This is a genomic window from Lutimaribacter marinistellae, assembly GCF_042648365.1.
Lineage (GTDB): Bacteria > Pseudomonadota > Alphaproteobacteria > Rhodobacterales > Rhodobacteraceae > Lutimaribacter_A > Lutimaribacter_A marinistellae.
On the sequence record NZ_JBHRXI010000004.1, the window covers coordinates 200014 to 314421 of the forward strand.

General features: G+C 59.7%; 107 protein-coding genes and 2 tRNA genes (1 of these 109 only partly in view). 63 read left to right on the forward strand and 46 right to left on the reverse strand.

Annotated features, from left to right (window positions below; translation table 11 throughout):
- The first annotated feature begins 263 nt into the window (after positions 1-263).
- Positions 264-1037, forward strand: coding sequence for a DeoR/GlpR family DNA-binding transcription regulator (locus ACFORG_RS05520; RefSeq protein ID WP_386734727.1), 774 nt, complete (start codon positions 264-266; stop codon positions 1035-1037).
- A gap of 70 nt (positions 1038-1107) precedes the next feature.
- On the opposite strand, the gene ACFORG_RS05525 is transcribed toward ACFORG_RS05520, so the two are convergent.
- On the reverse strand, positions 1108-1488 hold the full coding sequence (locus ACFORG_RS05525) for a nuclear transport factor 2 family protein (RefSeq protein ID WP_386734386.1): 381 nt from the start codon (positions 1486-1488) through the stop codon (positions 1108-1110).
- Between the two features lie 108 nt (positions 1489-1596).
- Entirely contained in the window at positions 1597-2637 is a 1041-nt protein-coding gene (locus ACFORG_RS05530; RefSeq protein WP_386734387.1) for a GlxA family transcriptional regulator, read from the reverse strand.
- A 118-nt stretch (positions 2638-2755) separates the two neighbouring features.
- Here ACFORG_RS05530 and ACFORG_RS05535 point away from each other — a divergent pair, with 118 nt between their 5' ends.
- The 4 genes from ACFORG_RS05535 to ACFORG_RS05550 all read left to right on the forward strand — a co-directional run bounded on the left by ACFORG_RS05535 (position 2756) and on the right by ACFORG_RS05550 (position 6712).
- Positions 2756-3565 (forward strand): isocitrate lyase/PEP mutase family protein, encoded by an 810-nt coding sequence (locus ACFORG_RS05535; protein WP_386734388.1) that lies wholly within the window; start codon positions 2756-2758, stop codon positions 3563-3565.
- Positions 3566-3593: 28 nt separating this feature from the next.
- Positions 3594-3827, forward strand: a complete 234-nt coding sequence (locus tag ACFORG_RS05540; protein WP_386734389.1) for a hypothetical protein — start codon at positions 3594-3596, stop codon at positions 3825-3827.
- A 51-nt stretch (positions 3828-3878) separates the two neighbouring features.
- Positions 3879-4238, forward strand: a complete 360-nt coding sequence (locus tag ACFORG_RS05545; RefSeq protein WP_386734390.1) for an MmcQ/YjbR family DNA-binding protein — start codon at positions 3879-3881, stop codon at positions 4236-4238.
- Positions 4239-4465: 227 nt separating this feature from the next.
- Positions 4466-6712: a calcium-binding protein gene (locus ACFORG_RS05550; protein ID WP_386734391.1), complete on the forward strand. Its 2247-nt coding sequence runs from the start codon at positions 4466-4468 to the stop codon at positions 6710-6712.
- Between the two features lie 208 nt (positions 6713-6920).
- Here the strand turns inward: ACFORG_RS05550 and ACFORG_RS05555 are convergent, their stop codons facing one another.
- Positions 6921-8015, reverse strand: coding sequence for a tyrosine-type recombinase/integrase (locus ACFORG_RS05555; RefSeq protein ID WP_386734392.1), 1095 nt, complete (start codon positions 8013-8015; stop codon positions 6921-6923).
- 215 nt (positions 8016-8230) lie between these two features.
- Complete coding sequence (locus tag ACFORG_RS05560; protein WP_386734393.1) at positions 8231-8449, reverse strand: hypothetical protein; 219 nt, start codon at positions 8447-8449, stop codon at positions 8231-8233.
- 174 nt (positions 8450-8623) lie between these two features.
- Between ACFORG_RS05560 and ACFORG_RS05565 the strand changes: the two genes are divergently transcribed.
- From ACFORG_RS05565 to ACFORG_RS05590, 6 genes are all read left to right on the forward strand, one after another.
- Positions 8624-9058, forward strand: coding sequence for a helix-turn-helix domain-containing protein (locus tag ACFORG_RS05565; RefSeq protein WP_386734394.1), 435 nt, complete (start codon positions 8624-8626; stop codon positions 9056-9058).
- A 239-nt stretch (positions 9059-9297) separates the two neighbouring features.
- A complete protein-coding gene (locus ACFORG_RS05570; protein WP_386734395.1) occupies positions 9298-9630 on the forward strand; it encodes a hypothetical protein in 333 nt (110 codons plus the stop codon).
- 40 nt (positions 9631-9670) lie between these two features.
- Positions 9671-14275: a hypothetical protein gene (locus tag ACFORG_RS05575; RefSeq protein ID WP_386734396.1), complete on the forward strand. Its 4605-nt coding sequence runs from the start codon at positions 9671-9673 to the stop codon at positions 14273-14275.
- An 81-nt stretch (positions 14276-14356) separates the two neighbouring features.
- Positions 14357-14638 (forward strand): type II toxin-antitoxin system RelE/ParE family toxin, encoded by a 282-nt coding sequence (locus ACFORG_RS05580; protein ID WP_386734397.1) that lies wholly within the window; start codon positions 14357-14359, stop codon positions 14636-14638.
- A gap of 12 nt (positions 14639-14650) precedes the next feature.
- Positions 14651-14944, forward strand: coding sequence for a HigA family addiction module antitoxin (locus tag ACFORG_RS05585; protein WP_386734398.1), 294 nt, complete (start codon positions 14651-14653; stop codon positions 14942-14944).
- Positions 14945-15188: 244 nt separating this feature from the next.
- A complete protein-coding gene (locus tag ACFORG_RS05590; RefSeq protein WP_386734399.1) occupies positions 15189-16193 on the forward strand; it encodes a hypothetical protein in 1005 nt (334 codons plus the stop codon).
- A 181-nt stretch (positions 16194-16374) separates the two neighbouring features.
- Here the strand turns inward: ACFORG_RS05590 and ACFORG_RS05595 are convergent, their stop codons facing one another.
- The 4 genes from ACFORG_RS05595 to ACFORG_RS05610 all read right to left on the reverse strand — a co-directional run bounded on the left by ACFORG_RS05595 (position 16375) and on the right by ACFORG_RS05610 (position 19478).
- Positions 16375-17928, reverse strand: a complete 1554-nt coding sequence (locus ACFORG_RS05595) for a mobilization relaxase (RefSeq protein ID WP_386734400.1) — start codon at positions 17926-17928, stop codon at positions 16375-16377.
- Entirely contained in the window at positions 17922-18395 is a 474-nt protein-coding gene (locus ACFORG_RS05600; protein ID WP_386734401.1) for a plasmid mobilization protein, read from the reverse strand. Before ACFORG_RS05600 ends, ACFORG_RS05595 begins: the two co-directional genes overlap by 7 nt.
- Positions 18392-19177 (reverse strand): hypothetical protein, encoded by a 786-nt coding sequence (locus tag ACFORG_RS05605; RefSeq protein ID WP_386734402.1) that lies wholly within the window; start codon positions 19175-19177, stop codon positions 18392-18394. The genes ACFORG_RS05600 and ACFORG_RS05605 overlap by 4 nt, the downstream gene beginning before the upstream one ends.
- A gap of 224 nt (positions 19178-19401) precedes the next feature.
- Positions 19402-19478: transfer RNA gene (locus ACFORG_RS05610), tRNA-Arg, on the reverse strand.
- A gap of 115 nt (positions 19479-19593) precedes the next feature.
- Between ACFORG_RS05610 and ACFORG_RS05615 the strand changes: the two genes are divergently transcribed.
- Together ACFORG_RS05615 and ACFORG_RS05620 are read left to right on the forward strand one after the other, a co-directional pair.
- Complete coding sequence (locus tag ACFORG_RS05615) at positions 19594-20619, forward strand: LacI family DNA-binding transcriptional regulator (RefSeq protein WP_386734403.1); 1026 nt, start codon at positions 19594-19596, stop codon at positions 20617-20619.
- Between the two features lie 2 nt (positions 20620-20621).
- Positions 20622-21827: a winged helix-turn-helix domain-containing protein gene (locus tag ACFORG_RS05620; protein ID WP_386734404.1), complete on the forward strand. Its 1206-nt coding sequence runs from the start codon at positions 20622-20624 to the stop codon at positions 21825-21827.
- On the opposite strand, the gene ACFORG_RS05625 is transcribed toward ACFORG_RS05620, so the two are convergent.
- The 15 genes from ACFORG_RS05625 to hpaR all read right to left on the reverse strand — a co-directional run bounded on the left by ACFORG_RS05625 (position 21824) and on the right by hpaR (position 38753).
- Complete coding sequence (locus ACFORG_RS05625) at positions 21824-22741, reverse strand: helix-turn-helix transcriptional regulator (RefSeq protein ID WP_386734405.1); 918 nt, start codon at positions 22739-22741, stop codon at positions 21824-21826. The two genes, ACFORG_RS05620 and ACFORG_RS05625, sit on opposite strands and share 4 nt — an antisense overlap.
- A 109-nt stretch (positions 22742-22850) precedes the next feature.
- The gene (boxA, locus tag ACFORG_RS05630; RefSeq protein ID WP_386734406.1) at positions 22851-24035 is read right to left on the reverse strand and encodes a benzoyl-CoA 2,3-epoxidase subunit BoxA; all 1185 of its coding nucleotides are present in this window, start codon (positions 24033-24035) and stop codon (positions 22851-22853) included.
- A 5-nt stretch (positions 24036-24040) separates the two neighbouring features.
- Positions 24041-24208 carry a hypothetical protein gene (locus ACFORG_RS05635; RefSeq protein WP_386734407.1) on the reverse strand — a complete coding sequence of 56 codons (168 nt, stop codon included), beginning with the start codon at positions 24206-24208 and terminating at the stop codon, positions 24041-24043.
- Positions 24209-24328: 120 nt separating this feature from the next.
- Complete coding sequence (gene boxB, locus ACFORG_RS05640; RefSeq protein WP_386734408.1) at positions 24329-25780, reverse strand: benzoyl-CoA 2,3-epoxidase subunit BoxB; 1452 nt, start codon at positions 25778-25780, stop codon at positions 24329-24331.
- Between the two features lie 45 nt (positions 25781-25825).
- Positions 25826-27487, reverse strand: a complete 1662-nt coding sequence (gene boxC, locus ACFORG_RS05645; RefSeq protein ID WP_386734409.1) for a 2,3-epoxybenzoyl-CoA dihydrolase — start codon at positions 27485-27487, stop codon at positions 25826-25828.
- 153 nt (positions 27488-27640) lie between these two features.
- Positions 27641-28027: a DUF309 domain-containing protein gene (locus ACFORG_RS05650; RefSeq protein WP_386734410.1), complete on the reverse strand. Its 387-nt coding sequence runs from the start codon at positions 28025-28027 to the stop codon at positions 27641-27643.
- 65 nt (positions 28028-28092) lie between these two features.
- Positions 28093-28914: an alpha/beta fold hydrolase gene (locus tag ACFORG_RS05655; RefSeq protein ID WP_386734411.1), complete on the reverse strand. Its 822-nt coding sequence runs from the start codon at positions 28912-28914 to the stop codon at positions 28093-28095.
- A complete protein-coding gene (locus ACFORG_RS05660; protein WP_386734412.1) occupies positions 28908-30446 on the reverse strand; it encodes a benzoate-CoA ligase family protein in 1539 nt (512 codons plus the stop codon). Before ACFORG_RS05660 ends, ACFORG_RS05655 begins: the two co-directional genes overlap by 7 nt.
- 115 nt (positions 30447-30561) lie before the next feature.
- Positions 30562-32373, reverse strand: coding sequence for a feruloyl-CoA synthase (locus ACFORG_RS05665; protein ID WP_386734413.1), 1812 nt, complete (start codon positions 32371-32373; stop codon positions 30562-30564).
- 41 nt (positions 32374-32414) lie between these two features.
- Positions 32415-33914: a TRAP transporter large permease gene (locus ACFORG_RS05670; protein WP_386734414.1), complete on the reverse strand. Its 1500-nt coding sequence runs from the start codon at positions 33912-33914 to the stop codon at positions 32415-32417.
- Positions 33911-34495, reverse strand: coding sequence for a TRAP transporter small permease (locus tag ACFORG_RS05675; RefSeq protein ID WP_386734415.1), 585 nt, complete (start codon positions 34493-34495; stop codon positions 33911-33913). Before ACFORG_RS05675 ends, ACFORG_RS05670 begins: the two co-directional genes overlap by 4 nt.
- Before the next feature lie 64 nt (positions 34496-34559).
- Positions 34560-35618 (reverse strand): TRAP transporter substrate-binding protein, encoded by a 1059-nt coding sequence (locus tag ACFORG_RS05680; RefSeq protein ID WP_386734416.1) that lies wholly within the window; start codon positions 35616-35618, stop codon positions 34560-34562.
- A 66-nt stretch (positions 35619-35684) separates the two neighbouring features.
- On the reverse strand, positions 35685-36887 hold the full coding sequence (locus tag ACFORG_RS05685; RefSeq protein ID WP_386734417.1) for a 3-hydroxybenzoate 6-monooxygenase: 1203 nt from the start codon (positions 36885-36887) through the stop codon (positions 35685-35687).
- A gap of 4 nt (positions 36888-36891) precedes the next feature.
- On the reverse strand, positions 36892-37590 hold the full coding sequence (locus ACFORG_RS05690; RefSeq protein WP_386734418.1) for a fumarylacetoacetate hydrolase family protein: 699 nt from the start codon (positions 37588-37590) through the stop codon (positions 36892-36894).
- A gap of 725 nt (positions 37591-38315) precedes the next feature.
- Positions 38316-38753: a homoprotocatechuate degradation operon regulator HpaR gene (hpaR, locus tag ACFORG_RS05695; RefSeq protein WP_386734419.1), complete on the reverse strand. Its 438-nt coding sequence runs from the start codon at positions 38751-38753 to the stop codon at positions 38316-38318.
- Between the two features lie 108 nt (positions 38754-38861).
- On the opposite strand from hpaR, the gene ACFORG_RS05700 reads away from it, so the two are divergent.
- The 13 genes from ACFORG_RS05700 (at position 38862) to ACFORG_RS05760 (ending at position 51101) form a co-directional block, all read left to right on the forward strand.
- Entirely contained in the window at positions 38862-39260 is a 399-nt protein-coding gene (locus ACFORG_RS05700) for a 5-carboxymethyl-2-hydroxymuconate isomerase (RefSeq protein ID WP_386734420.1), read from the forward strand.
- Positions 39253-40767, forward strand: coding sequence for a 5-carboxymethyl-2-hydroxymuconate semialdehyde dehydrogenase (hpaE, locus tag ACFORG_RS05705; RefSeq protein WP_386734421.1), 1515 nt, complete (start codon positions 39253-39255; stop codon positions 40765-40767). Before ACFORG_RS05700 ends, hpaE begins: the two co-directional genes overlap by 8 nt.
- Entirely contained in the window at positions 40767-41204 is a 438-nt protein-coding gene (locus ACFORG_RS05710) for an HD domain-containing protein (RefSeq protein WP_386734422.1), read from the forward strand. Before hpaE ends, ACFORG_RS05710 begins: the two co-directional genes overlap by 1 nt.
- A gap of 61 nt (positions 41205-41265) precedes the next feature.
- Positions 41266-42246, forward strand: a complete 981-nt coding sequence (gene hpaD / locus ACFORG_RS05715) for a 3,4-dihydroxyphenylacetate 2,3-dioxygenase (RefSeq protein WP_386734423.1) — start codon at positions 41266-41268, stop codon at positions 42244-42246.
- A gap of 9 nt (positions 42247-42255) precedes the next feature.
- Entirely contained in the window at positions 42256-43689 is a 1434-nt protein-coding gene (locus tag ACFORG_RS05720) for a pyridoxal phosphate-dependent decarboxylase family protein (protein ID WP_386734424.1), read from the forward strand.
- Positions 43686-44540, forward strand: coding sequence for a fumarylacetoacetate hydrolase family protein (locus ACFORG_RS05725; protein ID WP_386734425.1), 855 nt, complete (start codon positions 43686-43688; stop codon positions 44538-44540). Before ACFORG_RS05720 ends, ACFORG_RS05725 begins: the two co-directional genes overlap by 4 nt.
- Positions 44537-45337, forward strand: coding sequence for a 2-oxo-hept-4-ene-1,7-dioate hydratase (gene hpaH, locus ACFORG_RS05730; protein ID WP_386734426.1), 801 nt, complete (start codon positions 44537-44539; stop codon positions 45335-45337). The genes ACFORG_RS05725 and hpaH overlap by 4 nt, the downstream gene beginning before the upstream one ends.
- A gap of 10 nt (positions 45338-45347) precedes the next feature.
- On the forward strand, positions 45348-46118 hold the full coding sequence (locus ACFORG_RS05735; protein ID WP_386734427.1) for an HpcH/HpaI aldolase family protein: 771 nt from the start codon (positions 45348-45350) through the stop codon (positions 46116-46118).
- A 117-nt stretch (positions 46119-46235) separates the two neighbouring features.
- Positions 46236-47411, forward strand: a complete 1176-nt coding sequence (locus ACFORG_RS05740; protein WP_386734428.1) for a substrate-binding domain-containing protein — start codon at positions 46236-46238, stop codon at positions 47409-47411.
- Between the two features lie 71 nt (positions 47412-47482).
- Entirely contained in the window at positions 47483-48259 is a 777-nt protein-coding gene (locus tag ACFORG_RS05745) for an ABC transporter ATP-binding protein (protein WP_386734429.1), read from the forward strand.
- Complete coding sequence (locus tag ACFORG_RS05750; RefSeq protein WP_386734430.1) at positions 48252-48974, forward strand: ABC transporter ATP-binding protein; 723 nt, start codon at positions 48252-48254, stop codon at positions 48972-48974. Before ACFORG_RS05745 ends, ACFORG_RS05750 begins: the two co-directional genes overlap by 8 nt.
- Before the next feature lie 37 nt (positions 48975-49011).
- The gene (locus ACFORG_RS05755; protein WP_386734431.1) at positions 49012-50043 is read left to right on the forward strand and encodes a branched-chain amino acid ABC transporter permease; all 1032 of its coding nucleotides are present in this window, start codon (positions 49012-49014) and stop codon (positions 50041-50043) included.
- The gene (locus ACFORG_RS05760) at positions 50040-51101 is read left to right on the forward strand and encodes a branched-chain amino acid ABC transporter permease (RefSeq protein ID WP_386734432.1); all 1062 of its coding nucleotides are present in this window, start codon (positions 50040-50042) and stop codon (positions 51099-51101) included. Before ACFORG_RS05755 ends, ACFORG_RS05760 begins: the two co-directional genes overlap by 4 nt.
- On the opposite strand, the gene ACFORG_RS05765 is transcribed toward ACFORG_RS05760, so the two are convergent.
- A complete protein-coding gene (locus ACFORG_RS05765) occupies positions 51092-52234 on the reverse strand; it encodes a DUF3095 domain-containing protein (RefSeq protein WP_386734433.1) in 1143 nt (380 codons plus the stop codon). The genes ACFORG_RS05760 and ACFORG_RS05765 overlap by 10 nt on opposite strands.
- 120 nt (positions 52235-52354) lie before the next feature.
- Here ACFORG_RS05765 and ACFORG_RS05770 point away from each other — a divergent pair, with 120 nt between their 5' ends.
- The 3 genes from ACFORG_RS05770 (at position 52355) to ACFORG_RS05780 (ending at position 55096) form a co-directional block, all read left to right on the forward strand.
- Positions 52355-53527: an MFS transporter gene (locus tag ACFORG_RS05770; RefSeq protein ID WP_386734434.1), complete on the forward strand. Its 1173-nt coding sequence runs from the start codon at positions 52355-52357 to the stop codon at positions 53525-53527.
- Positions 53528-53612: 85 nt separating this feature from the next.
- Positions 53613-54635 carry an aspartate-semialdehyde dehydrogenase gene (locus tag ACFORG_RS05775; protein WP_386734435.1) on the forward strand — a complete coding sequence of 341 codons (1023 nt, stop codon included), beginning with the start codon at positions 53613-53615 and terminating at the stop codon, positions 54633-54635.
- A gap of 140 nt (positions 54636-54775) precedes the next feature.
- Positions 54776-55096, forward strand: coding sequence for a hypothetical protein (locus ACFORG_RS05780; RefSeq protein WP_386734436.1), 321 nt, complete (start codon positions 54776-54778; stop codon positions 55094-55096).
- Positions 55097-55098: 2 nt separating this feature from the next.
- On the opposite strand, the gene ACFORG_RS05785 is transcribed toward ACFORG_RS05780, so the two are convergent.
- The gene (locus ACFORG_RS05785; RefSeq protein WP_386734437.1) at positions 55099-55749 is read right to left on the reverse strand and encodes a carbonic anhydrase; all 651 of its coding nucleotides are present in this window, start codon (positions 55747-55749) and stop codon (positions 55099-55101) included.
- A gap of 154 nt (positions 55750-55903) precedes the next feature.
- On the opposite strand from ACFORG_RS05785, the gene ACFORG_RS05790 reads away from it, so the two are divergent.
- The 3 genes from ACFORG_RS05790 to ACFORG_RS05800 all read left to right on the forward strand — a co-directional run bounded on the left by ACFORG_RS05790 (position 55904) and on the right by ACFORG_RS05800 (position 58466).
- Complete coding sequence (locus ACFORG_RS05790; protein WP_386734728.1) at positions 55904-56287, forward strand: hypothetical protein; 384 nt, start codon at positions 55904-55906, stop codon at positions 56285-56287.
- Between the two features lie 65 nt (positions 56288-56352).
- Positions 56353-57738 carry a leucyl aminopeptidase family protein gene (locus ACFORG_RS05795; RefSeq protein ID WP_386734438.1) on the forward strand — a complete coding sequence of 462 codons (1386 nt, stop codon included), beginning with the start codon at positions 56353-56355 and terminating at the stop codon, positions 57736-57738.
- On the forward strand, positions 57738-58466 hold the full coding sequence (locus ACFORG_RS05800) for a C40 family peptidase (RefSeq protein WP_386734439.1): 729 nt from the start codon (positions 57738-57740) through the stop codon (positions 58464-58466). Before ACFORG_RS05795 ends, ACFORG_RS05800 begins: the two co-directional genes overlap by 1 nt.
- Here the strand turns inward: ACFORG_RS05800 and ACFORG_RS05805 are convergent.
- A complete protein-coding gene (locus tag ACFORG_RS05805) occupies positions 58463-58810 on the reverse strand; it encodes a DUF2794 domain-containing protein (protein ID WP_386734440.1) in 348 nt (115 codons plus the stop codon). The genes ACFORG_RS05800 and ACFORG_RS05805 overlap by 4 nt on opposite strands.
- Before the next feature lie 58 nt (positions 58811-58868).
- On the reverse strand, positions 58869-60518 hold the full coding sequence (locus ACFORG_RS05810; protein ID WP_386734441.1) for a Y-family DNA polymerase: 1650 nt from the start codon (positions 60516-60518) through the stop codon (positions 58869-58871).
- Positions 60519-60578: 60 nt separating this feature from the next.
- Here ACFORG_RS05810 and ACFORG_RS05815 point away from each other — a divergent pair, with 60 nt between their 5' ends.
- Complete coding sequence (locus ACFORG_RS05815) at positions 60579-61025, forward strand: c-type cytochrome (protein ID WP_386734442.1); 447 nt, start codon at positions 60579-60581, stop codon at positions 61023-61025.
- On the opposite strand, the gene ACFORG_RS05820 is transcribed toward ACFORG_RS05815, so the two are convergent.
- Entirely contained in the window at positions 61022-61309 is a 288-nt protein-coding gene (locus ACFORG_RS05820; RefSeq protein ID WP_386734443.1) for an I78 family peptidase inhibitor, read from the reverse strand. The genes ACFORG_RS05815 and ACFORG_RS05820 overlap by 4 nt on opposite strands.
- Before the next feature lie 137 nt (positions 61310-61446).
- Between ACFORG_RS05820 and ACFORG_RS05825 the strand changes: the two genes are divergently transcribed.
- Entirely contained in the window at positions 61447-62559 is a 1113-nt protein-coding gene (locus ACFORG_RS05825) for an S-(hydroxymethyl)glutathione dehydrogenase/class III alcohol dehydrogenase (RefSeq protein WP_386734444.1), read from the forward strand.
- Positions 62560-63291, forward strand: coding sequence for an NYN domain-containing protein (locus ACFORG_RS05830; RefSeq protein WP_386734445.1), 732 nt, complete (start codon positions 62560-62562; stop codon positions 63289-63291).
- Between the two features lie 6 nt (positions 63292-63297).
- Here the strand turns inward: ACFORG_RS05830 and ACFORG_RS05835 are convergent, their stop codons facing one another.
- The gene (locus tag ACFORG_RS05835) at positions 63298-63921 is read right to left on the reverse strand and encodes a TetR/AcrR family transcriptional regulator (RefSeq protein ID WP_386734446.1); all 624 of its coding nucleotides are present in this window, start codon (positions 63919-63921) and stop codon (positions 63298-63300) included.
- Positions 63922-64048: 127 nt separating this feature from the next.
- Between ACFORG_RS05835 and mbfA the strand changes: the two genes are divergently transcribed.
- The 6 genes from mbfA to ACFORG_RS05865 all read left to right on the forward strand — a co-directional run bounded on the left by mbfA (position 64049) and on the right by ACFORG_RS05865 (position 69027).
- A complete protein-coding gene (gene mbfA, locus ACFORG_RS05840; RefSeq protein ID WP_386734447.1) occupies positions 64049-65023 on the forward strand; it encodes an iron exporter MbfA in 975 nt (324 codons plus the stop codon).
- 43 nt (positions 65024-65066) lie between these two features.
- Positions 65067-65996, forward strand: coding sequence for an AEC family transporter (locus tag ACFORG_RS05845; protein WP_386734448.1), 930 nt, complete (start codon positions 65067-65069; stop codon positions 65994-65996).
- A 65-nt stretch (positions 65997-66061) separates the two neighbouring features.
- Positions 66062-66892 (forward strand): S-formylglutathione hydrolase, encoded by an 831-nt coding sequence (fghA, locus tag ACFORG_RS05850; protein ID WP_386734449.1) that lies wholly within the window; start codon positions 66062-66064, stop codon positions 66890-66892.
- Positions 66889-67338, forward strand: coding sequence for a YaiI/YqxD family protein (locus ACFORG_RS05855; protein WP_386734451.1), 450 nt, complete (start codon positions 66889-66891; stop codon positions 67336-67338). The genes fghA and ACFORG_RS05855 overlap by 4 nt, the downstream gene beginning before the upstream one ends.
- Before the next feature lie 151 nt (positions 67339-67489).
- Positions 67490-68110 (forward strand): HAD family hydrolase, encoded by a 621-nt coding sequence (locus ACFORG_RS05860; RefSeq protein WP_386734452.1) that lies wholly within the window; start codon positions 67490-67492, stop codon positions 68108-68110.
- Positions 68107-69027, forward strand: coding sequence for an ornithine cyclodeaminase family protein (locus ACFORG_RS05865; RefSeq protein ID WP_386734453.1), 921 nt, complete (start codon positions 68107-68109; stop codon positions 69025-69027). Before ACFORG_RS05860 ends, ACFORG_RS05865 begins: the two co-directional genes overlap by 4 nt.
- On the opposite strand, the gene ACFORG_RS05870 is transcribed toward ACFORG_RS05865, so the two are convergent.
- Positions 69015-70262 (reverse strand): MFS transporter, encoded by a 1248-nt coding sequence (locus ACFORG_RS05870; RefSeq protein WP_386734454.1) that lies wholly within the window; start codon positions 70260-70262, stop codon positions 69015-69017. The genes ACFORG_RS05865 and ACFORG_RS05870 overlap by 13 nt on opposite strands.
- A 147-nt stretch (positions 70263-70409) precedes the next feature.
- On the opposite strand from ACFORG_RS05870, the gene zapE reads away from it, so the two are divergent.
- Complete coding sequence (gene zapE, locus ACFORG_RS05875; RefSeq protein ID WP_386734455.1) at positions 70410-71468, forward strand: cell division protein ZapE; 1059 nt, start codon at positions 70410-70412, stop codon at positions 71466-71468.
- Between the two features lie 15 nt (positions 71469-71483).
- Here the strand turns inward: zapE and ACFORG_RS05880 are convergent, their stop codons facing one another.
- The 5 genes from ACFORG_RS05880 to ACFORG_RS05900 are packed head-to-tail and all read right to left on the reverse strand — an operon-like array spanning position 71484 to position 78154.
- Positions 71484-72767, reverse strand: coding sequence for a bifunctional folylpolyglutamate synthase/dihydrofolate synthase (locus ACFORG_RS05880; protein WP_386734456.1), 1284 nt, complete (start codon positions 72765-72767; stop codon positions 71484-71486).
- 21 nt (positions 72768-72788) lie between these two features.
- Positions 72789-73094, reverse strand: a complete 306-nt coding sequence (locus ACFORG_RS05885; protein WP_386734457.1) for a monooxygenase — start codon at positions 73092-73094, stop codon at positions 72789-72791.
- Positions 73095-73131: 37 nt separating this feature from the next.
- Entirely contained in the window at positions 73132-74082 is a 951-nt protein-coding gene (accD, locus tag ACFORG_RS05890; RefSeq protein WP_386734458.1) for an acetyl-CoA carboxylase, carboxyltransferase subunit beta, read from the reverse strand.
- Positions 74083-74142: 60 nt separating this feature from the next.
- Entirely contained in the window at positions 74143-75030 is an 888-nt protein-coding gene (locus ACFORG_RS05895) for a CPBP family intramembrane glutamic endopeptidase (RefSeq protein ID WP_386734459.1), read from the reverse strand.
- A complete protein-coding gene (locus ACFORG_RS05900) occupies positions 75023-78154 on the reverse strand; it encodes an ABC transporter transmembrane domain-containing protein (protein ID WP_386734460.1) in 3132 nt (1043 codons plus the stop codon). Before ACFORG_RS05900 ends, ACFORG_RS05895 begins: the two co-directional genes overlap by 8 nt.
- A gap of 215 nt (positions 78155-78369) precedes the next feature.
- On the opposite strand from ACFORG_RS05900, the gene ilvD reads away from it, so the two are divergent.
- The 3 genes from ilvD (at position 78370) to ACFORG_RS05915 (ending at position 81436) form a co-directional block, all read left to right on the forward strand.
- Positions 78370-80133 (forward strand): dihydroxy-acid dehydratase, encoded by a 1764-nt coding sequence (ilvD, locus tag ACFORG_RS05905; protein WP_386734461.1) that lies wholly within the window; start codon positions 78370-78372, stop codon positions 80131-80133.
- Between the two features lie 153 nt (positions 80134-80286).
- Positions 80287-81048: a DUF6478 family protein gene (locus ACFORG_RS05910; RefSeq protein ID WP_386734462.1), complete on the forward strand. Its 762-nt coding sequence runs from the start codon at positions 80287-80289 to the stop codon at positions 81046-81048.
- 13 nt (positions 81049-81061) lie between these two features.
- Positions 81062-81436: a hypothetical protein gene (locus tag ACFORG_RS05915; protein WP_386734463.1), complete on the forward strand. Its 375-nt coding sequence runs from the start codon at positions 81062-81064 to the stop codon at positions 81434-81436.
- Between the two features lie 35 nt (positions 81437-81471).
- On the opposite strand, the gene ACFORG_RS05920 is transcribed toward ACFORG_RS05915, so the two are convergent.
- Genes ACFORG_RS05920 through gpmI form a run of 3 tightly spaced genes read right to left on the reverse strand, consistent with a single transcriptional unit; the run spans position 81472 to position 85473 of the window.
- Positions 81472-82809, reverse strand: coding sequence for a S41 family peptidase (locus ACFORG_RS05920; protein WP_386734464.1), 1338 nt, complete (start codon positions 82807-82809; stop codon positions 81472-81474).
- 7 nt (positions 82810-82816) lie between these two features.
- Positions 82817-83959, reverse strand: coding sequence for a murein hydrolase activator EnvC family protein (locus ACFORG_RS05925; protein WP_386734465.1), 1143 nt, complete (start codon positions 83957-83959; stop codon positions 82817-82819).
- The gene (gene gpmI / locus ACFORG_RS05930) at positions 83956-85473 is read right to left on the reverse strand and encodes a 2,3-bisphosphoglycerate-independent phosphoglycerate mutase (RefSeq protein ID WP_386734466.1); all 1518 of its coding nucleotides are present in this window, start codon (positions 85471-85473) and stop codon (positions 83956-83958) included. The genes ACFORG_RS05925 and gpmI overlap by 4 nt, the downstream gene beginning before the upstream one ends.
- A 174-nt stretch (positions 85474-85647) precedes the next feature.
- On the opposite strand from gpmI, the gene ACFORG_RS05935 reads away from it, so the two are divergent.
- Entirely contained in the window at positions 85648-86754 is a 1107-nt protein-coding gene (locus ACFORG_RS05935; protein ID WP_386734467.1) for an endonuclease/exonuclease/phosphatase family protein, read from the forward strand.
- A 39-nt stretch (positions 86755-86793) separates the two neighbouring features.
- On the opposite strand, the gene ACFORG_RS05940 is transcribed toward ACFORG_RS05935, so the two are convergent.
- A complete protein-coding gene (locus tag ACFORG_RS05940; protein ID WP_386734468.1) occupies positions 86794-89688 on the reverse strand; it encodes an error-prone DNA polymerase in 2895 nt (964 codons plus the stop codon).
- Positions 89689-89903: 215 nt separating this feature from the next.
- On the reverse strand, positions 89904-90854 hold the full coding sequence (locus ACFORG_RS05945; RefSeq protein ID WP_386734469.1) for an ABC transporter ATP-binding protein: 951 nt from the start codon (positions 90852-90854) through the stop codon (positions 89904-89906).
- An 86-nt stretch (positions 90855-90940) separates the two neighbouring features.
- On the opposite strand from ACFORG_RS05945, the gene ACFORG_RS05950 reads away from it, so the two are divergent.
- The gene (locus ACFORG_RS05950; protein WP_386734470.1) at positions 90941-91117 is read left to right on the forward strand and encodes a zinc-finger domain-containing protein; all 177 of its coding nucleotides are present in this window, start codon (positions 90941-90943) and stop codon (positions 91115-91117) included.
- Between the two features lie 148 nt (positions 91118-91265).
- Positions 91266-94064, forward strand: a complete 2799-nt coding sequence (gene polA, locus ACFORG_RS05955; protein WP_386734471.1) for a DNA polymerase I — start codon at positions 91266-91268, stop codon at positions 94062-94064.
- A gap of 68 nt (positions 94065-94132) precedes the next feature.
- Here polA and ACFORG_RS05960 read toward each other — a convergent pair whose 3' ends face one another.
- From ACFORG_RS05960 to ACFORG_RS05975, 4 genes are all read right to left on the reverse strand, one after another.
- Positions 94133-94888 carry a hydroxypyruvate isomerase family protein gene (locus ACFORG_RS05960; protein ID WP_386734729.1) on the reverse strand — a complete coding sequence of 252 codons (756 nt, stop codon included), beginning with the start codon at positions 94886-94888 and terminating at the stop codon, positions 94133-94135.
- 45 nt (positions 94889-94933) lie between these two features.
- Entirely contained in the window at positions 94934-95950 is a 1017-nt protein-coding gene (gene arsB, locus ACFORG_RS05965; protein WP_386734730.1) for an ACR3 family arsenite efflux transporter, read from the reverse strand.
- A 64-nt stretch (positions 95951-96014) separates the two neighbouring features.
- The gene (locus ACFORG_RS05970) at positions 96015-96356 is read right to left on the reverse strand and encodes an ArsR/SmtB family transcription factor (protein ID WP_386734472.1); all 342 of its coding nucleotides are present in this window, start codon (positions 96354-96356) and stop codon (positions 96015-96017) included.
- Positions 96357-96396: 40 nt separating this feature from the next.
- Positions 96397-96978, reverse strand: a complete 582-nt coding sequence (locus ACFORG_RS05975; protein ID WP_449284304.1) for a DUF1285 domain-containing protein — start codon at positions 96976-96978, stop codon at positions 96397-96399.
- Between the two features lie 64 nt (positions 96979-97042).
- Between ACFORG_RS05975 and ACFORG_RS05980 the strand changes: the two genes are divergently transcribed.
- Genes ACFORG_RS05980 through ACFORG_RS05995 form a run of 4 tightly spaced genes read left to right on the forward strand, consistent with a single transcriptional unit; the run spans position 97043 to position 103723 of the window.
- The gene (locus ACFORG_RS05980) at positions 97043-98050 is read left to right on the forward strand and encodes an AAA family ATPase (protein WP_386734473.1); all 1008 of its coding nucleotides are present in this window, start codon (positions 97043-97045) and stop codon (positions 98048-98050) included.
- Positions 98047-98922 (forward strand): DUF58 domain-containing protein, encoded by an 876-nt coding sequence (locus ACFORG_RS05985; RefSeq protein ID WP_386734474.1) that lies wholly within the window; start codon positions 98047-98049, stop codon positions 98920-98922. Before ACFORG_RS05980 ends, ACFORG_RS05985 begins: the two co-directional genes overlap by 4 nt.
- Positions 98919-101687, forward strand: a complete 2769-nt coding sequence (locus ACFORG_RS05990; RefSeq protein WP_386734475.1) for a DUF4159 domain-containing protein — start codon at positions 98919-98921, stop codon at positions 101685-101687. Before ACFORG_RS05985 ends, ACFORG_RS05990 begins: the two co-directional genes overlap by 4 nt.
- The gene (locus ACFORG_RS05995; RefSeq protein WP_386734476.1) at positions 101684-103723 is read left to right on the forward strand and encodes a hypothetical protein; all 2040 of its coding nucleotides are present in this window, start codon (positions 101684-101686) and stop codon (positions 103721-103723) included. Before ACFORG_RS05990 ends, ACFORG_RS05995 begins: the two co-directional genes overlap by 4 nt.
- 9 nt (positions 103724-103732) lie before the next feature.
- Here the strand turns inward: ACFORG_RS05995 and ACFORG_RS06000 are convergent, their stop codons facing one another.
- Positions 103733-104476: a porin family protein gene (locus ACFORG_RS06000; protein WP_386734477.1), complete on the reverse strand. Its 744-nt coding sequence runs from the start codon at positions 104474-104476 to the stop codon at positions 103733-103735.
- Positions 104477-104693: 217 nt separating this feature from the next.
- On the opposite strand from ACFORG_RS06000, the gene ACFORG_RS06005 reads away from it, so the two are divergent.
- Entirely contained in the window at positions 104694-105911 is a 1218-nt protein-coding gene (locus ACFORG_RS06005) for an FAD-binding domain-containing protein (RefSeq protein ID WP_386734478.1), read from the forward strand.
- Between the two features lie 239 nt (positions 105912-106150).
- A tRNA-Thr gene (locus ACFORG_RS06010) sits at positions 106151-106226 on the forward strand.
- Positions 106227-106807: 581 nt separating this feature from the next.
- On the opposite strand, the gene ACFORG_RS06015 is transcribed toward ACFORG_RS06010, so the two are convergent.
- The gene (locus ACFORG_RS06015; RefSeq protein WP_386734479.1) at positions 106808-108454 is read right to left on the reverse strand and encodes a hypothetical protein; all 1647 of its coding nucleotides are present in this window, start codon (positions 108452-108454) and stop codon (positions 106808-106810) included.
- Positions 108455-109515: 1061 nt separating this feature from the next.
- On the opposite strand from ACFORG_RS06015, the gene ACFORG_RS06020 reads away from it, so the two are divergent.
- The 9 genes from ACFORG_RS06020 to ACFORG_RS06060 all read left to right on the forward strand — a co-directional run.
- Positions 109516-110541, forward strand: a complete 1026-nt coding sequence (locus ACFORG_RS06020; protein ID WP_386734480.1) for a helix-turn-helix domain-containing protein — start codon at positions 109516-109518, stop codon at positions 110539-110541.
- A gap of 153 nt (positions 110542-110694) precedes the next feature.
- Positions 110695-111192, forward strand: a complete 498-nt coding sequence (locus ACFORG_RS06025; protein WP_386734481.1) for a hypothetical protein — start codon at positions 110695-110697, stop codon at positions 111190-111192.
- 39 nt (positions 111193-111231) lie between these two features.
- Entirely contained in the window at positions 111232-112146 is a 915-nt protein-coding gene (locus ACFORG_RS06030) for an SH3 domain-containing protein (RefSeq protein ID WP_386734482.1), read from the forward strand.
- A 45-nt stretch (positions 112147-112191) separates the two neighbouring features.
- Positions 112192-112536, forward strand: coding sequence for a hypothetical protein (locus tag ACFORG_RS06035; RefSeq protein WP_386734483.1), 345 nt, complete (start codon positions 112192-112194; stop codon positions 112534-112536).
- Between the two features lie 378 nt (positions 112537-112914).
- A complete protein-coding gene (locus tag ACFORG_RS06040) occupies positions 112915-113214 on the forward strand; it encodes a hypothetical protein (RefSeq protein WP_386734484.1) in 300 nt (99 codons plus the stop codon).
- Between the two features lie 308 nt (positions 113215-113522).
- The gene (locus tag ACFORG_RS06045; protein WP_386734485.1) at positions 113523-113738 is read left to right on the forward strand and encodes a hypothetical protein; all 216 of its coding nucleotides are present in this window, start codon (positions 113523-113525) and stop codon (positions 113736-113738) included.
- Entirely contained in the window at positions 113728-113913 is a 186-nt protein-coding gene (locus tag ACFORG_RS06050; RefSeq protein ID WP_386734486.1) for a hypothetical protein, read from the forward strand. Before ACFORG_RS06045 ends, ACFORG_RS06050 begins: the two co-directional genes overlap by 11 nt.
- Positions 113914-113928: 15 nt before the next feature.
- Positions 113929-114240, forward strand: a complete 312-nt coding sequence (locus ACFORG_RS06055; protein ID WP_386734487.1) for a hypothetical protein — start codon at positions 113929-113931, stop codon at positions 114238-114240.
- A protein-coding gene (locus ACFORG_RS06060; protein WP_386734488.1) for a hypothetical protein crosses the window boundary here: on the forward strand, positions 114237-114408 show its 5' portion. The gene runs 329 nt beyond the window's last position; the window shows 172 of its 501 coding nt (coding positions 1-172); it begins with the start codon at positions 114237-114239; its stop codon lies beyond the right edge, outside the window. The genes ACFORG_RS06055 and ACFORG_RS06060 overlap by 4 nt, the downstream gene beginning before the upstream one ends.

Below are 114408 nucleotides of genomic sequence, written 5' to 3' on the forward strand. Positions count from 1 at the left end.
GCCGCATCGCGGGCGATGCCGCATCCGTTGATGCCGCCCCCGATGATGAAAAGGTCAAAAGGCTCTGCCGCGCCGCGGGTCGTCATGCGAGCTCTCCCTGTGCCGTCGAAGCGGATATGGAGTGAATTCGCGCATTTCGCAAGAAACGATTTTCGCTTTGTTTCGCTTTCAGCTCTGATTCTAGAATGAATGCGCGTTTATGTTCTTTTCCTGCACCTAAACGCGCGGTATTGTCGTGGCCGCAGTCCCGAACCCAAATGGCCATGTCGAACAGCTTCCGTCACCCCGAGATCCTTGAAATCGCCCGGCGAGAGGGCAAGGTAACCGTCGATGACCTCGCCGAACGCTTTGGCGTGACGCTTCAGACCATACGGCGCGACCTGACCGATCTGGCCGAAAACGGGCGGTTGCAGCGTGTCCACGGCGGGGCGGTTCTGCCATCGGGCACCACCAATATCGGCTACGAAGATCGCCGCGCGCTCAACACCGACGCAAAGGGGCGCATCGCCCGAACCTGTGCCGCGCGCATTCCGGGCAACGCATCGGTGTTTCTGAACATCGGAACCAGCACCGAGGCCGTCGCAAGGGAGTTGCTGCACCACCAAGACCTTATGGTGGTGACCAACAACATGAATGTCGCCAACATACTTGTGGCAAATCGCGATTGCGAAATCGTCGTCACCGGTGGCCATCTCCGACGTTCTGATGGCGGGCTTGTCGGCAACCTCGCGGCTGAGACGATCAGGCAGTTCAAGTTCGATTTCGCCGTGATCGGCTGCTCTGCCCTTGATGAAGACGGCGACTTGCTGGACTTCGACATTCAGGAAGTGGGCGTCAGCCAGACCATTCTGCGCCAGTCCCGCACAACCTTTCTTGTCGCCGATCACTCGAAATTCGGCCGCAAGGCACCGGCCCGCATTGCGTCGCTTGCCAGTCTGGACGTGTTCTTTACCGATGCGCCTTTGTCCAACGATCTGACCGATGCCTGTGCCGAATGGGGTACCGAGATCGTCGTGGCGGACACCCAAGATTCGTGACGGCATGACGCGGATCCCGGCGACAAGGCTCATTGCCCTGTCGACGGCGCTTGGCGGGATGCGCCGCTTGTCAGCTCGCCCGGCTGATATGCGTGGCGGTCTTGTTGGTGATGCGCCAGCGTTTATCCACCCGAAGCAGGGTGTGAATATCCATGTAGGATGCGTCGGGCCGTGTCTTGTTGTCGAACCGCAAAAGGACGGTGGCAATGTCACCGGATCGCTGCAACGAGATGATCTCCCCCTCGATCTGCCAGCCCGTGGCTGCCCATTTGTCGAATTGCTCGGTCAGTTGGCTCTTGTGCTCCTGACCTTCGGCGTCCGTGAAAAAGATCCAGGCGTCGGGATCGAACGCCTCGTGAAACTTGTCCGGCGCGCCCCGCCATCCTTCGATGTAGAGCTGGATCACGTTGCGGATGGCGATTTCATCCGGCGCGTTGTTCGAAGCGGTCATGTCGTGGCCCTTGCTTGATTCACAGGTTCGAACTTAGTGCCTGGCGGAGGGGTGTTAACCCCGCAGACGCCGTGGGTGCCTGCCAAATCGGGCAGGCATGGCCCTGCGTCATCCCAGGACAGTCGACTGCACGCTCGAGGAAAACCGGTTCCTATAGTCTCGGGGACCAATTCCTAGTCGTCGGTCGAACACCTGATACAGCCCCTCGGACGAAGCATAGCCGCATTCTGCCGCGATGCATGAGACGGGTTTGTCTGTCTCCTCGAGGAGTCGGCGCGCGTGGTCCAGCCGGCATTGTTCGATGAATTGCCCCGGGGGAAGGCCAAACTGCTTGGGAAACATCCTGTTGAAGCTGCGCAAACTGTAACCGAAGCGTCGTGCAAGGGATTCGAGCCGAAGATCGCCGTCGAGGTTTTCGCGGATATGCACTTCGATGGGGTGGAGGTGCGCAGTCTCCGGCCCGGGGTTGCCGAGTGCGTTGAATTGGGATTGATCGCCGGGACGCTTGAAAAAAACGACCATCGCCTGTGCAACCCTGCGGGCCAGTTCCGGGCCAAGATCCTCTTCCACCAGCGCCAGGGCGAGGTCCATGCCCGCCGTCACGCCAGCAGAGGTGTAAACGTGACCGTCCTTTGTGAAGATCTCGTTGTCTGTCAGGCGCACGTTCGGATAGCGACTGCGGAAATCCTCGGAGGCGGCCCAATGCGTTGTGGCCTGACGACCATCCAGCACACCCGCCTCTGCCAGGATGAAAGCACCGGTGCAAATGCTGACGATACGGCGCACGCGGGTCGACATCTGCGCGATCCACGAGATGAAGTCCGTGTCATTGAGGCATTCGTCGCGATCATCCGCGGCCTGGAGGATCAGCGTGTCGACGGTATCGCCGAGTTCCGCGTAGCTGGTTGTCGTGGAAATCGACAAACCCTCGCATGCATATATCTGCCCGGTTCCACGAGATACGATTTCGACGCTGTAAGCTTGGGCATAGCCGGATTCCCTCAAGAAGAACCGAACCTCTGCGAACACCTGAAGCAGACCGATGTATTCCAACGAGTCCGAAGCGGCATTCGTCACGATGACAATGCGCTTGGGCGATCTGACCCTTTGAGACAGATGTCGCAGCTTGGGAACTGAGTAGGTTGGCATCCCTTGTGTCGCCTCGTCCGGATTGCAAACTATCTGGCATGATCCTTAATTTATTTGTCATTGCGCCACAATCGGGGATCCCCAGATTCAAACCAAGCTTGAACAAAGGAGATACCCGATGCCAACCCAGGCGCAGAAGGCAGAAACCATGAAGGCCCTCCATGAGGGAGGTGAGACGTTCCTGATCCCCGGTCCTTGGGACATCGCTTCGGCGCGTGTGTTCGAAGCGCTTGGCTTCAAGGCATTGGCCACCACGAGCGGTGGTCTGGCCTATGCGCTCGGCAAGCTGGATGGGCAAGTGACGCTTGAGGAAAAGGCTGCCCATTGCCGCGCCCTGAGCGAGGCCACCAGCATCCCGATCACCGCAGACCTTGAGAACGGCTATGCGCATGACGCCGATGGTGTCGCCGAAACCATCCGCCACATCGCGGGTACGGGCGTGGTCGGCGGATCGATCGAGGATTGGAACGGCGAAGACATCTATGATTTCAACCACGCGGTCGAACGGATCGAGGCGGCGGTCGAGGCCGCAAGGTCGCTCGACTTTCCCTTCGCCGTGATCGGCCGCTGCGAGAACCTGCTGCGCAAGAAAAACGACATGGACGACACCATTCGGCGGTTGAAAGCCTACGAAGCGGCCGGTGTGGACGTACTGTTCGCGCCAGGCCTGCGAACGGCCGAGGAAGTCAGAACAGTGGTCGACGAAATCAGCAAACCGCTGAGCGTTGTTGCGATGAACCCCGACCTGACCTTGGCGGCACTGGCCGAAGCAGGGGCCCGTAGGGTCAGCGTCGGTGGCGGGATGGCTGTCGCCGCTTATGGCACGCTGGTCGATGGCGCGCGCGAGATGAAGGAAGACGGCACCTTCACCTGGATGAAGGGGATTACCGCCGAGAATGCGATTGAACCTCTGCTGAAGAAAGGCTGAACCAACCGGGGCCGGGACACACTGGGTCATGACGACAATTGGCGGCGGGCAGACCGCCTATGGACAGGAGAAGAAGATCGACGCCCAGACCTCGGCCCCATTTTCCGGCAGCAACAAGATCGCGCGGTACCGTAAGCCTTGCTATGTCGAGGCGGTGGCTCCGAGAAATGAACGCAACACCCACGATACGGGTCTTTTGCGCCTGCGCGCCTTATCGCAATCGAGTTATCGATATCAGCAGTTTTGCATGATGTTCGCGTGACCCTCGCGACATTGGAAACGGACACGACATTACACGAAAGAGGAACTCGGAATGAAACGCATTCGGGATGCCATTATCGACTACGGCAAAGAGGAATACGGCATCGAGCCCGACCATCCGTTCGAGAAATACCCCAGCTATTTCGTTCTCCGGCACAAGGACAACGACAAATGGTTCGCGCTGGTCATGGACGTGCCTGCGGACAGGATAGGTCTGGAAGGGGATGAGAGAGTCGATATCCTCGACATCAAATGCGATCCTGACGCGATAGGAGCACTGCGAAAAAAGGCGGGGTTCTTTCCTGCATATCACATGAACAAGGAACACTGGCTGACCGTGATTCTTGACGGAACGGTACCGATGGATCGGATCAAACCGCTGATTGACCAGAGCTTCAACCTATCCGGGTGATTGCGGGTCAATAACAAATCAGGCGCTTTACAGGGTCGAACAAATTTCGGAAATCAATGTCTTGATCGGCAATGACTTCTGGGCAAGTTTCGTCGGGCAGACAATTCTATCCAATGATCCGGTACGAACCGGAAAACCCATTTTCCCAGTTTCGCAAGTGCGGACGGATCGCCGGTCTGCCGCGCTTGTACCACGAGTTTTCCGGCGATCTGAAAGTATAGAAAAAGATGACTATCTCCTTCGGCGCGCTTATCGAGCGCGATCTTCACCCGACCGCACAGTCCTACCAGGTCGGCAATCGCCTCTTTCTCGTCAATGACGGCCCTGCAGTCATCCACGAAGCACCAAGTTTCACCGTCTGGGACGACCGGGGCAACCGCATCCTCGTCGAGCGGCCCGTGACCGACGCCACCGAGGAAGATCTTGCCGGGTACGAATTCATGGGCGTGACCCTTCGCTACTCGGCGACGGTCAGGCATATCGAGGCACGCGACGATGGCGGGTTCGTGATCCATTACGCCGAGCACAATCCCCGGCTCCAGTTCGGTTCGCCGTCGCAGCCACCCAGTTCGACCAAGATGCGCGCCTTTGCGGCCGATGGAACGCCGGAACCGTCGCAGCCCGGAATCGTCAAGGTCGACGTCGATGGCGCGTATGAAACGCTCAATCTCGAAGGCGGCGGCTTTGCCGAGGTCTGGGCCGCCGATGGCACGCGCCCGGACGAGTTGACCATTCATGGCGGCGCAGGCGGCAGTGTCCGGGCGACGTTCGAGGCGACCGGTGAGCCCGTAAACACCTTTCTCCCTGCTGCCCCGGCCTCCTTCTCGCTGGCTCAGTCCGGCAACACGATTTTCGTGGTCCACCAGGACGCGCAAACCGGCAATGTCTATCTCAACCGATACGGCCTCGACGCCGTCAAGATCGGCTCCGAGATCGCGCTGGACGTGACCGACAATGCTGCGATTGCCGGGCGCCCCGCTGCGGACCTTACCCATGCCGCCACGCTGGAGGATGGCCGCGTCGTCGTGACGTGGAGCAATCCCGGGCCGGCCGAGGCCGATGGCATCGACCTCTTTCAAATGATCCTGAACGCCGACGGCTCTGTCGCCCGCCCGGCCGAACGGATCAACACCGATCTGACCGTGGGCACCCAGTACGACGCACAGGTTCACCCGCTGGCTGACGGCAGCTATGTGATCGTCTATCACACGATCAGCACCGTCATCGACGCGAACTATCGGCAGGAGGCTGTCGCGCGGCTCTACAATGCCGACGGCACGCCCGCGACGGACACCATTGCCTTTCCCGAAGCGGATGTGAACCTTGACGCTCTCAATGCCCATATGGCTGCGGTGTTCCCCAGCGGGTTCGGCTACATGCTGGACGGGTTCGGCAACGAATACACGATCCAGGTCGGCGAAGGCTCGGGCGAGACCGACCCGTCCGATCTTTTCGGCACCGAAGGAGATGACGTGCTGCCCGGTTCCGAGGCATCGGAGCGCATCTTCGCCCTCGCAGGCGACGACATCATCCTGCCCAGCGGCGACGATCCTTTTACCCCCGCAGGCGGGCCGGACACGATCGACGGCGGCGCGGGGTCCGATACGGTCAGTTTCGTGACCCAGCCCAATGTCGAAGGACAACCCGATGGTGAAACCCTCGTTCGGCTCGATCTTGCCGCCGGAACGGCCGAGATCGTCGGGGCTACGACGCACACCTTGCGGGACATCGAGAATGCCAACGGCTCACATAGCAACGACGTGCTGTCGGGCGACGCGCAGGCGAACCGGCTGATCGGCCTTGGCGGTGCCGACCGGCTGATCGGGCTCGACGGCGATGACACGCTCGAAGGCGGAACCGGGCCAGACACGCTCAACGGCGGCAACGGGAATGACATCATCATCGGTGGACTCGACGGTCACGAGCAGGACCAGCGCAACGTGATCTACGCAGGCGCGGGCGACGACCGGGCCGAGGGTGGCGGCGGCAATGATCAGATCTTTGGTCAGGAGGGTAACGACACGCTTTCCGGCGGGTTCGGTGCCGACGAGTTGCAAGGTCAGGAGGGAAACGACGTTGTCACCGGCGGCGCCCTATCGGATCTGGTCTATGGCGGCGCGGGCGACGACTTCGTCAATGGCGGCTTCGGACATGACCGGATCAACGGCGGCGCAGGGGCGGACAGGTTTTTCCATCTCGGCGTGGCCGATCACGGCTCTGACTGGGTTCAGGACTTCGTCGCCGCCGAAGGCGATCTGCTGGTTTTCGGCGGCACCGCCCGACGTGACCAGTTTCAGGTGAACTTCGACCACACCGCAACATCCGACGGCGACCGCTCTGGCGACGACAGCGTACAGGAAGCGTTCGTGATCTATCGGCCAACGGGCCAGATCCTGTGGGCTCTCGTGGATGGTGAGGGGCAGGACGCGATCAACATGCAGATCGGCAGCGAGATCTTCGATCTGATGGCGTGAGGGCATTTGTCTGTGATCCGGCCCGTTTCCTGGCCGGTATCGTATTTTCTCCTGTCTGAGTTAACGTGCGTCGCTTCGACGCTAAGCCCGCATCACAATGGGGTCGTCTCGCCGCTCCGGCACTACCCTGTGAAATACTCGGCGAATTGGTGACCCCGGCAGGATTCGAACCTGCAACCTGCCCCTTAGGAGGGAACCGTTCATAGCGCTATTCCTTCTTTGATTTCTTGCTCTTGGGTGTTTGTACAGTGTCCGCCTGTACATGGTTTGTACGAAAACGGGCCCTGACATCGGCCTCATCTGTCTCCGCATGGGCATAAATGCGCATGGGCAAATTGGGGTCTGACCAACGGCCAGCCTTGGCCGCTGTGACCGGATCGACGCCCTGGCGCACGACCAGTTCTGTAAAGAATCCGTGCCGCCCTGCCGGGTGGGCGGAAAGGTACGGGATGTCCGCGCTCTTACAGATCGTCTTCCAGCGCGTGTTGTAGCCCGTTGAGCTGCCATAACCAAAGACGCGCGCCTTCATGAGCTTCCCAGTCTTCCGGTTCTTGGGCCGTTTCGGCGGGAGTGCCAGCAGCTCGTCCATCATCTGTGGCGACACTGTAATCCAGCTTTCCGGGTGGCCCTTCTGCGCCTTCACCCTGACCTTGTTCTCGGAAGGCCGCAGATCGTCAGGCTCAATCGAAACAGCCTGGTCAATACGCGCCGCCGTCTCGAACATGAACCGGACGAGGGCCGCGTTGTACGGATCAGCGGCCCGGCAAAACGCCTCGATCCAAGCCTTGTCAGCGGGCTTGCGTTCGACCCGGCTGTGCTTGCCACGCCGTTTGTCCTGGGCGATCCGCTCGAACTTGTCGTAAGGCTTCACTCGAATGAGCGGTGTCCCCTCCAGCTCATGCGCGTTGTTGATCACGGCACTCGCGGGGGTCACGATCTCACGCCACCAAGTATCCGTCGATGCCTTCGGCTTCAGTTTCGGTCCCAGCCCTTTCAAGAGCGCCCCAGAGATCGCGCCCAACGGCATGTCGCCGATCTCCTGCACAATGGGGATGAGCTGCTTCGCCGTCTTCGGAGATGCGTTGTAGATCACGATCGCATCTGAGAACGTTTTGCTCGGCTCGTCGCCAACGACATGGCGACGTATCTGCATCTCGGTTTCGCGGTTTATCCAGTCCCGTGCGCCCGCTTCTGTAGATGCCTTAGTGCTTCGCCGGTATGGGCCTGCGATTGGCCTGCCGTTGTACTCGACCCAGCCCTTAGCCCAGTAGACGCGGCCCCTCTTGTAGATTTGGAGCGGCATGCCTGGCCTCCTTCAAATATCTTGTCAATCTGCGCGGGTGTGATCAGCATGGTCCGCCCAAGGCGGTAGAATGCCCCTGTGTCGTTTGCTCGTTCGCGCAACGTTCGCTCCGAGATGTCGATCCCCATGCCGGACATAACCTCGACCCACTGGGCAGGCGTCTTGCCAAGCCCCAGGATTTGAGAACCATCAGTGACATTTTCGTTAGACATGGTTCAGCCCTGCCTACGGGATGTTGCCGTTCTAGGCTCGGCTTTGATCGTGAACTGCGCCACATACTTCTCCCAAGCCCCGTTCGGGATTTTCGGGTTCCGTTTCCCAGGCGCTGTGAAGATATGATCCAGCATGTCCTCACGGATCAGGTAGCGAACGTTGGTCACGGGGATACCGACGCGCTCGGCAAGTTCTTTCGGTGTTTCAAGAAGTTTGGTCATGCATCACCTCTAGCTATGTCGACCACGAAGCGAAGCAGATGATTCTCTTTTGCCTTCAGAATGAAACAAAAGTACGCTCAGGTTGAGAGAAGTGAGCGCATAGCCACGATTCATGGTTACATTTTAAATATGTGACCATATTTGTGGTCAATGCAACTAATTTTAAGGTTGCGCATGACTGTTGAAGGCCTGGGACACCGATTGTCGGCGATAAGACGCCAGGAAAAACTGTCTCAAGAAGAGATGGCTGAGCGTCTTCATGTCAGCCGAAGCGCCTATCAGTACTATGAAAGGGGAGAACGCGATCTGCCCGGATCGCTCTTGTTGAAGGTGTTCCAAGAGTTCGAGGCCGATCCGCTATGGGTGCTGGAAGGCGACGTTGAACCAGGACTTACCCGGCGCGAACGCGAAATGGCGCGAGCCTATCGCAAGGTTGGGATGGCTGTAGAGCACCGGATCAAAGAACGCGGCCTGTCAGTGCCGGATGAAAAGAAGTGGGACGCTATTGATTTCCTCTTTGCTGAGTTCCTCATTCAGGACCCACTGAATACGATCAAGAATGCGCCCGACACACAACGAGTAGACCGCATCCTGGGGCTAGTCGCGTGATGTCGGAGGGTCAGTTGTCATCAAACGTCCACGTGCTGAAGCCGCGAACTATGTCACTCTCAGATCGGCTTGATCGATTTCTTGCAGAACACGCTCTCGCTCCGAGCGAAACACCTATCCGGTGCGATCCAACACGACCCAGAGCGCCTGGGATCAACGCACTCACATGCGCTTTGTGTGGGCAGGCAGAGTACCTCACGAGGGACTATTGCCGCTGCGGTCACTACCTTCGAGGACAGTTGGAAGACGAGTTTCTGGTTTGGAAAAGTGAGATTGAGAAAGAACACCAACGCCTGGCAAACACAGTTGAACTGAAGTTGAGAAAACTCCGATACCTGATGCTGCTCGGTTTGCCGTTCGTTGTCCTTCCATTGCTATTCGTGGCTTTCTTTTCAGAGGGGTTTTCCCTCACGCCTTTGGTTTGGATGGCAATTGGCATCGCAATCATGGGCGTTTGCGCAGAGTTGGAGCAAAGGTTTCTCAGACCGGTCGGACTGAGCCAACATTTCCTTGCCACTTGCACTATGGAGACATTCCTCGAGCAAAGGTCTTTTCGGATGCTGGAAGAGTGATTTTTGGGATTTTTGTTAAGTATTTTCGGCGGCATGAGCGATGATTGATCTTCAAAAAATTCATGGATTTGAAACGGGCAAACGCGACTCTTTTGAGGCACTGATAAAGATTCTGGCGCGAAGAGAACCGCCTGAAAACGCGTACGAATTTCAGCCAAACGATGGCAGAGGCGGTGATGGTGGCGTTGAAGCCATCTGGAAACTGAATAGCGGTGACAAGATTGGCTACCAATCCAAGTTCTTTGAAGTACTTGGGGATACCCAGTGGAAGCAAATGGATAAGTCTGTCCAGCAAGCGCTGAAGACCCATCCAGAGTTAAAAAGGTATGTTTTTGCACTGCCGCTCGACTTCACTCCTAAGCGAGGGTCAAAGGCGAAGGGTAAATCACAACAAGAAAAATGGGATGATCGCGTTGCGGCCTGGAAAGCTCTGGCTGCCAAAAGTTCAATTTCGATTGAGTTCGAATTTTGGGGGGCGACGGTCATCAATGACAAGCTTCTGGTCAACGATAATCTCGCATTGCAGCGTTTTTGGTTCGGCGGCGACGTCCTCGACGACGCGTGGTTCAGCAGCCAAGTCAAGGCGGCAACACTAAAATTAGACGATCGATTCAACCCTGAAGACCATGTCGAAGTATCAATCGAAGCAATGTTCGACGCTATCGTCAGAGGGCCAAAATCGCGTGCTCGTCTTCATGATGCCTTTGCGGCTTTGGCAAGCAACAGAGTGCCCTCAATCGAGTTTACCACAACTTTGCTGAAACCAGATCCCAAGGTTTTGGCAGAAGCGAGTTCACTCTGGACTGAACTTGTTGAGATGCAGGCGCTCATCGATCAGGAGCCAACGATAAAGTGGAATTTGGCAAAGGCCAAAGGAAAGCTGGATGAGCTACACAGACTTGCATGGAACCTGGAACGGCCATTCTCAACTATTGATAGCAAGAAACTAGAGGAACCCGAAAAACAGAAGTTCACGGTTGTTAAAGATAGCCTGAGAGACCTTCAGGCGGCTCTTGCCACGCTTGACGACGCGCTCAGACAACATGACTGGTCGGCAGAAGCCGCAAAGGCTGCGATTGTCCTTGGGGAAGCAGGCTCAGGCAAATCGCATTCGCTTGGAGAAGCCGCAACACAACGTGTTCAAGACGGTTTGCCGACCATCGTTATTCTGGGTCAAGACTTGTCTGACGCTCCATTTTGGCCGCAACTCGGCGGCCTCTTGGGACTTGAAGCAAAAACCCCAGATGAAATTCTAGGTGTCTTGGATGCAGCAGGTTCCAAAAAAGGAAAAAGGACTCTCCTTTTCTTTGACGCCATCAACGAAGGCGCGGGCGCGACCTATTGGATGCACTGGATACCTCAAGTAATCGACGCGCTACGACCATATCCTTACATCGCTGCCGTCTTTTCTTGCCGAGATGTCTACTCAAGGTATGCAATTCCTGAAAACCTACTTCAAACCGTTCCAGTCTTCAGCATGCAAGGTTTCTTCAGCATTGAAGAACGAGAACGTGCCGCAATCCAATACCTAGATAACAAAGGCATATCTCGCCCCAACACGCCCTGGCTCTCCCCCGAGTTCACCAACCCGCTCTTCCTGAAGAGCACAAGCGAAGCACTGCTCGAAAAAGGTGAGGCAGAGTTTCCAAGAGGTTTGCAAGGCGTTTCGGAGTTGATGGCATTCTATCTCGACGGGATCGCTTCCAGAACTGGCGTGCGTTCTGTTCGACCCGAAGATTTATCATCATCCCTAAAGAAATTCGTGCAACGCCTCGCAACCACAATGGCAGCCGATGGGCGAGATTTCGTTGAAATTGAAGTTGCCAGCGACCTTGCCCACGAGCAGTTCGGAAGCCGCCAAGCGCCTGAAGGTAAATCATGGCTGGATGTTTTCGTCCAATCGAGCCTGCTCCGACGAGATCCGCCCCCTTACTCGAAGAACATCGACCCGCTGAACCCCCCTTCCGAGTTGATCAGGTTCTCCTTTCAACGTTTCCAGGACTACCTTATGGCCGACGCGTTAGTCGAAAAGGTAGTGGCAGCTAGGGATTCCGCGAGCGCCAATTCGTGGTCGATCATTAAACTGGGGCGGAAGTTCCTAGAACAGATTGGCATCCAGAAGGCTCGCACTCAATCGCGGGCGGAATTTGAGGCTGGAGGACCGCTGAACTTCCTTTTTTATGACAACGAAATTTCGAGCCAGATTCGCCACGAATACGTTGGACTTGTGGGCGCATTGTCGACGATCTACCCAGAAAAACTTGGCACCGAGTTCGCCGTCGAGGTGCCAGATTGGCAAAGTCACTGGGAAGATGGAACGCTTCAACAGGGCTTTGCCGAAAGCTTCAAATGGAGAAAGTTGGAGGCATTCACAAATGGCGCTAGAGACCTCCTCAACGCTCTGGACGGTTACTCTGTCGACCCTCAAGCCTTGCTGCTGGAAGTGTCCATCACAATCGATCACCCGTACAATGCGAAGTTTCTGAACACGCACCTAAAAAGCTTTGGGATGGCAGAGCGAGACAGTCACTGGACCCGCTGGATCAACTGGGCGTCCAGAGAAGAGTTCGGCCAGATCGATCGCATCATCTCTTGGGCAATGTCGACAAAAGACCGGAAAACCGACGCTAGGCACATGGAGTTGGCTTCTTTGATCCTGTCATGGTCCTTGTCGTCATCCCACATAACTTTGCGGGATCGTTCGACTAAGGCGCTGACCTCACTGTTCTTAAGCAGGTCAGAAGTATTCGACTTTGTTTTTGGGGAAATGCACTCCTGCAATGATCCCTACGTGGTTGAGAGACTTTATGCTGCAGCTTTTGGAGCCTGCTGCATCGATCCCAGTGTGGAGCGAATCAGGACGTACTCGCGCCTGGTCTTCGCAAAGGCTTTTGCTGAAGGTGTGCCGCCGGTCTCGTTAATGACTAGGGATTACGCTCTGGGGATCGTTGAACTCGCATCACACATCAACGCCCTGGAAGCGGATGTAAAACTCGAAAATTGTTATCACCCCTTCGGCTCAGAAGAGCCGACATTCGGTCTGACAGAAGAGCAGGTCGAGAAAATCGCCGATAGTCGTGGCGGCAAGTCAATCTTCAGGTCCGCGTCGAGTGAGTGGGGTGACTACGGCAAGTATAGCATCCCTGGGCGAGTGCGTGGCTTCCTAACCACACGACTTACGGAACCCAAACCCGTCGCGGCTTCAGAAGTGAAAGACCGCTTCAAAGCTGAAGTCATTGATCCCTATGCAGAAAGAGTGGCGGCGCTTGAGGTATACGAACAGGCATCAATCGTTCCAATCGAAATCATTCTGCGGACGATTATCGATGTGGATGGCAATGAGGCGGAAGAGGAAGCCATCGAATTGGAGGTGGAGGGAAAAGACATTGAAATCAGCAAGGAAGATGCCCTGGCTGAGCTGAATGAACTGCTAGATACGGAAGAACAGAAGCGATTAGTTGATGAATATTTCAACGATGCTGCGGGCCATGGTGACTACGAGACAATCAGCGTTCAACAGTGCCGTCTCTGGATTACTAAGCGAGCCTACGAACTGGGGTGGACGGAAGAATTGTTCCCAAGGGATGGGCAAGGTGGAAGCTACTCACGCCACGAAAACGACCTTGAGCGCATAGGAAAAAAGTACCAACGCATTGCTCTTGATGAATTGCAAGCCAGGCTAGCAGATAACTTCTGGGTCCTCGAAGGCTGGCCGGAGCGACCTCACCGGTATCGGTATAGCCATCATGAATTCCGCCGAAACATCGAGCCCACCATCCTGCCCACTGCAACCCGTTACCCTTCCGCACCGGACGCTAACATTGACTGGATGTCCGAACCTCAGATCGTGCTACCGGAAGTAGCCGAAGAAAAGTTGAAAGAGTGGCCGTTCACAGAAGACCCCACTCAAGCAATCTCGGACAAACTGGTTCGAGTGGATGAGAACAAAAGACGATGGTTGGTACTTTACGAATTTAATCTGGCGGAAGCGTACTACGCAAAACCGAGGCCTGGAGACCACGGCAAACGATATGAAGAGTTCAGGTTCTTCTACTGTGTATTTGTAAGGAAAGGGAAAGCCACTGATTTCACAGAATATCTTGCTACCGAAGCGAGCCTGAGTGTTAACGACTTTCAACCCCGAGAATTCACTGATGGCCCATTCTTACGCGAAGCATTCTGGCGCGACACCTGGAAATCAACGAAATTTGACCAGCACATTTGGAGGGCACCACCCGACTGTGATTTTGCTATCCCGGTGGCTCACTACCATTGGGAAAGCCACCTCGACAAAACTCTGCCTGAAGGTTTTACAAACTACATGCCGCAAAAATGGTTCGCTGAAGAACTAGGCCTGTCTATGTCTTCGGAGGGACCTCAGTACTGGATCGACAATGCTGGAAACACGGTTGTGCAATCGCAACGGCCAGTGGGTCATCAGACAGCCGTGGTCATAGATGAGGCTGCGCTTCGTCGGTATGCAGATGAGAGCCAAATTGAACCAGTTTGGATAATGATCGCAGAGCGCAACACATGGCCTAGTGGTGCAAACGATGAGTCCTGCTGGAGAAGGTCTGAAGGCGCAGTCTGGTTCGATGGCACTGAATGGCAACAGGTTGGCTGGAACAATGATACCAAACGGTAATCGACCCGAGAAAATCAGCCGCAACTCCAGCAATGTGTATCACACATTGACACATGTATCTTCTTGTGATACACATTCGACATGATCCAAAACACCAAGGGCAAACTCGCTGCCAATGCCGTTAAGGGCAAGTACGGCAAAGGCTTCCCGGGTGACTTGGTGAAGCGCACGCGGGCGATGCTTTCGGCGCTGGATGCTGCGGTGGTTGTGGAGGATTTGCGGTTCCCGCCCGGCAACCACCTGGAAGAACTGAAAGGGGATCGGGCCGGGCAACACTCCGTGCGGATCAACGGGCAATGGCGTATCTGCTTTGTCTGGACGCCGAACGGCCCCGCCGATGTCGAGATTGTGGACTACCATTGAGAGGATACGCTGATGAGCTTGCTTGAAGACCCGATGCACCCCGGTGAAGTCCTGAAAGAGCTTTACCTTGATCCCCTGGAGATGGGGGCCATCGCGTTTGCGCGGCGTCTGGGCGTGCCTCGGACGCGGATCGAGCGGCTGATTAAAGGCACGACTGGGATCACGCCTGACACAGCGCTGCGCCTCGCCCGTGTGTTCAATACGACCCCGGCCTACTGGGTGAACTTGCAGACAAACTACGACATGGCGCTTGCTACGAAGGAGATTGACGTGTCTGATATCGAACCGGTTGTTGATGCAGAGTAGGCGTCAATGAAGCAAAGAAGGAGATTTGCCAATTGCTTACCTCTGAGTTCATCGCAGCTTGTATGTCTTTTGCGCGTTTGCGCGATTGACAAAAAGCCGAGACAACCGAAACGTCCAGATGTATTGCCGTGGGCACGAGTGTTCTTCGCATTCGGTTCCATAACATATAACTATGTAGGTCGGGGTCCCGAACGCTTTCAGTGTTCAGGCGATCTGGCGAGGAATACTATCATTTGAGATACTTATGGATATGATGCATTCAGCAAAGCGCGTCGCTGTCGAGTTCTTACAGAAGTTCGGAACAGTCTTAGGCTTCTTTGCTCTGATTTTTCTCGGGATATTGTTCTACCTGTTTGGATACTTTCATTCCCCAGTTCCAGAAGACGCCAAAGATGAATTGGTTTGGTATGCTCAGATCGCGCTTGATCTTGGAAGGCTCATTCTCATCAGCGCCATTCTTGGTGCTTTTGTTAGGTTCTTACACACATTTAAAGCTATCAGAGAAGTGGTTACAGACGTTTTCTATGGTGACGACATACTTAGAAGACGGAAAGATATCGATCAAATTTGGGCAAAACTGAGCAAGCATATTTTCATCCCCGATTTCTCCAACGAAAACGGCTTGAGCGATGATTTGCAGGATAGAATTGTTGAGCAACTGAAGGAGGGGATGAAGCACAACAAAACATTCTATGTCAGGTCGAGCGACCGCACAATCACAGTCAAATGGGCCGATGCTGACAACAACATTATCGACATCGTTGATTCATCTGTTGAGGAGTATGTCCCTTTCGAGAAGGGCGGCAAGATTACCTGGGAGCATGTTTTTTCGGCAGGAGATGGAGCGAAGAACGACGACTATTCTCCAGACTTCAGCGTGATAATCGACGGAAACACTGTTGTTCCCGAAAAGAAACAAGACGAGGCAGGAACCACGCTCACGTATGCTTGTGCGATGGAGGGAAGAGATCTATACAAAGTGACAAAGCGGTCCACACGAAAATGGGACATACAAGCTGACCCGTTGATCGTGTTTATTTCAAAACACATCGTTGAGTCTTTACGCTTAGAGATCAACTGCTTAGATGACGACATCCGACCATTTTTTGAAGAACATCACTTGACGGACAAATTTTTTGTGCAGCCTAACGAAGCAGGTGAGCAAAGACCGTCTGACTATGTTACACGCTGTACAGCACCGATTCTTCCAGGCGATGGATTTACCATAGGGTTAATCAAAGTTGCTTGAACCTTACAAAATAGTTTGCATGGGTAAGCTGTTGTTATTACATATGGTCTAGGCAGAGATGCAGAAACCTAACCTTCGAAAGGTAAGTGCGATGATGAAGTCCAAAGAGACTCTCGTATAAGCTATTGAATACACATGAAAAGGCCCGCTACGGCGGGCCTTTTCATGTGGAGTGATCTCATCAATGCCTCAACCCCCGCTCGGCATGCGCTTCCTGGCTGTCTAGCCGTCCCTCAATCTCTCCGCGGCGGCTTTCGCTAAGGTCAAGCTCTGCTGCAAGCTCTCGTTCAGCGTCTTGTAGCTCGCCTCGTCGTTCAGCAATCCTTTCAAGGCCTTCATGGATGCGGCTTGTGAACGAATGAGCAAGGTCACGCAGTCTTTCAAGCCAGCCAGCTCCCTCTCGATCCTGCCGGTCGAGCGTGTTTCCAAGGCGGTCAAATCCCTCGCGGAGGCCTCTGAGGCCGTTACCAACCGCTCGACGCAGGCGAGCAAGTCGCGTTCCAAGGCTGTCAGTTGGGTCATCTAATCCTCCTCGATCCGAATGCAGGTGACGTGTTGGCCGCCCATCGTGCAGCTCCTGAGCCGCGTCTTCGATGGGTCCAGGATCAGCCAGGTCCCCTCGGGCCGCTCGATCCGTGTCAGGCCCAGTTCCGTCAGCTCCGAGCGCGTCAGATGCACCGTCCAGAAGAAGCTCGCGGCCATCATCGAGGCGATCCCCGTCAACACCATCGCCACGATCAGCCAGGGTGAGATCGTCAGCCAAAGGCGGATCGACCTCAGTCGCGTCTCGAACAGGATCGCGGTCTCGTTCTGAAAGCGGCGCGTATCGCTCGCGATGGTATGCTGCGCGGCGCCCACAATGTTCTTCAAATCGATCCTGAAGTTCTTGAGCTGGGACGAGATCGAGGCGACGTGCTCGGCCCGGATCGTGTCGAGTTCCGCGTTCAGCTTCTCGCTCAGCCGGGTCGGCTTGCCAGTCTTCATGGAAAATCTCTCCTTTCAGCCGCCAGCGCTCGCCGGTGTCGGGGTCGCGGGCGGTGATGTAGGCCTTGCCGGTGCGTGGCAGGTCAAAGCCAGCGTCGGTGAGCGCGTCGATCATCGTCGCGCGGTCGGTGATCAGCCCGAGGTCAATCTGGTCCTGTATCCAGGCATGCAGCTCGTCCCGACCTTGGGCGCGGGTTGGGGCCTCGATGGTGTCGCGGACGTCCTGTGCCCGGTCTACGTCCATCGGATCGGCCCAGCCGTACCGCTGGTTCATCACGTCCCGCAGGCTGTCATAGGCGTCCTGGTAACCCGGCGGCGCGATATTGAGGCTCTTTCCCGTCGTCAGCTCCAGGCGCGGCGTGCAGAAATGAAGCTCGACCCGGCCTTCGTGGCGATGGCGGACCCAGAGCACCTCATATTGCTCAGGGTCCAGCCCCGCGAAGGCCAGATGCTCGAACCCGTCCATGACCTCGGTCTGCTGGTCCTCGGTCGGGTCGTCGCTGTCGGCAAAGCTGATCACGCCCGCCCGGTAGGTCCATTGGTGACGGCTGGCGTCTATTAGCGCCTCAGTGCGTTCGGGGTTGCCGCGCAGGACCTCGGGCAACGGGTCGCGCTTGACGGTGACCGGCTGGCCGTCTGCATCGCGGATCAGATCGCGGTTGCCGTCATAGGCCAGCACACGCTCGGCTACGAGATACCCGACCGGCCCCGCGCCTGCGCCTTTGCCGTTGGGGAAGAACTTGATCAGCACCGTCGCGCCTCATCGAGGAGCGCGGCGAGCTGGCGTTCGATCACCACCAGGCGGCGCGCGACGGTCAACGTGTCGAGGTCAGTGCGTCCGACCTTCATGGCGTGGTTCAGCCAGCGGGCAATCTGGTTGAGGTTGCCGCCGATGCGTCCAACGGCCAGCACCAGCGCAGGGTCAACGCGGGGGATGGGCTTGCGGCGGCGGGCCTCGGTGAGGCCAAGCGCTTCGCGCAGAAGCGTCGAAGCAGGCAAACCAGCAGCCTCGGCCTTGGCGCGCAGCTGGGCCTTCTCGGACGCGGTACAGCGGAAGACGAAGGTTTCTGTTAGCGGCTCTTTAGTGCGGGCTTTGTCCGCGCCGGTGGGGTTCGAAGGGGAGGCGTGCCGCCCCTCGCAAGGTCCCGTGTCAGCAGCGCCAGCGTATGACATGGGTCGCCTTGCTGTTTGCGCTTCGGTGGGATCGGTGATGCTCATGATCTGAGGCCCGCCGCTTGGATTTGCGCGTGTGTCACCAACTCTGCGGCCAATAGCGCATCGATCTGGCTGGGTGTAATGTGGCGGCAAAGCGGATGGCGATCCGTCACCCAATTCGCCAAGTCTGCCAGCATCTCAGCTTCCTTCGCCTTCGTCTCTTCTCGGCCCTTGGCAATGTCCTCGACATAGCCGCGCCAGCGTCCCGACTTGAACCAGTTGTCCGAGAAACAGACCTTCGAGCGGGTAAAGCCCGCGCTCTCCGTCGCGTAGGCCTTCACGGCCTGCGACAGGTCCTCGACCTCAGTCCCAGCGTCCAAAGCTTCCCTGATCCGACTAAGACACTCTGCCTCCCCACGCAAACGGTCGGGCGGATAGCAAGCCAGTATCTTCTCAGCCTCTTCATCCTCCGCCACCTCGCGCTCGCGCGTAGGAGGTTTATGGATGGTTTTAGGATGGTTTGGGGGCCGTGGTGGCCCCGGTACCCCGGCCACTGTGGCCCCCGTTCCGGGTCCAGTCTGGACGGGGTCCACTGTGGCCCCCGTCTCGATCTCGGGTTCGGCGGTGAGTTCCAGCGCCTCGACCCGGAAAAGATCGATCCGGTAAACGACAGTGAATCCGTTCTTGCATCCACGCGCCCCGGTCTCGACCAGGATGCCTTCCTTCAGGAAGTCCCGGATCGTCCGCTTGACGGTCGTCCCACCAAGCTCCGTATGCCGCTGGATCGTCCTCTTCGAACACCAGATGCCCGAACCATCGTCAGACGCCTTATCCGCCAAAAACATGATGATCTGCTTGCGCGTCGCACTCCCGAACTTTCGTTCCGCACACGCGTTCGCCACACGCCAGCTCATGAGAAAGCCCCAAAAGCCGCACGGACGTGCGAATTTTGTACAGGATTTGTACGAGATTTCGGTCGTTTTCGGGGAATTCGGCGGAAAACGAAACGGGCGTTTCTGCACGCTTCTGCAGAACCCTTTGCAAATAAGTCATATTTTTCAGGTGTTTTTGGCGACCCCGGCAGGATTCGAACCTGCAACCTGCCCCTTAGGAGGGGGCTGCTCTATCCAATTGAGCCACGGGGCCACTCGTGGGACTCTCTAACCGGGAAAGAGACCGTTGTCACCGCCTTTGCGGGTAGTTGAACATCTCGGTCTGTTCGCGCTACCATCGGGCAACGCAAAACAGGACGGATCCAGCCTTGCCCGCCGACACAAAACGCCCGCTTACCCTTCGAGATGTATCCGAGGCGTCCGGCGTCTCGGAGATGACCGTCAGCCGCGTGCTGCGCAATCGCGGTGACGTCTCGGACGCCACGCGGACCCGCGTTCTGGCGGCGGCGAAAGAATTGGGTTACGTGCCAAACAAGATCGCCGGTGCACTGGCATCGAACCGCGTGAACCTTGTTGCAGTGATCATCCCGTCATTGTCGAACATGGTGTTTCCCGAGGTTCTGACAGGCATCAACAAGGTGCTCGAGCATACCGACTTGCAACCGGTCGTAGGGGTTACCGACTACCTGCCTGAGAAGGAGGAGAAGGTTCTTTACGAAATGCTCTCCTGGCGGCCGTCGGGTGTGATCATCGCAGGGCTCGAACATACCGACGCGGCGCGTGCGATGCTGAATGCGGCCGACATCCCGGTAGTCGAGATCATGGACACCGATGGCAAACCGGTCGATGCGATGGTCGGCATTTCGCACCGCCGGGCCGGACGTGAGATGGCGCAGGCGATCCTTAAGGCCGGATACAGGCATATAGGGTTCATGGGGACCAAGATGCCGCTGGATCTGCGGGCACGTAAACGCTTTGAAGGGTTTACCGAAGTTCTGGGAAAAAACGGTGTCGAGATCGAGGACCGGGCTTTTTATTCCGGTGGCTCAGCCCTTGCAAAGGGGCGAGAAATGACCGCGACAATGCTGGAACGTTCGCCCGAGCTCGATTTTCTGTATTATTCGAATGACCTGATAGGCGCAGGCGGCCTTCTGTACCTTTTGGAGCAGGGCATCGATGTGCCGGGACAGATCGGGCTGGCTGGGTTCAACGGGGTGGAGCTGTTGCAGGGCCTTCCACGCAAACTGGCCACGATGGATGCCTGCCGGTCCGAGATTGGGCGCAAGGCGGCTGAAATCGTTGCACAACGGCTGGAAGATCCCGATGCCGAGATCGAAACGCGCATTACCCTGACCCCGACAATCAGCTATGGCGATACGCTGAAGCGGCGCTGATCGTGGCGCTTGCGAGGCTTGAGAACCGTGCCGCGCGCGCGCATTTTCTAGGGCGTCATGCTCTTGCCCAACTGCCAACCGATTCCGGCGACGGTGGCTCTCTGCTTGAACTGATTGAGCGGTTGGGTTTCGTTCAACTGGACAGCATCAACACGGTCGCGCGGGCCCACGACATGATTTTGCACGCGCGTAGAACGACCTATCGCCCGCCGCAACTCAAACGCCTTTACGAGACGGATCGTGTCCTGTTCGAGCACTGGACACATGACGCGGCAATGATCCCGATGGCCTTCTATCCGCACTGGCACCTGCGGTTTCAACGTGATGCGGACCTGCTCAGGTCGCGATGGGCATCATGGCGGCGCGACGGGTTCGAAGAGAAATTCGATACCGTTCTGCAACATGTCAGGGATCACGGGCCTGTTACGTCCTCGGACCTTGGGCAGGACGAGAAGAAATCGTCAGGCGGATGGTGGGATTGGCACCCGTCGAAAACGGCGCTGGAATATCTCTGGCGATCCGGCGCGTTGACGGTGGTTGGACGTGACGGATTCCGAAAACGCTATGACTTGACCGAAAGGGTGATCGAGGAGCATTTGTACCCGACCATGAACCCGAACGCGGCCGCGACGATAGACTGGTTGTGCAACGCGGCGCTTGACCGACTTGCCTTTGCCTCATCTGGCGAAATCGCCGCTTTCTGGGATACAGTCACCGCGGCCGAGGCAAAGGACTGGGTGGCACGGGAATTGGCCGGGGGCAGGCTTGAGAGGATCGTGGTACTGGGTGCGGATGGCCGACCGAAGGAAGCCGTGGCCCGTCCCGGCCTTGTCGACAGCGAGTGTCCCGTCGCGCCCGGAAAGATGCGGGTTCTCAGCCCGTTCGACCCGGCCTTTCGTGACCGGAAACGCACCGAGCGGTTGTTCGGTTTTCACTACCGGATCGAGGTCTTCGTGCCCGAGGCCAAACGGCGATACGGCTATTACGTTTTTCCTTTGCTGGAAGGGGACCGTCTCGTCGGTCGTGTGGACATGAAGGCGTTTCGCGAATGCAGAGAGTTGCGCGTGCGTGCCCTGTGGCCCGAGAGGGGCATCAAATGGGGCCAAGGCCGCCTATCCCGTTTCGAAGCAGCTCTGGACCGGGTCCGGCGCTTTGCTGGAATGGATCGAACGGTATTTCTGAATGAATGGCTACGGGAACCGATCTAGCCCGTAAAGCCGCGCTCCTGAACCAACTCGGCAAGCTGTTGCAAAGAGGTTTCCAGCGGTTGGCCGGACGTATCCAACTGGGCCTGCGCCTTGGCATAAAGCGCTTCGCGGCTCGTCAGGATCGATTTCAGCTGTTCCATCGCTTCGGGATTGCCTGCCATGGGACGTTCATCCCCCTGCGCGCGAACCCGGTCCATATGTTCGACTGGCGTGGCACGCAGCCAGATCGTGTGAAACCGGCTAAGCAACGTATTGTAGGTGTCGGGTTCAGCGACAATTCCTCCTGCGACGGCAAGGATCATGGATTCATGCGTGGCGATCACCCTGCTGACGGCCTGCGCTTCGAGCTTGCGATATCCCTCTTGCCCGTAAAGCGCCATCACCTCGCCCACAGGCATACCAGCCTGTTCCTCGATCTCGTCATTGAGCTCGACAAAGGGAAAACCCAATTCCTCGCCCAGCATCGCACCAAGCGTGGACTTGCCCGCCCCACGCAAACCGACAAGGCAGATGCGTTGCGCGCGCATGACCTCGGCCGGTTCCGGTTTGAGCAAGCGCATCACGTTCGCCTGGACGTCGCTGCTGGCCTCGCGGAACAGGTCAGTCACACGCAGCGCGTCCGATGTCCAAGGATCCTCTTCGCCGACTAGCCATTCGATCCGGTGATCTAGCGCGATGGCCACCCGCTGCAACAGGCCGATGGAAATATTTCCCTCGCCCGCTTCGAGTTGAGCGAGATAGCGCGGCGATACCCCGGAAATCTCGGAAAGAACCCGCCGCGGAATACCGCGATGTTCCCGTGCCCTGCGCACCCGCTCACCCACGCGCGTAATCAATGCCGAAACGGATGCATCCGCGATGTCCCGCCCGCTATGTGAGGTACTCTCGCCCCTGAAATTGGTGATTTCGCTCATGCACCCCTGCAAGTCTTTTGTGTGAAATATTGCACAAATTTAGGCCGACAGGAAAACCGGGGCAATGAAAAATGCCCCGGTGCATGAGATGACGACCTATGACGCTGGGTCAGTAAGTTTCGACGTGATACCGCCCGTCTTCGCGCATCCGGTCGCGGATCTGGGGCCAATCCATACCTTTGGAGCGCGCGATATCCTTGAACGCCTCCTCGACGCCCTGCTCCATCGCCTTTAGCCCGCAAATGTATATGTGGCCGTTGGGATCGGACAGAATGTCGGAGACCTTGTCGGCTTGTTCGCGCAGTTGATCCTGTACGTAGTGCTTCGGACCGCTCTCTTGCCGGGAAAACGCGAAATGCTTGGCCATGAAGGTTTCGGGCACTTTCTTGAGCGGCCCGAAATACGGCAGCTCTTCTGCCCGGCGTGCGCCAAACACCAGCGTAAGGGAGTCACGGACTGACGGCGCCTCGCGCTGGCGACGCATTGTGAAAGCTCGGAAAGGGGCCGAGCCGGTACCGGTGCAGATCATCAGCAGATGCGCATTGGGATCGGACGGCAGAAGGAAAGTCGCGCCGAAAGGACCGGTCACACGAACGGTATCGCCTGGCTTGAGATCACAAACAAAGTTGGAGCAGATGCCATGCTCTTCGCGCTTCACCGTCAGCGAGAGGTTGTTGAAATTCGGCCGCTCGCCGTCACGCGGGCTGGATACCGAATAAAGCCGGGGCAGATGAGGGTTCCCGTCGGCATCTTCGCCCGGCGGGATGATTCCGATGCTCTGACCTTCGAGAACGGGGAAAGGCAGCGCACCGAAATCGAGGATGATATGGCGCACATCGCTGTCGCTCTTGTCAGATGTCAGCCGGAAATTTCCGGTCACTTTCGCCTCGGCCGGCTTGGCGAGGTTGTACATGTTGATGGTCGGCTTGGATGCGGTGGCCGGTGCCTTGGATTTGCCCCCGGCACCTTTGTGCGCCTCGGCAAGCAGTGCAGCCATCGCGTCGTCCAGCGCCTCGACACCGCCGGATTCGGGGCCGATATCCTCTTGCGGTGGCAGCTCCATCCACTCGTACTGGTCTTCGAGAGAATAAGGTTCGTTCACCACGCGCCATTCGTCGATCGAACCGGTGGGGCAGACGGGAATGCAATCCATGCAGAAATTGCACTTGGATGCATCCACGACCACGTTGTTCTCGTCATGCTCAATCGCCTCGAGCGGGCATGTCATCTCGCAGGTATAGCAGCGGATACAGATTTCAGGATCGATGAGATGTTGCTTGATCGGCTGGTTCATGTCGATCAGCGCCGCTTGGTAAGGATCACGTCAGGCAAGGTCAGTGCTTCGATCAACTGCTTGCACAAACCGACACAATCGGAACATCCCACACAGGGTCCCTGAAGGGTCGACAACTGGTCGGCAACAATCTCGACATTGCGGTTGGGTGTTTGGGAGCGGTCGATCTGCATCTGTTTGGTCCCTGTTTCGAATGGGTTCCAGTATAGCGATACGAGCTGGCGAAATCCGGTCAAGCCTGCAATTCGGCAAACCTTGTGTGTCGGGCCGACCCTGGCCGGCCCGATCTGGTATTACGCCATGTGAAGTTTGACATATTCAAAGTCGCCCGGCTTGTTGTCGATGCCGACCTTGGGCGGGGCGATCCAGCTGGCATACTGGCCTGCTTCGTAGCAGGGGTTCATCAGCGAAGCGATGAAGTCTCCATCCGCGTTGGTTGGCAACCACTCGGGCAGGCCTTTGTCGTACTCCGCGCCGCTGACCATCTGGCCCTCAGGGTTAAAATGCTTGTCGGCGAAGACGCCGATCTTGCGGTTGAAGGACTCGTGCGGCAGCGACATTTCGAAATCGATGCCGTACTTCTCGATGATCTTGTTCCAGCGCTTCACGCCGCCCGCCGCGTCACGGGTGTAATCGTCACGCAGCCGCATGTTGATTGCGGTCAGGGCCGGGACCTCTCGCTGAACGGCCTTGCCATCCTCGAAATCCCAGACGGTATATGTGTCGCCCTTGAGTTGGTGGTCGTCCTTGAGGCGGCTTTCCATGTAGCGCCCCTTGATGCCCGCGTTGAAGGCATTCGCCGCATTGGTCGACACCTCTTGCCCGAACAGGTCGAGCGACAGCGTGTAATGCAGGTTGAGCTTTTTCTGGATGAGCGGCAGGTCGATCACGCCCAGATCGCGGATCTTGGCGGTGTCATAGGGATCGTCGATCCCGTTCTCCTTCATCACCTGGCATGTCCGCTCGATCGTACGGCCGACTCCGGTCTCGCCGACGAACATGTGGTGCGCTTCCTCGGTGAGCATGAAGCGGCAGGTGCGGCTGAGCGGGTCAAAGCCCGACTGGGCCAGCGACTCCAACTGCATCTTGCCATCGCGGTCGGTGAAATAGGTGAACATGAAGAACGAGAGCCAGTCGGGCGTTTCCTCGTTGAAGGCGCCCAGCATGCGCGGCGCCTCCTCGCTGCCCGAGGAGCGGCGCAGCAGGTCATCCGCCTCTTCCCGACCGTCGCGACCGAAATACTTGTGCAGCAGGTAGACCATGGCCCAGAGGTGCCGGCCCTCCTCGACATTCACCTGGAAGAGGTTGCGCATGTCGTAGAGCGAGGGCGCGGTCAGGGCCAGCATCCGCTGCTGTTCGACCGATGCAGGCTCGGTATCGCCCTGGATCACGATCAACCGCTTGAGCATGTTGCGATACTCGCCAGGCACTTCCTGCCATGCGGGTTCGCCGAAATGCTCGCCACAGGGAATGGTGCGGCCCTCAACCTGCGGAGCAAGCAAAACACCCCAGCGATATTCGGGCATCTTAACGTAGTCGAACTTGGCCCAGCCCTTCGGGTCCACGCTTACCGCGGTCCGGAGGTAGACAAGGGATTCCTGAAAGTTCTGAGGGATCAGGTCATTCCACCAGTTGATATAACCGGGATGCCATTTCTCCAGCGCTTTCAGCACCTTCTTGTCCTGGCTCAGTCCCACATTGTTCGGGATCTGGGTATCGTAACTTACGTTGATCAGGTCGAGCATGTCTTTTCCTCCTTGGTAGGGCCGCAGCCCCTTGGGGCGTCCCCCTCAAACACGTTCCATGTTGTAGTCACCCCGGACACCAGTTCCGTAGCGCTGCAAGGCACCATCAGGGCCCACGGCGTTCGGGCGCTGGAAGATCCAGTTCTGCCAGGCGGTCAGGCGGCCAAAGATCCGGGTTTCCATGGTCTCTGGACCGACGAAGCGCAGGTTCGCTTCCATTCCCGTCATCGCGTCCGGTGAGAAGCTTGCACGCTCTTCCATGAATACGCGCACCTCGTCTTCCCAGTCGATATCGTCGAGTGCGTAGGTCACAAGCCCCAGCTTTTCCGCTTCATCTGCCTCAAGTGCCTCGCCGATATGTTCACGCAGTTTCTCGGCCTCATCCGGATCAGCCCAGAAGCGGTTGGCCAGACGGCTGAGGTCGTTGCTCATTGGGTAGGTGCCGAAATTGCTTTCGCTGAGGGTCACGGCGGCCATGGGCCTGTTATCGCCCTCGAATTCTTCGAGCATCATGTAGGACCGGTCGACGGCCCACAGGATCTCGGCAAAGACTCCGGCAAAACAGGAACCGTGCTCAACCAGGGCGACAAGGCTGCGAGAGGTCATGTCGATCCGCTTCAGGACGCGCTTCCAGTACTTCAGGATCTCGTTGGCCAACCAGAAATTGGCATTGTCGAGAAGCATCTTCTCATGCGCCAACAGCTTTTCCGGATCGCCCTGGGTGCGGAAAACGAGCAGGCCGATCTCGCGCTCGTTGAGGCGCAGATGCAGGATGGCGTCATCAAGCTCTCGCGCGACGCGCAGAAGGTAGCCATCGGCACCCGAAGCATGCAGCGCGTCGGTCGATGCCGGCGCATCCTCGTCAGGCCCCTTGATCGTGATGGTCGCGCGGCCCTGATCACGTTCCATAGCGACTTCGACCAAGGAGTAGCTGACCGACCCGTCATCGGCAAAGCTGCGCGACAGCGGGGTCAGCTCGATACCGGTCGCGCCGGAAGGTTTCGCGGATTGAGACGCAAACTCCTTGGCCCTTTCCTGCACCGTTTCACTGAATTTGGAGTTGGGCACGACCTCGTCGACCAGCTTCCAATCAACCGCGCGCTGGCCTCGGACGCCCTCTTCAACCGAGCAGAAGACATCCGCGAGGTCACGGCGCACTTTGCGTTTATCCGTGACGCGCGTCAGCCCACCCGTGCCGGGCAACACTGCAAGCAGCGGAACCTCGGGCAGCGCCACCGAAGAAGAACTGTCATTGGTCAACATGATGTAATTGCAGGCCAACGCCAGCTCATATCCCCCGCCGGCACACGAACCCTGCACCGCTGCTACGTATTTCTGGCCCGAGTCCTCCTCGGCGGCTTCAAACGTGTTACGTGTTTCGTTGGTAAACTTGCAGAAATTTACCTTGTGCGCGTGGCTCGCGCCACCGAGCATCCGGATATTGGCCCCGGCGCAGAACACACGATCCTTTCCGGATTGCATGACGACGACCTTGACCTCGGGATGCTCGAACCTCATCCGCTGAACGATGTCGGCAAGCTCGATATCCACGCCCAGATCGTAGGAATTTAGTTTCAGCTCGTAGCCATCGAACAGGCCACCCTTCTCATCCACGTCCATGATGAGGTTGGCGATCTCACCATCGTATTCGACGCGCCAATGGCGGTACTTCGACGGGTCTGTCTGAAAGTCGATTCGCTGCGTCATTCGAAGGCTCCGGTCTTTTCGGTGTCTCGAGCACCCTACATGATAAAGTGCATAGAGACAACCCGGATAGGCATCATAATGCACAATCAAAAGTGTTTATAAACAGTAGTTTGCCATATTGTGCAAATTTGGTGCATTTTTTGAAAGGAATTTTTATGCTTTATATTGCATATCTTGAGAGATTCGGCCGCGTAGAGCCTTGATCCGATCGCTCAAGCTTTGCGGCGGCAAACCCATCAACGTTTCAACCCGCAGCGGCCGTGACAAGCACTCGTCAGCGATATCACACAAGCGCAAGGCAGCGGCCGGACGCCCCATGAGAACCTTCAATTCGGCATTCGCCAGCTGGATCGCGGCCCGGGCAAGACTGCGTTCAGCCGAGTTGGGCGGCAAGGCCATCCATACCGGCTCCCAGAGTTCGTGCGCCTCCCAAAAGAAACCTGCGCGAAAGAACTCCCAGCCGCATAACCATGCGTCGCTTTCCGAAAGCTCGGCCTCCGTCATTCCCGAGACGGCAGTGTCACGGATCGCATCGAACAAACCCTCGGGGTGCCGAAGAGTCCGACCCGGGACATAGGCATGAGGCGGCAACGCGCATGGGCGCTTCACACGATCTCGACCTCGGCGGCTTCGATCCGCTCCAACCGGGCGACAAATTCTTCGATCGCTTTCAAGACTGCATCTGGCGCCTCCAGATGCGGGGCGTGCTGGCAGTCGAGGATGCAGGTCTCTACCGGGCTGTAGGCACGGGTTTCGATCTCTTCGATCTGGGCAAGGGTTCCGTACTGGTCCTGGCGCCCCTGAATGGCCAGGACAGGAATCCGAAAGTAATCGATTACCTCGGCAACGTTCCACCCCTTGAAACCGGGATCGCGCCAAGCGTCATTCCAGCCACGAAATGCGCCTTCTGCATCCTTGTGATACTTGCCCATCCGTTCGCGCAGACCGCCGGTTTCGAACGCAGCCGCTGCGCGCTCGATTTCCGCAAGGCCCATGTCCTCGGTGAAAAAATGCGGCGCCATGAGGATCAATCCCCGTATGCGATGATCTTCGACCGTGCCGGCATGAATGGCGGCAATCGTTGCGCCATCTGAATGCCCGAACAGGATACAGCGGCGAATGCCGGCCTGATCGAGAACATGCGGCAGGACATCCTGTGCCTCACGAGTCATGAAATCGAGTGGTCGCGGAAGGGTGACAGGGTCCGATTGACCGTAGCCCTGCCGGGAATAAACCAACACACCCATGCCGGTACGCTCGGCCACGCGAGCAGGAAAATCGCGCCAGAGCGCGACACAACCCAGACCTTCGTGAAGCATGACGATAGTGGGCGCCTGATCCGGCGAAGGGCCGTGACAGGCATACTCCAACGCGACTCCGTTGATATTCATGCGTTGTCCGGGCGTGTCACTCCATTCGATCAACATGCTTCTTCCCTCAACTTGAACCGCTGGATCTTGCCAGTCGCCGTCTTCGGCAGGTCATCGACGAACTCGATCCAACGCGGGTATTTCCATTTGCCGACCTTGTCCTTGACGTAGTCTTTCAGGTCGGCGGAGAGCGCATCGCTGTCGCCCGCTTCCTTGAGCACGATATAGGCCTTGGGTTTTTCCAGCCCCTCGCCGTCACGCGCCGGCACCACGGCCGCCTCCAGCACCGACGGGTGAGACACCAATGCCTGCTCGACCTCGAACGGCGAAACCCAGATTCCCGATACCTTGAACATGTCGTCGGTGCGCCCGCAATAAACGAAGCGGCCGCCCTCGGTCAGCTCGTACTTGTCCCCGGTCCGGGTCCATTCTCCCTCGAACGTCGTCCGGCTTTTGTCGCGCTTGTTCCAATAGCCGTCGGCGGCCGACGCACCACGCACTAGCAACTCTCCAAGACCGCCCGGCCCGACATCAACGCCATCTTCGTCAACCAGACGAACCTCGTAACCCGGTACGGGCTTGCCAGACGTGCCATAGACGACATCCCCTGGCGCGTTAGACAAGAAGATGTGCAGCATCTCGGTCGACCCGACCCCGTCAAGGATATCCACCCCCCACAGGTCATGCCACTTCTTGCCGATTTCCTCGGGCAACGCTTCCCCAGCCGAGATGCAGCGCCGCAGGGTGACACCCGGCACACCTTGACGCTCCAGCAGCGCAACAGTGGCGGCGTAAAGCGTGGGAACACCGCAAAAGATCGACGGCTTTTCGGCCTCGATGATCTCGACGGTGCTGTCCGGGGTCGGCCTGCCGTTGAATAGAATGGATTCGGCACCAACCGACATCGGAAACGTCATCGCGTTCCCCAGGCCGTAAGCAAAGAACAGCTTTGCCGCCGAATAGACGGTGTCATCTGGCTGGATACCCAGAACCTGTGCGCCGTATGTGTCAGAGGTCGCCTTGAGGCTCGCATGAACGTGCCGTACACCCTTGGGCTGGCCGGTAGACCCCGAAGAATAGAGCCAGAACGCCGTGTCATCATCCGACGCCGTGACCGTTTCACCCGGTTCGCAGCTTTCGGTGAATGCGTCGAACGTCACGGCTCCCTCGGGCGCGTTGCTCCCGATCAACACGATCTGCTCGAGATACTCCGAGTTCCGCGCAGCCTCCTCGACCACGGGCCAAAGCTCCTCGGAGACGAAGAGACATGCGGCGCGACTGTCCTTGAGAATGACATCATAGACCGATGTCGCCAAAAGCGTGTTGAGAGGCACGGGAATGACGCCTGCGCGGATGCAGCCCCAGAAGATCTCGGGAAACTCGATCTGGTCGAGCACCAGCATCGCTGCGCGGGCCTCGCGCGGAATGCCGCCACGACGCAAAGCCGTTGCGACACATGCAGACCTGTCGGCAAGCTGCGCATATGTTATCCGGCGCTTTTTTCCAGCAGCTTCACGAAAGGCGAAGCGGTCGCCCCAGCCCTCTGCAACATGGCGGTCCAGGAAATAATCAACCGCGTTTCCGGTCATGGTCTTCCTCCCAAAAGACGTCTGCCCTGATCGCGCAACCGGCGTGACGCCCTGCACGACTCGTCAGAAGCAGTAATGCACCCCGCCGAGAATTATGCAAGATATTGCTCAAGACTTAAGCATTATTTTGCACACTCAGCTCGTCAACCCGGATCACGCACGGATCAGCAGGCGCATAGAGCCTTTCCAGCAACGGGGCCCGGCGGTTCAGAATCTTGCGAAAATTCAGGTTGCCTTTGGCGGTGATCTCACCCTCGGCCATGGAAGGCGGTTCGGACAGGATCATGATGCGCGCTATACGCCCCGACGACCCCTTGTCGCCGTTGAAGGCCGCGACCCGGGTGCAAAGGTCATCCGCCACGGCGCCGACGTCGAAAGCGCCGCTCGACTCCTCCAGCCCCTTTGCAAGCGCCGGCGTTGGCACGATCATGAGCCCGACCTCGTCTCGCGCTTCCCCGGTTACGATCACATCCTGGGCGAGCGGCGCGAGAGCAACCAGCAGATCAAGCCGCATCGCGGTGGCACGCACCCAGATTCCGGACGCGAGCTTGAAATCCTCTGAAATCCGGCCGTCGAAACGCAAGCCACGGTTCATGTCGGATGGATCGACGAATGTCATGGCGTCGCCGGTACAGAAAAACCCGTCCTCGTCAAAGGCGTCCCTGGTTCGTTCCGGGTCGCGGAAATACCCGGGAAAGATGTTGGGGCCGCGAACGCGAACCTCGTACCGGTCGTCTGTCTCAGGCACCAGCTTGACCTCGACACCGGCAAGCGGGACGCCAAGGATACCCGGACGATCCGCCGGGAAGTGCTGGAACAGGCAGGCAGGCGCGGTTTCCGTCAGGCCCCAGCTGGTAGTGATTAGCGGTGCCTCATCACGCACCTCAAGCGCCATTTCCTGCAGATCGTTCCAGACATCCGGCGCCAGCGAAGCCCCGGCGTAGAAAAGCATGTCGAGATCGGCAAAAAAGTTCTGCTTCAACGCCTCGTTCCGACGCATCTCGTCGCGCAACTGGGCAAAGCCAACCGGTACGTTATACGCGATAGTGCCATTCATCAGCATGTTGTTCTCGAAACTCTTTCCGATCAACGCGGGGGCCGGTTTGCCTGCATCGATGTAAAGAGCACCACCGCAGGCGAGCATCTGATTGAAATTGCTCGATCCGCCAAAAACATGGTTCCAAGGCAGCCAGTCTACGAGTCGCGGCGGTCTTTCGGTGAGGAACGGAAGAGCACGCTGGTATTGCGCCTGGTTCACGCACATCATGCGCTGGGTCGTGATGACGCCTTTGGGGTGCGAAGTTGACCCGGATGTCATCAGGATCTTGGCAACAGTGTCGGGGCCGACACTGGCGGCTGCCTCGGAGATATCAGCGCCGTCGCGCATCAGGTCATCGACCGTCATCATGCCTTGACCGGCGTTACGGGCAACCAAGTGAAGACGACCGGACAACGCTTCCATCGCCAGCGCCGACGCGAAGACCTCGCCGTCCTCGGCATAAACCATGGCCGGGTCGATCAGATCGGCGATGTATCGAAGCTGCGCCTGGGCTCCCGGGATCAACGCATATTGTTCGGCCACCGGAACGATGGGCACCCCGACATATTGAGAGGCAAGCGACAGCAGCCCATGGGTGACGCTGTTGCCGGAAATGACCAGCAATGGCGTGTCTGGCCCCATTCCACGTGAAACAAGCCCGGCCGCGATGGCTCTGACGTGTTCCAGAGCCTCGCCATAGGTTTCTTCGCGCCAGCCGGTACCGCTGCGTTCGGCAAGGAACACACCTTGTGGCCTCTCCTCGGCCCAGCGGTGCAGCCAGTCCGACGACCGCGCGACCGGTTCTGGCAGCGAATGTGCCGATCGGAGAAGGATGACGCCACCCTCCGCATCCTCGCGCCGAACATCATGTGTCATGTAATTTGTCATGGTGCCCTCCCTTGCACCGTGACCGCGACGACCTCTCCTCCCTATCCGGGCAACAGGAAAAGAGTGATCGCCGGAAAGGCCACCAGCAGTATCACCCTGAAGATGTCCGACGCCACGAAGAAGATGACCGCCTTATAGGTCTCGACCATCGGCGTTTTTCGATCCATCGCATTGATGATAAACAGGTTCATGCCGACCGGCGGTGTGATCAGGCCAACCTCGACCACGATCAGGACAAGGATCCCGAACCAGATCGCCACCATTTCAGCCTCGATCCGGTTGGCCATACCTTGGGTCATGCGGATATCGAGAGCGCGCATCTGCTCTCGGGTCAGTTCAAGACCGGTGGCGATCGCCTCCTGAATGGAAGCGAGCATTTCCGCGCCCATCCCCTCGGGCACGCCCACGGCGAGCACCTCTCGCGCAAGATCTGCCTGCATGGCCGCAAGATCGACCAAGCCGAAATCCATCGCCGAAATCACCGGGAAAAAGATCGGGATCGTCAGCAGGATCATCGACAGACTGTCCATCAGGCAGCCGAAAACGAGGTAGAAGCACAAGATCAGGATCAGCACCACCCAAGGGCTGAAACCTTGGCTGACAACGAAATCGGACAGTTGCTGCGGAACTTGTGTCAGGGCAAGGAAACCATTGTAGAACGCAGCGCCGAGCACGATGAAAAAGATCATTGCCGTTGAGCGCGCCGTTACCAGGAACGAGTCGATCAGCGTTTCGCGGTTCAAGCCGCCGTTGAGCCAAGCGATGAAACCGGTGCCGAACGCACCGACGGCCGCACCTTCGGTCGGTGTGAACCAGCCCAGATAGATGCCGCCCACAACCAGGCCGAAGACGAGCAGAACGGGCCACACGCGCAGCAGGGCAGCAAAGCGTTCCGCATAGGGGACCGGCGGGCGGACACCTGCGCTGTCAGGATACAGGCGAACGTAAATCGAGATCGCGATCACGTAACCGATCGCAGCCAGGATACCGGGAATGAACGCGGCAAGGAAAAGCTTGGCAATGTTCTGTTCGGTCAGGATCGCGTAGATGACAAGAACGACCGACGGAGGGATAAGGATGCCCAACGTACCACCGGCCGCGAGCGTCGCCGTCGAGAAACCGCCCGCGTAGCCGTATTGCTTCAGTTCCGGCAGCGCGACTCGCCCCATCGTTGCCGCTGTGGCCAGCGAAGAGCCGCAGATCGCACCGAAGCCGGCACAGGCCCCGATAGAGGCCATGGCCACACCGCCACGTCTGTGCCCAAGCCAGCCTTCGGCCGCCTTGAACAACGCGGTCGACATCCCCCCCAAGGTCGCGAAATGGCCCATCAATAGGAACATCGGCACGATGGAGAGCGAGTAGCTGGAAAACGTCGTGAAGGTTTCTGTCTTTAACCTTGCGAAGGCGACGGTCGTACCATCCGTCACAAGGATCAACCCGACGAGGCCCACGAGGAACATGGCCAATCCGATCGGTACGCGCAGAAAGATCAGCGCCATCAGCGCCGGAAAGGACGCTATCCCGATTTCGAGCGCGGTCACTGGGTGGCCTCCACACCATCCCAGATGAGAATTCGCCCGGTTATGAATTCGTAAGTTCTAACTCCGGCCATGTAGACTCCCACGACGGCCGCCGCGAGCGCCGCACAAAAACTGAGCGCAAAGGCCCACCAGATCGGGAATTCCAGCAGCAATGTCGTCTCGCCATTGCCGAATTTGTCCATCGTTCCCTCCAGCAATCGCCATGCGATGAGGCACAGGACAAGGGCGAAGGCGATTTCGATCACCATTCGAAGAAAGCGGTTTACCGATTTCGGAAAGCTGTTGGCCAGAATGTCCACCGAGGCATGCCCGGCCGTGATCTGACAGAGCGGCAGGAAACAGAAGATGGCAAAGGCAACCCCGGCCTCGACCAGTTCGAAGTCTCCGTTCACCGGGCCAACACCAAGGTCGAGCAACCATTTCGCCATCCCCGGCGCCAGTCCCTCGATCAAATCGCTGTGCAGACCACCATTCAGCAGACGGCCGAGGATCGACACACAGGTAAGAATGATCAGAGCCGAAAGCACGATCCCCCCGACGATGGCCAGAAACCTGGCCAACCCCATCATCGCCTTGTGCATGATTGCCGTCCCCGTCCGTAAGTGACCGTGGCGCGCCTACGCCACGGCCGTTGGCTTCGTCCCGTCAGTTTTCGTATTGCGGGGTGTATTTCTCGATCAGCATGTTCGCCTCGTCGATCAGCGCCTGACCGTCGATGCCCTTGCTGTCCATGTCGGCAATCCACTCGTCATAGATCGGCTGCGCGATCTCGCGCCAGGCGGCCGTGTCGGCCTCGCTGATCGTGATGATGTTGTTCCCGAGATCGAGCGCGACTTCGCGCGCCGGCCCGTCGGAGTCGGCTTGTGTGCCGCCGGCAAAGACCGAGAATTCAAGACCGGAATTGTCGTCGATCACTTTCTTCAGATCGTCGGGCAGGCTGTCATACTTGTCCTTGTTCATGGCCAGGACAAAGGTCAGCACGTAAAGGGCGCGGCCTTCGAACTCCGTGTGATTTTCGACAAGCTCCGGCACCTTGAGCGCGGTTGTCACTTCCCACGGAATCGTTGTGCCGTCGATCACGCCCTTGGAAAGCCCTTCGGACACGGCGGGAACGGGCATACCGACCGGGGTTGCGCCCAGCTTGGTCAGAAGCGAGTTGACCGAACGCGAACCGCCCCGGATCTTCATCCCCTGCAGATCCTCCGGTGCTTCGACCGGGTCCTTGGTGTGGAAGATGCCCGGCCCGTGAACCCACGTGCCGAGGATCTTCACATCCTTGAACTCGGTGTCTTTCATGTGCTTTTCGAACATTTCCCAATACGCATGACTTACAGCACGGGCGTTGGTCATCATGAAGGGAAGCTCGAACACTTCGGTCGAGGGGAAGCGGCCCGGTGTGTAGCCGACCACTGTCCACACGATATCGGCAACACCGTCGATCGCCTGGTCGATCAGCTCGGGCGGCTTGCCGCCCAACTGCATCGACGGGTAGCGCTCGACCTTGATACGGCCACCCGAATCCTCTTCGACATTATCGGCCCACACATCCAACACCAGTTTCGGCACGTTGGCTTGCGCCGGCAGGAACTGGTGAAGCTTCAGTGTCACCTCTTGCGCCAGCGCCCCCCCTGCGCTGAACCCAGTTGCCAGTGCGGCAACGGCTGCGGCACCAATGACGCCCAGCAATCTTCTGCGATAGGTCATGTTTTCCTCCCTGTGACCCCCTAGAGCACTATAATGCCCAATAAGGGCAAGAATGCAATATACTGCTTATTCGTGTCCGGTAGAAACCTTGGCCTCCAAACCGGTGCTTCCGTACAGCCACTCGACCGTAGCGTACCATTCCTCGTCTGTCTTGGCGCGCATGATGGCGTTGCGCAATTCGGCATGTGCGCCTTCGGGGTGATAGACATGCTGCCCGATCTCGCGTGACTGCAACTGGACGCGGGCGGTGCGCAGCCGTCGCTTCTCGCAAAAGGCCGCGAGTCGTTGCGGAACCGGCGAGTCGGTTTCGAACTCGGCTGACAGGCACACGGCGTCCTCCATCGCCATGCAGGCACCTTGGGCAAAATACTGCAACATCGGATGCGCGGCATCGCCGAGCAGGGCGACGCGCCCGTCGACCCATTGCATGACCGGATCGCGGTCGCACAGAACCCACAACTTCCAGTCTCGCCCCCGGTCTATGATCTGCTGTGCGCGAGGGTGTACGTGTTCGAAACCCTTGCGGACCTCATCATGGCTGACAGGTTTTCCTGCGACCGGTTCGGGCGCGTCGTTATGGTAGGTGACGACAAGGTTGAACGACTTCCACCCCGACAGCGGGTAGTGCACGATGTGGCATTTGGGCCCTGCCCACAGTGTGGCAGCGTTCCAGCGCAGATCTTCAGGCATATCTTCGACCGGAATGACCGAGCGATAGGTCGTGTGCCCGGAAACACGCGGCATGCCGTCACCCAACATCTGGCTTCGCACCCTTGACCATAGACCATCGGCCCCGATCAGTGCCTGACCAGCGACCCGAGTACCGTCCTCCAGAACCGCCTCGACACCGGTGTCGTCCTGCTCATAGCCTTCAACGGCGCTATTGGTTCGCAGCTCGATCAATGCGTTTTCGTGACAGGCTTTGAGGAACACACCGTGAAGCTCCCCGCGGTGAACGACAGCATAAGGGTTCCCCATCCGTTGCCGAAAGGGATCACCCAGCGGGATGCGCGTGATTTCTTGCCCGGTCAGAGCATCCATCAAGCGCAGGTTGTCGATGTAGACCGCCATGGCGCGAGCTTCGTCCCCGACGCCAAGGAAATCGAATGCGTGGAACGCGTTGGGACCCAATTGTATGCCTGCGCCGATCTCTCCCAACTGAGACGCTTTTTCCAGAACCAGTACACGGTGACCGCGTTGGGCAAGCCCGCAGGCGGCGGCCAATCCACCGATCCCACCGCCCGCAATCAGGATTGGCTGTTCTGACATGCTCTCATTCCGGATCGGTCAATGTCAGGGAAATCGGGTCGAGCCCGTCGATACCGCCAGTGATCCGGTCGCCGGCAACGACTGGGCCGACACCAGCCGGTGTACCAGTCAGAATCAGGTCGCCCGGTCGAAGGTGATAGTACCCCGAAAGATGGCTGACGATTTCGTCCACTTTCCAGATCAATTCTTCAAGGGTCGCGTCCTGCTTGACTTCTCCGTTGACCTCCAGGTGAATCCTGGCACTGTCTTCAGGCGACCACTCCGTGGCCTTGGTGAATGGCGCGAAAACGGCCGATTGCTCAACATCCTTGCCAAGGTCCCACGGTCGCTTCTTTTCCCGCTCTCTGATCTGCTGGTCGCGCCGCGTCATGTCGAGCGCGCATCCATAGGCATATACGGCACCCCAAGCGTCCCCACGCGGTACCTTGAAGGCCGGGGCGCCGATGGCCAGTGCCAGCTCCATTTCGTAGTGGTAGTTCTCGGTTCCCGGCGGATAGGGAACCGATGCCCCGCTCAAGATCGCGTTCGGGGCCGACTTGGTGAAATAGAAAGGAGCCTCCCGATCCACCTCGTTTCCCATTTCCGCAGCGTGAGCGGCATAGTTCCGTCCAACGCAGAATATCCTGCCGACCGGATACATTGAGGTCTCGCCATTCACAGGAATTCCTGGGATTTCGGGAAGGGCGAACAGGTGGTCCGTCATGATGGGCGCTCCTTTGCGGCACGGCGTTGGGTCGCCCAGCGCATCAATTGAAGCATCCGCCATACGCGTCGCAAAGCGTCCCTGTCCGACGCTTCGGCGATCCACCTACGACATGACCCCCCTGCGGATCGGAACGACAAATCTGGCCTAGCGTATTCAGGGAAGCTGTTTTCTTGCAAGCCAGTTCTTGCGCCGTCTTCGCGCCATCTCACGCCCAAGGCTCGGCGGAAACCTGCGCACAATTATAGGTTGCTAAGCAAGAAAATGCGAAAGTGAGAAAAATCGTACGAAAACGCTTGATCGATTTGCCGAAACCCTTTCTGATGCAACCCTGTAAGGCAAGTTGAAGCCCTTACCAAGCGCGACACCGAATCGACATCAGGCCGAAGGACACCACCACTCATCTACCTATGGTAGCATCTCTACATGAAGGTGGAGGACGCTACCGGCGCCGACAGGAGGAGCGGCGCCACAATATTTGCCGCGCAAAGCCGACCCGGCAGACCGTGGCAAGACAGAACCCCGGCCAATTCCGGTTGCCGTCCCCAGATCGCGGCCGGAAGCGCATGATGGAATTTCGACATCTCGCGGTTACCGGGGTATCGGTCCGAGCGGCGGCTCAGAACCCCGCTTGAACGGACCGAACAGGGCCAGGTAGGCAGCTACCGTTTTGACCTGGCCTGCCTTCCCACCGGAGAGATCCCCCTCCTCTCCGGTGGGAAACCTCAGTTTTCGTCTATCGTATCCAATGCATTGAGCAGATCCAGCAACCGCTCATATTCGTCATGGCCCAGATGCGCGCGGATCCGTTCCGCAGCGACAATGCTCGTATCGAGGTTCTGCGCAATCACCTCGCGCCCGGACGCCGCAATCTCGACGATCTGCTTGCGCCGATCGTCCGGATCCCTCCGCCGGGTAATCAGCGCTTTCTCTTCTAGCTTTTGCAGAATTCGCGTCAGGCTCGGCAGTAGCAGACAGGCCTGTTCGGAAATGCGTGTCGGGTCTTGCGGCCCTTCTTCATCCAGAACCCGCAAGACACGCCATTGTTGCTCGGTGATGCCGGCATCGGCCAACATGGTGCGTATCGGTCCCATGACGCGTTCGCGGGCGCGGAGCAAAGCAATGGGCAGAGATCTGGAGGTGCGCGGTAAATCCTTAACCATAGCAGAGTCTTGCGCATATCCGGGGCAAGCGCAACGAGCGATTGGATTGCCTGGGGTTGACAAACAGCTGCGATTTTGCTTCACTTGTTAAGCAATGGGAGGGCGACAATGCCGCATATCACGCTGGATTACTCGGCGAACATGGAAGACCGGACCGACCTCGCCGGCCTGTGCGAAGCGTTGCGCCGCACCGCCTCGGAGACCGGAGTATTTCCTCTCGCAGGTATCCGCGTCCGCGCCATGCGTGCCGACCACGTAGCCATGGCCGATGGCGACACGAAACATGGCTACGTGGATGTTTCGGTGCGTCTGCGTGCAGGACGTGACCTTGATACCCGCAAGGCGGCAGTAGATGCCCTGTTCGAAACTGCGCGCTCATTTCTCGAGCCCGCGATGGAACGGCACTCGATCGCCTTGTCGATGGAAATGCGTGACATCGACCCGGACCTGTCCCCCAAGACCGGAACCATTCGCGACCACATGGCACAGGCGAAAGCACATGACTGATCTTGACCGAAACCTTGAAACGCTCGCGCGGCATCTGGACCGCTTCAAGACAAGCGGCGTGCTGAACCTGATCGGAGGTGAGACACGTCCCGCAATATCAGCTGACACGTTCGAAACGCGTTCCCCTGTCGATGACAGCCTCATCTGCACCGTGGCGAAAGGCGGGGCCGACGACATCGACGCCGCCGCGCAAGCGGCCAAGGCCGCGTTTCCCGCCTGGCGAGACATCGGCGGGACGGAACGGAAGAAGATACTGAATCGCATCGCCGACCTGATCGTCGAACGTGCCGAGGAAATCGCTTTGTGCGAGTGCTGGGATACCGGGCAAGCGCTGCGTTTCATGTCCAAGGCCGCCCTGCGAGGAGCCGAGAATTTCAGGTTCTTCGCCGATCGCGCGCCCGCCGCACGGGACGGACAGACCCTTCCATCCGCCACCCTGCTGAACGTGACCACCCGCGTTCCCATTGGTCCCGTCGGGGTCATTACGCCCTGGAACACGCCCTTCATGCTGTCCACGTGGAAAATCGCCCCCGCGCTTGCCGCAGGCTGCACGGTCGTTCACAAACCGGCCGAGTTCAGCCCGCTTACCGCGCGCATCCTTGCCGAAATCGCGCACGAGGCCGGTTTGCCGCCAGGGGTCTGGAATCTGGTGAACGGCATGGGAGAGGACGCCGGCAAGGCGCTGACCGAACATCCCGCCATCAAGGCGATCGCATTCGTCGGTGAATCGAAAACCGGCAGCATGATCATGGCGCAGGGTGCCCCAACGCTCAAACGCGTGCATTTCGAGTTGGGCGGCAAGAATCCTGTGGTGGTCTTCGAGGACGCCGACCTTGACCGGGCGCTGGATGCCGCGATCTTCATGATCTACTCGCTGAACGGCGAACGCTGCACGTCGTCCTCGCGTCTGCTTGTGCAGGAAAGCATCGCAGAGCAGTTCGAGGCCAAGCTTGTCGAGCGCGTCAACAAGATCAAAGTCGGCCATCCGCTCGACCCGTCGACAGAGGTGGGCCCCCTGATCCACAAGGTGCATTTCGACAAGGTCACATCCTATTTCGACATTGCGCATCAGGACGGGGCGAATGTCGCCGCAGGTGGTACACGCGTTGGTGACACGGGCTGGTTCGTGCGGCCAACGCTCTTCACCAATGCCAAGAACGACATGCGCATTGCGCAGGAGGAGATTTTCGGCCCGGTTCTGACATCCATCCGCTTTTCGACCGAAGAGGAAGCACTGCAGATCGCCAACGGTGTTGAATACGGACTGACAGCGTATGTGTGGACCAATGACCTGACCCGAGCGATGCGCTTCACCGACCGGTTGGAGGCGGGCATGATCTGGGTCAACAGCGAGAACGTGCGCCACCTGCCGACGCCCTTCGGCGGGGTCAAGGCCAGCGGCATTGGTAGAGACGGCGGCGACTGGTCCTTTGAGTTCTACATGGAACAAAAGCATATCGGCTTTGCAACCGGGCAGCACGGTATTCCGCGATTGGGAGCCGGCTGATGTCACGGATCGGAGAGGCCTTTGAATTTGCGTTTCGTGCCCATTGCGGCCAGACAGATCGCGCGGGCCTTGCCTATATCGGCCATGTGGCGCGGGTCGCCGAGGGTGTCGAAACCGAAGACGAGATCGTCGTTGCCCTGTTGCACGACGTTGTCGAGGATACGCAGACGCCTCTCTCGCGCATTCAGGACAGCTTCGGCACGACAATCGCCGATGCGGTCGATGCGATCTCGCGGCGACGCGAGGAGAGCGAGGCGGAGTATCTCGAACGTGTCGTCTCGAACCCTCTGGCCTTGGCCGTAAAGCGCGCAGATGTTGCGGATAACGACCACCCGTCGCGAATGTCGGTTCTCGATCCCGAGACGCGCCGAAACCTCGAAAAGAAATACGCACAGATCCGTACCGCCGTAGGCTCGGCCGAGTTGCAGCCGAACTAGAGACTATCCTGACACGACCTTGATCAATTTCGCCGGGTCGCCATCACGAAAGGGGAAGACCATGCCCGTTCCCGCTCCAACGCTTTACCCGCCGTTCAACATCGTTCGGCTGAGCCATGTCGAATACCGCGTGACTGATCTTGCGGCTTCGCGGGCGTTCTATGTCGACACGCTTGGCCTTCAGGTTACGACCGAGGACAATGACAGGATCTACCTGCGCGCGATGGAAGAACGCGGGCATCATTGTATCGTCCTGGTACAGGCGGATGTTGCCGAGGTGGGGGTTCTGGGCTTCAAGCTTTATGACGAGCCCGACCTTGACCGGGCGGCCGATTTCTTTGCTCAACGTGACCTTCCCGTCGAATGGGTCGAGCGTCCGCATATGGGCCGCACGTTGCGCACCCGCGACCCGTGGGGAATTCCGCTGGAATTCTACGTCAAGATGGATCGCCTGGAGCCCATTCATCAGAAATACAGGCTCTATAACGGGGTGAAACCGCTTCGGATCGATCACTTCAACATGTTCTCATCCGATGTGGATGCCAGCGTTGCCTTTTATTCCGAGATCGGGTTTCGCGTGACCGAATACACCGAGGATGACGAGAGCAAACGCCTGTGGGCAGCGTGGATGCACCGCAAGGGTGGTGTACATGACGTGGCCTTTACCAATGGCACCGGCCCTCGCCTGCATCACACGGCGTTCTGGGTGCCGACACCGCTCAACATCATCGACCTGCTCGACCTGATGTCGACCACTGGCTACGTCGCCAATATTGAACGCGGACCGGGGCGGCACGGGATATCCAACGCCTTCTTCCTTTATGTCCGTGACCCTGACGGCCACAGGATCGAGATTTATTGTTCGGATTACCAGACGGTCGATCCCGACTTGGAACCGATCCGCTGGTCGCTGACCGATCCGCAGCGCCAAACGCTTTGGGGCGCCCCTGCCCCGCGCAGCTGGTTCGAGGAAGGGTCCCTTTTCGAGGGGATCACACCCAAGGAAAGCGCTCTCAAGGCGCAACCGATCATCGCGCCCTGAGGAGGCAACATGGAGTGGGACGAGTTCGGCCAATGGGGCCGCCGAGTGGCAGACTGGGCGCAGGATTACCGCAAGACCGTGGGCGAGCACCCTGTACGGGCTAGAACCGAACCCGGTGAAATACTCGATGCATTGCCTGCAACACCTCCCGAACAGGGAGAGGCGATGGAGGGCATTTTCCGCGATTTCGAAGAGATCGTGATGCCCGGCATAACCCATTGGCAGCACCCGCGCTTTTTTGCCTATTTCACCTCCAACGCGGCCGCGCCTTCGGTACTGGCCGAATTCCTTGTCTCGGCCATCGCGCCGCAATGCATGCTTTGGCAGACCTCTCCGGCGGCGACCGAGATGGAAACGCGGATGATGGATTGGTTGCGCCAAGCCCTTGATCTGCCGAACGAATATCAAGGAGTGATTCAGGACAGCGCGTCTTCGGCCACTTTGGCTGCGGTTCTGACCATGCGCGAGAAGGCGTTGAACTGGCAGGGAAACGATCAGGGGCTGTTCGGACAGCGACAGCTGCGGGTCTATTGCTCGTCCGAGGTGCATACCTCGATCGACCGGGCAATCTGGGTTGCGGGGATCGGACAGCAGAACCTAGTAAGGGTGCCCATCAAGGGCGACTGGCGGGGCATGGATCCCGATGCGCTGGAGGCGGCGATCAAGGCCGATCTTGAGGCCGGGTTACAGCCTGCGGGTCTGATCCTGTGCGTCGGGGGAACCGGAACGGGCGCAACGGACCCGGTAGATCAATGCCTTGATATTGCAAAGAAATACAACCTCTATAGCCATGTTGATGCGGCTTGGGCGGGGTCGGCTATGATCTGCCCCGAGTTCCGCCATTACTGGCCGGGTATCGACCGCGCGGATAGTATCGTCTTTAACCCTCACAAGTGGCTTGGGGTGCAGTTCGATTGCTCGGCCCACTTCCTGCGCGACCCGGATGACCTCGTGCGGACGCTGGCAATCAGCCCTGAGTACCTGAAAACACACGGAAAAGACGGGATCATCAACTATTCGGAATGGTCCGTACCGCTGGGACGGCGGTTTCGTGCGCTCAAGATCTGGTTCCTGATCCGCACCTACGGGCTGGAAGGGTTGCGCGAGCGGTTGCGCAATCACGTTGCCTGGTCCGAGCAATTGCATGACCGGCTGGCGGCGGAACCGGATTTTGAAATCGTCACCAGACCCATGTGGTCCCTCTGGACCTTCCGTTTTGTACCAAGTTCCGAGGGGGGTACATCCGTTTTGTACAATCCTGACGAGCTTAACCAGCGCCTCGTCGACGCCATCAACGATGACGGGCGCACCTACCTGACGCAGACGCGTGTCGATGGCGATCTGGTCATACGCTTTCAGGCCGGACAGTTCGACACGACCGAAGAAGACGTGATGATGGCCTTCGATGTCATCACCGAAATCGCAAGAGGACTCGACATATGAAGATCGCGACCTTCAGGGCAGGCGACCAGACCCTGTACGGGGCTGTAGGCGACGGTGGAATGATTGCCCTGTCGCCAGAGTTCCCCCAATGGCCGACCCTGCGCGACGTGGTTCAGGCCGGGGCGCTGCACGACCTTGCCTTGGCGGCGAAGGGCAAAGCGGTGACGCATCCGACCGGTGGCTTCGAATACCTGATCCCGGTGCCGAACCCGGAAAAGATCATCTGTGTCGGGGTGAATTTTCCCGACCGGAATGCAGAGTACAAGGACGGGCAGGAGGCGCCGCCGAACCCATCACTCTTCATCCGGTTTCCGCGCAGCTTTACCGGTGCGGGGCAGCCATTGATCCGGCCACCGGAAACACCGCAACTGGATTACGAGGGCGAGATCGCCATCGTGATCGGCAAGGAAGGGCGGCGCATTTCCGAAGAAAGCGCCTATGACCACATCGCGGCGATCACGCTGTGCAACGAAGGTACGCTGCGCGACTGGGTGCGGCACGCAAAGTTCAACGTGACACAGGGCAAGAATTGGGACCTGTCGGGAGCAATGGGTCCTTGGATGGTTCCCTTTACCTCTGCCGCGCAGCTTGATGACGTGCGCCTGACGACCACGGTGAACGGCGAGTTGCGGCAGGACGATCGGACCAGCCGGATGATCTTTCCGATCAGGAAGCAGATCGCCTATATCTCGACCTTCACGACGCTGGTGCCGGGCGACATCATCGTGACCGGCACGCCGACCGGGGCGGGTGCACGGTTCGACCCACCGAGATTCCTGCAACCCGGCGACGTGATCGAGGTGGAGGCCGAGGGGATCGGCACACTGACAAACACGGTGGCAGACGAATGACCCCCGAACAGCACCTGGAAGCAGCCGAAACCCTTCTCGAAGCCGAGCGGACGGGGCAGCAATGCGGGCTTTTGTCCCTGCGCTATCCTGAGATGACGCTGGCCGACGCCTACGCGGTGCAGGCCGCGCTGATCGAACGGAAACTTGCGGGCGGAAGGCGCAAGATCGGGTGGAAGATCGGCCTGACCAGCCGCGCGATGCAGCAGGCGCTGAACATCACCACGCCCGACAGCGGCGTGTTACTGGACGACATGGCGTTCGACAGCGGCACGACGGTGCCGGCGGGCCGGTTCATCCAGCCCCGTGTCGAGGCCGAGATCGCATTTGTCATGAAGGCTCCGCTGGCCGGGGCCGAATGCTCCCGTGCGGACGTGATCGCCGCGACCGAGTATGCCGCGCCCTCGCTAGAGATCCTCGACACCCGCATTCTGCGAACTGATCCGGACAGCGGTCAGGCGCGGATCATTACCGACACGATCAGCGACAACGCGGCCAATGCCGGTGTCGTTCTTGGGTCCGCGCGTCATCTTGTCGACGCACGAGACCTGCGTTGGGTCGGTGCCATCGTGAAGCGCGACGGCGTGGTCGAAGAGACGGGCCTGGGCGCCGGCGTGTTGGACGATCCCGTCACATCGATGGTTTGGCTTGCCCGGCGCATGGCGGAATATGGACAACGGATCGAAGCTGGCGATATCGTCCTGTCGGGGTCGTTCATCCGGCCCATCGAGTGCCCGCCCGGGTCGGAGATCGCCGCAGATTTCGGCGCGTTCGGGTCGGTCCAAATCAACTTTGCCTGAAAGGTATCCCATGCCCGCACCCATCAATGAATTCAAACAGGCGCTTGCACGCGGGGATCGGCAGATCGGTTGCTGGATGAGCTTCGCCGAACCGATCTGTGCCGAAGTGATGGGAACGGCCGGGTTCGACTGGCTGGTCATCGATGGCGAGCATTCCGCAAACGACGTCAGGTCAATCCGCGACCAGCTGGTTGCGCTTGCAGGGAGTGACGCGCACCCGGTGGTGCGGGTGCCGATCGGCGAAACGTGGATCATCAAGCAGGCGCTTGATTGCGGCGCGCAGACGATCCTTGTGCCGATCGTGGAAAGCGCCGAACAGGCGCGCGAGATGGTCCGCGCGATAAAGTACCCGCCCTTTGGCACCCGCGGTGTGGGCGCGGCGGCGGCACGGGCGACCCGGTTCGGCGAGATCGCGGATTATGTCGCGACGGCGGATGACCAGACCTGCCTGCTGGTGCAGGTGGAAAACCGCGCCGGGATGGCCGCGCTGGACGAGATCCTGGAGGTCGAAGGCGTGGATGGCGTGTTCATCGGCCCCGCGGACCTTTCGACCGACATGGGGTTCAAGGGCAACAGCGCGGCACCCGAGGTCCAGGAGATGATCGCGGACGCCGTGAAGCGCATTGCAGCGGCGGGCAAAGCCCCCGGCCTGCTGGGCACGACGCCCGATGCGACGCAGGGCTATTTCGACATGGGCGCGCAGTTTCTGGCCGTGGGCATCGACGTTCTGCTTCTCGCTCGTGCCGCGCGCGGGCTCGCGGCAGAGTGGAAGGCGAAATAATCTTGCGCAGCAACCTACGTATTTCCGCATAATTGACCGGTGTGACCCCGTTTCGCTAGCCTGATCCCATTCGAAAAAGAAGCGCCGAAACCGTGGCGCGCATCAGGGAGAGAGAACGTGAAACGCACCCTTCTTGCGGGTATGGTGTCGGCGCTTGCGCTGGCATCGGCTGCCGCAGCCGATATCAAGATCGCCCATGTCTATGGCAAGACCGGCCCGTTCGAGGCCTATGCCAAGCAATCCCATGACGGGCTGATGCTGGGCCTCGAGTACGCCACCGGCGGAACGATGGAGATCGATGGCGAGAAAATCGTCGTGATCGAGAAGGACACGCAGCTGAAGCCGGAAAACGGTCGCGCGTTGCTGGAAGAGGCCTATGGCGATGACGAGGTCGATCTGGCTGTCGGTCCGGTCAGCTCGGGCGTGGCACTGGCAATGCTGCCGGTTGCCGAGGAGTACGAAAAGATCCTGATCGTGGAGCCGGCGGTTGCCGACTCGATCACCGGCGAGAACTGGAACCGCTACATCTTCCGCACGGGCCGCAACTCGTCTCAGGATGCCGTATCGAACGCAATCGCGCTGGCAGGTGAGAACGTGCACATCGCGACGCTGGCACAGGACTACGCCTTTGGACGTGACGGCATTGCCGCGTTCAAGGAAGCGCTGGAAGGCGAAGGCGTCGAGATCGCACATGAAGAATACGTGCCCACGGACACGACGGACTTCACCGCGGCTGCCGAACGGATCTTCAACGCGATGAAGGATCTCGACGGCGACAAGAAGCTTTTCATCATCTGGGCGGGCGGCGGCAACCCGATGTCCAAGATCCAGGCAATGGACCCCTCGCGCTTTGGCATCGAGATCGCCACCGGCGGCAACATCCTGGCGGCGATGAGCGCCTACAAGGAATTCCCCGGCATGGAAGGGGCGACATACTACTACTACGAGATCCCCAATAACCCGGTGAATGACTGGCTGGTGGAAACCCACCAGGAGCGGTTTGACGCGCCACCCGATTTCTTTACTGCCGGTGGCATGGCCGCGGGCATCGCGGTTGTCGAAGCGATCAAGAAGGCAGGCTCGACCGACACCGAGGCGCTGATCGAGGCGATGGAAGGCATGGAATGGGAAACGCCCAAGGGCACCATGCGCTTCCGCCCCGAGGATCACCAGGCGATGCAGTCGATGTATCACTTCAAGATCAAGGTCGAGGATGGCGTCGAATGGGCGATCCCCGAACTGGTTCGCGAGCTGACGATCGACGATCTGCCGATCCCGATCCGTAACCAGTAACCCAATTACCGTGCAGGCCCGGCTGTCCATATAGGATGCCGGGCCGCCATTTCGATGACCGGACAGGCGTCATGACTTCTCCAATTCTCGAAACCCACGACCTGACGGTGCGCTTCGGCGGCCATGTCGCGGTGGACGCCGTAACATGTGCCTTTCAACCGGGCGAACTGACGGCCATCGTCGGCCCGAACGGCGCGGGAAAGACGACCTATTTCAACCTGATTTCAGGTCAGATCCCGGCGAGCGCCGGCACCGTGCGCCTTAAAGGTCGCGATATCTCGGGTCAGTCTGTTTCACAGCGGACACGCGCCGGGATCGGGCGTGCGTTTCAGCTGACCAACCTCTTCCCGAACCTCTCGGTGCTGGAAAACGTGCGCCTCGTCGTTCAGGCGCAATCGGGCAAGGGGTTCAACATGTTCTCGACCGCGGCGAGTCATGTCGAGATGACCGAAGCCGCCGAAGCGATCCTGATGCGGGTGCGCCTGCTTGAACAGCGCGACCAGGTCGTCTCGGAATTGAGCCACGGAAACCAGCGCAAGCTGGAGGTCGCGTTGCTGATTGCGCTCGATCCTGCCGTATACATGTTCGACGAGCCGACCGCAGGCATGAGCGTGGACGAGGCACCGGTCGTTCTGGACCTGATCGCGGAGTTGAAAGAACACACGCATCGCACCGTACTGCTGGTGGAGCACAAGATGGACGTGATCGCACGGCTCGCAGACCGGATCATCGTCCTGCACAACGGGGCGCTGGCTGCTGACGGTCCGCCCGCCGAGGTGATCGCCTCGGACGTGGTGCAGGAGGCCTATATGGGCCGCGGGCTGGAAGGGATACTCGAAAATGCCTGATCCGATCCTGAAGCTCGAAGGCGTTTACACCAATATCGCGCAGTATCACATTCTGCAGGGCGTCGACCTTGAGGTTCCGCGCGGGGCGGTCACCATGCTGCTGGGCCGCAACGGGGTAGGTAAAACCACGACCCTGCGCACGATCATCGGCCACTGGCGCGCGCATCAGGGCCGCATTCTTTTTGACGGTGAGGACATCACCCGGTTGCCCACCCCGGCCATCGCGCGGGCCGGTGTTGGTTTCGTCCCCGAGGACATGGGCATTTTCGCCGATCTTACCGTCGAGGAAAACATGGTGCTGGCCGCCGTGTCCGGACCGATCGACCCGGCGCGGCTCGACTGGATATTTGCCGCCTTTCCCCCGCTCAAGACCTTTTGGAAATCCGAGGCCGGCAACCTGTCGGGCGGGCAGAAACAGATGTTGTCCATCGCACGTGCGATGGTCGAGGAGCGGCGCTTGTACCTGATCGACGAGCCGACCAAAGGGCTGGCCCCCGCGATCATTGCGACAATGGCCCGCGCGCTGAAAGACCTGAAGGATCAGGGCGCCTCAGTGTTGCTGGTGGAACAGAATTTCGCGGTGGCGCGCGCCCTTGGCGACAGCGCCAACGTGATGGATGACGGCCGCATGACCTGGTCGGGGCAGATGGCAGAGCTGGCGGGCGACGCGGGCCTGCAGGAGCGCCTGATGGGCCTGAGCCTCGAGGCGCATTGATGGGTATGCCAAGGAACAAGAAAACAGGAGGTCGGGCATGAGTGCCGCGCCTGAACACGCGCCGCGGATGGCGCAACTCTCGCTTGGCGACAGGCTGGGACCATGGATGCCCCTTCTGCTGGTGCCTGTCCTTGTCGTGCTCGGCTTTCTCGCGATCCCTTCGACGTCCTCTTGGCTGACGCTGACGGTCAGCGGGCTGGCGATGGGCATGATGATCTTCATCATGGCCTCGGGTCTGACGCTGGTGTTCGGCCTGATGGACGTGATCAATTTCGGGCACGGCGCCTTTGTCTCGGTGGGCGCATTCGTCGGCATCTCGGTCCTGCTGCTGATGGGACACATGGTCGAGGCGCCCTCTCTGGTGCTGAACCTGACCGCGGTTCTGGTGGCCGTGATCGGTGCAATGGCCGCGACCGGCGTCATGGGCTGGGCCTTTGAGAAGGTGATCGTAAAGCCCGTTTACGGTCATCACCTGAAACAGATCCTTGTGACGATGGGCGGGCTGATCGTCGTTGAACAGTTGATCATCGTGCTCTGGGGGCCCGAGGAGATCTATATCACCCGTCCCGAAGCCTTGCAGGGCGCGATCACCTTTGCCGGGGCCGCGCTGGAGAAGTATCGCCTGGTGGCGGTTGTGGTCGGGCTGGCGGTCTTTGCGGCGATGCGCTTTGTGCTGCGACGGACCAAGATCGGGCTGATCGTGCGGGCCGGCGTGCAGAATGGCGAGATGGTGCAGGCGCTTGGCTATCGGTTGCGGCTGGTGTTCATCGGCGTGTTCATCGCCGGCTCCGCCCTCGCCGGGTTGGGCGGTGTCATGTGGGGCCTCTACCAAGAGGTCATCACCGCGCATATGGGAAACCAGGCAATGATCCTGATCTTCATCGTCGTGATCATCGGCGGACTGGGGAGTGTCGAGGGCTGTTTCATCGGGGCGCTGCTGGTGGGCCTGATGCAGAACTATGTCGCGTTTCTTGAGCCAAAGCTGGCGTTGATTTCCAATATTGGCCTGATGGTGGCGATCCTGATGTGGCGCCCGATGGGCATGATCCCTGTGGTGAAAGCGAAATGATAAAGACCCTGCTTTCCGGCGATGCGCCTCGGTCGAAGGTACTGGCCATCATTCTTGGCGTGATCCTCGTCTGCCTTGCATTCGCGCCCTTTCTGTTCCCGGGCGTGCGTACCGTGGACACGGCGGCGCGCATCTGTGTCTTCATCGTCCTTGTGGCCAGTTACGATCTTCTTCTGGGATATGGGGGTATCGTGAGTTTTGCGCACACGATGTTTTTCGGCATCGGCGCCTACGGGGTAGCGCTGGCCTCGACCCATATGGGGCGCGGGTTCGATGCCGTGTTCGTCGGTGCGCTGGCCGGAACCGGCGTTGCGGCGGCGCTGGCGCTGCTGATTGGTCTGTTCAGCCTGCGCGTGCGGGCCATCTTCTTCGCGATGATTACCCTCGCCGTTGCCTCGGCGGTCGCCGTGCTGGTCAGCCAGTTGTCGAACCTGACCGGCGGCGAAGACGGCCTGACCTTTCAGATCCCCCGCGCGCTGGGACCGGCGTTCAAGTTCGGGGACGAGCTGTTCGGCGTGAAGCTGAACGGCAAGTTGCTGGCCTATTACTTCGTTTTCTTCGGCGCGCTTATCATCTTCCTGCTGCTCTTGCGCATCGTGAATTCACCGTTTGGTCGCGTGTTGCAGGCCATCCGCGAAAACGATTTCCGGGCCGAGGCCATCGGCTATCGCGTGGTCTATTACCGGGTCGCCGCCACCTGCCTTTCGGCGGCGGCAGCGGCACTGGCAGGCTCGCTTTACGCGGTCTGGCTGCGATACGTGGGGCCGGATACCACGCTGAGCATGGAGTTGATGATCGACATCCTTCTGATGGTCGTGATCGGCGGCATGGGCACGATGTATGGCGCGGTGATTGGTGCGACGCTGTTCGTCGTCGCCCAGAACTACCTGCAAAACCTGATGGGCGCCGCATCCGGCCTTGTAGAGGGTGTGCCGGTGCTGCCAGAACTGTTGAGTGCGGATCGCTGGCTGCTCTGGCTGGGGGTTCTGTTCATCCTGAGCGTCTATTTCTTTCCGACCGGCGTTGTCGGCCGGTTACGGCAAGGTAATCAGCCCTGAAGACCGGCCGCGGCGCGGGCGTACCCCCCCGCCGCGCCATCCACGAAATGCACGTGATCATCGCTGAGCGCCGAGGGCACGAAACAGGTGACCATGGCCTCTTCCTGGACGAAGATCCCGAATTCGATCTTTCGGCGGCTCCGCGCCTCGGACAGGATCTGGCGCAGGTTGTTCAGCGTTTCGGCATCGCAGTCGATCGTCATCTTCAAGCCGTCGTCAAACTTGCGGAAATCGGCATTTCCACTGACCGACTGCGCGTATTGCACCGGGTCAAAATCGCCCAGCCGGAAACCCGTGCGGAACAGGGTCCAGGCAAAGAGGTTTTCCAGCAGAAGTTGAATGCGCCGCTTGAAAACATTTCCGCCCTTGCGCGAGGTCTTGGCCTCGATCTCGAGTCCCGGCGGTGGCCAGCGGATTCCGGGTCCGGCGACAGGCAGCGGGTGACCGGAACGGTCCAGCCGGTCTGTCGCCTCGACGAGGTCTTTCGCGATATCGGCAAAGTCGCGAGGCGTGGCCGAGCTTGTCGGATGAACAATGAGCGAAACGATCTGTCCATTTTTCGAAACCGCGTTAGACCACCGGCAGGACAACCCGGTCAGATCGGGCTGCGCCCCGGGCGGAGCAATTGGCACCTCGTGATCGCCGGCCTTCATCCGCTCTTCGGCCCAGGCGACACCGCCACCTGCAAACATCGCGTAGTCTACCCCGTGCGAGGCAGCAAATCGCGCCACGGTCACGTCGTACCCCGCCCCGCGGATTTCAGCGACCGGAACCAGTGCCCCACGTAACGGGATCCCGAACTCCTCGTCCGCCCAGCGGCGCAGTTTTGCCAGAGCCTGCCGCGCCGTGTCCTCGTCCTCGGGCGGGATGGCGAAACAGGCCCCGTCCCCGCCGAAAACATAGGGAAATGGCCGCTTTCCCAGCGCGTTCACCATGGCAGAGATCACCGCCGCGCCGACAGTATTCACGATCTTGTAACGACCTCGGGCGACCTCTTCGGTCGAATTGACGATGTCTGCCGTTCCAACCAGCCAATCATCGGGCAGCGACCGAAAGCCGGCCGGGTCGGCCAGTGCCGAGAAATCTCTTTCTCGCGGCAGGTTATGATAAAACTGGTCGTTTTCACTCGTCATGGGCGAATAGATATCCCGTAGTCGGTGCATTCCATCAAGCTGCAACAAAAAAACACGTACTTGTGCAGGGATGCACGCCATGCCACCCAAAGGCCTTGGAACCATGAGGGAGGGCACTCGATGCGCGCAGGTCTGATCCTTTTGTGCCTGGCCTATGTGCTGAGCCAGTTTTTCCGCGCCTTCCTGGCCGTTTTGACCGTCGATCTGGAACGGGATATCGGGGCTGGACCCGAACAGCTCGCCTTTGCCTCAGGCCTGTGGTTCCTGACCTTCGCGCTGATGCAGATACCCGTTGGATGGGCGCTGGACCGCATCGGGCCGCGACTGACATCGTCGACCCTGCTGCTGATTGGCGGCGGCGGCGGTGCAACCTTGTTCGCCTTGGCGACAACGCCGGCACATATCAGCGTCAGCATGGTCCTGATCGGCATCGGATGTTCGCCGGTCTTGATGGCCTCGTATTACATCTTCGCGCGCGAGTTCCCGCCGGCGCGCTTTGCAACGCTGGCCGCGCTAATGCTGGGTGTGGGCTCGGTCGGTAACCTCGTGGCGTCGTACCCGACGGCGCTTGCGGCGGAATGGATCGGTTGGCGCGGAACACTGGCGGGCCTGTCCGTCCTGTCTGCCGGCGTCGCCTTGGGATTGTGGTTCAAGGTTCGCGACCCGGAAAAAGTAACGAGCGAGGCAAAAGGCTCTTTGCTCGACCTGCTGCGCATGCCGGTCCTCTGGTTGATCCTGCCGATGATGCTGGTGAATTATGCGCCAGCGGCTGCGATCCGGGGGCTGTGGGTCGGCCCGTACATGGGTGACGTGTTCGGCCTGACCACCGCGCAGATCGGACAGGCGACAATGGTCATGGGCGTCGCGATGATCCTCGGGACCTTCGCATATGGTCCGCTGGACCGTGTGTTCGGTACACGGAAATGGGTGATCTTTGTCGGTAATCTCGTCGGAGCTATCGCTTTGCTGGCGCTTGTCTGGAAGATTGACCAGTCGATCTGGCTGTCACTGGCGCTGGTTTCACTGGTGGGTTTCATGGGCGGGTCCTTTCCCGTGCTCATCGCGCATGGGCGGGCCTTTTTCCCGCCGCATCTTGTCGGACGTGGCGTCACCCTGATGAACCTTTTCGGTATCGGTGGCGTTGGATTGGCGCAGTTCGCCTCGGGGCGGCTGCACGATGCAACTTTCGCGTCGGGGCCGAGCGCGGCCTACGGCGCAATTTTCGGATTCTTCGCGGTGGCGTTCATCATCGGGTTGACGCTTTACGCATTCAGCCGCGACAGCGTGGACTGAGCCCCGCCCTTTCAAACGGACTGGAATCCCTGTATGAGGCCCCCGCCGGTCATGAGGCCGGCAAGAGACTTGGAGAAACAGACATATGGGTTATCGAATCGTCGTCGTCGGAGCCACGGGTAACGTGGGCCGCGAAATGCTGAACATTCTGGCCGAGCGCCAGTTCCCGGTCGATGAGGTTGCAGCGCTTGCAAGCCGCCGGTCGCTGGGTACCGAAGTCAGCTTTGGCGACAAGACCCTCACGACCAAGGACCTGGATACCTTCGACTTTACCGGTTGGGACATGGCGCTGTTCGCCATCGGCTCGGACGCGACAAAAAAATACGCGCCGCGCGCCGCCGAGGCCGGATGTGTCGTGATCGACAACAGTTCACTCTACCGCTACGACGCGGATGTGCCGCTTATCGTGCCCGAGGTGAACCCGCAGGCGGTGCACGGCTACTCCAAGAAGAACATCATCGCCAACCCGAACTGCTCGACTGCGCAGATGGTTGTTGCACTGAAGCCGTTGCATGACCGTGCCAAGATCAAGCGCGTGGTCGTTTCAACATACCAATCGGTTTCGGGCGCTGGCAAGGACGGCATGGACGAGCTGTGGGACCAGACCAAGTCGGTCTACAACCCTACGGACGATGTACCGCCGAAGAAGTTCCAGAAGCAGATCGCCTTCAACGTTATTCCGCATATCGACGTCTTCATGGAAGACGGTTCGACCAAGGAAGAATGGAAGATGGTCGCCGAAACCAAGAAAATCGTCGACCCGTCAATCAAACTGACCGCGACCTGCGTTCGGGTGCCGGTGTTCGTCGGCCACTCCGAAGCAATCAACATCGAGTTCGAGGAGTTTTTGGACGAGGACGAAGCGCGCGATATCCTGCGCGAGGCGCCGGGCATCATGGTGATCGACAAGCGCGAAGACGGCGGATACGTCACCCCGATCGAATGCGTTGGCGATTTTGCCACGTTCATCAGCCGCGTGCGCCAGGACTCGACCATCGAAAATGGTCTGAACATCTGGTGCGTCAGTGACAACCTGCGCAAGGGCGCGGCGTTGAACGCCGTGCAGATCGCCGAGCTGCTTGGCCGTGAGGTCCTGAAAAAAGGCTGATCCGGCGCTCGCCAATATCTCGGGGCGGTCCGTCTGGTCCGCCCTTTTGCATGGGGCAACGGCAAGAGCGGGGAGTTTTCGAACCGATTTCCGGCATGTGCGTTGCCATTGGTAACCTGAGCCAACGAAAGAAGGAGACAATGACCGAGAACGGACCGATCCGCATCCCGAACGACTGGTTGTCGGCGGGACATGAAACCGCAGTCGATTGCGAAACAGCAGTCTTGCTGCGCGCCGCACTGACACCAACCTTACGCTCGGCGGAAAGCTGGCAGGAGCTTACGTCCCGGCTGGATCGCAAGGGATACAAACTGGTGATCAAGCGCGACCGACTCGTCATTGTCGAAAGCACCTCTGGCCGGTCGCTTTGCACCGGCCGATACTTGGGCGCGCCGCTCGAAAGCCTTGCGGAACGGTTGGGGCGCCCAAGGGTCAAGACCTGCGGACAGATCGCCGCCTGAGGTCAGACCTTGACGAACTGGTCCGTCGCCGGATCGAGAAACTCCAGCCCGCCCTCTCCGATATCGGTCCACAGGCCATGCAGGCTGAGCGATCCGTCTTGTACCGCCGAGGAGATGAACGGAAAGGTCATGAGGTTCTCCAATGATGCCCTGACCGCGTGCTTTTCGAATGCGCGGGCCTTCTCGGTCGAGTCGGACATTTGCGAAACGTTTTCGTATTTCGGCTTGAGGATATCCATCCATCGGCCGACGAAACTGTCCTTTGCCTCCAACTGCGGAGCGTGACCTTCGCACATGTCGATACACCCCTGGACACCGCCGCATTGTGAGTGACCCAGAATGATGAGATGCGCGACCTTGAGCACGGTCACCGCGTATTCGACCGCGGCGCTCGTCCCGTGATGGTCGCCGTCGGGCTCATACGGAGGGACAAGGTTCGCGATGTTGCGGTGAATAAAGAATTCGCCCTGGTCGGCACCAAAGATCGACGTGACATGAACCCGGCTGTCACAGCACGAGATCACCATCGCTCGCGGGCGTTGCCCTTCGGTGGCAAGCCGGCGGTACCAGGTACGGTTTTCGGAATAGGTCGTGGCCTTCCAACCGTGGTAGCGCTGGACAAGATAAGTGGGCAATGGGCGCGCGATATCCATCCGCGATTTCCTGTTCTTTTCGTTCGTCATCGCCCCGTTTAGTCCGGTTTGGGGTAAAATTCGAGCGATTTCATCGAACGATTGAAACCTTTTGAAAACGACTGCGTCGCAATGGTGAGCACGTGCCGTGGGGGTACATACAGTTTGGGGTGATGTGGTGGAGAAAGTGACAGCACTGGTGCAGACGGAGTCTGTCCGGCTCGATTCCGATCGGCTGGGAGGGCTTTATTCCCAGTTGGGCGATGCGGGGGCCGAAGACGTGGTGTGCCGCGCGATCGAAGAACTCGCGGTAAGGCTATCGGCATGTGAAAGGCATTGGCGACGGCAAGATTGGGCCGGGCTGCGAAAATGCGCGCGATCCCTGATCGCGATTGCCGACCAGATCGGCATGGTGGCTCTGGCGCGGGTGGCGGGTGACGTGACACATACCGTCGACAATGCCGATTACGTCGCCAGCGCCGCGACCCTGTATCGGCTGATCCGCGTGGGCGAGCGGTCTTTGACCGCCGTGTGGGATTTGCAGGATCTTTCGATTTGAGAGGGGGTTGCAGCCGGATGCGCTGTGGGTAACCTGTCGCGGTCAACGATCCGAAAGGCCGTGCCATGCCCCTCAGTTTTGCCGATCCGTCAGAACCTTCCTTGCCGCTCCATGTGATCGAACAGGACGCGCTGGAGGACTGGCAGGCTGGTCAATCCGACCTTGTCCGAAGCTGGATCGCCGCGAACGGCTTTGCAGCCAAGCTCGGGCAGGTCTTGATGATCCCCGGTCAAAGCGGCTCGGCCGACATGGCGCTTGCCGGTTACGGCAGCGCCGCAACCCGCGCGCGCAAACGGTTCTGCCTAGCGGCCGCGGCCGAGAAACTCCCGGAAGGCGCCTATCACATCGCGTCCGGCCTGCCAGAGGACGCGCAATCTGTCGAAGCCCTTGGCTGGTTGATGACCGAATATGCTTTCAGCCGTTACAAGGACCAGTCGCCCGCCAAGGCGCGCCTGGTCGCTCCTGAGGGAATCGACGCGGAGCGTGTTACCGCACTGGCAGAAGCCGAGTCCTTGATCCGTGACCTGGTCAATACACCGGCTGCCGATATGGGACCCGACGCGTTGCAGGAAGCGGCCGAAGCATTGGCAAAGGAGTTCGGCGCCGGCTGCCGGACGATCATTGGCGAAGATCTGTTGACCCAGAACCTGCCGATGATCCACGCGGTTGGTCGTGCCGCCGAATCCGCTCCACGGCTGATCGAGATCACGCATGGCGAGGCGGGCCCCAAGCTTACACTCGTTGGCAAGGGCGTGTGTTTCGATACCGGCGGGCTGGACCTGAAACCGGCAAGTGCCATGGCTCTCATGAAAAAGGATATGGGCGGCGCGGCCAATGTGTTGGGCCTTGCGCGGATGATCATGGCGACGGGGTTGAAAGTTCGTCTGCGCGTTCTGATCCCTGCGGTCGAGAACGCGGTTGCGGGCAACGCGTTCCGCCCCGGCGATATCCTGACATCGCGCAAAGGGCTGACGGTTGAGATCAACAATACCGACGCCGAGGGGCGACTGGTACTTGCCGACGCTCTGGCGCTTGCTGACGAAGATGACGCCGATCTCGTGATCTCGATGGCAACGCTGACAGGTGCGGCTCGCGTAGCGCTGGGACCGGACATTGCACCGTTCTATACGGATGATGACCGGGCGGCGAACCTCTTGAGTGCAGCTGCCGCGAGAGTCGCGGACCCGGTTTGGCGGATGCCGTTCCATGTACCATACGAGACCATGATCGAGCCGGGCATCGCCGATCTGGACAACGCACCCTCTGGCGGCTTTGCGGGCTCCATCACCGCGGCGTTGTTCCTGCGTCGTTTTGTGTCTAACGCGCCGTATATGCATTTCGACATCTTCTCATGGAACCCGGCAAAGGCGCCCGGCCGCGCCAAGGGCGGTTTCGGGCAAGGGCCGCGCGCTTTGCTCGAAGCGTTGCCGGGCATTCTGGAGGACAACTGATGCAGGTAGCACGCCCGGTTGTGGACCTGTTGCGGCGGCCGGGTGGGCCGCGGGACAGGCAATTGGTCTATGGTGATTGTGTCGAGATCCTCGAAAGCTCGGGCGACTGGCAGAGAGTAAAGTCAGACAAGGACGCGTATGAGGGGTGGCTGCCCGCAACCGCGCTTGAACTCGCCGAAGCGCCGACGCATTGGGTTTGTGCGCCTTCCACCCACATCTATGCCGAACCTGATATCAAGAGCGCCGACCGCGTGTCGTTGAGCTTTGGCAGCCGTGTCACCGCGCTGGTGCAGAATGAACGTTTTGTTGAAACGCCCCTGGGCCATATCCCCAGGCAGCACCTGAAACCCGCCGGTGAACGATTTACGGACCCGGTGGCCGTGGCGGCCTTGTTCCTGGGGACACCGTATCTATGGGGTGGCAACAGCCGCTGTGGCATTGATTGCTCCGGATTGGTGCAGGCAGCGATGTTGGCGTGTGGGCATTCTTGCCCCGGCGACAGTGGAGACCAAGTGCGCGCTGTGGGAGAGGCCCTGCCAAGTGGGACCGCCCCCAGACGCGGGGATCTGCTGTTCTGGAAGGGGCACGTGGCCTGGGTGGCAGATCCCGAGACGATCCTGCATGCCAATGCGCATCACATGGCAACTGCCTACGAACCGTTGAAGGCCGCTGTCGACCGTATCGAGAACCAAGGCGACGGGCCCGTCACATCACATAAGCGCCTTTAGTTTTCGACGGCGCGGATCAGCTTGCGTTCGAGCACACGCAGCACCGTGCGCAGGTCATGGCCGCGTTTGAGTATGCGGCCATCCATCCCCACGACCGAATACATGCCCTGCTTTCCCCGCAGTTTGGGCCGTTTCTCGATCCGGTAGATCGGGTGTTCGGCTGTCCGGCGAAAGACCGAGAAAATCGCCACCTCGCGTAACGCGGAAATGCCATAGTCGCGCCACTCTCCGGCGGCCACCATTCGGCCATAGACTGACAGGATCACCGAAAGCTCGCGGCGGTCGAACGCGACCTGCGGCTGAGCCGTGCCCGCCGTAAACGGGCTGTGGGGCTGCATGTTCATGACTGTCAGAATGCCGCAATCTGGGCGCAAATCAAGCGTGATCGCGCGTCGTTCGCGATCAGGCGAACCGCCCGTGGCAGAACCAACCCGACGACATCGCGCCCCCGTGACCGTAGAACAACCACAGCCGCTCGCCTTCGCCGGTGACCATCACCCAGTAGTCGCGCACCCCGCTGCGCCAGTCGGGATCGTCGAGCCACCATTCCGGTGCGATGCGTTCCGGGCCCGTTGCGTGGGCCCGCGTCCAGTTGCGTCCGCGCCAGCGGAACCGGTCGGGCAAAGCCGGAGTATCGGGGGCCATCACCGGTTCTGGCCGCCACATCAGAAGCGGCCGGGGGCGGGGTGCCGGTGGCCAGTCCTGCGCAGGCTCGGACCAGGCCGCGGCCATGACCTGGGCCGTTTTTTCCGGGATATGCGATGAGGCCGGGTGATAGCGCGTGATCGTTTCGAGCCCCACGCGTGCGCCCAGCTTGCCGATCAGGTCCTCAATCGCAGTAGCACCCGAGAGCCGGTCCCGTACAGCCCGCCCTGCTTCGGCATGGCCAGTGACGGTGCGGGCATGAACGGGTTCGGTCTGTATCGCTTGCAGCCGCAGCATGTCGATCCCGAACCCCGCATCGATGGCATCGATTTTCATCTCAAGCAGGGGACGGATGCGTGCCGGGTCATGGCCAGGCCGGGCAAGGCCCACCACGGCCACCTCAGCGGCCTGATCGGTGCGGTGCGCCTCCAGCCGGAGACTGCGCAGGCCACGGCCCTTCGCCTCAAGTCGCGCGCAAAGCACGGGCAGGATACGGTCGATAGCGGCCATCAGGTCCTCCTTGAGGCCGATCGGGTCGGGAAAGGTCATCCGCACCGCGAAATGATCAGGCGCCTTGGCGGGCGAGACAGGTTCCGGTGCGCTGCCCATGGCCTGATCCAGACGGTGCACCAGCCCGGTTCCGAAACGGCGGGCGAGGCTGGCGCGTGGCTGGCCCAGCAGGTCGCCAATCCGGCGCAGGCCAAGACGATTGAGCTGCTCGACCACGCCCGACTCAAGCCGCAATGCCGCGACAGGGAGTGGACTGAGCGCGCCATAGGTCTGACCCGGCGCCGCGATGGAAGATTCGGTGTTCCGGCTCGACACTTGCGGCGCTGCGCCGCCCTTGGTCCAGTGCCTGCGACCGGCCTTTGAACGGGTGGCCCGCGCCTCCTGGCTGATCGCGTCACCATTACGGTCTGACCCGGCCGCCTGCCCCGCATGACGTGCCAGCGCCCATGCTGCGCCCAGCGTATCGGCAAGGCCCGCGCGCACGCTTAACCCCATCGCGGCGCAATCGGCTTCGATCACCGCGATCAACTCTGCCTCGCCGCCGAAAAGATGAGCGCAGCCCGACAGATCGATCACCAGTCCGTCCGGCGGCGCCTCGGCCACCCAGGGGCTGAACTTGCCGGCCCAGCGCCGTAGCGCAGTCAGGAACGCGGCCTCGGCCGGGCTATTGCGCGGACGGGTGAGCAGGCTGCCACACATGGCATGGGCATCACGCACCGGCTGGCCCACACGCAGCCCTTCGGCAGCGGCTTCGGCGTTTAACGCAGTGATAACCTGCATGTTGGATAGTTCCGCCACCACGGCAAGCGGTCCGGGTGGTAGGCCGCGTTCGGCCCGCATGACCCGTTCCGCGCCGAGGCGGGGAAACCAGAGCGAGAGGATACGTCGTTTGGACATCGGTTTGGCAGCAAATTGTTCTCTTTTTGTTCTTATCCCCGAATCATCGGGGGAGTCGAGATGAAGCTGCCCCTTGCCGTTGCGTTGGGTGTCCTGTTGGGCTTCGGCATCCTGACAAGCCACGCGCAAGAACCTGTGGTGCGCGATGCCGCCGTACTCGCCCGTCAAAGCCTGATGCAGGAGGCGAAGGCTGCGTTGGGATTATTGTCGAACATGAGCGGCCATAGCCTGCGCTTCGACAAGAAAGCCGCGCGGAGGGCCAAACGGCAGCTATCAAGCACGTTACGCCGCATCCCTCGGCATTTCGACGCGCCGCACATGGATGATCACAGCAGGGCCTTGCCGCGGATCTGGCAGGACAAGGCCGGGTTTGATGCCGCCGCCGCCCGAGCAAGACGCGCAGCCCGCGCAATCGAGCCACGCTCTCTGCCGGCGCTCAGGCGCAGCCTGCCGCAGGCCGTTTCGGCCTGTCTCGCCTGCCACCGGAGCTATCGAAGGCCGCCTTAGCCGCAGGTCAAACGTTCAATCACCGCCTCGTCATTCACATACACATTCAGACGATCCGGCCGAAAATCCTGAGTGACGACCGTCCCCGGTCCCAACACACGGTGCGGCGCCGGAAGGCGGTCACGGATCGTGTCGACATGCTGACCAATCGAACCGGCCAAGGCTGTCGCATTGCAACTCCCCAGATCTCCCGGCGTACCAGTACCCGTCGAGGTCGAGGATACAGGCGCGTTCGTTCCGCTGCAGGCCGCAAGGAAAAGAATGGCGGGCAGGAGCAATCTCATTGGCGGTCTCTCCTTTCAGGATGTCGGTTCTGGTCTGTTCGTAGCCGCCCCAGCCTGACATGATTGAACAGTTGAAAACACCCCGCCTTTGCCGCAGGGTCCGGCAAGGTGACTAAAATCCAAGAGGGAAGACAGTTATGCGCACACGAGCCGCAGTTGCCATCGAAGCCGGCAAACCGCTTGAAATCATGGACGTCAACCTCGAAGGCCCCAAGGCGGGCGAGGTCCTTGTCGAAATCAAGGCAACCGGCATTTGCCATACGGATGAATTCACCCTGTCTGGTGCCGATCCCGAGGGCCTGTTCCCGGCTATTCTCGGACACGAGGGTGCAGGTGTCGTGCTGGAAGTGGGCGAAGGTGTCACCAGCCTGAAACCGGGTGATCACGTGATCCCGCTTTACACGCCCGAGTGCCGCCAATGCGAATACTGCCTGAACCCCAAGACCAACCTGTGCCAAGCGATCCGTACCACGCAGGGCCAAGGGCTGATGCCCGACGGGACCACCCGGTTCTCGATGCTCGATGGGACGCCGATCCTTCATTACATGGGGTGCTCGACCTTTGCGAACCACACCGTCCTACCCGAGATCGCCCTGGCCAAGGTCAACCCAGACGCGCCCTTCGACAAGATATGCTATATCGGCTGCGGCGTGACGACCGGCATCGGTGCTGTGATCAACACGGCCAAGGTCGAGATCGGCAGCCGCGCAATTGTCTTTGGCCTTGGTGGCATCGGTCTCAATGTCATCCAAGGATTGCGCCTGGCGGGTGCTGACCAGATCGTTGGCGTGGATCTCAACGATTCCAAGTCACAGATGGCGCGTCGTTTCGGCATGACGGATTTCGTCAATCCGAACGATGTGCAGGGTGACCTGGTAGCCCATCTCGTGGAGTTGACCGGAGGCGGCGCGGACTACACGTTCGATGCCACCGGAAACGTGAACGTCATGCGTGCGGCGTTGGAATCGGCGCACAAGGGATGGGGCGAAAGCGTCATCATCGGCGTGGCACCGGCGGGTGCGGAAATCTCGACCCGGCCGTTCCAGCTGGTCACCGGCCGCGTCTGGCGCGGTACGGCCTTTGGCGGCGCGCGGGGCCGGACGGATGTTCCCAAGATCGTCGACTGGTACATGGACGGAAAGATCGAGATTGATCCGATGATCACGCACACCCTGTCGCTCGACGAGATCAACACCGGCTTTGACCTGATGCACAGGGGTGAATCGATCCGATCCGTCGTGGTGTACTGAGTGGCCCAAGACGTTCCGCTACTTGCTGTTCTGATCGACGCCGACAACACTTCGCCCAAGTTCTGCAAAGCGATTTTCGAGGAAATCGCGACCTTGGGCGAAGCGTCGGTTCGGCGGTGCTATGGTGATTTTTCCAGCCAGCAGATGAGCGGCTGGAACAGGGTACAGGCCGAATTCGGCCTCGTACCCCATCATGCGCCCGCGAATACCGTGGGAAAGAACGCAAGCGACATCGCGCTGGTTATTGATGCCATGGACCTCATGCATACGAACCGGTTCGACGGGTTCGTGCTGGTCAGTTCGGACAGCGATTTCACCCGACTAGCAAGCCGCATCCGCGAACAGGGTTTGGACGTTTACGGCATCGGGCAGATGAAAACGCCCGATGCCTTTCGCCAAGCCTGCCGCAGGTTCATCTTTCTGGAGAACATCTCGCAAGAGGATGGCGGGGAAGAAAAATCCGGGACCGGCAAGGCGCCGCGTCCGCGCGACCTGCCGAAGGACAAGCTGGCAGAAGCCCGCGTTTTGATCCTCAAGGCGATGGATTCGATGGATCAGGATGAAGAGTGGTTCGATCTCGGCGCGCTCGGTCAACGGATTCAGGCGGCGAACCCGGATTTCGACACCCGAAGCTATGGTAAAAGAAAGCTGTCCGATCTGGTAGGCGCGCTCAAGATCTTCGAGACGCGGCGTACCAACGAAGAACAACTGCAGGTTCGGCGGCTCGATTGACGCGGTTCAGGTTTTCGAGCCGTATCGCGCCATGAACATCTCGGTCACGTGGCCTGCGACTTCGTCGATTTCCTCGTTGGAAAAAACGCTCTGCACCCCGAAAACCGCTCGGTTCCACAGGCGCGTCTTGCAGAGTTCCGAAAACTGCTCGGCCGCCATAGGGATGTCGTCGATTTCCAATTCGCCCTGCGCGACGGCCTTTTCGAGATACTCGCTGATCCGCAACTTGCCGTTTTCCGGACCAGCCTCGTAGAAGGCTCGGGCGAGTTCCGGGAATCGCTCCTTTTCGGCGACGCAGATCCGGAACACCTGCTGCGCGAAATCGGACACCAGAAAAGCGATAACATTCGAAGCCGTGAAGTGCAGCACGTCCCGAGCTGGTCGCGTTTCGTCGATCATGGAGCTGATACGGTCGGCCATCAGGCAGCACTCTGTCTGCGCTACTTCCATGAACAAGAGCCGCTTGTCGGGGAAATAGCTGTAAAGCGTTGCCTTGGACACACCCGCCGCCCGTGCGATATCATCGACGCTGGCGCCCTCGAAACCGTCGGCCATGAACACGTCGCGCGCGCCTCTGAGTACCTGGTCGAACTTGCGGCCGGTGCGCAGAATGGTCGCGGCTTCGGTCATTGGGGCTCCTTGGAGTATTCGGTTCGACAAATGTATAAACCGGTCAGTTCAGTTTCAACGATTCTCGGGACGCTCTGCAGGACGCCGCCCCATGCCAAAGCAACAGCCCCAGTAAATGCGAGGTTCCATGCGATTTCTGCCTCAGCGTAAACGGTTCAAGGATCTGTCCGAACAGGAAATCCTGGCCCTCGCGATATCCTCGGAAGAAGATGACGCACGAATTTACCGCAGCTATGCCGAGATGCTTCGGTCCGAATTTCCCGGAACGGCAAAGCTGTTCGATGGCATGGCGCAGGAAGAAGACACGCATCGCGCCCGCCTGATAGCCGCCCACGAACAGCGCTTTGGACCGGTAATACCGCTGATACGGCGAGAGCATGTCGCAGGCTTTTACACCCGCCGCCCCGTTTGGCTGGTCGAAAACCTTGGCATTGAACGGATTCGCGAAGAAGCCGAGGTAATGGAAGCCGATGCCGAGCGGTTCTATTTGGCCGCCGCGCAACGGACCAGCGATAGCGCAACCCGAAAGCTGTTGGGCGATCTGGCCGCCGCTGAGGCCGGGCATCAGGCCACGGCCGCTTCACTGGAAGAGGAGCACTTGCCGCAGGATGCCAAGGCAGAGGAAGAAGCGACCTCTCACCGCCAGTTCATCCTGACATGGGTGCAACCGGGGCTGGCCGGCTTGATGGATGGCTCTGTTTCAACCCTCGCGCCGATCTTTGCAACGGCGTTTGCAACACAGGACACCTGGACAACGTTCCTTGTCGGAGTGGCTGCGTCGGTAGGGGCGGGCATCTCGATGGGCTTTACCGAGGCCGCATCGGATGACGGGGAACTGTCCGGACGCGGTTCACCGATCAAGCGGGGGCTGGCGTCTGGCGTGATGACAACGCTGGGCGGTCTGGGACATGCCCTGCCCTACCTCATCCCCGAGTTCTGGACTGCAACGAGCATCGCGATTTTCATCGTGTTCTTCGAGCTTTGGGCCATTGCATGGATCCAGAACAAGTACATGGAAACGCCGTTCTTCAGAGCAGCGTTTCAGGTCGTTCTGGGCGGCGCGCTGGTGCTGGCGGCCGGGGTTCTGATCGGCAGCGGATAGGGGCGCGCTTGCGCTCTGGTAATTTCATGTTACCAGATGGCTCATGGTCGAGATCTTCCTGCGCACGCTTCCGTTCTTCGCGATCATCGGCCTGGGGTTCTGGGCCGGTCGCACCCGGTTCTTTACCGAGGAAGCGACCGCCTACCTGACGAAATTCGTCTTTTTCTTTGCGCTCTCGGCGATGCTGTTCCGGTTTTCGGCGACGCTTTCTTTCGAAGAGATTTTCAACGGCCGGCTAGTGGTCGCCTATCTGTGGGGAACGGCCGCCGTCTATGGCATCGCGACACTCGTGGCATTTCTTCGCGGCCTTGACGTTCCGACCGCCTCTGTCGAAGCGCAATGCGCGGCAATCGGCAATGTCGGCTTTCTTGGTCTGCCGATGCTGGCCACGTTGTTCGGAGAGGCTGCGATCGGGCCCGTCATGCTGGGATTGACGGTCGATCTCGTGGTTTTCTCTTCACTGATCGTGATCCTGATCAACGGTGGGCGCGACGGGCGATTGACGCTCAACACCTTGCGTCTGATCGGGCTTGGCCTGCTCAAGAACCCCATGATCGCGTCGATCACGGCAGGGCTCATGTGGTCGGCGTTCAGCCTGCCGATCCCGCGCCCGATGAATGACTTCCTGACCATTCTCGGCGGTGCCGCCACGCCCGGCGCCCTTTTCGCAATCGGCGCCTCGTTGGCGGGCCGTTCGGCGGAGCGCGTGCAGATTGCTGCATGGCTGAGTTTCTGCAAGCTGGTCCTGCATCCGCTGTTCGTGGCGGTGGGAGTGCTGGTCCTGTTTCCAGTGGACACGTTCTCGGCCTCGGTCATCATCGCGGCATCGGCCCTTCCGGTGGCGGGCAATGTCTACATGCTGGCCGCCCATTACGGTGTCGCGCCGCACCGGGCCTCGGCGGCAATCCTTCTGTCGACCGCCGTCAGCATCCTGACGGTTCCGCTGGTCATTGCCTGGGTCGGGACACCCTGAGGCTTTACGCAGCGCCGCGCGCCCGATAGCCATGGTGCAAATCATTGCTCGAGGAGCGCATTGTAATGGAAACGCTGTCCGAAAACGCCTGCTTTGGCGGGATACAAGGTGTCTACCGACACAACTCCACATCCTGTCGCTGCGACATGACCTTTGGCCTGTTCCTGCCGGAGGAGGCGCGTGACGGACCGGTGCCCGTGCTGTGGTACCTGTCGGGCCTGACATGCACGCACGAAAACGCGATGACAAAGGCAGGCGCCCAGGCCTGGGCTGCCGAGCAGGGCATTGCGCTGATCTTTCCCGACACGTCGCCCAGGGGCGAGGGCGTCGCGGATGACGACGACTATGACCTGGGACAGGGCGCAGGGTTCTACGTAAATGCCACGCAAGACCCTTGGGCCAAGCATTTCCGGATGTGGGACTACGTGGCCGAAGAACTGCCCGCACTTGTGTTCGAGAATTTCGAGCTGGATTCGGATCGCCAGGCTATCACCGGCCATTCCATGGGCGGCCACGGTGCCCTGGTGATGGGGATGAACCTGCCAGCGCGGTTCCGCTCAGTCTCGGCCTTTGCGCCGATTTCGAACCCGACCGCGTCGGATTGGGGCCGCAAACAGTTTCAAGCCTACCTGGGCGACGAAAGCCCGGACTGGCTGAAATACGATGCGACCGTGTTGATGAAGGAGGTAGGGTTCGATGGCCCCGTGCTGATCGATACGGGCACCAAGGACCAATTCATCGACCTGCTGCGCCCCGAAGCCCTGGCACAGGCCGTAGCGGCGCGGAGGCAGCAGGCGGTGCTTCGGATGCAGCCCGGGTATGACCATTCCTATTTCTTCGTATCGAGCTTCATGGAGGATCACGTGGCCTTTCACGCGGAGCACCTTTACGCGTGACCCTGTTCGTCGATGCCGACGCGTGCCCGGTCAAAGACGAGGCCGAGCGCGTGGCTACACGGCACAAGGTGGCCATGAAACTGGTCTCGAACGGAGGATTGCGCCCATCGCGCAATCCTCTTGTCGAAGTTGTAGTCGTGCCCGAGGGGCCTGACGCCGCCGATATGTGGATCGCCGAACGTTGTGGCGCCGGCGATGTTGTCGTGACCTCGGACATCCCGCTTGCCGCGCGCTGCATCGAGGCCGGGGCACAGGTCCTTAGGCACAATGGCGAACCGATTACCGGGGCCAATATCGGGCAGCAACTGGCCATGCGCGATCTGATGGCAGATCTGCGTGCCGCCAATCCGCTGGGCACGGGCGGCGGAGGCAAGATGTTTTCGAAGGCGGATCGGGCCCGCTTTCTCGACACACTGGAACGGATGCTGCGCAAGGCGGTGCGGTAGGGCTCCCGCCCGAAAGAGGCGCATGCAAGATGCGCCCTTTCGGTTGGGCCGGGCGCCGCGCTGTTGCGCGGCGCGGTTGCGACGGGCAGGCGGGGGTTGCGCTTGAGCGCGCGGCTTGGTTCTGTGCCAGCAGGCGGGACAGGAGAGCGACATGAATGTCGAGGCGGTGATTTTCGATATCGGTAACGTTCTGATAGAATGGCAACCCGAACGCCATTACGATCGGGTGATCGGCCCCGAACGCCGCAAGAGAATGTTCGCCGCGGTCGACCTGCACGGCATGAACGATCTTGTCGACCAGGGCCAAAACTTCACCGACACGATATATGCCTGGGCCGAGAAATACCCCGAGTGGCGCGACGAGATCCGTATGTGGCATGACGACTGGATCTCACTCGCATCGCCCGCCATTCCGCATTCGGTGCGCCTGATGCGCGCCTTGCGGGCACAATGTGTGCCGGTCTTTGCGCTGACGAACTTTGGAGTGCAGAATTTCGACTATGCCTGCACGATCTACCCCTTTTTGAACGAGTTCGACCGGCTCTACGTTTCGGGGCGGATGAAGACAGTAAAACCCCGCGCCGAGATCTATGAACGGGTCGAGGCCGATTGCGGGATCGCAGCGGAGTCTCTTCTGTTCACGGACGACCGGCAGGACAACATTGCCGCGGCGCAGGCGCGCGGCTGGCAGACACACCATTTCGACGGTCCCGATGGCCTGGCACACAGATTGGTGACCGAAGGGTTGTTGAAGGAAAGCGAGGCGGCATGACGATTCCATTTATCTCGTTCGAGGACGGCGAAGCACAGATCAACTGGATCGGCCTGACCAATGCACTCGTATCAGGACATAACCTTGCCAAGGCCGAGATCGGCGACACGTTTTTGTATCGAGACCCCGATACGCTGTTGTCCCGCGCCGCGTGGATCGACGGGCTCGGCATGGCAGTCAAGACCGCCACCGTATTTCCCGGCAATCCCAAGTCTGGCAATCCGATGGTCAATGGAGGGGTCAGCCTTTACGACGACACCGATGGCACCCTGTCCGCCCTGATCGATTTCCACCTCGTGACGAAGTGGAAAACAGCCGGGGACAGCCTGTTGGGTGCGCTGCGCCTGGCCGATCCCGACAGCCGCGAAATCCTGATCGTTGGCGCGGGAACGGTTGGCCGCTCTCTGGTGGAGGCATTCGGTGCGGGCTTCCCCAACGCCAGGATCAGGCTGTGGAACCGGACGCTATCCAAGGCGGACGAGCTGGCCAAAAGCCTTGATGGCGTCGATGTCGCAGCGGATCTTGCGGAGGGTGTTGCGCGCGCGGATATCATCGTGACCGCAACCATGTCGACCGAGCCCGTGATCCGCGGCGAATGGCTGCGCGCCGGTCAACATGTGAACCTGATCGGTGCCTACCGTCCCGACATGCGCGAGGCCGATGACGAAGCCCTGCGCCGAAGCCGTATCTTTGTCGACAGTTTCGACACCACAATTGGCCATATCGGCGAGATCGAGATCCCGCTGTCCGAAGGCACGATCACGCGCGACGATTTGCTGGCGGATTTCTATTCGCTGGAGCGTTTCCAGCCAGACCCGGACGCAATAACGCTATTCAAGAACGGTGGCGGTGCCCATCTGGACCTGATGACAAGCCGTTACATCCTTGACCGCTGGCGCGAGGCTCAGGCCGGCTGAGCCACTGCAGCCAGGCGGGGCTTCTCGCGGATGGGCAGGTGCACGATGGCACTGAACGCGCCCACGCCAACGCCGATCCACCAGACCATCGTGTAGTCGCCATAGAGGTCGTACATGCGTCCACCCAACCAGACGCCGAGAAATCCGCCGATCTGGTGGCTGAGAAACACGATGCCGTAGAGCGTGCCCATGTAACGCAGACCGTAAAGATGCGCCACGAGACCGGAGGTCAGCGGCACGGTCGCCAGCCACAATGAGCCCATTACAATCGAGAACACGATGACGGACAGGGGCGTGATGGGCATGAGGATGAAGACGGCCGCAGCAACGGTCCGCGCGGTATAGATTCCTGTCAGCAGGTATTTCTTGGGAAAGTGATTTCCGGCCCAACCGGCCAGCAGGGTACCCACGATGTTGGCCATTCCAATCAATGCGATCGACACCGCGCCGAGAGCAGAGGTCGTGGTTACGCCCATCGAATGCAGCACTCCGCCCGGCATGATCGGCCCACACATTTCGGTCACGAAGGCGGGGAAATGCGCCGTGACAAAAGCCAACTGGTAACCGCAGCTGAAAAACCCAAGAAAGATCAATGCATAGGACGGGTCACGAAAGGCGCGCCCGAGGATCTGCCCCATGCTTTCTTCGAGTTCTGCCTTGGAAGCAGGCGCAGGTGCACGCATCAGCGGAAGGGTCAGAACAAGCGACAGGATCACCGCCGCAAAGACAAGGAAGACCTGTTGCCAGCCCAAGAACGTCAACAGGTACTCGGCCACGGGCGCCCCGACGACCTGACCAAGGCTGCCGGCCGCGGTCACGATGGCCAGGGACATCGACCGGTTGGCGTCACTCGAAGCGCGCCCGACCACAGCCAGCACGACGCCGAAGCCGGTACCCGCGATGCCGAAGCCTACGAGCCAGGCGTAGAGTTGATGCTCTACCGGTGTTGTCGACCAGGATGTCAGGACCATCCCCGCCGCATAGGTCAACGCACCCATGATGATAGCCTTGCGGTCGCCAATCCGTTCGGCAATCGCGCCGAAAATGGGTTGGCCGATCCCCCAAGCGAGGTTCTGGATCGCGATGGCCAATGAGAACTCGGCACGTGGCCAGCCAAACTCCTCTGCCACCGGAATCTGGAAGACGCCAAAGGAAGCGCGGACCGCGAAGCTGACCATGATGATGATGCAGCCCACGATCAGGACAGGCGTGAAAAATGATGTTGAGCGATCCACGAAAGGCTCCCGGAATTTCGAAACTCCTTTTCACGTCCATTCGCCGCACCGTCAATTCAGGAGTTTTGAGGCCTCGCATCAAATATTCTGATGCGTGCCTGACCCGTCCTTCTTTCCAAGGCTTTCGCGCCGCGTTAAGCCTGCGCCATGACAGAGGTGAGCGAACTCTATGCGTCCCGCGTGGCAGAAGGCGTGCTGCATCATGATGCCGCACAGGAAGCCGTCTTGCCGGAATTCGAACGCATTCGCGCAGGCGTAGCCGCGCCACCCCGCCGTGGTCTGTTCCGCAAGGCACCACCACCGCCCAAGGGGCTATATCTCTGGGGGGGTGTCGGGCGCGGAAAATCGATGCTGATGGATCTTTTCGTCTCGTCGCTTGGCGACGTACGAGTGAGGCGGGTACATTTCCATGCCTTCATGCAGGAAATCCACTCAGGGCTGCACGAGGCGCGTGAACGGGGCGTGCAGGACGCGCTGTCGCCCGTGGTCGCGCGCGTCATCGCTACGGTCAAGGTGCTGGCCTTCGACGAGATGCAGATCACCGACATTACCGATGCGATGATCGTCGGACGCCTTTTCGAGGCGCTGTTCGACGCGGGCGTCGTCGTGGTGACGACATCGAACCGGCATCCCGACGAGCTTTACAAGGACGGCCTGAACCGACAACTGTTCCTGCCCTTCATCCAGCTCATCAAAGAGCGGATGGTCGTGTGGGAGATGGAGAACGAAACCGATTACAGGCAAGACCGCTTGAAAGGGCAAGAGGTGTATTTCACACCGATCGGTCCCGAAGCCCGGCAACAGATCGAAGTGGTCTGGCAGGACCTGACCGGCGGAGAAGCCGAACCGCTCAAGCTGCACGTCAAGGGTCGCACCGTTACACTTCCAGCCTTTCGAAACGGAATCGCGCGCGCCTCGTTCTATGACCTGTGCGGCAGGATGCTTGGTCCCGCAGATTACCTCGCCGTGGCCGATGCGGTTAAGGTACTCGTGCTCGAGGACATCCCATGCTTGTCGCGAAACAACTTCAACGAAGCCAAACGCTTCGTCACGCTGATCGATGCGCTCTACGAGGCAAAGGTCAGGTTGATCTGTTCAGCCGCTGCCGAGCCGGAATACCTCTATCTCGAAGGGTCCGGCGCGTTCGAGTTCGAGCGTACCGCCTCGCGCCTGCGGGAAATGCAGGCCGAAGACTGGGGTCAGTAGCGTGCGGTCAACTGTTCAGGCGTTTTCCCGTAGGATGTGACCGGCAAGGTAAAGGGATCCGCAAATCAGCACGCGAGCCTGTGGATCGCGGGCCAGAATTGTTTCGAGAGCTTCGGAAACCGAGTTGGCGGTCGCCGCTTCCATCCCAACCGAAGAAGCGCTGGCAGCGGTTTCCCCGGCGCTCAGCGTCGCACTTTCGCCCGGGATGGAAACAGCCGTAAGGCTGACGGCCTGCGCCGCGAGCGGTCGCAAGTATCCTGTGACGTCTTTCGTGTTGAGCATCCCGCAGATCAGATGCGTCGGGCGGTCGGGAAGTTCGGCCAAGACCCGCGCGAGCATTTCGCCGGCTGCCGGATTGTGTCCACCATCCAGCCACAATTCCGCGTCACCCGCCGCCGAAACCAAAGGACCCGAGCGCAAGCGCTGCATGCGTGCGGGCCATTCGGCGCGCGTAACGGCAGCGTCGCATGCTTTTTCACCCAGGTTCAGATGACGCAATGCAGCCAACGCAACGCCTGCGTTCTGGATTTGATGCGGACCCCGCAGGTTTGGCAACGGCAGGTCACACAGACCTGTTTCGTCCTGATAGACCAGCCGCCCATGTTCAGTGGTGACATGCCAGTGTTGGCCATACACCTTGAGCGGCGCACCAAGTCGGTCGGCGCGTGCTTCGATGACTTCCAACGCCGCTTCGTCTTGCGGACCAACGATGCAGGGCACACCGCGCTTGATGATCCCCGCCTTTTCGCCGGCGATCTGCGGTAGTGTATCGCCCAGAAACTGCTGATGATCGACCGAGACAGGCGTGATGATCGTCAGCGCGGGCCGTTCGATCACGTTCGTTGCATCAAGACGCCCGCCCAGACCGACTTCGAGCAGCGTGTAATCGGCCGGTGTCCGGGCGAATGCCAACAGCGCGGCGCAGGTCGTGATTTCGAAATAGGTAATGCTCTCACCGCCATTGGCAGCGTAGCATTCGTCAAGGATGCGGGTCAGGTCGGGTTCCGAAATCAACGACCCCGCCACCCGGATACGTTCATGGAAACGTGCCAGATGGGGTGAGGTATAGGCGTGGGCCGTCAGTCCCGACCCCTCGATCCCCGCTCGGATCATGGCCAGCGTCGACCCCTTTCCGTTCGTGCCTGCAATGTGGATCACCGGAGGCAAATCGCGTTGCGGGTTGCCCAAAGCATCGAGCAGCCGCCAAACGCGATCAAGCGTGAGATCGATGATTTTGGGATGCAGCGCCATCATTCGGGCGAGAATGGCGTCAGAGCCGGAGCGTCCGTTATGGTTCATGGTGGACCTTGGAAAAACCGATCAGAGCGGAGCGCGTGTCGTTTTGGACAAGGCTTCGTTCACATCGAACATCAGTGCGTTGATGCCGGTGATCCCGAACGCCGCAAGCCGTTCCGTGTGCTTGTCGCGATAGGCCTCGGCGGCGGAGCGGGACGTGAAGACGTAGACGCCCCCGGCCCGGCCTTCGTCACGGTTTTCGGTCCAGACTTTCCAGACCAACCCGTCCTCGCCAGCGATATCCTGTGCTAGCCCGACCATGGCCTCGGCCATCTCATCGCCCCAAGGACCGGAATATGGGAAGTCGAACTGGATCAACGTGTGGGTCATGTCACTCACTTCCTGTGCCTCACCAAACGATACCCTGTCAGGGAGTCTTTTTCTCGGCTGATTTCGTATCGGATTCAGGCACTTCCTGAGGCGCCGTTTCGGGCAGCGCGGGCGCGGGCAGGTCGCCCTTGATCGCCGGCGGCATATCGAGAAGCATCCGGGTGATCGTGATCAACTCGTCACGCAGTTCAAGCCGCGAGGTCACGCGGTCAAGCATCCCGTGATCGAGCAGGTATTCGGCGCGCTGGAAACCTTCGGGCAGTTTTTCACGGATCGTTTGTTCGATGACGCGGGGGCCTGCAAAACAGATCAGGGCATTCGGTTCAGCGATCTGTACATCGCCCAGCATCGCATAGGACGCCGTGACACCACCGGTCGTCGGGTGGGTAAGCACCACGATATAGGGCAGGTCCGCCTCTTTCAGCATCTCGACAGCAACCGTCGTGCGGGGCATCTGCATGAGGCTCAGGATGCCTTCCTGCATGCGCGCGCCACCGGCAGCCGAAAACAGGATCAGGGGGCGCTTGAGCTTCACGGCCTCTTCGGCCGCGGCAATAATCGCATTGCCGACATACATGCCCATCGATCCGCCCATGAACGAGAAGTCCTGCGCCGCGGCCACGATCGGAGTGCGTCCGATCTCTCCGCTGGCGACAAGCATCGCTTCCTTCTCGCCAGTTTGCTTCTGAGCCGCCTTCATCCGATCAGGATAGCGTTTCTGGTCGCGGAAATGCAGCGGATCGACCGTCGGCGTCGGCACGTCCACCTCGGTAAAGATACCGCCGTCAAAGAGGGCCGTGAACCGGTCGCGTGGCGTGATCGCCATATGATGGCCGCAATTGGTGCAGACGTTCAGATTATCCCTGAGTTCGCGGTGGAACAGCATGGTTCCGCACTCTTCGCATTTATGCCAGAGGTTTTCGGGCATTTCCCGGCGCGAGAAGATCGAGTTGATCCGCGGCCGGACGTAGTTGGTGATCCAGTTCATTGGCGAAACCTCTGACGCAGCGTCTCGCGCTCAGATAAGCCGGTGCGACGGGAATTGCAATCAACGCCTGAGAACCAGCCGGGCGGCCAGCCAAGCCACGACCATCAGCGCGAGGTCGACCACCAACCAAGCCTGCAACAGACCAGTATCGTCCATGTCATAGGGCGCATTGTACAGGGCCAGACCATCGAGGCTGTCGGGCAGGGCGACGAAGAGCAAGGCTATTACGTTGTTGAAGAAATGTAGGGCAATCGCGGGACCCAGCGTACCGCTTCGCGCAGTCAGATCCGCCGCAAGCAGACCAAAAAGGCCTGCCCAGGCGGTTATCATCAACCCTGTGTTTCCCGGCAACTCCGTCGAGTAGTGCCCCACCGCGAACAGGGCCGATGGAAGGCCGATCCAGATCACCGGACTGCGGAACCGCGCAGCAAGGCTCTGCTGCAGATACCCTCGAAAAAGGATCTCTTCGGCACTGGTCTGAATCAGAACGGCCAAAAGCGAAAGCGGCAGGAGCGCGAGCCAATGCCCGAAAGACAGGTTTGGTTCCAGTGGTTCTCCCATGTCATAGGGTGGAAGCAACAGGAGCGCAGTTCCAAGGCAGGCAAGCGCAACCGAAACCATCCAGAACTGTCGCCACAAAAGCCTGAAAGGACCGAGGATCGAAGCAAGACCGCGTTGCTGCAGCAGCCTTGCGGCTATGGCGGTGCCCACCGTCACAAAGGCGAAGTTGGCCAACAGGATCAGAAGTGCACTCGGGCTCGACCCCGTCATTACGTCATCAGGCAGCACCCCGCCGCCAATGCGCGTCCAAACCATCAGCGTGCTGGCGTTCAGGGTAAAGACAACCGCCCCGACCACCAGGACACCGAGCAAGAGCCTCCAAAGTGCCGCGCGCGGGCGCACAGGGGCGACCAGTTCCTCATGCGCGGCGTACTGGGCCTCAAGCATCATGGGCACCTTCATATTGGCGGTGCATCATCTCGGGCGGCAGTCCCGTGCTATCCTCGTCATCCAGATCGGCCATGCGTATTTTTGTTTCGCGCAAGGCTTCGGCCGCCGAAACCAGATGCCGCGCGACAGCTTCGAGAAGCCGGGTCGCGACATGTGGATCATTGTCGATCACCGCACGGAATTCCTCGGCGCCGATGCGAAGGAAGCGGCTGTTCTCGACGGCGATCAAATCCATCTGGCGAGGCGTGCGGGTAATGATCGACAGATCTCCTATCAATCGTCCAGGCGTTATGTGCGTAACGGGACGACGGCTTTCCTGATCCTCGGCCCAGCGCAACAAAGCATGGCCCTCAAGACAAAGATAGGCTGCATCGGCAGGCTGTCCTTGGGAAAAGATGACCTGACCGGCCGCGACCTCGTACCATTGGGCGGAGAAGGCAAGAAGCCGCTGATTGCGGACGTTCAGGCCGGAGAACAGCTCTGTCTCGGCGATGATACGCTGTTTGCGCGCCAGATCAGCGGCGGCACCGGGTTCGGACACCTCCAGGAGGCTGCGCTGCACACCGTCGATCCGTCCATCGCGTATTTCGACGAACAGATCGTAGTTCTCCGGGTGGCCGAACTTGTCTTCCATGAAGATCATGATCGAATTCGGCAGCAACTCTCTCAGCTTTTCGCGGGTTCGAAGCCGGCTTTTGGAGTCGTGGCTGGCCAAAGCCCGGTCCAGCACAAGGATGTCGGGCCGCTTGATGCCCGCACGAGAAAAGGCCGCGCGTTCCTGAAATACGGTCGGCAGGTTCGTACCCCCCAGTCCCGAGGGCAGATCGTAGATGATCGAAGCAACCCGCTGGCGCAGCCCTGCCTCGATCAGTACTTCGGCCACGACATCCTCGATCGCGTCAGCCTTGGCGCCCGCCATCAGCGAAACCCGTCCGAAGAGGGCGTTTTCCATCACCGTCATGCGCGGAAGGTAACGATCCGGGGCGACCGCCTCGAACACGCCGTGCATCGACTCGCGCAGCGCCTCGGCGCGCGTGCGGCGGATAGCGAGGATCTTGTCCTTGTACTCCTCAGGGAAGCCGCTGCCGATCTGCTCTGCCGTCAAAAGGAACGGTACGGTCAGCAAGAGCGCATATTCGGCGTCCGACAATGCCTCTTCGCCCTTCGTTGCGTGGCGGTCTGCAATGTCGAGCAACCGGTGATACATGTCCGCCTCCATCCCCAAGCGAAGAAAGAGGGGATGATCAGTATCTTCCCGGCCAAACGTCTGTCGAAGCGTTTCGATCACGCCCAGCGCCATGGCGACGCCCTCTTCGTCCAGATCCTGTTCGCGCAGCATCCCGAGGAAGCGCGTGTCTTCGGCGAGTGTTTCGGGAGAGATAAGCTCCCGCGGGGCGGCGTAGAGCAGGTTACCACCGAGCGGCACCGCCGGGTTGAAGCTTTCGGGATCGAAGCGATACACCGCATCGTCCAGCCCGGCGGCCTCGATTCGCTCGGCGACTTTGGGTCGAAGGTCCACGATCGCGCGGGCAAGTCTTTGGTGCATCGCAGGGTCAAAGGTCGATCTGAGCGTTCGGCGGAACATGAACTCGTCATTACCCATCGCCTCAACCAGCTTGAACCACCAGTCACGGATCTGGTCCCCATCCGTCAACCCGGCCAAACCCGGATCGATCCAGTCTGCATCGAGCGAGTCGCGGCTGTTGCCTGCGCGGATCGCTTCGGACATGCGCTCGCTGCGGGTCTTGGGGGCGAGGGGGTCGTTTTGGGGATGCGTGCGCAACGGCATCAGGAGGTTGTCGCCAAGAGTGCCATCAAAAAGATATGGCCGCGAATGGGCGTAGCCTATGCGCGCTGCGATGATCGACTGGTGCAGGCTGTTTAGGTCATGACCCGACATGACCACTTTGCCCCGCACGGGCAGAACCTCACGGGTTAGCAATTCCGCCAGCGCCGTCCTCTCGGCTGCCCGGTTCGACTGGATTGCCACGCGTGCACCGGGCGGGATGGTCAGTGAGATGTCCTCGAGGATCGTATTGCCTTCGTGGTCACGCACGGTGACGTTCTGCAACTCGATTGGCCCGTTCAGGCGTGGAATATCCGAGGGTTCACCTTCGAACAGGTCCTCAGGGATCATGTTGCGCGGCGCGAAACGCTCGGTCACGATCTGCCAGCGCAGCGACATGTCCTGGACCTGGTTGTAGTAGGTCAAGAGCTCTTTCCACGGGCTGGACAGGTCCTTGTAAGCCGCCAGCGCGGCGACAAGCGCCCCGACGGTAACCTGACCCTGAATGACAAGATATCCGCCAACCGAGTAGAACAGGAACGGAGTCAATTGAGTGATCAGGTTGTTCAGGAACTTCATGAAGAATTTCTTCTGGTAGATCCTGAAGCGGATTTCGAACAGCCGCCCCAACCGGTCGGTAAACAGGGCCTGCCTGTAGCGCCATCCGCCATTGGCGCGCAGATCGCTTATGCCTGCCGCGCTTTCCCCTATCTCGGAACTCAGGTGCCTTACCTCGACGATCCGGGTCTTGTTCAGCTGGTTGATCTGACGCTGAAGCATCGGGATCAGCCACGCCTGAAGAGGGATCAGCGCGATCGAGGCCAGACCGAACCAGAAGCTTTGCATGAACAGAAAGAACACAATCGTCAGCATCTGCCCGGCCTGGAAAACCGGCTGCGCGATGGCGTCACCCATCAAACCGCCCATCGGCTCGGCCTCGGACGTGATCATGGATACCAGCTCGCCTTGGCTGGTCGACGCGAAATAGGGCTTTGGAAAGCGCATCATCCGACTGATGAGGGAGTAACGCAGCCTGCGCAGCATGCGTTCGGACAACACGCCTTTCATCGTGTTGATCTTCATCTTCATCAGCCCGCCAATCAGGACGGTTGCAAAGAAGGCTGCGCACAGCAGCAACAGGTATTCCACCTGCGAAAACGTCATGCCCCATACCGTCACGGTCGGGTTCACGGCACCGATGGCATCGTTGATGATCCGCTTGGGCAGTTCGAGCGAGGCATACAGGAACGGAAACGAGGCAAGCGTAAGAAAGAGCAGCACGAACTGCTGCCTCTTCGAGTACTTCCAGATAAAGGAGAAAAGCGAGGCTTCCATCGCCTGTTCCTGTCCCGTGCCCCGCGTGCCGTCCGCAGGCCAAGAACGGTAAGCATTCGCCCTTTGCGATACAAGCCGAACGACCCGTTTTGTCACAGGACACTTGCAAATTGGGCTGTGCGGATATGATCGGCAGGCTTGCCGCGGCTTTGTCTCTTGTTCACTTCCCGGTGCAGGGCTATTGCCTGTGAGAGATCTAATCCGGGAGGCCAGCCATGCTCAAGCGCAAGTTCGACAAGTCCAAACTGCCCAGCCGTCACGTGACCGAAGGGCCCGAGCGCGCGCCGCATCGTTCGTACTACTACGCGATGGGCATGACCGAGGACGAGATCCACCAGCCGCTGGTGGGCGTCGCGACCTGCTGGAACGAAGCAGCACCCTGCAACATCGCACTGAACCGCCAGGCTCAGGCCGTCAAGCTGGGCGTCAAGGCGGGCGAGGGTACCCCGCGTGAATTCACAACCATCACCGTGACCGACGGGATCGCCATGGGGCATGAAGGCATGCGTTCCTCGCTCGCGTCGCGCGAAGCGATTGCCGACACTGTCGAGTTGACAATGCGCGGCCACTGTTACGACGCGATCGTGGGTCTCGCGGGATGTGACAAATCCCTGCCGGGCATGATGATGGCGATGGTACGTCTGAACGTGCCGTCCGTGTTCATCTATGGCGGGTCCATCCTTCCGGGCAAGGCACCGCAGGTGGACGAGATCCCCGAGGATTTTCGTACCCGCGATCTGACCGTTCAGGACATGTTCGAGGCAGTTGGCCGCCATCAGAACCAGCAACTGTCCGATGCCGCGCTCGACATGCTCGAGCGCGTGGCCTGCCCCAGCGCCGGCGCCTGCGGCGGGCAGTTCACAGCGAACACCATGGCGTGTGTTTCCGAGGCGATCGGGTTGGCGCTGTTCAACTCTTCGGGAATGCCGGCGCCCTACGAGTCGCGTGACCAGTACGGCGAGGCATCCGGACGGGCGGTCATGCACCTGATCGAAAAGAACATCCGCGCCCGGGACATCGTGACCCGGCAATCGCTGGAAAACGCGGCCCGGGTTGTGGCATGTACTGGCGGGTCTACCAACGCCGGCCTGCACCTGCCGGCCATCGCGCACGAAGCGGGGATCGAGTTCTACTTGGACGATGTCTGCGAAATCTTCCGCGACACGCCTTATTTCGTCGATCTCAAGCCGGGCGGGCAATTCGTGGCCAAGGATCTCTACGAGGCCGGCGGACTTCCTGTCGTGATGAACGAACTGCGCAAGGCGGGCCTCATCCACGAAGACTGCGTGACTGCCAGCGGCTATTCCGTGGCAGAGGAATTGGACAAGGTCACCCGCAAGGCCGATGGCCGTGTCATCCATTCCATCGAAACGCCGATCACCAAAACCGGCGGTGTCGTTGGTCTGAAGGGCAATCTGGCCCCGCAGGGCGCGATCGTGAAAGTCGCTGGTATCGCTGCCGAGGATCAGGTCTTTACCGGACCCGCGCGCGTCTTCGAATGCGAAGAGGACGCCTTTGCTGCCGTTAAGGCGCGCGCATACAAGGAAGGCGAGGTTATCGTCATCCGAAACGAAGGCCCGGCAGGTGGCCCCGGAATGCGCGAAATGCTGGCCACCACGGCAGCACTTTCCGGCCAAGGCATGGGCAAGAAGGTCGCGCTGATCACGGATGGACGTTTTTCAGGCGCGACACGCGGCTTTTGCGTGGGCCATGTCGGACCCGAAGCGGCGCAGGGCGGCCCGATCGCCATGCTCAAGGATGGCGACATGATCACCATCGATGCGGTGAAGGGCGAGTTGTCTGTCGACCTGTCCGATGATGAACTGGCCAAGCGCAAGGAGTCCTGGGCCGGACCACGTGAGACCATCTACGCCTCGGGCGCGCTGTGGAAATACGCGCAGCTCGTCGGAGAGACCTATAAGGGCGCGGTCACCCACCCGGGCGGCAGCGCCGAAAAACACAGCTACATGGAGTTGTGAGAGCTTCGAAAAGGCCTGTCACAAAGACGGGCCTTTTCGCAACAATCCGTTTCGCAAACGGAAAAAATCCGGCAAGCTGCGGAAACTTGGAGTTAATCAGTTAATCTCCTTACGCTAACGAAACAAAAAGCACCGCCGGAACGGGGCAGGAATTTGGGCAAGGTCCTCGACAGACTGTTTCATCTACGCGCCATGCAACGCTGGCGTCAGGCGGCGTCTGGCGCCGGTGACGCCGATCTTGCGGCGCTGCGCGTTCAACGCAACCAGGCGCGGGAATTGCGGGCGCATCTCGATCACTTGGTGCACACGGCTGATGGCAGGCTGGCGCTGCCACGCATCGGATCATCATTCTTTCCCAAGCCGCATGGCACCGACTGGTCATGGCGGCCCGAGGCGTGGCGCGGTCCTTTGCCGGTTCCCGGTCTGTCCTCGGTTCCGACCAAGTCCATGCTTGGGCACGAGGTCACTTTGTTCCATGATTGCGAGTTCTCGGAGCTCACGCTTCGTCAGTTGCGAAACCTGCGCGAAGCAGATCTTGCCCCTTATGGCCTGCGCATGGACGTCTTCAAGTTTGATGGCTCGTTCCTGTCGCTGGTGATCGACCTGCCGCCAGAAGCAGCGCGCGGAATGACACGCTCGCATCTGTTGCGGGTGGACACCATCATAGAGACCGAGAAACCGCTGGAGATATTTGCACGGCTGAATATTCGGCACGGGCCGAATACCGAACAGATCGTGCGCGAATTGCCTCTGAACGAACAGGAGGTGAAGGTGGAGTTCGACCTTGCCTATTCGCGCCTCAACGAGAAGCGGATCGAAAAGGTCTGGCTGGACCTTATTTTCGAGGCGCCCGAGATGAACCAGGTCGTGATCCGCGACCTCACCTTCTGCCGCCATCGTCGGGCGGCCCTGTGACGGAGTTCCAAGAATGAGCGACCTGACCCTCACCAAGATCCGGCTGCGCCATGGTGTATGGGAAGGCCGGATTACCGGATCGCCCGCTGGAAAAAAACCTGAGATCAAGGTTCTCTGGCTGGATCAACCTGTCGACCAGGTGGAGGTGACCGAAGGAAGCGACCCCAGTTACTGGGACCTGAAGATCACCATTCCGACCGACGCGGTCGCAGATGGCGTGCAGAGTTTCATCATTATCGACACCGAGACGAACACGAAACTCGGAAACTTCACCCTGATCGCCGGAGAACCGGTGTCAGACGACCTGCGTGCCGAAGTCGATTTGCTACGTGCTGAGCTGGACATGCTCAAGAGAGCGTTTCGGCGGCACTGCCTTGAAACGATGTAGCCGCGGGGGAGGAGTACCTCCCCCGCTGATCGTGGTCAGTCACCGGACCCGAATGCCGACAGCCCCTTGAGGATGTCGATGGCATAGGCCAGCTGGTAATCCTCCTCGCGCAGAGCGGCGGTCGCCTCGGCCTTGGCGCGGTCTTCTTCGATCTGACGGATCTGATCCTCGCTCAGGCTGTCATTGTTCAGACGCCCGCGCAGGTCCGCCTCCGAGCGGGAGGGACGGGTGGTATTTTCTTCCTCGTCATCCTCAGCCGGGCTGCGACGCGGTTGCTGCACGACGATGTCCGGGCTCACGCCCAATGCCTGAATGGATCGGCCCGACGGCGTGTAGTAACGCGCCGTTGTCAAACGCATTGCGCCGTCACCGCGTAGCGGCATTACCGTCTGCACCGAGCCTTTGCCGAAACTCTTGGTGCCCACCACAATCGCCCGGCGGTGATCCTGCAATGCGCCTGCAACGATCTCGGACGCCGACGCAGAACCGCCATTGATCAAAACGACGATGGGCTTGCCCTCGACCAGGTCACCCTTTTCGGCGTTGAACCGTTCGCCGTCTTGCGGGTCACGGCCGCGGGTCGAAACGATCTCTCCCTCGTCGAGGAACGCATCCGCGACCTTGATGGCTTGCGTCAGCAGACCGCCCGGATTGTTTCGCAGATCCAGCACGACGCCGTTAATCGCATCTATGCCACCTGCTTCTTCGATCTGCTCTTCCAACCCGTCCTTGAGGTTCGGGTAGGTCTGATCGTTGAAGGTCGTGACGCGCAGGACGACGCTTTCTCCCTCGTTGCGCGAACGAACCGCAGTCAACTTGATCGTGTCGCGGATGATGGAAACGTCAAAGGGCTCTGCCTCGCCCTCACGCACCACGGTCACGATGATCTCGGATCCGACCGGGCCGCGCATCAGTTCCACGGCCTTGTCCAGAGTCAGCCCAAGCAGGCTTTCACCATCAACATGGGTGATGAAATCACCCGCCTCAATGCCCGCCTCGTCAGCGGGCGTGCCATCAATGGGCGAGACGACCTTGACGAACCCTTCCTCTTGGGTGACCTCGATCCCGAGACCCCCGAATTCCCCGCGGGTCTGAACCCGCATCGCGGCGGCATCTTCGGGGGAAAGGTAGCTGGAATGCGGGTCAAGCGAGGTCAGCATCCCGTCAATGGCAGCCTCGATCAGGTCGCCGGCCTCGACTTCCTCGACGTACTGCGCGCGGATGCGTTCAAATATGTCACCAAACAGGTCGAGCTGCTCATAGACGCTTGCGTTGCTTTCTGCTTCCTGCGCGACAAGTGGTCCGGCCACCTGCGTGGTTGCGATGATCCCCGCCAGTGTTCCGGCAAGCCCGGCTATCAAGAAGTTTTTCATGCTCGTCCTATCTATCCTTGTCCGTTCGGAACCACGTTTCCGGGTTCACCGGGCTGCCACCTTCTCGTACTTCGATATAGAGCGTTTCCGGCCGTTCCGTTCCAGTCACATCCGCGTTCGTGGACACTATAGCGCCGATTTCAGGCGCGGCACCCCCCATCAACCCAACAGGCGTGCCCTCGGGGATGACGAGGCCAGCCTCGCCATAGACCTCGGCCAATCCCGAAAACACGAAAAGCAGATCTGGCTGAGGCTCCAGAATTACGACATTACCCAGATCGAGCAGCGGCCCAAGGTAACGGATTGTCGCCGGAGTGGGCGAAACCACCAAGGCCCTGGCACGCGTAGCCAAGATGATGCCTTCGCGGGCAATTCCGGCTGCATCCTCTTCGCCCGCACGTCGCAGCATCAGACCCTGAACAGGCAAGGGAACTGCTCCCCTGAGCGCCGTGATATCCGCGCTCGATGGGGTCACACTTCCGTCAGCTGCAATTTCAGAAAGACCGCTGGCAAACCCGTCCAGCGTTTCGGTTGACGATATCAGGATTGCCGTGCGCACGGGATCTTCCGCGAACCGGCGCGGCAAGTCGGTTCGGTCGGCAATAGCCTTGCTCAAATCGGCGCGGGCCTGCTGCACACCGGATAATCCGTCCTGCAAGGTGCGGGCCGCGTTCTGTTGCAGTTGGCGAAGAGTCCGGACCTCTTCCAGATCCTCGGCTAGGCGCTTGGCAGCGGCGTTGAGCCCGGGCGTCACCTCGGCCAGCATCATGCCGGACCGTGCCGCGCCCAACGGTCCCGAAGGGTGCAACATCAACACCGGTGGTGCAGAGGTCTCGATCGTCTGGATCACGCCGAGCAGGCGGGCAATTTCATCTTCGCGCGCCCGCAGTTGGGCGGTCAGTTCAGCCTCTCGCGCGGCAGCGCGCCGCAGACCTTCGCGCATGGCGGCAAGCCCGGCCTCGTAGGCGCGGACCGTTCCCGTCAGCGCCTTGACCCGATCGCGGGCAGCTTCTGCCTCGGACAGTGTAATGGACGCCTCTTCAAGCATTCGCGCGGCCTCGCGCGCGGCGTCGGCCGGATCCGGTTGCGCCTGCGCCTGTCCGGCAGCAAGCGTCACGGAAACCCCCAGCAATAGCGCGCGAAGCGTCATGCCAGCAGGCTCCTCCCGGTCATTTCCTTGGGCTGAGGCAGGTCCATCAGTGCCAGAATGGTTGGTGCAAGATCGCTCAATCGTCCATCGCGCAGGCGCGCGCCGTCGGGCCCGCCGACCAGTGCCACGGGGACCGGGTTGAGCGTATGTGCCGTGTGGGGTCCACCCGTCGCGGGATCGACCATGGTTTCACAGTTTCCGTGATCGGCCGTGACGATCATTGCCCCTCCTGCCTTCTCAAGCGCGGCGATCACCTTTGCCAGACCCTGATCCACCGCTTCGCAAGCCTTTATCGCGGCATTCAAATCCCCTGTATGCCCAACCATGTCAGGGTTTGCATAGTTGCATACGATCAGGTCATACCCGGCTTCGATCGCCTTGACGAAAGCAGCCGTAACCTCGGCCGCCGACATTTCGGGCTGCAGATCATAGGTGGCAACCTTAGGCGACGGCGCCATGTAGCGATCCTCGCCCACTTCCGGGCTTTCCTTGCCGCCGTTCAGGAAAAAGGTGACATGCGGATACTTCTCGGTCTCCGCCAGACGAAACTGTCGGAGGCCTTGTTTCGCCACCCACTCACCCAAGGTATTCACGATTTCACGCGGCGGGAAAACCGTTGTCATGTAAGCGTTGTGGCCCTCGGAATACTCCACCATGCCAAGCATCGCGGCCAGTTTCGGCTGCGTGCCCGTCTCGAATTCGCTGAAACCAGGCTCACCAATTGCACGCAGGATTTCGCGGGCGCGGTCGGCCCGGAAATTCAGGCAAAACACGCCGTCACCCTCAACAGCACCCTCGTAACCCGAGATGACGCTAGCGCCGATAAACTCGTCCGTCTCGCTCTGGTTATAGGCACGGGTCACGGCATCTTCTGCCGTTTTTACCGTGCGGCCTACGCCACGGATCATCGCGTCATAGGCTTCTTTCACCCGATCCCAGCGGTTGTCGCGATCCATCGCAAAATAACGACCTGTCACTGTAACGACCTTTGCGCCCTCGGGCAGGCGGTCCTCCAGCTCCGACAGGTAGCCATATGCCGATTTCGGCGCGACGTCCCGCCCATCGGTGATAGCATGAAATGCAACCGGCACACCGGCGTCAGTCATCGCTTTCGCCGCTGCAAGGATGTGCTCGAGATGTCCGTGCACGCCGCCGTCGGACACCAGCCCCATCAGATGCGCGGTACCGCCTGTCCGCTTCAATGTGGCGATGAAATCCTTCAGGGCTTTCTGTTCGAAAAAGCTTCCGTCTTCGATCGCAAGATCGATCTGGCCCAGATCCATTGCGACGACGCGGCCCGCCCCGATATTGGTATGGCCCACTTCTGAATTGCCCATCTGCCCGCTCGGCAAACCTGCATCCGGACCATGGGTAATCAGTTTCGCATGAGGTCCGTCCTGCATGATCGCATCGAATGTCGGGGTCTTTGCGAGGTAAGGCGCGTTCGCCGCCGTGTCATCAGAAAGCCCCCAGCCATCGAGGATGCAAAGGACGACGGGTTTGGGTGTGGGCATTTCGGACTCCGGCAACTGCTCGGCGTTTGTCTATCGCTTGAGCGAGTTCGGGTGAACCACCTTTTTCACAACGGGCAATCGCCTGCCGCTGGTCGCCTTGTCAGATGCAGGCGTCATCAAACAAGCGTCGGAATCGTGATATGCTATGCCCGGTCGTCACAAGGAGCCTGCCCCATGCCCCGCGACAACATGCGCGATCTCAGTTTCGCCACGATCAACCTGCTGAACCTGCAAGTGCCCGGCGGGATCACCTATTCCAACCAACCGCATTTCACCGACGATGCCGAGGGCCAGGCCGCATATCGGCGTAAGGTCGAGTGGACCGCCGCGCGGCTGCGCGAGGTCGATGCCGAAGTCATTGCGTTCCAGGAACTTTGGGCAGCTCAGGCATTGGTAGACTGCTTCAAAGCCGCTGGACTGTCAGGTGATTATGACATCCTTGCACGGGACGCACCGGGGCGCGGACGGCCGCAAGTCGCACTGGCCGTTCGCAAAGACCGGCATGGCAGCCCGCAATTGGTTCGGGGTGACTGGCAGACGGCGTTTCCAGAAACCTTCCGGTTCGAAAAACTGCACGAGACCGATGGTGCCGAAGAAGAGATCACCATCACGATCTCGGAATTCTCGCGCCCTCTTCTGATCGCGACGATACAGCCCGAAGGGCGCAGCCCTACACCGCCCGAGGTTACAGTCATCGTCGCACACCTGAAATCCAAGGGTCCGGCGCGGGTTTCCTTTGCCGCGCCAAAACCGGTCATTCTGGAGTATCACGCGAAACACGCGCGCTCGGCCCTGGCTCATGTTCGTCGCGTCATGGAAGCTGGCGCGCTACGCGTTCTGCTGGATGAGCAAATGACGAGCGAGGATGATGACGATATCTCGCCGGTCGTGGTCTTGGGTGATCTGAACGACGATACCACCTCGGTCACCAACGAGCTCATCTCGGATCAACCCACCTATCGCGTCATGCAGAAAAGTCGCGCTGGTCTGACCTCTGACAAGGGCCTCTACTCCGTTGAACGGCTGCAGCAGTATCGATCGATGCGGCACGTCTATTACACGCATATCTACAAGCACAAACGCGAAAGCCTGGACCATATCCTTGTGAGCGAAGAGTTCTATGACCACTCCCGCAAGCGGCTGTGGTCGTTCCGCGAGATGGAAGTGATCAATGACCACCTCAACCGGCCTTCGTTTGAAGACACCCTTGGGGCCTCGGATCACGGGGTCGTAAAGGCCTATTTCGACTGGAACCCAATGCCCAAGGATCTGACAGCCTGAACCCCACCCACCGCCGAGCGCACGCGACGCGACTATGGTTCAGCCCGAAGGCGTCAGCAGGTGGCGCAGCAGCGCGACGGGATGCGCTTTGAGGCTCAGGCGCATGGAGACATAATCCTCAACAACCTCCTCACCCAGTGTCATCTCGGGCAGATGGGCCGCAGGTTCATCGATCATCTCGCCCTCAATCCCCTGCGCGAAAAGCGGCAGGGGGCGGGGTGTCTTGATCGCCTTTGCCGCCCAGAGCGCCTCGCGCCGCGTAAGGCCAAGCGCGGCGAAAGCATCCGCTTCGGAGAGCTTTTCAAGCACCAGTGGAGTCAGTCCCGCCCTACGCCACAGATCGGCCACCTCGGTATACCCATTGCCGCGCGCCGCGGTCAGCCATGCCGCATCATCCTCGCGCAGCCCCTTGATCTGCCGAAATCCCAGTCGCAGGGCCAGACCACCGCGCCCGTCCGGCTCCATCACGTTGTCCCAATAGCTGTTGTTGACACAGATCGGCCGCACCTCAACCCCGTGTTCGCGGGCATCTCGGATAATCTGGGCGGGCGCGTAGAAACCCATTGGCTGAGAGTTCAGGAGTGCGCAGGCAAAGATCCCCGGGTGATGACACTTGATCCAGGCCGAGGCATAGACCAGCAGCGCGAAACTGGCCGCATGGCTTTCGGGGAAACCGTAGGAACCGAACCCCTCGATCTGCGAAAAGCACCGCTCGGCAAAGTCACGGTCATAGCCGTTCCTGGCCATTCCATGCAGAAAGAGCGAACGGAACTCGCCGACATGGCCGAGCTTCTTGAAAGTGGCGAGCGCGCGGCGCAGGCGATCGGCCTGCTCGGGGGTAAAGCCCGCGCCAACGATGGCAATCTGCATCGCCTGTTCCTGGAAAAGCGGCACGCCCAGCGTCTTGCCCAGCACTTCGCCCAGCGCGTCTGACGGGAACTCCACAGCCTCCTCGCCATTTCGCCGTCGGATATAGGGGTGAACCATGTCTCCCTGGATTGGGCCGGGACGGATGATCGCCACTTCGATCACGAGATCATAGAAGTTACGCGGGCGCATGCGCGGCAGGAAGTTCATCTGCGCACGAGACTCGACCTGGAACACGCCTATGGAGTCGGCACGGCAGAGCATGTCGTAGACCTTTGGATCCTCGGGCGGCAACGTGGCAAGGCTGAACCGGGTCTGGTGATGCTGCTCGATCAGGTCCAGCGCCTTGCGGATGCAGGTAAGCATCCCAAGGCTCAGAACATCCACCTTGAGGATACCAAGTGTATCGATATCGTCCTTGTCCCAGCAGATGACGGTGCGGTCTTCCATCGCGGCATTCTCGATGGGCACAAGCTCATCCAGCCGCCCCTCGGTGATGACGAATCCGCCGACATGCTGTGACAGATGCCGGGGAAAGCCGTTGATCTCGTAGACCAGCGCCAATGTCTGCTGCAGGCGGCGGTCGGCAGGGTCGAGTCCGATCTCGCGCATCCGCTCAGCCTCGATTCCCTTGGTCGAGAAAAAACCCCATAGCTGAGAAGACAGCGCCGAGATCGTATCCTCGGTCAGCCCCATTGCGCGTCCGACCTCGCGGATCGCACGCTTGCCCCGGTAATGGATCACGGTTGCGCAAAGCCCGGCGCGATGGCGGCCATAGCGCTCGTAGATGTGCTGAATGACCTCCTCGCGGCGCTCATGCTCGAAATCGACGTCTATGTCCGGCGGTTCGTCGCGTGCCTCGGACACGAAACGCTCGAACACCATGGTACCGATCTCGGGGCTGACCTCGGTGATGCCCAGCGCGTAGCAGACCACCGAATTGGCCGCCGAGCCGCGCCCCTGACACAGGATGTCGCGCGAGCGGGCAAAAGCCACGATATCGCGCACGGTGAGGAAGTAAGGCTCGTACTTCAGCTTGGCGATAAGAGCGAGTTCATGGGCCAGCATCGCGCGCACCTTGTCAGGCGCACCCGCCGGGTAGCGCCAGGCCAAGCCCTCACGCGACAGCCGCGCTAACCGGTCCGCGGGGGTTTCACCCGCGGCAATCTCGGACGGGTACTCATATCGCAACTCGTTCAGTGAAAAGGTCAGGCTGTCCGCCAGTTCCTGCGTACGGGCTACCGCATCCTCGTGCCCCCTGAAGAGGTGCCGCATCTCGTCCGCACCGCGCAAGCGCTGCTCGCCATTGGCAAGCGCGTTACGGCCAAGATCCTCGACCCGGCAGCGCAACCGGATGGCCGTCAGCACATCTGCCAGCCGCCGCCGCGCACCGTGATGCATGCGCGGTGCGGCAGATGCGAGCGCCTGCACTCCCAGCGCAGATGCCTGGGCCGCGAGCCGGTCGAACCGCATTCGGTCAACCCCATCATATCTTGGGACGAGCAAGGCATGCATGCGCCCGGCAAAGCGGTGCGCCAACCGTTCAGCCCGTGGCCACGCACCTCCCGCGCCGCACCCCAACCCGGTCTCGCTTGGCCAGAGGAGCAGGTGGAGCCCTTCCGCATGATCCTCGAGATCCGACAGGTGGAGGATGCAGTCACCCTTCTGCGCGCGCAGCCTACCCAAAGACAGCAACCGGCAAAGGCTTGCCCAGCCGCGCCTGGTTATCGGCAAGGCGGTGACAGGTGGCGCATCGGTGAACACCAGCCGCGCCGCCGGAATCACGCGGGGGACGGAGTAAATCGGATAGGACCCGGTGCGCGGCAAGTGAGGGGGACAGGGCGGGCCAATAGGGGCATTTCGTTCATCCCAAGCCCGACGCTCGGCGATCTTGCGGGCAATCTCGCGCGCATGGCCATGTGCACGCACGATACCCGCCACCGAGTTGTCATCGGCGATGGCGATGGCTGACAACCCAAGCAAAACGGCGCGCTCCACGTGCTCCTCAGGATGGGAAGCCCCAGTGAGAAAGGTGAAGTTCGACTGGATCGATAATTCGGCAACCATGGCGAGTCAGGATAATATTCACCTTTTGTTCCAATTCCGAGTCACTTGCCGGTGAAAGGCGACAGCACTCTTTCATCCGGCACCCTGAAAACCGCGCACCAACCTTCGCCAGCAAACGCTTCTTCCTCTTGCCCGAAATATCCCGGAGTGCGAGGCAGAGCCTCGCTTCGCGCCCGCACAGGGCGCAAATCGAGCGCGCGCGGTAGCGCGCACCTTCAAGATGCCGCCGATGCCCGCGACCGTGAAGATGTGAGCGCAAGGAACACGTCCTCTAGGTCCGCCTCCTCTGTCTTCACGTCGCGGATGCGGATGCCGGCCGCACGGACCGCTTCGAGCACCGCTTCCGCCGTCGTTTCCGAACTGCGGTATTGCAACACCAGCGCACCATCGTCGCGCCGGTGGCACGTGATGCCTTTGCCCACGGGATCGGCATCCGCCGCCCCGTCCGGGTGGATCACCATTGCGCGCCCATCCAGCCGACCCAGAAGGTTCTCGGTGCTGTCCTGCGCAACTACCTCGCCATGATTGATGATGGCGATCTCGTCGCACATCTCCTGGGCTTCCTCTAGGTAATGGGTCGTGAGGATGATGGTCATGCCCTGCTCGTTCAGCTTTCTGACATTGGCCCAGAGCATCTGGCGGAGCTCGATATCCACCCCGGCGGTCGGTTCGTCAAGCACAAGGACATGCGGACGGTGGACAAGGGCCTTACCCAGCAGCAGGCGCCGCCGCATTCCGCCCGACAGTGTCCTTGCATAGGCCTCGGCCTTGTCCGAAAGACCAATCATCTCAAGTATCTCGTCGCTGCGGCGCTGCGTCTTGGGCACACCGTAGAGCCCTGCCTGAACCTCAAGCGCACCGCGCGGCGTGAAGAACGGGTCGAGGTTCAGTTCCTGTGGCATGACCCCAATCGAGGCCCGACTTTGCCGCGGGTTGCGGTCCTGATCGAACCCCCAGATCGTAACCTTGCCCGATGTCTTGATCACAAGGCCCGCGAGGATGTTGATCATCGTCGACTTTCCAGCACCGTTCGGACCGAGAAGGCCAAAGACGGACCCGCGGGGAACCGTCAGGTCAACACCTTTCAGTGCATGCTTTTCCGGCGCGCCGCGCCCGCCTGCATAGGTCTTGGTCAACCCTTCGATCCGGATTGCCGCATCGGTCATAGCGCCTCTTGCCCCCTGCTTTGGCTTCGCTCATAAACGCACCTAATCCATGCCCGCGAAGCCGACAAGCCGAAGGACCGCCGTTCATGACCATCGAAGCCCCCGAAACCAAGATCGTGGAAACCTCACGCGTGGCTTGCGATGGCGGAGAAGGTGCGCTGGGTCACCCAAGGGTCTGGCTGCAGATTCCCGCCGATCAGGGGTGGGTTGAATGCCCCTATTGCGATTGCAAATACGTTCTCAAAGGCCGCGAAGAGGACTGACGGGTTCTCGCCCCGCCTGCTACGTGTCGACCATGACAGGGGTCGAACGCACGTCTTGTACATGCCGGCCCATGTCGGCGCTTGCCACTGGAATCGCCCTGCGGATCGTGGCAGGACATGGACACCGCCGCCATTGGGAGACACGCGCATGACATTCGGCAAAGGCTGCCATCTGCACCTGATCGACGGATCGGCTTTCATCTTCCGCGCCTATCACGCGCTGCCGCCGCTGACGCGGAAATCGGACGGGTTGCCGATCGGGGCGGTGTCGGGCTTCTGCAACATGCTGCAGCGCTATGTCGAAGGGAACCACGGCGGCGACGTCACCCATGTGGCGGTGATCTTCGACAAGGGTAGCCACACGTTCCGCAACGACCTTTACGATCAGTACAAGGCCAATCGCGAGGCCATGCCCGAAGATCTGCGACCGCAAATCCCACTGACCCGGCAAGCCACCGAGGCGTTCAACATCGCCTGCAAAGAGATGGAAGGGTACGAGGCCGATGACATCATCGCCACGCTTGCCGTTCAGGCGCGCGAGGCCGGCGGCCGGGTGACGATCATCAGTTCCGACAAGGATCTCATGCAGCTGGTCGGTAACGGGGTCGAAATGTTCGACGCGATGAAAAACCGCAGCATCGACCGCGACGGCGTCATCGAGAAATTCGGAGTTGGCCCCGAACGGGTCGTCGATGTGCAGGCATTGGCAGGTGATTCCGTCGACAATGTGCCCGGCGCGCCGGGCATCGGGATCAAGACCGCGGCTCTTCTGATCAACGAATACGGCTCTCTCGAAGATCTTCTGGACCGGGCCGAGGAGATCAAGCAGCCCAAGCGCCGCCAGACCCTGATCGAGAAACGCGACCAGATCGAGTTGTCGAAGAAGTTGGTACAGCTCGATTGTGAAACCCCTCTGGAATTCACGTTGGACGACCTCGAAGTGCGGGAACCCGATCCAGAGCGGCTGATGGAATTCCTGGCCAAAATGGAGTTTCGCACCCTCACCAAACGGATATCGGAAAAGCTGGGGGTCGAGGCTCCGGCGATCCCGGAAAAGACGCCGGATACGGCCGAGGAAGGGGCACCCACAGCAGAGGCACTCCCTTTCGATGGAGAAGCCTATGAGTGCATTCGCGAGATCGACGCGCTGACGCCATGGATCGACCGGATACGCGAACGCGGATACGTCGCGGTCGATACCGAGACGACCGGTCTGAACGAAATGATCGCCGAACTGGTGGGCGTTTCGCTATGTATCGATCCGGGCAAGGCCTGCTATATCCCGCTGACCCACAAGGACGGAGATGCAGACGATCTTTTTGGCTCAGACGCGCTGGCCGAGGGTCAGATACCGCTGGAAGAGGCATTGGCTGCGCTAAAGCCGGTTCTCGAAGATCCTTCGATCCTCAAGATCGGGCAGAACATCAAGTATGACTTCAAGATCCTGAAGCGCTACGGCATCGCTGTCTCTCCCATCGACGACACGATGCTGATGTCCTATGCCATGCATGGCGGCGAGCACGGCCATGGGATGGATACGCTGAGCGAACGGTACCTGGGCCACACGCCGATCCCGATCAAGCCGTTGTTGGGCAGTGGAAAATCCGCGATCACCTTCGACAAGGTCAAGATTGATGATGCCACCCCCTATGCCGCCGAGGATGCGGATGTGACGCTGCGCCTCTGGCAGCTCTTCAAACCCCAATTGCACCGCGCGAAAGTCACCACGGTTTACGAGACGCTAGAACGTCCTCTGGTTCCGGTTCTGGCACAGATGGAGATGCATGGCGTCAAGGTCGACCGCGAGGTCCTGAGCCGCATGTCCAACGCCTTTGCCCAGAAGATGGCCGGGCTGGAGGCCGAGATTCACGAGTTGGCCGGTGAAAGCTTCAACGTCGGCTCGCCTGCGCAGCTTGGCGAGATCCTTTTCGACAAGATGTCTTTGCCGGGTGGCAAGAAGGGCAAGACCGGCAAATACTCGACCCCCGCCGACGTGCTGGAGGATTTGGCAACCGAACACGATCTGCCGCGCCGGGTGCTGGATTGGCGGCAGTTGAGCAAGCTGAAATCGACCTACACCGATGCGCTGCAAACCCATATCAACCCCGACACCGGGCGGGTCCATACCTCCTACTCGATAACCGGGGCAAATACAGGCCGCCTGGCTTCGACCGATCCGAATTTGCAGAACATCCCGGTACGAAGCGAAGAAGGCCGACGCATCCGCGAGGCTTTCGTTGCCGAGCCGGGCAATGTTCTGGTCAGCCTCGACTACAGCCAGATCGAGCTGCGGATCCTGGCGCACATTGCCCAGATTCCGGCCCTGAAGCAGGCGTTTTCCGATGGGTTGGACATCCACGCCATGACAGCGAGCGAGATGTTCGACGTGCCTCTGGACGAGATGACACCGGATATCCGGCGACAGGCCAAGGCAATCAATTTCGGCGTGATTTACGGCATCTCGGGCTTCGGCCTTGCAAGAAACCTGCGTATCCCGCGAGCCGAGGCGCAGGGTTTCATCGACCGATACTTCGAACGTTTCCCCGGTATTCGTGCCTACATGGACGACACGGTCGGTTTCGCCAAGGAACACGGGTATGTCCAGACATTGTTCGGGCGGCGGATTCACACGACCGAGATCAACGCAAAGGGTCCGACGGCGGGCTTTGCCAAACGCGCGGCGATCAATGCCCCAATCCAAGGCACCGCGGCCGACGTGATCCGGCGCGCGATGGTTCGCATGCCTACGGCCATCGCCGAACTTCCGGCCAGAATGCTGTTGCAGGTTCACGATGAATTGCTGTTCGAAGTGGCGGAAGATGCCGTCGATTCTCTGATCGACGCGGCCCGCGACGTGATGGAAGGCGCAGCAGATCCGGCCGTGAAGCTGGATGTAAATCTGGTGGTCGATGCCGGTCAAGGCGCGAACTGGGCCGAAGCGCATTAAGTCTGGCGACTTAATCTGGCCCGGTCCGCACCATCCCACCGATCTACTCGGTGAAGAATGGGTGCCGGTCAGCGTGGCATCCAGCCTAACGAACGGCGTGTGTCACCGCTTGAAGGAGTATATTCCGCACTGACCCAACCGGAATACCCGCTGTCATCGATTGCGGAAAAGAGCGCCGGGAAATCGACGGGCCCACGACCGGGCTCAGACCGGTCAGGGGCAGCGCCGATCTGAATATGCGCAGCGCGGTACCCGTGTTTTTCCCATGTACCAAGCGCATCACCATGGATCATCTGCGCGTGAAACGCATCATATTGGAGAGCCAGATTGGGACGGTCGACCGCACCGAGCACCTCGGCAGCGAGATCGTAATCGTTCAGAAAATAGCCCGGTTGCGAGACTGGATTGAGCGGTTCGATAGTGAAGCGCTGTTCCGGATAGGCATCCGCGAGCCATTGAAGATTCGCGACAAAGGTCTTCTTGGCGTCATCACCCTCTCCCGGACCAGACATCACGTGGATAAGCCCCGGCCTCAACTCCGCTGCAAAGCGCATGGTGCGCTTCATGTCGGAGCGGAAGCGTGCATCCTGCCCGGTCAACGCTGCATAACCCGGCGTCCCCCCCGTGTAATTTGGCGGTGGCGCGTTCATCAATACGAAGTCGAGCCCATTCGCCAACAAGGCGCGTCGAGTTAGCTTTGTTGCGGTGTCGTAGGGAAACAGAACCTCGACACCGGAAAAACCCACATCAGCGGCGGCGGAAAATCTGTCTAGAAAGGGCAGTTCAGTAAACAGAAGCGATAGGTTTGCGGCAAAACGAGGCATGGCCATTTCTCTATCCCGTTCGCCGCAACTGTCCAAGACAAACGGTCAGTTCCCCGCGGGAAAACGCGACCGGGTGCGGTTGGCAAATGCAACCAGTGACAGCATCACCGGCACCTCCACCAGAACCCCGACAACGGTGGCAAGTGCTGCTCCCGAATTCAGACCAAATAGGCTGATCGCGACGGCAACGGCAAGCTCAAAGAAGTTGGACGTGCCGATCATCGCGCAGGGGGCCGCGATCTTGTGTGGTACCTTGAGCGCCCAGGCCGCACCATAGGCAAGAGCAAAGATGCCGTAACTCTGGATCAGGATCGGGACAGCAATCAGCACGATCACCAAGGGCTTGGCCAGGATTACCTCACCCTGCAGGCCGAAAAGGATGACGACGGTAGCGATGAGACTGATGATCGACCACGGCTTGACCCGGGCCGAAAAAGCATCGATCGCCGCTTGGGAACCAAGCATACGGCGCGTGATCAACCCTGCGGTCAATGGCAAAACGACGTAAAGCACGGTGGCTAGAACCAGCGTCTCCCAAGGCACGGTTATGTCGGTAACCCCGAGCAGAAAGGCAACAATCGGGGCAAAGGCCACCACCATGATCAGGTCGTTCACCGAGACTTGCACAAGCGTGTAGGTGGCGTCGCCGCGCGTCAGTTGCGACCAGACGAACACCATCGCTGTACAGGGCGCCGCACCTAGCAGGATAAGCCCGGCAATATACTGCTGCGCGTCCTCGGGCGCGATCCATGGCGCGAAGACGTAATCGAAGAAAAGAACCGCCAAAAGCGCCATTGTGAAGGGCTTGATGAGCCAGTTCACGGCAAGTGTCACCAACAGGCCGCGAGGTTGCCGTGCGACGCCCGAGATTGCCCCAAGATCGACACCAACCATCATGGGGTAGACCATGGCCCAGATCAAAACGGCCACCACGAGGTTGATCGAAGCCACCTCGGCTGCGGCCACGGCTTGGACAAGTCCCGGCGCGATGTAGCCGATCGCTATGCCCGAAACCATCGCCAAGGCGACCCATAGGGTAAGGTAACGTTCGAAAACGCCCATGCTGTCGGCACCGGGGGCGGTTGTGTCTGTCATTGGTGGATCCAGTTCGGTTTTCGGGCGCGGTTCAGTCGGAAGGTGGCGAAGTGGCCAACTGGTCAAGCACAGGTTGGCATAGATCGGGGCGACCGCCACAGCACTCCTCCATCAGGTAGGCAAGCAGGTCGCGCATACCCTCCATTCTTGAGAAGTATCGGATCGAGCGGCCTTCGCGCTGAGGGCGAATAAGACCGGACGTTGTCAGCAAGGCTAGGTTGTTCGACACGGTATTCGGTCTTGCTTGCAACGCAGAAGCAATGTCGCCAGCCGTCAATCCACCCTCCCCTGCCTTGATCAGCATGCGGAAGATATCGATGCGCATGTCATGCGCAAGCGCGGAAAGGGTCGTGATCGCTTCAGTCTTTTCCATATTTCATGTAATATGGAAATCTTTAATTGGACGCAAGCCCTCAGTCCGGGTCAATCGTGTCCGATGGGGCGATGGGAAAAAAGCAGTTCTGGGACCAAACTCCAAACCACCCCTCATGATGGGCGCCGAGGTCGACCAGCCTGTAGAAGCTTTTGCGGTCGATCAGCGCCTCAAGGCCGGAACGTACCATTATGTACGGCGAAGGTTCGTCGGTTTCGTAGTCCCGAACGATGCGCAGCGGAAGCGTTTCGCCCGCAACTGCCGTATCCCCAAGATTCGTCGTGAATCTCAGAACCTGCATTTCGCCTTCCCCCGTCGCGGTAAAGTCCACAGCGACAAATGGCGCATCTTCTACCTCGATCTGCCATTTCTCAACCGGAGTGACCAAGAAATAGGCATCTCCCTCGCGTTTTAGTATGGTTGAGAACAGGCGAACGAGGCCCGGGCGGGTCATCCGTGTACCTTCATGGTACCAAGTTCCATCACGAGCGATGCGGATATCAATCTTTCCTGAAAGCGGTGGGTTCCAAGTGTCCACCGGCGGTAAACCCTTGGCCTGAGATGCTTTTGCGGCTGCTTCGATGTCGGATGCCGAAGGGATCACGGGAGATTGTCCGCTCATTACTTTTGCCATTTCTTCTGCACGAGATACACTCAACCCATATATGTCCATGGAAGGGAATGTCATGTCCGAGCCTGCCGACCTGGTCGCCGAGATCGAGGCCCTAGAAGACAAGCTCCGCGAGGCGAAGACCTCGATCACGCGCCGGTTCATAGGTCAGGAGCGTGTCGTAGATTTGACATTGGCTGCTCTGCTGTGCGGTGGCCATGCCTTGTTGATCGGTTTGCCGGGGCTGGGAAAGACACGGCTGGTTGAAACACTGAGCACCGTGATGGGGCTCAAGGGCAACCGGATCCAGTTTACCCCTGACCTGATGCCTGCAGACATCCTTGGTTCCGAGGTACTGGACACCGCCGAGGACGGCACGAGAGCATTCCGGTTCATTCCCGGTCCGATCTTTTGCCAGTTGCTGATGGCCGATGAAATCAACCGCGCCAGCCCCCGCACGCAGTCGGCATTGTTGCAGGCGATGCAAGAGAAAACGGTGACCGTGGCGGGCGAGGACCGTTCACTGGGACAGCCGTTTCATGTGCTGGCAACCCAGAACCCGATTGAACAGGAGGGTACCTACCCACTGCCCGAGGCGCAGCTGGACCGGTTCCTTGTCCAGATTGACGTTGCTTACCCCGACCGCGACACGGAAAGGTCGATTCTGCTGGCAACCACTGGAGTTGAAGAGGCCGAAGCCGCCGAAGTGTTCACTCAAGCGGACTTGCTCGCCGCGCAGGTCTTGTTGAGGCGTATGCCGGTTGGTGAATCGGTAGTGGAGTTGATCCTCGACCTGGTCCGCGCGTTCCGGCCCGAAGAGGCTGGCGTATCAGACCGGGTTCGTGAAACCGTGGCCTGGGGCCCGGGTCCGCGTGCGGCGCAGGCGCTGATGCTCACCGTCCGTGCGCGTGCATTGCTTGAGGGACGGCTTGCACCCAATGCCGAGGACGTCGTGGCCATGGCTCGACCCGTCCTGAGCCACCGAATGGCACTGAATTTTGCCGCACGCGCACGGGGAGACAGCCTCGCCGATCTCATCGAAACCACGGCACGCGGTTTGACGCGCAGTGAGGAGGCCGCGTGACCGCTCCTCTCGCCCTTCGTGAACGCGCCGAGGCTGAGGCCGGACGGTTTCCGCCACTCCTGGCGCGGGCCGAGCATCTGGCCGGCACCGTTCTCTTGGGCGAACATGGACGACGACGCGCAGGTCTGGGGGATGATTTCTGGCAATACCGCCCTGCCCAGCAAGGCGATAGTCGCCGGATGATCGACCACAGGAGGTCGGCACGCGGGGACACGCAGTTCGTGCGTGAAAGGGAATGGCAGATCGCTCAATCGGTCATGCTTTGGGTCGATCAAGGCGCATCCATGCGCTTTTCTTCGGACAAGTCTCTCCCGGAAAAGATAGAACGCGCCCGTGTAATGGCCTTGGCCTTGGCCATCCTGCTGGTACGCGGAGGAGAGCGCGTCGGCCTGACCGGCACAAGCCTGCCGCCCAGGCGCGGCGAGGCACAGGTCGCACGGTTGGCCCAGTTATGGGTCGAAGACGACCAATCCGATTATGCCCCACCTGAACATCGCGCCATGATCCCGCATGCAAGGGCCGTTTTCATCTCGGACTTTCTCGGCGCAATGGAGGAAGTTCGGCTGGCCCTGACCAAGGCGGCCGACCGTGGCGTACGCGGCGTCCTGCTTCAGGTCCTCGACCCCGGTGAGGAGGCGTTCCCGTTTCATGGTCGAACAATCTTTCAGAGTGTCGGCGGCACCATGCGCCACGAAACCTTGAAGGCAGGTGATCTGAAGGACCGTTATGTCGCTCGCCTTGCCGAACGCAAGGCCGAGTTGCAGGCTCTATGTCGCGCGACGGGCTGGCAGTACGGGACGCATCACACCGGTGACAGCGCGCAATCGGCTCTGCTGTGGCTTTACCGCGCGCTCGACGGGGGAATACGATGACAGTTCTCGGTGGCATCGGATTCGCGACACCCTGGTTGCTATGGGCCTTGCTGGCCCTTCCGATCCTGTGGCTTATCCTGCGCGCCATTCCCCCTGCGCCAATCCGAAGGCTGTTTCCTGCAGTAACGCTGCTGCTGGGTCTGAAAGACGACGAAAGCGTCTCTGACCGAACACCTTGGTGGCTTTTGCTCCTGCGCATGCTTGCGGTTGCGGCAGTGATCATCGGCATGGCCGGACCAGTGCTGAACCCATCACGGGAAACAATCGGAAACGGCCCTTTGCTGGTCGTTCTTGATGCTACGTGGGCGGGAGCAAGCGACTGGACGAACCGGATGGACGTGATCGACGCCCAGTTGGCCGAAGCAGGCCGGTCCGGACGGCCGGTGGCCCTCTTGAGCCTGACAGACCCCGAAACGCCCGTTTTCCAATCGGCCGAAGCACTGCGCAGTCGCTTGCCCAGCGTCTCACCGGCCCCGTGGCAGCCGCAGACCGCGCAGGTTGCACAGGCGATCGCTGCTCTGGATGTGGTCGAAGGCAGTTATGATACGCACTGGTTTAGCGACCGGCTGGATTACGAGGGACGTGAAGACATACTGGCGATATTGCGCGCAGCGGGCGAATTGCGAATTTATCAGTCAGGGCAGCCGGTGCTGGGCCTGAAACCCGCAACCTTTGCAGACGGAGCTATCGCCCTGACCGCTATGCGTGCCGATCCCGGCCCGGCACGCGACATCGAGATCCTGGTGACTGGACGAGATCCAGCCGGGGCCCTTCGCGTGCTGGAAACTGCCACCGCTCGTTTCCAAGATGGCGGAACGGAGGCCGTCGCTGAACTGATCCTGCCGTCTGAATTGCGGGCCCGCATCACCCGTTTCGAGATCAAGGGCGAACGCGCAGCCGGAGCCCTGTCGCTGAGTGATGACGGATTGCGCCGGCGCGAGGTTGCGCTGATCGCCGGGCAACGCAACCGCGAAGGGTTGGAGCTGCTATCACCTCTGCATTATCTCACACAGGTTCTCGTGCCTTCGGCAGAATTCGTGCCTGGCGAGTTGATGGAAGTGCTGCCGTCGAACCCCGACGTGATCGTTCTTGCCGATGTGGCGACACTAAGTGCCGGTGAAGAGGCCGGACTGGTCGATTGGGTGGAGAATGGCGGCCTTCTCGTGCGTTTCGCCGGTCCACGTATGGCGGCAAGCGAATTTGGACGCGATGTCGAAGAACAGCTCCTTCCCGTGCGGCTGCGCGGCGGTGGACGCAGTATCGGCGGCGCCATGAGCTGGGGCGAAGCCAAGACGCTTGCCCCCTTCACCGAGGGGTCGCCTTTTTCCGGGCTTCGCGTTCCCGAGGATGTGACGGTTAGCACGCAGGTGATGGCGCAACCTGATCCCACGCTCGCAGACCGGGTGATCGCATCGCTGAGCGACGGCACCCCCCTTGTGACACGAAAGCCGCTTGGGCAGGGACAAGTCGTACTGTTCCACGTCACCGCTGACGCCGAATGGTCCACCCTTCCGCTGTCGGGCCTTTTCGTCGAGATGCTGGACCGGCTGACCGTTTCATCCGGAGTAAAGGCGCAGCAGGCCGAGGCGCTCGAAGGTACAACGTGGTCACCGGTTCAGGTCATGGATGGTTTCGGCACGCTGCGTGATGCTGGCAACCTTCCGGGAATTGACGGTGCGGAACTGGTGAGCGCGCAGTTGGGGCCCGATTTGCAACCCGGTCTCTACGCCAGCGAAAAGCGTCGCCTCGCGCGGAACGTTCTGGATGAAGCCGCAGTCCTGTCGCTGGCAAGCTGGCCCCCCGGCATTCCGGTCGAAGGCATGAGTGTTTCCCAAGAACGGCCGTTGGGCGGCATGCTGCTGAGCCTGGCCATCGCACTCCTTTTGGCAGACGTCATTGCCGCGCTGGCCCTCTCTGGTCGTCTAGGGCTTGCACGAACAGCGGCGCTGGTGATCGGATTGGGCTTGCTGGCGCCCAAGGGTATTGCGCAAGAGGCCGATCCGGATGCGACCGAGTTTGCCTTATCAGCCACCGCTGAAATGGTACTTGCCCATGTTCTTACCGGCGACCCCGAGGTCGATCAACTTGCCCAAGCAGGGCTTAGGGGTCTGGGCGACACGCTTTACTTCCGAACTTCGGTGGAGCCCGCGCAGCCGATGGGCGTGGACCTTGAAACCGACGAACTGGCATTCTTTCCCCTGCTCTATTGGCCAATCAGCGAAGAGCAGCCAGTTCCGTCGGACGAGGCTTATGCCAAGCTGAACACTTATCTTCGGCAAGGCGGCATGATCCTGTTCGATACGCGCGACGCGGATATCGCGCGCTTTGGCTCAGGCAGTCCGAACGGGCGCAAACTACAACAATTGGCGCGGCCATTGGACATACCGCCCTTAGAGCCTGTTCCAGATGACCACGTTTTGACGCGGACATTTTACTTGCTGCAGGACTTTCCCGGCCGTCACGCCGGCAGCGAGGTCTGGGTCGAGGCCGCTCCGCCCGATGCCGAGCGGATCGAGGGGATGCCCTTTCGCAATCTCAACGATGGCGTAACCCCCGTGGTCATCGGTGGCAATGACTGGGCGGCCGCCTGGGCCGTGGATCGCGACGGTCGGCAGCTGGTGCCTGTAGGGCGCGGTTATGCCGGAGAACGCCAGCGTGAACTGGCGTATCGTTTCGGAGTGAACCTCGTGATGCATGTTTTGACCGGCAACTACAAATCCGATCAGGTCCATGTACCTGCGCTGCTCGACAGGTTGGGACAATGACCGGAACAGTCCTTTTCGATCCGCTTATCCCGTGGGCCTTAATTGCCGTGGTTTCAGGGATTGCCATCGCAGGCGTTGCACTAGCCCTTTGGCGCGGCCTTTCAGGCTGGGCTCTGCGCGGCCTCGCGGCATTGGTCATTCTGGGCGCGCTTGCCGGTCCCGTCTATCAGCAGGAGGATCGCGCGCCGCTCACCGATATTGTCGTGATGATCGAAGACGAGAGCGCCAGCCAGACATTGTCCGACCGGCCGGATCAAATGGAGGCCGCCGAGACGCTCGCCGCCCGTATCGAAGCGCGCGACAACACCGAATTGCGTCGGATTCGCGTTGGTGATGCAGAGGGCGATGCCGGAACCACTCTCATGACCGCCCTGTCCGAGGCATTGGCCGAGGAGCCCAGCGCGCGCATCGCCGGTATCGTCGCGCTTTCGGACGGGCTAGTGCATGACATGGATCGGACCCCGAACTTACCTGCCCCCTTGCACTTGCTCATGACAGGTCGCGAGGGCGACTGGGACAGGCGGCTCATCGTGTCGAACGCCCCGGCTTTTGCCATCATCGGAGAACCAGTGACATTGACCCTGCGGATCGAGGACAGCGGCAATCCGCCCGACACAGGGCCTGTGGCGCCTTTGGAGATCTCGGTCGACGGAGAAGAACCCCAGCGCGTGGAGCTGCCAATCGGGCAGGATATCGAAGTGCCGGTGACGCTTCCGCATGGCGGGCGAAATGTGCTGCAGTTCACCGTGCCCGTCGCCGAGGGAGAGTTGACGGACCGCAACAACACTGCGCTGATCCAGATGAACGGCGTTCGTGACAGGTTAAGGGTGTTGTTGGTATCCGGCGAACCACATCCCGGAGGCCGCACTTGGCGCAACCTTCTTAAGTCCGACAGCTCGGTCGATCTCGTGCATTTCACCATCCTCCGGCCACCCGAGAAGCAGGACGGCGTACCTGTAGATGAATTGTCGCTCATCGCCTTTCCGACCCGCGAACTGTTCCTCGAAAAGATCGACGATTTCGACCTGATCATCTTCGACCGCTACAAGCGGCGCGGTATTTTGCCCGCGATCTACCTCGACAATGTGGCGAATTACGTCGAAACCGGCGGCGCGGTCCTTGTGGCTGCGGGGCCGGATTTCGCAACGGCAGACAGCATATATCGTTCTCCGCTGTCACGAGTCCTTCCGGCCGAACCCACCGCCCGCGTGATCGAAGAGCGTTACGTGCCCAAGGTCACAGATAGGGGCCTGCGCCATCCGGTGACCTCGGACCTGCGGGACAGTGAGAGCTGGGGTGCATGGCTGAGACAGATCGAGATCGAGGGCATCGCAGGGCACGAGGTGATGACCGGGGCTGACGATCAACCATTGCTCATCCTAGACCGGGTCGGAGACGGCCGCGTTGCGCTTCTGGCCTCTGACCACGCCTGGCTGTGGAACCGAGGTTATGAAGGCGGCGGTCCGCAGCTGGAACTGCTGCGCAGACTTGCCCATTGGATGATGAAGGAACCCGAACTGGAGGAAGAGGCGCTTTGGGCCGAAGCCACCGGTCAAACGATGCGGATCATTCGCAGGTCTCTCGAAGAAGACATCGGAGCGGTCACGATCACGACGCCATCGGGCGACGAGGTCGAGGTAGAATTGGAAGAAGTCTCGCCTGGCCGGTACGAAACGCTCTGGCGCGGCCCGGAAATCGGGCTTTACAGACTGGCCGAACGAGACAGCGAGGCCGTAATCGGGCTAGGTCCGGCAGCACCGCGCGAATTTGAACAGACGATTGCAAGCGCCGAGACGATGGCTCCCGTCATTGATGCGACGCGTGGTGGCGTGATCCGGCTGGAAGACGGCCTTCCACAAGTCCGTAGCGTTCGTGAAGGTCGACCGGCAGCGGGCCGAGGCTGGATCGGCCTGACTCCACGGGAAGCCTATGAAACACAAAGCGTAACGCGCGCCAGCCTGTTGCCACCGTGGCTGGTGCTGCTGCTTGCCGCAGGGTTCATTACCGCTGGCTGGCTCCGGGAAGGACGGCGCTGAGCTTGACGGTCAAAAGCGATAGGTCGCGCCGAATATCGGACCGGACTGGCTAAACTCGAACGGATTGCCATTCACGATGTTTTCCATCGAGATATAGCGGTAACCGCCGCGTAACATCCAGTTGTCGTTCAACTCGTAGTCGGCGGTCAACAGTACCTGCCACGTTTCATTGTCGCTGCTGAACCCGCCGTAATCGACAAAGGCCGTTCCCTGCCAGCGTTCGGAAAAATCGACACGCGCGCGTACACCGATCACCGGGTCTACCCAACTGGCATCGGCAACCGCCGTGCGCTGAGGTTGTGTCCCCGGCAAGAGAGTCAGCGCTGTATTGGTATCGAACCAACGGAATCCGCCAGCGATGTCGACCTGAGCAGATCCACTGTCATACACGCGATACCCGACATACCCGTTGAGAATCTTGGTCGTCATCGACGTGTTGAGGCCGGAATGGGCCGGACCCGGGGTGGCGTTCCCAAAGGACAGATCGTTGTACATGTAATCGATCAGAAAGCTCCACTGACCATTGCTCGCCCCGAAAGCCCCCATGAAAGCAAAGTCGAGGTTGTCCAGGGCATCGCTGAAGCTGAGCGTTCCCTCGATCCGGCCAGCCGGCGTCGTGATCGCCGTTTTGGACTCCGGCATGAAAAGATACACCGTCGCCTCGTACTGCCAGTTCGATCCCTGGGCGCTTACGGAATCTGTGGTCGTCAATGAGGCCAGCGCAAGCAAGAACGAAGCAAATAGGCGTTTCATTTCGTGGTCTCCTCCTCGTGGCTGCGGTTTTGCCGACCCAACGGGTACGGCTCGGCAATCCGTCTGATTGGATCTGATGTTAACTCATCTTCCACCTCATGTGCGCTTTTTGTCTTGATACAGATCAAGCGCAGCTTGGCCCCGCGATTGACCGGTGCCGCCTTTGAAATTGTGGCGGCACGCCTAGCTTTATCCGCATCCCGACAGGAGATGCGGCATGACACCGGAACTTGCGACGCGGGCCCATGGGCTTCGTATTCTCGAGAATTTTGCACCGCGCATGGGTCGCGCCTATGCAATCGGACGAAACTATGACTGCGGGCCGGGAAACCACCGGGATGTTTCGCAGCTGTCGCCTTACATCCGCCGCCGCCTTGTAAGCGAGCACGAGCTTGTTGCGACAGCACTGGAAACCCACGGATACGAGGGAGCAGAGAAGTTCATTCAGGAAGTCGTTTGGCGCGGATACTTCAAGGGATGGCTGGAACGACGCCCCCGGATCTGGTCCGATTACCGTGACGGTCTGATAGCGGATCTGGCCGATGCCGACACTGATCCTGCCTTGCGCAGCCGATTGGACGCCGCGCTGACCGGCTCAACAGGGCTCGCGTACTTCGATGCATGGGTCGAAGAGTTGATCACGACGGGCTACCTGCACAATCACGCGCGGATGTGGTTTGCGTCGATCTGGATCTTCACGCTCGGCTTGCCTTGGCGGATTGGAGCGGATTTCTTCTTTCGCCACCTGCATGATGGTGATCCGGCCTCGAATACCTGCTCTTGGCGGTGGGTCGCTGGCCTGCATACCCGTGGAAAAGTCTACGAGGCCCAAGCATGGAACATCGCCAAGTTCACGCAGGGTCGATTTTCACCACGCGACGCCGACCTCGCCGTCAAACCCGAAGGTTTGCAAGGGCAGGAACCAGACGACTTGCCGGAAACCACGCCTCTGCGCCAGGTGAACCCGCCTAGACCGGGTGTTGCGACGGTTGTTTTGCTGATCGAGGACGATTGCCAGATCGAGGCGTTCGACCTCGATGCTCTCGACATATGTGGGGCCGCCACTCTCGCCACCAGTCACCTGCGGTCGCCGTTGCAGTGTTCGCCTGACGTTTCGGCGTTCGAGGCAACGGCCCTGAAGGATGCGGCGGTACGTGCGGGATTGACGGCCGTGCAATGTCGTGCTGGCCCTGTCCAGAGCCTTGTCGAATGGGTCGAAAAAACGGGCGCTCGCCAGATCGCCATGCCCTACGCGCCTGTTGGTCCTGTGGCCGATTGGACCGACGCGTTGCGCCCTCTTTTGCGGCACCGAGGGATCGCCTTGACGGAATGGCGCAGGGATTGGGACGCTCTGATCTGGCCACATGCCACCGCAGGCTTCTTCAAGGTCAAGAAGAGGATTCCGAAGATTCTGGAAGACATCGGTCTGGCATGAGACCGTTTTAACCTTTGGCGTCCGCTCAGCCCGTCTGTTTCTGCCCTCGACTCATCGAACAGAGTCACCGCTCGGATTCTTGAGCCGCAAATCATGTGAAACTCAGGAATTCAGCGGATAGTATACAGTGACCGGTCCAATATCGAATGAACACGAACCAAATTCCGACTTGGAGACGACGTTCCGTTCTGATTCGGCTTGAACGGCCCGGTCTCTGCGGGTAAAGGGACGGTCGGTCCGCCTCAATAGCTCAGCTGGTAGAGCAGGTCCTTCGTAAGGACAAGGTCGGGGGTTCGAGTCCCTCTTGAGGCACCATTAGATCAAAAAATTCTGTTATCTCTCAAACCCTTACCATATATCACGGAAGAGTGGTCCACCTTTTGGACCACCCGGCACGAGATTCATTGTTTCGGGTCTGAGCATTGCAGTTTTCTTAGGGCGCAGTAGCCGTATTGTTTGTTGATCTGCCTTCAGAACGGCTCACGACATCAAGCAGGTCCGGTTTCGCCAGTGCTGTCGAGGCGCCAGCTCAGATACGAGAGTTTCTTGCTCCCTACTGCCTTAAACGGAGCGGGTTAAGCGAGTTGGTCGGCTGCTTTTTGCCGCAGGTACGCGCACGTGGCTTCATGAACTCAGCAGAGGCGATGAGTGGGATCTCCGCGCAACAATGGAATAATGCCACGAGCGAGAGACGAGAAGCTCAATTGCGAAAATACCAAGCCGGATTTGTGGCCCGGTTTTGGAGGCGAAGCTGCGGTGGCCATGATCGCGGGCGGGAAGTACGTCGAGTTCGGTTTCTTCCGACGGGCCCTTACGATCCTCGACCGTCTCGCAGATGCGCCACTTGGCAATCGCCTTCCGAATGATGCCGAACTCCTGGCTCAGGCGCGTTGTGTTTACTCAGCCGCCAGTGCCTTCTGCCGACAGTAGCACGAAGCCTTTATTGCGACTTCAGCCCTTGCCGTAGCCTTGTCTAGCTGCAGCCTGATATGAGCGGCTTCGACAATTTCGCCGCGCCTTTTAAGACACTCGTGGAGGCCGTGTAAGCTCCAGACATTGCCCGGATGCTGACACGCTCGGCTGAGCGTCGCGTCCAATCCTAGGTCAGCGCGATATACCGCTTCGGCTTCCTCCATCTGGCCTTGCTCAAGTAGAAGTGCTCCAAGCGCGTGACGCGTGGGTTGCATCCAGCCCCAAGGTTCGTCGTAGGGCAGGGCATCGTCGATCTCGACTGCTTCGCGAAGATAGCCGAAGGCGGCTTCGTGCTCGCCCTTATGATAGGCAAGTTCGCCAAGCATCATTTGTTCAGCGACCTTTAGAATATCTCTGCATGTATTGTTGAAGAGCATTCGACTCTCTGGCACCCGCGCCATCGCAGCGTAAAACTCAGCTTTTTCGTTCTCCGCGTCCTCAATCCGATGCAGGTTTGCCAGGGCGACCGTGCGCGCGTAACGCATCATGGCGATGGTCACGCTGTAAAGCTCTTCGTCCTGGGGTAGCGCTTGATCAAGGATGTCTTGCCAACGACCAAACCTGATTAGTACGTGCTGCTTCATCGGGATGAAGCCTTCGAACCAGTCTGCCATTGGGCGTAGGGTCTCTGATGGCAAGGTTTCGATCAGTTCTTCCGCGGCCTCCAAAGCTTTTGATGGCTGCCCAAGAAACATCGCGCCATAGATTTTGAAGTGGTAGTTGTGACAGCGATAAACCGAGTAGAAGTTGTCGGGGCCTTCGCGGCGCAGAAACTCTCGGTCTGCCACGATGGCTGCCTCGTTGCGCAGCACCACGTTCATGTAGTCTCCACACAAGACGTCGATATGCGTAGGCATATGAAGCAGGTGCCCGGCATCGGGGACCAACGTGCTCAAGGCATCCCCGTGTCGAAGCGCGCGCTCCGGATGCGGCGACATCTCCATCAGGTGGATGTACATGTGCAGCAGCCCCGCATGCTCCCACGCTCCGGGAAGTGCGTCGAACGCGGCTTCGAGCACTTCTATTGCTTCAAGTGTGTCAGCGCCCATTGCCGGTTTTCCGGTTGGCAGGTCCCACAGCTGCCAGGGCGTCCGGTTCATAATTGACTCGGCAAGGACTGCGCAAACATCGAGGTCTTGGCTAAATTCAGCGTGGACCTTTCGCATCGCTTCAGCAAAAGCATCATTCCACGGACTAAAATCCTCGATGTCGGATGACGCCGGATAGCGCGCTGGTATTGCTTCGATCAGGGCACGCTCGACGGGTGTCAGGTGATCAAGCAGCGCTGTAGCAGCTTCTATCGAAGCCTTTGCAACCGTGACGCAATCAGGCTTCTCTTCGTCTTCGAAGGCTTCCCACGGCTTATTGTAGTTCGGACCGATACAGTACGCGATACCCCAATGTGCCATTGCGCATTTCGGATCGGCTGCCACGGCGTTTTGGAAGCACACTATCGCCTCCTCGTGATTGTAGCCGTAGGTCCATGCTAGGCCTCGGTCAAACCAGCGCTGTGCTTCATCCGACGACGTTGTAATCGTCCGGGTGTTGGATCCGAGATCGTAGTATTCCATAGCATCGTTCCCCCATTTCATATGCTGATGCTACGCTGGTCTCCTCTTTTTGGATAGGATTGACGCAAGTAGTCCGGGGTTCCGGGAGCCACTGACTTTTCCATCTGACGCCAACAGCGGGTCCTCTTGGGGCCAAGAGCTGCGGATGGTTATGTTCACACCGAATGTCCACCGCTAGTTAACGCGGACTTTGGCGAGCGTCGGCTGCATCTGCTGAAACGCAAAAAATCCTGCTTTGCAGACCTACCCACACCGGTATAACGAGAACTGCCAAAAAAACACGCAACAGACTTCGGAGCTTCTTCAGTAGCGACAGCAGAACTGAGCCGTCGCTTGGCTCTAGAGGGCGGACTGACCCGCCATTCCTCTTGGAACGCCGTAAGGCTGCTAACTCAACACCCAATCAGGCCTCCATACCCACATGCTCATTTCATGCCATTTCATTCCCCCATGGTCGGAGGCTGACGGTCGAAAACAGCGATAGGGGAGGAAGCCAGTCTAAAGAACCGCGAGTTATCGAAGGCCACATAACAGCCGAGAAGGTCGGCATTGGGCTCCTTGCAGACCTCGGAGGCACTGCAACATCCTGTTTCGCGCGTTGCGATGACACATCAAATACGGCCCAGAGCCGACTTCCAGCAGCCCACTACTTTGCTGCGGTGCGGCCCGTCAGAGCAGCCATTCATGCATTTTGCAGCATTTTGGCAGGTTGGTCATCCGTCGCCGGATAAAGACGACTTGAGCATTCCTCAACCCAAAGCACGTTTAGAGAGCCGCCAACAAATTCTCACCCACGGCAGCGGCTTTGTTGCGCAAAGCTGTTTGGATATGAACCACATCAGTTGGGGGATAGACTTCGCTCGCACAGGAAGATCTTTTTATTGCCGCTGCACTGCGATTACTGGAAGTATCAAATGGAGCAGAAACAGGGATCATAACTGTCCGAGTCCTCAAGGTTGTCGTCTCCGTAAAACGCCTTGTTGGGGCGTGCGCTCACGCTACTTTAGTTTTGGCAACCACGGTGTGAGTTTGGTTTGACGCTATCATTTTCAACGCATCTAATGAAAGACACGGAGGCGTTTGACTATTGGCACACGCTCATGAGCAAATCGTACCGCTTGCCCTTGCCGAAAGACTTCGATCGCAAAATGCTCATGCACGGGCGGATCTGGACCGTTCGTGGGCACGCGCTCTCTGACGTCTCATGCGGAGCAAGTCGGAAGTGGCGGAATAAGCTTCTGATCGGCAGAGACTCGGTGCGCTATCTGAAGATCCGGCGTTACTTGGTGGGCTCGGCCACGATGTTGTCGGGGAAAGACATCTGGCATCTCGGTCCGGGTGCAACATATCTGATCGATCAATCCCGCGAGGTCATCGAAAATTCCAGCCGTAATCGGCAGCTAAACCTCTTCGTCCACTACGACGACATCGGGTACGATCCAGAGCTTCACACGGAATGCATTGCGTTGTCCGATAACGGCGCGGGGGGCATGCTGGTCGCGCAAGTCTTTGCGGAACTGATGAACTGCGCCTGCGGATCGCACGAAGCCAGGCTTGACGCCGAGTTCGACAGGTTCATCCACGTTTTGCGTCTCGTGCTCGAACAAGGCACCGAAACGAATTTGGACGCCCGGTTGCGGACGGCGCGAAAGCGGCTCGTTCTCAATGAGATTGGCAAGCGCGCTCTTACCCCCGGACTGACGGTAGACCGGTTGCTGACGGACTTGCCGTTCTCGCGCGCCACGGTTTACCGCGATTTCGCCGAAAGTGGCGGAATCGCGCGCGCTGTTCGGCGTAAGCGCATGATCGCCGCATGGCACCTTCTTGCCGATGCGGACACGACGCCGGCCGTGGTCGAAAGAACGGCCCTCAAGATCGGATTCGGCTCGATTCATAGTTTTAGCAAAGCCTTCAAACGTGAAACGGGCTTCCGGCCGAGCGACGTCGTCGGCATGAGAACCCGTGCGGTCGAGCATTCGCACCTACTGAACTACGCAGCCAACGCGGAATGGCAAGAAATGGCCGGGGTCTACGATCGCATTCGCAATCCCTATTCGTCGGATGACGCCGCACGGGGCCGAATTTGAGACGTTTGAGCAAAGACAGTTATCGAAAGCTGTGTTTCATAAAGTAAAGTTTGTTGATTGGGGGCTGAGGGTAGTGCCCGGTAAATCATGGTTTTTCTCGACGGATAGGAAACGTGCCCAGGTGAAGTTTCGATTGCGCAGGAGAACACCAACGTGACTCTGTTGGACGGACGCCTGTCGGGCGGCTTCAATGCGTTGCGCGGCGTTTTCACTCTTTCAAAGGGCGACAACACGATCGCGTTGACGCGCATGGTGGAGGCCAACGGGCCACTTCGCGATCTCCCGGAAACACATGTGGGTCTGGGCCGCCCGGACGGAGAGCCGCCATATCTCAACCCATTTGGCTTGGCCGACGACATGCCGATCCATATCGCATCCGATGCCGCCTCCGAGGCGGTGGATGATGCGTATTTGGGACAGGTTCTGCGAAACGAAGGCTGCGAGGTGGATTGGTGCCGCGCCTCCACCCTCGACGACAGCGTCAGCGGTTGGAGCGAGCACAAGTATCTCGATGCCCTAGGTTCTGAGGTGCGCACCGGTCAGGCCGGTGGCGGTTTTGAAAATGCCGCAACGCGGGACGGCGATCTGACCCAGATCACCGTCGATGACGAACGCTACGAAATTCCCGATGCTATCATTTTCGGCGGCTAAGCCGTTTGAGAACTTCGTCCCAAAAGGAATATGACCAAGATGAAAAGAACGAACCTTTTTCCATCCTTCGCTTTTCTGGCGGCAAGCCTTGCTTCCGCTGCATATGCCGAGATACCGCCATTTACAGCCGAATGCCCCACTGGGATCACCGTGACGTGGGATCCAGCCGGCAACGTACGCGTCAACGGCTCGCCCGCAAGCGTCCGGATGTACAACCAGCACTACTTTGAAGCGACGGCCGGCGGGATTACATTCCCGATCAGTACCAATGACGATGGCAGCGGACTGCTCGTCGGCTTTAATCCGCCGGGCAGCGGCGGTGGCTACTGTACCATCGTCTCGCAGGGCAACACACAGCCTGACACTACTGCCGGAGCGGATGGCCCAGATCATTTCCAGGTCAGCGTTTCGGGACGTCTTAACGTGCGATCAGCGCCGTCCGCCTCGGCGGTCGTTGTCGGAAAGTTGCCTTCGGGAACGATCGTGGAGAACCTCGGCTGCCGGCAGGCCGAGGGCCGGACGTGGTGCCACATCTCTGACGGGGATGCATCCGGCTGGGCAGCCTCCGAATTTCTTACTGAAGCAAGTGGTCCGATACGGTCGCCACGCGCGACCCCGGTGATGACTGATGACGCGGGCAGTTTCACGGTAGAGCAGGTGCGGTTTCCCCGTGGCGCAAGCGGGACCGAGTTCACTGACAGTCTCGATCCGGGCGTGTCCCATCGCTACGTACTCGGCGCACGGAACGGCCAGTTCCTGTATTTCCGGCTCGCGGCGAACGGTCCGGGTATGACCTACGTCATCTACAATCCCGATGGTTCTGTCTTGCTGGACGAAACGAACGCTGATCAGGAGTATCGGGGCCAGCTATGGCAATCGGGCGACCATGTCGTCGAGGTCTACAACACGGCAAATGGCCGGCAGTCGTTTAACGTGATCTTCGGGATCGACTGAGACGAGGTCGAGTTCAATCAGTCCGAAACGAAGGAGGGAGACCACATGAGGAATACGTTCAAGCTGCTTGCCGGAGTGGGAGCATTCGCCGCCCTGACGGGTTGCGTCGAGACGACGGGCAGCCCTTCGACCAGTCAGATGCCCGCCTCGTCCGGCGGCCCGCCGTTCATCGAGGGCAGTTTCGGGGCCAGCGACGCCGCGGTTCGCGCCTGCAGCAACCTACTTGCCTCACAAACCGGAGGCGGTGTGCGCATCGTAGGCTCGGAGTCGTCGGAAGCCGCGCATGCTGTTTACATGCGCGTTGGGGACAACGGCGCGCCGTGGCGGTGCCTGGTCGGCGCCGATGGCAGCAACCCCTCGACCGAATTCATGGGCAGCGACGGCGTGTGAGGAACCTGAGCCTTCGCGAAAAACGCGCAGGCTTCCAAAACAAATTGCGGGACCGGCCTAAGTTCAGGCCAGGGGTAGCGCGCATGGATTGAGACAGATCACAGTTTGGGTAGTCGCGGCGCTGGTTCTGATGGCGTGTCGGACACGGCCTCACAATGATTTGGTTTCGTCGGTGTTGGTTGCGCGACATGGCTGGAGTTTGTCGTGTTTATCGAGCGGGTGGACGGTATTGTTGTGAAGAGCCATGGTTTGGGCTCTCTGGCCGGCATTGTCGTAGGTATCTGTTCGTTACATCGAGCCGCCTCTTTTTCCTGTCCCGGAAGGTGACAACTTGAGGAAAACGCCACAGTTGGATCGTGTAGAAAGGACTGTGAGACAATGAAGACGGTTAGCAAGCTATTTGTTCGCACTGCGGCGCTCTCCATTGCGGCCGGATGCGTGGAAACGGGTAGCACAGGTGATACGTCCAGCGAACTCGTTTCTTCGCCGGGTATGGTTGATGAATGCGTCCGGCAAATTCGTGTCGGTCAGCCAAACGCCAGTATTTCAACCCGCCCACCAGTCACAGCTGGGCGCGACAACCGTATTTTTGCGGACATCACCGTTGATGGTGCCAGTTGGGGGTGTCGGATAGGGGACAATGGCAGCTTCACCGCCTTCCCGCAGTTCGCCAATTGAAGTGTCTTCATGACCGCCATATGCAAGTGGATTGTTCGGATCGTCGGGGTTTTATACCTCGGGGCCCTGGCGCTGCTCCTAATCGGGACCTACGGGCTTTTCGGTCAGGAGCGAGATCCCCTATCGAGCGTGTTCGTCATCGTACTCGGCCTGCCATGGGTGTTCTGGGTCGATGGCGTTTCAGGCAGCCTTCAACCCTGGCTCGCTGCCCTGGCTCCGGCCCTGAACATCCTTCTTCTGGGCACTCTGTGCCGGCTTTTTTCACAGTGCAGGAGAGGGGACGGATGAGAAGCTGAAAGAGGAGAGTGATGCCGTTCGACCTTGCGTGCCTTGTTGCTACGGTTGTGGCCATAGCGCTGGTCGCAATCCCGTTCCGATACGTTGCGGCAGTGCAGACAGTGCCCGATTGGCGTCGAATACTTCTGCAGATAGCAGCAAAAAATGCTGCGGTTCTGAACCTGAAACTGGTCTGGCCCTACGACCATACCTTGCCATCAAATGGAGGCTTAAAAATTGACCTTTGACATTCCTCATATGATCGTAACCGCGCTCATCATCTTTGCGGTCATTTACCCGCTCAACCACATGACCCAGTTCGAGAATATGTCGAAGGGCCGGAAGGTCTTGATCACGTTCGTCGTCCTGTTCGTCCTTCTCATGATCCTCAACCTTGTCTGGCCCTACGGCTCGGGCGTTTAACGAAAGCAATTCTCGATGGGGCGTATTCTCATTGGTATCGCCGGCCTCGTCATTGGCCTGATCGGCGGCGCAGTCTTTGGCGGCGCGCTGATCGGCGGTGCGGCGGCCGGGATCGGTATCGCTACTGGGGCATCGGCAGGCATCTGCATGACCATCAAGGCGGCTGGGGAGGAAGGACTTCTGACGCCTGATGAAATCGATCAGATCCTGACCCGAGCCGCTGCGGATGCAGCTGCACTGGGGGGCAACGAGGCGCCCCGGGAAATCGTCGGCAGCGCAGACGACTGCGCCGCGGTTCTACAACGGATCAGAGAGAGCGCCGAATGAAATCACCACTTTTTCTGACGGGCTGTGGTGCACTTTTCGCAGCGACGTTTCTGGCGACAACTGCATCAGGTAACGAGGCGATTGAAGACGCGCTCGGAGGCCCCTTCACGACCTGCACTGGCGCGATCGCATGGACTGAGAATGACAACGGCGCCACACGTGTCGAGC

Excerpts from the sequence above, each read along its gene's own strand:
- ACFORG_RS05520 (WP_386734727.1), top strand. The coding sequence starts at position 264 with ATGTCGAACAGCTTCCGTCACCCCGAGATCCTTGAAATCGCCCGGCGA.
- ACFORG_RS05525 (WP_386734386.1), bottom strand. The coding sequence starts at position 1,488 with ATGACCGCTTCGAACAACGCGCCGGATGAAATCGCCATCCGCAACGTG.
- ACFORG_RS05530 (WP_386734387.1), bottom strand. The coding sequence starts at position 2,637 with ATGCCAACCTACTCAGTTCCCAAGCTGCGACATCTGTCTCAAAGGGTC.
- ACFORG_RS05535 (WP_386734388.1), top strand. The coding sequence starts at position 2,756 with ATGCCAACCCAGGCGCAGAAGGCAGAAACCATGAAGGCCCTCCATGAG.
- ACFORG_RS05540 (WP_386734389.1), top strand. The coding sequence starts at position 3,594 with ATGACGACAATTGGCGGCGGGCAGACCGCCTATGGACAGGAGAAGAAG.
- ACFORG_RS05545 (WP_386734390.1), top strand. The coding sequence starts at position 3,879 with ATGAAACGCATTCGGGATGCCATTATCGACTACGGCAAAGAGGAATAC.
- ACFORG_RS05550 (WP_386734391.1), top strand. The coding sequence starts at position 4,466 with ATGACTATCTCCTTCGGCGCGCTTATCGAGCGCGATCTTCACCCGACC.
- ACFORG_RS05555 (WP_386734392.1), bottom strand. The coding sequence starts at position 8,015 with ATGCCGCTCCAAATCTACAAGAGGGGCCGCGTCTACTGGGCTAAGGGC.
- ACFORG_RS05560 (WP_386734393.1), bottom strand. The coding sequence starts at position 8,449 with ATGACCAAACTTCTTGAAACACCGAAAGAACTTGCCGAGCGCGTCGGT.
- ACFORG_RS05565 (WP_386734394.1), top strand. The coding sequence starts at position 8,624 with ATGACTGTTGAAGGCCTGGGACACCGATTGTCGGCGATAAGACGCCAG.
- ACFORG_RS05575 (WP_386734396.1), top strand. The coding sequence starts at position 9,671 with ATGATTGATCTTCAAAAAATTCATGGATTTGAAACGGGCAAACGCGAC.
- ACFORG_RS05580 (WP_386734397.1), top strand. The coding sequence starts at position 14,357 with ATGATCCAAAACACCAAGGGCAAACTCGCTGCCAATGCCGTTAAGGGC.
- ACFORG_RS05585 (WP_386734398.1), top strand. The coding sequence starts at position 14,651 with ATGAGCTTGCTTGAAGACCCGATGCACCCCGGTGAAGTCCTGAAAGAG.
- ACFORG_RS05590 (WP_386734399.1), top strand. The coding sequence starts at position 15,189 with ATGGATATGATGCATTCAGCAAAGCGCGTCGCTGTCGAGTTCTTACAG.
- ACFORG_RS05600 (WP_386734401.1), bottom strand. The coding sequence starts at position 18,395 with ATGAGCATCACCGATCCCACCGAAGCGCAAACAGCAAGGCGACCCATG.
- ACFORG_RS05605 (WP_386734402.1), bottom strand. The coding sequence starts at position 19,177 with ATGTTTTTGGCGGATAAGGCGTCTGACGATGGTTCGGGCATCTGGTGT.
- ACFORG_RS05625 (WP_386734405.1), bottom strand. The coding sequence starts at position 22,741 with ATGAGCGAAATCACCAATTTCAGGGGCGAGAGTACCTCACATAGCGGG.
- boxA (WP_386734406.1), bottom strand. The coding sequence starts at position 24,035 with ATGAACCAGCCGATCAAGCAACATCTCATCGATCCTGAAATCTGTATC.
- ACFORG_RS05635 (WP_386734407.1), bottom strand. The coding sequence starts at position 24,208 with ATGCAGATCGACCGCTCCCAAACACCCAACCGCAATGTCGAGATTGTT.
- boxB (WP_386734408.1), bottom strand. The coding sequence starts at position 25,780 with ATGCTCGACCTGATCAACGTAAGTTACGATACCCAGATCCCGAACAAT.
- boxC (WP_386734409.1), bottom strand. The coding sequence starts at position 27,487 with ATGACGCAGCGAATCGACTTTCAGACAGACCCGTCGAAGTACCGCCAT.
- ACFORG_RS05655 (WP_386734411.1), bottom strand. The coding sequence starts at position 28,914 with ATGTTGATCGAATGGAGTGACACGCCCGGACAACGCATGAATATCAAC.
- ACFORG_RS05660 (WP_386734412.1), bottom strand. The coding sequence starts at position 30,446 with ATGACCGGAAACGCGGTTGATTATTTCCTGGACCGCCATGTTGCAGAG.
- ACFORG_RS05665 (WP_386734413.1), bottom strand. The coding sequence starts at position 32,373 with ATGACAAATTACATGACACATGATGTTCGGCGCGAGGATGCGGAGGGT.
- ACFORG_RS05675 (WP_386734415.1), bottom strand. The coding sequence starts at position 34,495 with ATGCACAAGGCGATGATGGGGTTGGCCAGGTTTCTGGCCATCGTCGGG.
- ACFORG_RS05680 (WP_386734416.1), bottom strand. The coding sequence starts at position 35,618 with ATGACCTATCGCAGAAGATTGCTGGGCGTCATTGGTGCCGCAGCCGTT.
- ACFORG_RS05685 (WP_386734417.1), bottom strand. The coding sequence starts at position 36,887 with ATGTCAGAACAGCCAATCCTGATTGCGGGCGGTGGGATCGGTGGATTG.
- ACFORG_RS05690 (WP_386734418.1), bottom strand. The coding sequence starts at position 37,590 with ATGACGGACCACCTGTTCGCCCTTCCCGAAATCCCAGGAATTCCTGTG.
- hpaR (WP_386734419.1), bottom strand. The coding sequence starts at position 38,753 with ATGGTTAAGGATTTACCGCGCACCTCCAGATCTCTGCCCATTGCTTTG.
- ACFORG_RS05700 (WP_386734420.1), top strand. The coding sequence starts at position 38,862 with ATGCCGCATATCACGCTGGATTACTCGGCGAACATGGAAGACCGGACC.
- hpaE (WP_386734421.1), top strand. The coding sequence starts at position 39,253 with ATGACTGATCTTGACCGAAACCTTGAAACGCTCGCGCGGCATCTGGAC.
- ACFORG_RS05710 (WP_386734422.1), top strand. The coding sequence starts at position 40,767 with ATGTCACGGATCGGAGAGGCCTTTGAATTTGCGTTTCGTGCCCATTGC.
- hpaD (WP_386734423.1), top strand. The coding sequence starts at position 41,266 with ATGCCCGTTCCCGCTCCAACGCTTTACCCGCCGTTCAACATCGTTCGG.
- ACFORG_RS05720 (WP_386734424.1), top strand. The coding sequence starts at position 42,256 with ATGGAGTGGGACGAGTTCGGCCAATGGGGCCGCCGAGTGGCAGACTGG.
- ACFORG_RS05725 (WP_386734425.1), top strand. The coding sequence starts at position 43,686 with ATGAAGATCGCGACCTTCAGGGCAGGCGACCAGACCCTGTACGGGGCT.
- hpaH (WP_386734426.1), top strand. The coding sequence starts at position 44,537 with ATGACCCCCGAACAGCACCTGGAAGCAGCCGAAACCCTTCTCGAAGCC.
- ACFORG_RS05735 (WP_386734427.1), top strand. The coding sequence starts at position 45,348 with ATGCCCGCACCCATCAATGAATTCAAACAGGCGCTTGCACGCGGGGAT.
- ACFORG_RS05745 (WP_386734429.1), top strand. The coding sequence starts at position 47,483 with ATGACTTCTCCAATTCTCGAAACCCACGACCTGACGGTGCGCTTCGGC.
- ACFORG_RS05750 (WP_386734430.1), top strand. The coding sequence starts at position 48,252 with ATGCCTGATCCGATCCTGAAGCTCGAAGGCGTTTACACCAATATCGCG.
- ACFORG_RS05755 (WP_386734431.1), top strand. The coding sequence starts at position 49,012 with ATGAGTGCCGCGCCTGAACACGCGCCGCGGATGGCGCAACTCTCGCTT.
- ACFORG_RS05760 (WP_386734432.1), top strand. The coding sequence starts at position 50,040 with ATGATAAAGACCCTGCTTTCCGGCGATGCGCCTCGGTCGAAGGTACTG.
- ACFORG_RS05765 (WP_386734433.1), bottom strand. The coding sequence starts at position 52,234 with ATGACGAGTGAAAACGACCAGTTTTATCATAACCTGCCGCGAGAAAGA.
- ACFORG_RS05770 (WP_386734434.1), top strand. The coding sequence starts at position 52,355 with ATGCGCGCAGGTCTGATCCTTTTGTGCCTGGCCTATGTGCTGAGCCAG.
- ACFORG_RS05775 (WP_386734435.1), top strand. The coding sequence starts at position 53,613 with ATGGGTTATCGAATCGTCGTCGTCGGAGCCACGGGTAACGTGGGCCGC.
- ACFORG_RS05780 (WP_386734436.1), top strand. The coding sequence starts at position 54,776 with ATGACCGAGAACGGACCGATCCGCATCCCGAACGACTGGTTGTCGGCG.
- ACFORG_RS05785 (WP_386734437.1), bottom strand. The coding sequence starts at position 55,749 with ATGGATATCGCGCGCCCATTGCCCACTTATCTTGTCCAGCGCTACCAC.
- ACFORG_RS05795 (WP_386734438.1), top strand. The coding sequence starts at position 56,353 with ATGCCCCTCAGTTTTGCCGATCCGTCAGAACCTTCCTTGCCGCTCCAT.
- ACFORG_RS05800 (WP_386734439.1), top strand. The coding sequence starts at position 57,738 with ATGCAGGTAGCACGCCCGGTTGTGGACCTGTTGCGGCGGCCGGGTGGG.
- ACFORG_RS05805 (WP_386734440.1), bottom strand. The coding sequence starts at position 58,810 with ATGAACATGCAGCCCCACAGCCCGTTTACGGCGGGCACGGCTCAGCCG.
- ACFORG_RS05810 (WP_386734441.1), bottom strand. The coding sequence starts at position 60,518 with ATGTCCAAACGACGTATCCTCTCGCTCTGGTTTCCCCGCCTCGGCGCG.
- ACFORG_RS05815 (WP_386734442.1), top strand. The coding sequence starts at position 60,579 with ATGAAGCTGCCCCTTGCCGTTGCGTTGGGTGTCCTGTTGGGCTTCGGC.
- ACFORG_RS05820 (WP_386734443.1), bottom strand. The coding sequence starts at position 61,309 with ATGAGATTGCTCCTGCCCGCCATTCTTTTCCTTGCGGCCTGCAGCGGA.
- ACFORG_RS05825 (WP_386734444.1), top strand. The coding sequence starts at position 61,447 with ATGCGCACACGAGCCGCAGTTGCCATCGAAGCCGGCAAACCGCTTGAA.
- ACFORG_RS05835 (WP_386734446.1), bottom strand. The coding sequence starts at position 63,921 with ATGACCGAAGCCGCGACCATTCTGCGCACCGGCCGCAAGTTCGACCAG.
- mbfA (WP_386734447.1), top strand. The coding sequence starts at position 64,049 with ATGCGATTTCTGCCTCAGCGTAAACGGTTCAAGGATCTGTCCGAACAG.
- ACFORG_RS05845 (WP_386734448.1), top strand. The coding sequence starts at position 65,067 with ATGGTCGAGATCTTCCTGCGCACGCTTCCGTTCTTCGCGATCATCGGC.
- fghA (WP_386734449.1), top strand. The coding sequence starts at position 66,062 with ATGGAAACGCTGTCCGAAAACGCCTGCTTTGGCGGGATACAAGGTGTC.
- ACFORG_RS05860 (WP_386734452.1), top strand. The coding sequence starts at position 67,490 with ATGAATGTCGAGGCGGTGATTTTCGATATCGGTAACGTTCTGATAGAA.
- ACFORG_RS05865 (WP_386734453.1), top strand. The coding sequence starts at position 68,107 with ATGACGATTCCATTTATCTCGTTCGAGGACGGCGAAGCACAGATCAAC.
- zapE (WP_386734455.1), top strand. The coding sequence starts at position 70,410 with ATGACAGAGGTGAGCGAACTCTATGCGTCCCGCGTGGCAGAAGGCGTG.
- ACFORG_RS05880 (WP_386734456.1), bottom strand. The coding sequence starts at position 72,767 with ATGAACCATAACGGACGCTCCGGCTCTGACGCCATTCTCGCCCGAATG.
- ACFORG_RS05885 (WP_386734457.1), bottom strand. The coding sequence starts at position 73,094 with ATGACCCACACGTTGATCCAGTTCGACTTCCCATATTCCGGTCCTTGG.
- accD (WP_386734458.1), bottom strand. The coding sequence starts at position 74,082 with ATGAACTGGATCACCAACTACGTCCGGCCGCGGATCAACTCGATCTTC.
- ACFORG_RS05895 (WP_386734459.1), bottom strand. The coding sequence starts at position 75,030 with ATGCTTGAGGCCCAGTACGCCGCGCATGAGGAACTGGTCGCCCCTGTG.
- ACFORG_RS05900 (WP_386734460.1), bottom strand. The coding sequence starts at position 78,154 with ATGGAAGCCTCGCTTTTCTCCTTTATCTGGAAGTACTCGAAGAGGCAG.
- ilvD (WP_386734461.1), top strand. The coding sequence starts at position 78,370 with ATGCTCAAGCGCAAGTTCGACAAGTCCAAACTGCCCAGCCGTCACGTG.
- ACFORG_RS05915 (WP_386734463.1), top strand. The coding sequence starts at position 81,062 with ATGAGCGACCTGACCCTCACCAAGATCCGGCTGCGCCATGGTGTATGG.
- ACFORG_RS05920 (WP_386734464.1), bottom strand. The coding sequence starts at position 82,809 with ATGAAAAACTTCTTGATAGCCGGGCTTGCCGGAACACTGGCGGGGATC.
- ACFORG_RS05925 (WP_386734465.1), bottom strand. The coding sequence starts at position 83,959 with ATGACGCTTCGCGCGCTATTGCTGGGGGTTTCCGTGACGCTTGCTGCC.
- gpmI (WP_386734466.1), bottom strand. The coding sequence starts at position 85,473 with ATGCCCACACCCAAACCCGTCGTCCTTTGCATCCTCGATGGCTGGGGG.
- ACFORG_RS05935 (WP_386734467.1), top strand. The coding sequence starts at position 85,648 with ATGCCCCGCGACAACATGCGCGATCTCAGTTTCGCCACGATCAACCTG.
- ACFORG_RS05940 (WP_386734468.1), bottom strand. The coding sequence starts at position 89,688 with ATGGTTGCCGAATTATCGATCCAGTCGAACTTCACCTTTCTCACTGGG.
- ACFORG_RS05945 (WP_386734469.1), bottom strand. The coding sequence starts at position 90,854 with ATGACCGATGCGGCAATCCGGATCGAAGGGTTGACCAAGACCTATGCA.
- ACFORG_RS05950 (WP_386734470.1), top strand. The coding sequence starts at position 90,941 with ATGACCATCGAAGCCCCCGAAACCAAGATCGTGGAAACCTCACGCGTG.
- polA (WP_386734471.1), top strand. The coding sequence starts at position 91,266 with ATGACATTCGGCAAAGGCTGCCATCTGCACCTGATCGACGGATCGGCT.
- ACFORG_RS05960 (WP_386734729.1), bottom strand. The coding sequence starts at position 94,888 with ATGCCTCGTTTTGCCGCAAACCTATCGCTTCTGTTTACTGAACTGCCC.
- arsB (WP_386734730.1), bottom strand. The coding sequence starts at position 95,950 with ATGGGCGTTTTCGAACGTTACCTTACCCTATGGGTCGCCTTGGCGATG.
- ACFORG_RS05970 (WP_386734472.1), bottom strand. The coding sequence starts at position 96,356 with ATGGAAAAGACTGAAGCGATCACGACCCTTTCCGCGCTTGCGCATGAC.
- ACFORG_RS05975 (WP_449284304.1), bottom strand. The coding sequence starts at position 96,978 with ATGAGCGGACAATCTCCCGTGATCCCTTCGGCATCCGACATCGAAGCA.
- ACFORG_RS05980 (WP_386734473.1), top strand. The coding sequence starts at position 97,043 with ATGTCCGAGCCTGCCGACCTGGTCGCCGAGATCGAGGCCCTAGAAGAC.
- ACFORG_RS05990 (WP_386734475.1), top strand. The coding sequence starts at position 98,919 with ATGACAGTTCTCGGTGGCATCGGATTCGCGACACCCTGGTTGCTATGG.
- ACFORG_RS05995 (WP_386734476.1), top strand. The coding sequence starts at position 101,684 with ATGACCGGAACAGTCCTTTTCGATCCGCTTATCCCGTGGGCCTTAATT.
- ACFORG_RS06000 (WP_386734477.1), bottom strand. The coding sequence starts at position 104,476 with ATGAAACGCCTATTTGCTTCGTTCTTGCTTGCGCTGGCCTCATTGACG.
- ACFORG_RS06005 (WP_386734478.1), top strand. The coding sequence starts at position 104,694 with ATGACACCGGAACTTGCGACGCGGGCCCATGGGCTTCGTATTCTCGAG.
- ACFORG_RS06015 (WP_386734479.1), bottom strand. The coding sequence starts at position 108,454 with ATGGAATACTACGATCTCGGATCCAACACCCGGACGATTACAACGTCG.
- ACFORG_RS06020 (WP_386734480.1), top strand. The coding sequence starts at position 109,516 with ATGAAAGACACGGAGGCGTTTGACTATTGGCACACGCTCATGAGCAAA.
- ACFORG_RS06030 (WP_386734482.1), top strand. The coding sequence starts at position 111,232 with ATGAAAAGAACGAACCTTTTTCCATCCTTCGCTTTTCTGGCGGCAAGC.
- ACFORG_RS06035 (WP_386734483.1), top strand. The coding sequence starts at position 112,192 with ATGAGGAATACGTTCAAGCTGCTTGCCGGAGTGGGAGCATTCGCCGCC.
- ACFORG_RS06040 (WP_386734484.1), top strand. The coding sequence starts at position 112,915 with ATGAAGACGGTTAGCAAGCTATTTGTTCGCACTGCGGCGCTCTCCATT.
- ACFORG_RS06045 (WP_386734485.1), top strand. The coding sequence starts at position 113,523 with ATGCCGTTCGACCTTGCGTGCCTTGTTGCTACGGTTGTGGCCATAGCG.
- ACFORG_RS06055 (WP_386734487.1), top strand. The coding sequence starts at position 113,929 with ATGGGGCGTATTCTCATTGGTATCGCCGGCCTCGTCATTGGCCTGATC.